At 68.1% G+C, this 100845-nt stretch carries 97 protein-coding genes and 8 pseudogenes; 52 read left to right on the top strand and 53 right to left on the bottom strand.

Annotated elements, in window-relative coordinates; all coding sequences use genetic code 11:
* Both ACFU6I_RS11470 and ACFU6I_RS11465 read left to right on the top strand, forming a co-directional pair.
* Positions 1-1464: transposase (locus tag ACFU6I_RS11470; protein ID WP_384364050.1), on the top strand; the 1464-nt coding region annotated here is incomplete at its 5' end.
* 186 nt (positions 1465-1650) lie between these two features.
* Positions 1651-2457 carry a hypothetical protein gene (locus ACFU6I_RS11465; protein WP_384364048.1) on the top strand — a complete coding sequence of 269 codons (807 nt, stop codon included), beginning with the start codon at positions 1651-1653 and terminating at the stop codon, positions 2455-2457.
* Positions 2458-2550: 93 nt separating this feature from the next.
* Here the strand turns inward: ACFU6I_RS11465 and ACFU6I_RS11460 are convergent, their stop codons facing one another.
* The gene (locus tag ACFU6I_RS11460; RefSeq protein WP_384364046.1) at positions 2551-3957 is read right to left on the bottom strand and encodes an IS4 family transposase; all 1407 of its coding nucleotides are present in this window, start codon (positions 3955-3957) and stop codon (positions 2551-2553) included.
* A gap of 319 nt (positions 3958-4276) precedes the next feature.
* Here ACFU6I_RS11460 and ACFU6I_RS11455 point away from each other — a divergent pair, with 319 nt between their 5' ends.
* Positions 4277-4936, top strand: a complete 660-nt coding sequence (locus ACFU6I_RS11455; RefSeq protein ID WP_384364044.1) for a hypothetical protein — start codon at positions 4277-4279, stop codon at positions 4934-4936.
* A gap of 185 nt (positions 4937-5121) precedes the next feature.
* Here the strand turns inward: ACFU6I_RS11455 and ACFU6I_RS11450 are convergent, their stop codons facing one another.
* Both ACFU6I_RS11450 and ACFU6I_RS11445 read right to left on the bottom strand, forming a co-directional pair.
* Positions 5122-5421, bottom strand: coding sequence for a hypothetical protein (locus ACFU6I_RS11450; RefSeq protein WP_384364042.1), 300 nt, complete (start codon positions 5419-5421; stop codon positions 5122-5124).
* Between the two features lie 315 nt (positions 5422-5736).
* Positions 5737-6606, bottom strand: a complete 870-nt coding sequence (locus tag ACFU6I_RS11445; RefSeq protein WP_384364040.1) for an SDR family NAD(P)-dependent oxidoreductase — start codon at positions 6604-6606, stop codon at positions 5737-5739.
* 57 nt (positions 6607-6663) lie between these two features.
* On the opposite strand from ACFU6I_RS11445, the gene ACFU6I_RS11440 reads away from it, so the two are divergent.
* Entirely contained in the window at positions 6664-7128 is a 465-nt protein-coding gene (locus ACFU6I_RS11440; RefSeq protein ID WP_384364038.1) for a MarR family winged helix-turn-helix transcriptional regulator, read from the top strand.
* A 60-nt stretch (positions 7129-7188) separates the two neighbouring features.
* Here the strand turns inward: ACFU6I_RS11440 and ACFU6I_RS11435 are convergent, their stop codons facing one another.
* From ACFU6I_RS11435 to ACFU6I_RS11420, 4 genes are all read right to left on the bottom strand, one after another.
* On the bottom strand, positions 7189-8463 hold the full coding sequence (locus tag ACFU6I_RS11435; RefSeq protein WP_384364036.1) for an MFS transporter: 1275 nt from the start codon (positions 8461-8463) through the stop codon (positions 7189-7191).
* Between the two features lie 82 nt (positions 8464-8545).
* The gene (locus ACFU6I_RS11430; RefSeq protein WP_384364034.1) at positions 8546-9076 is read right to left on the bottom strand and encodes a carboxymuconolactone decarboxylase family protein; all 531 of its coding nucleotides are present in this window, start codon (positions 9074-9076) and stop codon (positions 8546-8548) included.
* A 36-nt stretch (positions 9077-9112) separates the two neighbouring features.
* Entirely contained in the window at positions 9113-9931 is an 819-nt protein-coding gene (locus tag ACFU6I_RS11425; protein WP_384364032.1) for a hypothetical protein, read from the bottom strand.
* A 262-nt stretch (positions 9932-10193) separates the two neighbouring features.
* Entirely contained in the window at positions 10194-10841 is a 648-nt protein-coding gene (locus ACFU6I_RS11420; RefSeq protein ID WP_384364030.1) for a hypothetical protein, read from the bottom strand.
* Positions 10842-11812: 971 nt separating this feature from the next.
* On the opposite strand from ACFU6I_RS11420, the gene ACFU6I_RS11415 reads away from it, so the two are divergent.
* The 5 genes from ACFU6I_RS11415 (at position 11813) to ACFU6I_RS11395 (ending at position 16025) form a co-directional block, all read left to right on the top strand.
* Positions 11813-12025 (top strand): heavy-metal-associated domain-containing protein, encoded by a 213-nt coding sequence (locus tag ACFU6I_RS11415; protein ID WP_384364028.1) that lies wholly within the window; start codon positions 11813-11815, stop codon positions 12023-12025.
* Positions 12022-12972, top strand: a complete 951-nt coding sequence (locus ACFU6I_RS11410; RefSeq protein ID WP_384364026.1) for a hypothetical protein — start codon at positions 12022-12024, stop codon at positions 12970-12972. The genes ACFU6I_RS11415 and ACFU6I_RS11410 overlap by 4 nt, the downstream gene beginning before the upstream one ends.
* A 44-nt stretch (positions 12973-13016) precedes the next feature.
* Complete coding sequence (locus ACFU6I_RS11405; protein ID WP_384364024.1) at positions 13017-15290, top strand: heavy metal translocating P-type ATPase; 2274 nt, start codon at positions 13017-13019, stop codon at positions 15288-15290.
* A gap of 39 nt (positions 15291-15329) precedes the next feature.
* Positions 15330-15587, top strand: coding sequence for a hypothetical protein (locus ACFU6I_RS11400; RefSeq protein ID WP_384364022.1), 258 nt, complete (start codon positions 15330-15332; stop codon positions 15585-15587).
* Positions 15588-15683: 96 nt separating this feature from the next.
* Complete coding sequence (locus ACFU6I_RS11395) at positions 15684-16025, top strand: metal-sensitive transcriptional regulator (protein ID WP_384364020.1); 342 nt, start codon at positions 15684-15686, stop codon at positions 16023-16025.
* 249 nt (positions 16026-16274) lie between these two features.
* On the opposite strand, the gene ACFU6I_RS11390 is transcribed toward ACFU6I_RS11395, so the two are convergent.
* Positions 16275-16646, bottom strand: coding sequence for a helix-turn-helix transcriptional regulator (locus ACFU6I_RS11390; protein WP_266991620.1), 372 nt, complete (start codon positions 16644-16646; stop codon positions 16275-16277).
* 127 nt (positions 16647-16773) lie between these two features.
* Between ACFU6I_RS11390 and ACFU6I_RS11385 the strand changes: the two genes are divergently transcribed.
* From ACFU6I_RS11385 to ACFU6I_RS11365, 5 genes are all read left to right on the top strand, one after another.
* Positions 16774-18753: a heavy metal translocating P-type ATPase gene (locus tag ACFU6I_RS11385; RefSeq protein ID WP_384364018.1), complete on the top strand. Its 1980-nt coding sequence runs from the start codon at positions 16774-16776 to the stop codon at positions 18751-18753.
* On the top strand, positions 18750-19148 hold the full coding sequence (locus ACFU6I_RS11380; protein WP_384364016.1) for a (2Fe-2S) ferredoxin domain-containing protein: 399 nt from the start codon (positions 18750-18752) through the stop codon (positions 19146-19148). Before ACFU6I_RS11385 ends, ACFU6I_RS11380 begins: the two co-directional genes overlap by 4 nt.
* A gap of 428 nt (positions 19149-19576) precedes the next feature.
* Positions 19577-19963, top strand: coding sequence for a BlaI/MecI/CopY family transcriptional regulator (locus ACFU6I_RS11375; protein WP_384364014.1), 387 nt, complete (start codon positions 19577-19579; stop codon positions 19961-19963).
* Between the two features lie 13 nt (positions 19964-19976).
* Entirely contained in the window at positions 19977-20273 is a 297-nt protein-coding gene (locus ACFU6I_RS11370) for a hypothetical protein (RefSeq protein ID WP_384364012.1), read from the top strand.
* A 2-nt stretch (positions 20274-20275) separates the two neighbouring features.
* Positions 20276-21160, top strand: coding sequence for a hypothetical protein (locus ACFU6I_RS11365; protein ID WP_384364010.1), 885 nt, complete (start codon positions 20276-20278; stop codon positions 21158-21160).
* 144 nt (positions 21161-21304) lie between these two features.
* On the opposite strand, the gene ACFU6I_RS11360 is transcribed toward ACFU6I_RS11365, so the two are convergent.
* Positions 21305-22678 carry an ATP-binding protein gene (locus ACFU6I_RS11360; protein WP_384364008.1) on the bottom strand — a complete coding sequence of 458 codons (1374 nt, stop codon included), beginning with the start codon at positions 22676-22678 and terminating at the stop codon, positions 21305-21307.
* Positions 22675-23346 (bottom strand): response regulator transcription factor, encoded by a 672-nt coding sequence (locus tag ACFU6I_RS11355; RefSeq protein WP_384045976.1) that lies wholly within the window; start codon positions 23344-23346, stop codon positions 22675-22677. Before ACFU6I_RS11355 ends, ACFU6I_RS11360 begins: the two co-directional genes overlap by 4 nt.
* 151 nt (positions 23347-23497) lie before the next feature.
* Between ACFU6I_RS11355 and ACFU6I_RS11350 the strand changes: the two genes are divergently transcribed.
* Genes ACFU6I_RS11350 through ACFU6I_RS11340 form a run of 3 tightly spaced genes read left to right on the top strand, consistent with a single transcriptional unit; the run spans position 23498 to position 25817 of the window.
* Complete coding sequence (locus ACFU6I_RS11350; RefSeq protein WP_384364006.1) at positions 23498-24151, top strand: DUF4956 domain-containing protein; 654 nt, start codon at positions 23498-23500, stop codon at positions 24149-24151.
* Positions 24148-24966 carry a polyphosphate polymerase domain-containing protein gene (locus tag ACFU6I_RS11345; RefSeq protein ID WP_384364004.1) on the top strand — a complete coding sequence of 273 codons (819 nt, stop codon included), beginning with the start codon at positions 24148-24150 and terminating at the stop codon, positions 24964-24966. Before ACFU6I_RS11350 ends, ACFU6I_RS11345 begins: the two co-directional genes overlap by 4 nt.
* A complete protein-coding gene (locus ACFU6I_RS11340; RefSeq protein ID WP_384364002.1) occupies positions 24963-25817 on the top strand; it encodes a phosphatase PAP2 family protein in 855 nt (284 codons plus the stop codon). Before ACFU6I_RS11345 ends, ACFU6I_RS11340 begins: the two co-directional genes overlap by 4 nt.
* Positions 25818-25856: 39 nt before the next feature.
* Here the strand turns inward: ACFU6I_RS11340 and ACFU6I_RS11335 are convergent, their stop codons facing one another.
* From ACFU6I_RS11335 to ACFU6I_RS11315, 5 genes are all read right to left on the bottom strand, one after another.
* A complete protein-coding gene (locus ACFU6I_RS11335) occupies positions 25857-26300 on the bottom strand; it encodes a hypothetical protein (RefSeq protein WP_384364000.1) in 444 nt (147 codons plus the stop codon).
* Positions 26301-26542: 242 nt separating this feature from the next.
* Positions 26543-27169, bottom strand: a complete 627-nt coding sequence (locus tag ACFU6I_RS11330) for a DedA family protein (RefSeq protein WP_384363998.1) — start codon at positions 27167-27169, stop codon at positions 26543-26545.
* Between the two features lie 884 nt (positions 27170-28053).
* Entirely contained in the window at positions 28054-29109 is a 1056-nt protein-coding gene (locus ACFU6I_RS11325; protein ID WP_384363996.1) for a sporulation protein, read from the bottom strand.
* A 93-nt stretch (positions 29110-29202) separates the two neighbouring features.
* Positions 29203-29382 (bottom strand): hypothetical protein, encoded by a 180-nt coding sequence (locus ACFU6I_RS11320; RefSeq protein WP_384363994.1) that lies wholly within the window; start codon positions 29380-29382, stop codon positions 29203-29205.
* 262 nt (positions 29383-29644) lie between these two features.
* Positions 29645-30025, bottom strand: a complete 381-nt coding sequence (locus tag ACFU6I_RS11315; RefSeq protein WP_384363992.1) for a hypothetical protein — start codon at positions 30023-30025, stop codon at positions 29645-29647.
* Positions 30026-30074: 49 nt separating this feature from the next.
* On the opposite strand from ACFU6I_RS11315, the gene ACFU6I_RS11310 reads away from it, so the two are divergent.
* Positions 30075-30470 carry a contact-dependent growth inhibition system immunity protein gene (locus tag ACFU6I_RS11310; protein WP_384363990.1) on the top strand — a complete coding sequence of 132 codons (396 nt, stop codon included), beginning with the start codon at positions 30075-30077 and terminating at the stop codon, positions 30468-30470.
* A 248-nt stretch (positions 30471-30718) separates the two neighbouring features.
* A complete protein-coding gene (locus ACFU6I_RS11305; protein WP_384363988.1) occupies positions 30719-31039 on the top strand; it encodes a hypothetical protein in 321 nt (106 codons plus the stop codon).
* On the opposite strand, the gene ACFU6I_RS11300 is transcribed toward ACFU6I_RS11305, so the two are convergent.
* Positions 31026-31670 (bottom strand): dihydrofolate reductase family protein, encoded by a 645-nt coding sequence (locus ACFU6I_RS11300; protein WP_384363986.1) that lies wholly within the window; start codon positions 31668-31670, stop codon positions 31026-31028. The two genes, ACFU6I_RS11305 and ACFU6I_RS11300, sit on opposite strands and share 14 nt — an antisense overlap.
* Positions 31671-31774: 104 nt before the next feature.
* Between ACFU6I_RS11300 and ACFU6I_RS11295 the strand changes: the two genes are divergently transcribed.
* Positions 31775-32272 (top strand): winged helix-turn-helix transcriptional regulator, encoded by a 498-nt coding sequence (locus tag ACFU6I_RS11295; protein ID WP_384363984.1) that lies wholly within the window; start codon positions 31775-31777, stop codon positions 32270-32272.
* Between the two features lie 60 nt (positions 32273-32332).
* On the opposite strand, the pseudogene ACFU6I_RS11290 reads toward ACFU6I_RS11295, so the two are convergent.
* A pseudogene (locus tag ACFU6I_RS11290) lies at positions 32333-32482 on the bottom strand (IS5/IS1182 family transposase); the annotation flags it as partial.
* 325 nt (positions 32483-32807) lie between these two features.
* Positions 32808-33470, bottom strand: coding sequence for a hypothetical protein (locus ACFU6I_RS11285; protein ID WP_384363982.1), 663 nt, complete (start codon positions 33468-33470; stop codon positions 32808-32810).
* Between the two features lie 666 nt (positions 33471-34136).
* Between ACFU6I_RS11285 and ACFU6I_RS11280 the strand changes: the two genes are divergently transcribed.
* Both ACFU6I_RS11280 and ACFU6I_RS11275 read left to right on the top strand, forming a co-directional pair.
* Positions 34137-35105 (top strand): LuxR C-terminal-related transcriptional regulator, encoded by a 969-nt coding sequence (locus tag ACFU6I_RS11280; protein ID WP_384363980.1) that lies wholly within the window; start codon positions 34137-34139, stop codon positions 35103-35105.
* A 122-nt stretch (positions 35106-35227) separates the two neighbouring features.
* Entirely contained in the window at positions 35228-35410 is a 183-nt protein-coding gene (locus ACFU6I_RS11275) for a hypothetical protein (RefSeq protein ID WP_384363978.1), read from the top strand.
* Here ACFU6I_RS11275 and ACFU6I_RS11270 read toward each other — a convergent pair.
* Positions 35399-36058: an SMI1/KNR4 family protein gene (locus ACFU6I_RS11270; RefSeq protein ID WP_384363976.1), complete on the bottom strand. Its 660-nt coding sequence runs from the start codon at positions 36056-36058 to the stop codon at positions 35399-35401. The genes ACFU6I_RS11275 and ACFU6I_RS11270 overlap by 12 nt on opposite strands.
* A gap of 544 nt (positions 36059-36602) precedes the next feature.
* On the opposite strand from ACFU6I_RS11270, the gene ACFU6I_RS11265 reads away from it, so the two are divergent.
* A complete protein-coding gene (locus ACFU6I_RS11265) occupies positions 36603-37505 on the top strand; it encodes a hypothetical protein (protein WP_384363974.1) in 903 nt (300 codons plus the stop codon).
* An 80-nt stretch (positions 37506-37585) separates the two neighbouring features.
* Here the strand turns inward: ACFU6I_RS11265 and ACFU6I_RS11260 are convergent, their stop codons facing one another.
* Entirely contained in the window at positions 37586-38128 is a 543-nt protein-coding gene (locus tag ACFU6I_RS11260) for a hypothetical protein (protein ID WP_384363972.1), read from the bottom strand.
* A 223-nt stretch (positions 38129-38351) separates the two neighbouring features.
* Entirely contained in the window at positions 38352-38858 is a 507-nt protein-coding gene (locus ACFU6I_RS11255; protein WP_384363970.1) for a DinB family protein, read from the bottom strand.
* 200 nt (positions 38859-39058) lie between these two features.
* On the opposite strand from ACFU6I_RS11255, the gene ACFU6I_RS11250 reads away from it, so the two are divergent.
* Positions 39059-40267, top strand: coding sequence for an IS701 family transposase (locus ACFU6I_RS11250; RefSeq protein ID WP_384363968.1), 1209 nt, complete (start codon positions 39059-39061; stop codon positions 40265-40267).
* Positions 40268-40384: 117 nt separating this feature from the next.
* Here the strand turns inward: ACFU6I_RS11250 and ACFU6I_RS11245 are convergent, their stop codons facing one another.
* Positions 40385-41359, bottom strand: coding sequence for a zinc-binding alcohol dehydrogenase family protein (locus ACFU6I_RS11245; RefSeq protein WP_384363966.1), 975 nt, complete (start codon positions 41357-41359; stop codon positions 40385-40387).
* A 102-nt stretch (positions 41360-41461) separates the two neighbouring features.
* Between ACFU6I_RS11245 and ACFU6I_RS11240 the strand changes: the two genes are divergently transcribed.
* Positions 41462-41806, top strand: coding sequence for an ArsR/SmtB family transcription factor (locus tag ACFU6I_RS11240; RefSeq protein WP_384363964.1), 345 nt, complete (start codon positions 41462-41464; stop codon positions 41804-41806).
* Between the two features lie 332 nt (positions 41807-42138).
* On the opposite strand, the gene ACFU6I_RS11235 is transcribed toward ACFU6I_RS11240, so the two are convergent.
* The 4 genes and pseudogenes from ACFU6I_RS11235 to ACFU6I_RS11220 form a co-directional block, all read right to left on the bottom strand.
* On the bottom strand, positions 42139-43398 hold the full coding sequence (locus tag ACFU6I_RS11235) for a M14 family zinc carboxypeptidase (RefSeq protein WP_384363962.1): 1260 nt from the start codon (positions 43396-43398) through the stop codon (positions 42139-42141).
* 271 nt (positions 43399-43669) lie between these two features.
* Positions 43670-43855 (bottom strand): annotated as a pseudogene (locus tag ACFU6I_RS11230) (AraC family transcriptional regulator); the annotation flags it as partial.
* Positions 43856-43921: 66 nt separating this feature from the next.
* Positions 43922-45562: a hypothetical protein gene (locus tag ACFU6I_RS11225; protein ID WP_384363960.1), complete on the bottom strand. Its 1641-nt coding sequence runs from the start codon at positions 45560-45562 to the stop codon at positions 43922-43924.
* Positions 45563-45643: 81 nt separating this feature from the next.
* The gene (locus ACFU6I_RS11220; RefSeq protein WP_384363958.1) at positions 45644-46006 is read right to left on the bottom strand and encodes a transposase family protein; all 363 of its coding nucleotides are present in this window, start codon (positions 46004-46006) and stop codon (positions 45644-45646) included.
* A gap of 113 nt (positions 46007-46119) precedes the next feature.
* Between ACFU6I_RS11220 and ACFU6I_RS11215 the strand changes: the two genes are divergently transcribed.
* From ACFU6I_RS11215 to ACFU6I_RS11205, 3 genes are all read left to right on the top strand, one after another.
* Positions 46120-46779: an MSMEG_1061 family FMN-dependent PPOX-type flavoprotein gene (locus ACFU6I_RS11215; RefSeq protein ID WP_384363956.1), complete on the top strand. Its 660-nt coding sequence runs from the start codon at positions 46120-46122 to the stop codon at positions 46777-46779.
* A 157-nt stretch (positions 46780-46936) separates the two neighbouring features.
* Positions 46937-47182, top strand: coding sequence for a hypothetical protein (locus ACFU6I_RS11210; protein ID WP_384363954.1), 246 nt, complete (start codon positions 46937-46939; stop codon positions 47180-47182).
* Between the two features lie 200 nt (positions 47183-47382).
* Positions 47383-47928 carry a hypothetical protein gene (locus ACFU6I_RS11205; RefSeq protein WP_384363952.1) on the top strand — a complete coding sequence of 182 codons (546 nt, stop codon included), beginning with the start codon at positions 47383-47385 and terminating at the stop codon, positions 47926-47928.
* A 276-nt stretch (positions 47929-48204) separates the two neighbouring features.
* Here the strand turns inward: ACFU6I_RS11205 and ACFU6I_RS11200 are convergent, their stop codons facing one another.
* Both ACFU6I_RS11200 and ACFU6I_RS11195 read right to left on the bottom strand, forming a co-directional pair.
* Complete coding sequence (locus tag ACFU6I_RS11200) at positions 48205-50655, bottom strand: beta-N-acetylglucosaminidase domain-containing protein (protein WP_384363950.1); 2451 nt, start codon at positions 50653-50655, stop codon at positions 48205-48207.
* Positions 50656-50823: 168 nt separating this feature from the next.
* Positions 50824-51135, bottom strand: coding sequence for a helix-turn-helix domain-containing protein (locus ACFU6I_RS11195; RefSeq protein ID WP_384364054.1), 312 nt, complete (start codon positions 51133-51135; stop codon positions 50824-50826).
* 699 nt (positions 51136-51834) lie between these two features.
* Between ACFU6I_RS11195 and ACFU6I_RS11190 the strand changes: the two genes are divergently transcribed.
* The 4 genes and pseudogenes from ACFU6I_RS11190 to ACFU6I_RS11175 all read left to right on the top strand — a co-directional run.
* The gene (locus ACFU6I_RS11190) at positions 51835-53604 is read left to right on the top strand and encodes an alpha-L-fucosidase (RefSeq protein ID WP_384363948.1); all 1770 of its coding nucleotides are present in this window, start codon (positions 51835-51837) and stop codon (positions 53602-53604) included.
* A 362-nt stretch (positions 53605-53966) separates the two neighbouring features.
* Positions 53967-55775: an exo-alpha-sialidase gene (locus ACFU6I_RS11185; RefSeq protein ID WP_384363946.1), complete on the top strand. Its 1809-nt coding sequence runs from the start codon at positions 53967-53969 to the stop codon at positions 55773-55775.
* Positions 55772-57811 (top strand): family 20 glycosylhydrolase, encoded by a 2040-nt coding sequence (locus ACFU6I_RS11180; RefSeq protein ID WP_384363944.1) that lies wholly within the window; start codon positions 55772-55774, stop codon positions 57809-57811. The genes ACFU6I_RS11185 and ACFU6I_RS11180 overlap by 4 nt, the downstream gene beginning before the upstream one ends.
* Before the next feature lie 86 nt (positions 57812-57897).
* A pseudogene (locus ACFU6I_RS11175) lies at positions 57898-58026 on the top strand (GNAT family N-acetyltransferase); the annotation flags it as partial.
* A gap of 43 nt (positions 58027-58069) precedes the next feature.
* Here the strand turns inward: ACFU6I_RS11175 and ACFU6I_RS11170 are convergent.
* From ACFU6I_RS11170 to ACFU6I_RS11160, 3 genes are all read right to left on the bottom strand, one after another.
* Positions 58070-59734, bottom strand: coding sequence for an ADP-ribosyltransferase domain-containing protein (locus tag ACFU6I_RS11170; RefSeq protein WP_384363942.1), 1665 nt, complete (start codon positions 59732-59734; stop codon positions 58070-58072).
* Between the two features lie 124 nt (positions 59735-59858).
* Positions 59859-60527: a macro domain-containing protein gene (locus tag ACFU6I_RS11165; RefSeq protein WP_384363940.1), complete on the bottom strand. Its 669-nt coding sequence runs from the start codon at positions 60525-60527 to the stop codon at positions 59859-59861.
* 678 nt (positions 60528-61205) lie between these two features.
* On the bottom strand, positions 61206-62612 hold the full coding sequence (locus ACFU6I_RS11160) for a twin-arginine translocation signal domain-containing protein (protein WP_384363938.1): 1407 nt from the start codon (positions 62610-62612) through the stop codon (positions 61206-61208).
* Between the two features lie 261 nt (positions 62613-62873).
* Here ACFU6I_RS11160 and ACFU6I_RS11155 point away from each other — a divergent pair, with 261 nt between their 5' ends.
* A complete protein-coding gene (locus ACFU6I_RS11155) occupies positions 62874-63533 on the top strand; it encodes a hypothetical protein (RefSeq protein ID WP_384363936.1) in 660 nt (219 codons plus the stop codon).
* A gap of 105 nt (positions 63534-63638) precedes the next feature.
* A pseudogene (locus tag ACFU6I_RS11150) lies at positions 63639-64034 on the top strand (transposase); the annotation flags it as partial.
* Positions 64035-64054: 20 nt separating this feature from the next.
* On the opposite strand, the pseudogene ACFU6I_RS11145 reads toward ACFU6I_RS11150, so the two are convergent.
* The 6 genes and pseudogenes from ACFU6I_RS11145 to ACFU6I_RS11120 all read right to left on the bottom strand — a co-directional run.
* Positions 64055-64491: pseudogene (locus ACFU6I_RS11145) on the bottom strand (IS5 family transposase); the annotation flags it as partial.
* Between the two features lie 89 nt (positions 64492-64580).
* Positions 64581-65579: an NEW3 domain-containing protein gene (locus ACFU6I_RS11140; protein WP_384363934.1), complete on the bottom strand. Its 999-nt coding sequence runs from the start codon at positions 65577-65579 to the stop codon at positions 64581-64583.
* 77 nt (positions 65580-65656) lie between these two features.
* On the bottom strand, positions 65657-67102 hold the full coding sequence (locus tag ACFU6I_RS11135) for a Gfo/Idh/MocA family protein (RefSeq protein WP_384363932.1): 1446 nt from the start codon (positions 67100-67102) through the stop codon (positions 65657-65659).
* Between the two features lie 264 nt (positions 67103-67366).
* Entirely contained in the window at positions 67367-67651 is a 285-nt protein-coding gene (locus ACFU6I_RS11130; RefSeq protein ID WP_384363930.1) for a hypothetical protein, read from the bottom strand.
* Entirely contained in the window at positions 67648-67965 is a 318-nt protein-coding gene (locus tag ACFU6I_RS11125) for a transposase (protein WP_384363928.1), read from the bottom strand. Before ACFU6I_RS11125 ends, ACFU6I_RS11130 begins: the two co-directional genes overlap by 4 nt.
* The gene (locus ACFU6I_RS11120) at positions 67904-68488 is read right to left on the bottom strand and encodes a DinB family protein (RefSeq protein ID WP_384363926.1); all 585 of its coding nucleotides are present in this window, start codon (positions 68486-68488) and stop codon (positions 67904-67906) included. Before ACFU6I_RS11120 ends, ACFU6I_RS11125 begins: the two co-directional genes overlap by 62 nt.
* A 5-nt stretch (positions 68489-68493) precedes the next feature.
* Here ACFU6I_RS11120 and ACFU6I_RS11115 point away from each other — a divergent pair, with 5 nt between their 5' ends.
* Positions 68494-68622 (top strand): hypothetical protein, encoded by a 129-nt coding sequence (locus tag ACFU6I_RS11115; protein WP_384363924.1) that lies wholly within the window; start codon positions 68494-68496, stop codon positions 68620-68622.
* 66 nt (positions 68623-68688) lie between these two features.
* Here ACFU6I_RS11115 and ACFU6I_RS11110 read toward each other — a convergent pair whose 3' ends face one another.
* The gene (locus ACFU6I_RS11110) at positions 68689-69027 is read right to left on the bottom strand and encodes a hypothetical protein (protein WP_384363922.1); all 339 of its coding nucleotides are present in this window, start codon (positions 69025-69027) and stop codon (positions 68689-68691) included.
* Between the two features lie 410 nt (positions 69028-69437).
* Between ACFU6I_RS11110 and ACFU6I_RS11105 the strand changes: the two genes are divergently transcribed.
* Positions 69438-69614, top strand: a complete 177-nt coding sequence (locus ACFU6I_RS11105) for a hypothetical protein (protein WP_384363920.1) — start codon at positions 69438-69440, stop codon at positions 69612-69614.
* A gap of 88 nt (positions 69615-69702) precedes the next feature.
* On the opposite strand, the gene ACFU6I_RS11100 is transcribed toward ACFU6I_RS11105, so the two are convergent.
* From ACFU6I_RS11100 to ACFU6I_RS11085, 4 genes are all read right to left on the bottom strand, one after another.
* Positions 69703-69846 (bottom strand): hypothetical protein, encoded by a 144-nt coding sequence (locus ACFU6I_RS11100; RefSeq protein WP_384363918.1) that lies wholly within the window; start codon positions 69844-69846, stop codon positions 69703-69705.
* 219 nt (positions 69847-70065) lie between these two features.
* Positions 70066-71157, bottom strand: coding sequence for an ABC transporter ATP-binding protein (locus ACFU6I_RS11095; RefSeq protein WP_384363916.1), 1092 nt, complete (start codon positions 71155-71157; stop codon positions 70066-70068).
* Entirely contained in the window at positions 71150-72853 is a 1704-nt protein-coding gene (locus tag ACFU6I_RS11090; protein WP_384363914.1) for an ABC transporter permease, read from the bottom strand. Before ACFU6I_RS11090 ends, ACFU6I_RS11095 begins: the two co-directional genes overlap by 8 nt.
* Positions 72854-72954: 101 nt before the next feature.
* Positions 72955-74058, bottom strand: a complete 1104-nt coding sequence (locus ACFU6I_RS11085; RefSeq protein ID WP_384363912.1) for an ABC transporter substrate-binding protein — start codon at positions 74056-74058, stop codon at positions 72955-72957.
* Positions 74059-74340: 282 nt separating this feature from the next.
* On the opposite strand from ACFU6I_RS11085, the gene ACFU6I_RS11080 reads away from it, so the two are divergent.
* Positions 74341-75399: a DUF5937 family protein gene (locus tag ACFU6I_RS11080; RefSeq protein WP_384363910.1), complete on the top strand. Its 1059-nt coding sequence runs from the start codon at positions 74341-74343 to the stop codon at positions 75397-75399.
* A gap of 210 nt (positions 75400-75609) precedes the next feature.
* Here ACFU6I_RS11080 and ACFU6I_RS11075 read toward each other — a convergent pair whose 3' ends face one another.
* From ACFU6I_RS11075 to ACFU6I_RS11060, 4 genes and pseudogenes are all read right to left on the bottom strand, one after another.
* On the bottom strand, positions 75610-76620 hold the full coding sequence (locus tag ACFU6I_RS11075) for an alpha/beta hydrolase (protein WP_384363908.1): 1011 nt from the start codon (positions 76618-76620) through the stop codon (positions 75610-75612).
* Positions 76621-76741: 121 nt separating this feature from the next.
* A complete protein-coding gene (locus ACFU6I_RS11070; RefSeq protein WP_384363906.1) occupies positions 76742-77287 on the bottom strand; it encodes an MOSC domain-containing protein in 546 nt (181 codons plus the stop codon).
* Between the two features lie 141 nt (positions 77288-77428).
* Positions 77429-77557, bottom strand: a pseudogene (locus ACFU6I_RS11065) (IS5/IS1182 family transposase); the annotation flags it as partial.
* Positions 77558-77954: 397 nt separating this feature from the next.
* The gene (locus tag ACFU6I_RS11060; protein ID WP_384363904.1) at positions 77955-78344 is read right to left on the bottom strand and encodes a MerR family transcriptional regulator; all 390 of its coding nucleotides are present in this window, start codon (positions 78342-78344) and stop codon (positions 77955-77957) included.
* A 430-nt stretch (positions 78345-78774) separates the two neighbouring features.
* On the opposite strand from ACFU6I_RS11060, the gene ACFU6I_RS11055 reads away from it, so the two are divergent.
* Positions 78775-80265: a SulP family inorganic anion transporter gene (locus tag ACFU6I_RS11055; protein WP_384364052.1), complete on the top strand. Its 1491-nt coding sequence runs from the start codon at positions 78775-78777 to the stop codon at positions 80263-80265.
* A gap of 318 nt (positions 80266-80583) precedes the next feature.
* A complete protein-coding gene (locus tag ACFU6I_RS11050) occupies positions 80584-81375 on the top strand; it encodes a class I SAM-dependent methyltransferase (protein WP_384363902.1) in 792 nt (263 codons plus the stop codon).
* A 343-nt stretch (positions 81376-81718) separates the two neighbouring features.
* Here ACFU6I_RS11050 and ACFU6I_RS11045 read toward each other — a convergent pair whose 3' ends face one another.
* Positions 81719-81841 (bottom strand): hypothetical protein, encoded by a 123-nt coding sequence (locus ACFU6I_RS11045; RefSeq protein ID WP_384363900.1) that lies wholly within the window; start codon positions 81839-81841, stop codon positions 81719-81721.
* 49 nt (positions 81842-81890) lie between these two features.
* Here ACFU6I_RS11045 and ACFU6I_RS11040 point away from each other — a divergent pair, with 49 nt between their 5' ends.
* Positions 81891-82472, top strand: coding sequence for a hypothetical protein (locus ACFU6I_RS11040; protein ID WP_384363898.1), 582 nt, complete (start codon positions 81891-81893; stop codon positions 82470-82472).
* A 524-nt stretch (positions 82473-82996) separates the two neighbouring features.
* On the opposite strand, the gene ACFU6I_RS11035 is transcribed toward ACFU6I_RS11040, so the two are convergent.
* Complete coding sequence (locus ACFU6I_RS11035; RefSeq protein WP_384363896.1) at positions 82997-83791, bottom strand: nucleotidyltransferase domain-containing protein; 795 nt, start codon at positions 83789-83791, stop codon at positions 82997-82999.
* 468 nt (positions 83792-84259) lie between these two features.
* On the opposite strand from ACFU6I_RS11035, the gene ACFU6I_RS11030 reads away from it, so the two are divergent.
* The 3 genes and pseudogenes from ACFU6I_RS11030 to ACFU6I_RS11020 all read left to right on the top strand — a co-directional run.
* Positions 84260-84937, top strand: coding sequence for an SMI1/KNR4 family protein (locus ACFU6I_RS11030; protein ID WP_384363894.1), 678 nt, complete (start codon positions 84260-84262; stop codon positions 84935-84937).
* Positions 84938-85276: 339 nt separating this feature from the next.
* Complete coding sequence (locus ACFU6I_RS11025; protein WP_384363892.1) at positions 85277-87562, top strand: family 20 glycosylhydrolase; 2286 nt, start codon at positions 85277-85279, stop codon at positions 87560-87562.
* A 433-nt stretch (positions 87563-87995) separates the two neighbouring features.
* Positions 87996-88235, top strand: a pseudogene (locus ACFU6I_RS11020) (transposase); the annotation flags it as partial.
* Between the two features lie 99 nt (positions 88236-88334).
* Here the strand turns inward: ACFU6I_RS11020 and ACFU6I_RS11015 are convergent.
* Entirely contained in the window at positions 88335-88700 is a 366-nt protein-coding gene (locus tag ACFU6I_RS11015) for a hypothetical protein (protein ID WP_384363890.1), read from the bottom strand.
* Positions 88701-88704: 4 nt separating this feature from the next.
* Between ACFU6I_RS11015 and ACFU6I_RS11010 the strand changes: the two genes are divergently transcribed.
* On the top strand, positions 88705-89247 hold the full coding sequence (locus ACFU6I_RS11010; RefSeq protein WP_384363888.1) for a DUF1214 domain-containing protein: 543 nt from the start codon (positions 88705-88707) through the stop codon (positions 89245-89247).
* 178 nt (positions 89248-89425) lie between these two features.
* Here the strand turns inward: ACFU6I_RS11010 and ACFU6I_RS11005 are convergent, their stop codons facing one another.
* Positions 89426-89611, bottom strand: a complete 186-nt coding sequence (locus ACFU6I_RS11005; RefSeq protein WP_384363886.1) for a DUF1737 domain-containing protein — start codon at positions 89609-89611, stop codon at positions 89426-89428.
* Positions 89612-89779: 168 nt separating this feature from the next.
* Between ACFU6I_RS11005 and ACFU6I_RS11000 the strand changes: the two genes are divergently transcribed.
* Positions 89780-90220, top strand: a complete 441-nt coding sequence (locus ACFU6I_RS11000) for a hypothetical protein (RefSeq protein ID WP_384363884.1) — start codon at positions 89780-89782, stop codon at positions 90218-90220.
* A gap of 11 nt (positions 90221-90231) precedes the next feature.
* Here ACFU6I_RS11000 and ACFU6I_RS10995 read toward each other — a convergent pair whose 3' ends face one another.
* The gene (locus tag ACFU6I_RS10995) at positions 90232-90819 is read right to left on the bottom strand and encodes a histidine phosphatase family protein (protein ID WP_384363882.1); all 588 of its coding nucleotides are present in this window, start codon (positions 90817-90819) and stop codon (positions 90232-90234) included.
* A gap of 449 nt (positions 90820-91268) precedes the next feature.
* On the opposite strand from ACFU6I_RS10995, the gene ACFU6I_RS10990 reads away from it, so the two are divergent.
* From ACFU6I_RS10990 to ACFU6I_RS10975, 4 genes are all read left to right on the top strand, one after another.
* Complete coding sequence (locus ACFU6I_RS10990; protein ID WP_384363880.1) at positions 91269-91631, top strand: YciI family protein; 363 nt, start codon at positions 91269-91271, stop codon at positions 91629-91631.
* A gap of 5 nt (positions 91632-91636) precedes the next feature.
* On the top strand, positions 91637-92881 hold the full coding sequence (locus ACFU6I_RS10985; RefSeq protein WP_384363878.1) for an RNA polymerase sigma factor: 1245 nt from the start codon (positions 91637-91639) through the stop codon (positions 92879-92881).
* Positions 92878-93768 carry an alpha/beta fold hydrolase gene (locus tag ACFU6I_RS10980; RefSeq protein WP_384363876.1) on the top strand — a complete coding sequence of 297 codons (891 nt, stop codon included), beginning with the start codon at positions 92878-92880 and terminating at the stop codon, positions 93766-93768. Before ACFU6I_RS10985 ends, ACFU6I_RS10980 begins: the two co-directional genes overlap by 4 nt.
* A 281-nt stretch (positions 93769-94049) precedes the next feature.
* Positions 94050-95567, top strand: a complete 1518-nt coding sequence (locus ACFU6I_RS10975; RefSeq protein WP_384363874.1) for a hypothetical protein — start codon at positions 94050-94052, stop codon at positions 95565-95567.
* Between the two features lie 151 nt (positions 95568-95718).
* Here the strand turns inward: ACFU6I_RS10975 and ACFU6I_RS10970 are convergent, their stop codons facing one another.
* Together ACFU6I_RS10970 and map are read right to left on the bottom strand one after the other, a co-directional pair.
* Complete coding sequence (locus tag ACFU6I_RS10970; RefSeq protein WP_384363872.1) at positions 95719-97011, bottom strand: cytochrome P450; 1293 nt, start codon at positions 97009-97011, stop codon at positions 95719-95721.
* 515 nt (positions 97012-97526) lie between these two features.
* Positions 97527-98360 (bottom strand): type I methionyl aminopeptidase, encoded by an 834-nt coding sequence (gene map / locus ACFU6I_RS10965; RefSeq protein ID WP_384363870.1) that lies wholly within the window; start codon positions 98358-98360, stop codon positions 97527-97529.
* Positions 98361-98424: 64 nt separating this feature from the next.
* On the opposite strand from map, the pseudogene ACFU6I_RS10960 reads away from it, so the two are divergent.
* The 3 genes and pseudogenes from ACFU6I_RS10960 to ACFU6I_RS10950 all read left to right on the top strand — a co-directional run.
* Positions 98425-98657 (top strand): annotated as a pseudogene (locus tag ACFU6I_RS10960) (helix-turn-helix domain-containing protein); the annotation flags it as partial.
* A gap of 439 nt (positions 98658-99096) precedes the next feature.
* On the top strand, positions 99097-100098 hold the full coding sequence (locus ACFU6I_RS10955; RefSeq protein WP_384363868.1) for an abortive infection protein: 1002 nt from the start codon (positions 99097-99099) through the stop codon (positions 100096-100098).
* 224 nt (positions 100099-100322) lie between these two features.
* Positions 100323-100724 (top strand): transposase, encoded by a 402-nt coding sequence (locus ACFU6I_RS10950; protein WP_384363866.1) that lies wholly within the window; start codon positions 100323-100325, stop codon positions 100722-100724.
* Positions 100725-100845 lie beyond the last annotated feature (121 nt).

The following is a 100845-nucleotide window of genomic DNA, read 5'->3' as shown; positions in this document are numbered from 1 at the left end:
ACACCCTCACGCCCTGTCGGTCGTACAGAGACGGGTGAGGTGACCGCGAAGGGCACGCCGAAAACGCGGGCTGCGACCTGGTGGGACCACACCGGAGCGCTGGCGGTCGTGTTCACCGGCGGCGCCGACAGCGGCCGCGGCGACCTGGTCCTGCCCGTGCGCCTGCCGTCCGGCTCCGGACGCTGGCCATATCTGCTGCATTTCCTGAACAACCCGGAGACCTGGCACAAGATTGACCTCGTGCGCCGCCGGGATGCGTCCGTACCCGGCGGGTGGGCGTACGAGGCCCACCTGATGGTCCTGGCCGGCGGCTACGCATCCCCCACGACGAAGACCCGGCGTGCAGCGGCGGCTGAGCTGGAGCGGGCCGGCGGAGTCGACGGCAACGTCTCCAACCTGTCCATCGTCTCCTTCCCCAGCTCCTTCGACCCCGCCGACGGCGACATCAAGGCGACCCGCGTCGAGCCCTCGGACTCCGAGCTCTCCGCTCTGGCGAAAACCCGACGAAAGGAACGCGGCGGCAAACGCGCCCTGGACCGCTCCCGCCGTGCCTTCAACCCCACCCAGTACGGGCCGTCGAAACGCCAGCAGGACCGGGCCAAACGGCGCCAGGACGCGGGCCTGCCCGCACGGGCCCTCGATATGCCCCGCGGTGCGAGGGCGGCGAACAAGGCCGGGGTGCCGAAGCAGGCATACTGGCGCGACAGCTTGTCGGCCGGCTACCGGCTCAACCGGGCCCGCCTCGCCGAAGCCGCCGCCACCCAGGCCGCGGCGAAAGACCACCGTGCCCGGCTCATCGCCGCAGACATCATCACCGACCACGGCGCGAACCTCACCGTCGAGGACTGCGACATCCGCACCTGGTACCGCCGGTGGGGCAAAGCCCTCCAAGCCACCACACCAGGCAGGCTCATAGCCGCCATCGGCCGCGAGTGCGAGAAATCCGGCGGGCGAATGCTTCGCGCCTCCACCTTCACCACGAAGCTGTCCCAGACCTGCTTCTGCGGCGAGAAGGTCATCAAAACCCTTGCCGCCCGGATCCATGTCTGCACCTCGTGCGGGCTCGTCGGCGACCGGGACAAGGTCTCCGCGGCTCTGGGCGCCCACGTCCGCCTCACCGACCCGGACGCCCCCAGCACCGCGCGCCTGGACATAGTCCAGGCACGCCACACACAGATCTTGTTCCATGAAGGGCTGCAAGAAGCCCTGTCGAGTCAACCGCAGCGCGGTGCCAGCCCCACCCGGGGCCGCACCCACGCGGCAGCCCAGAAGCCGGAACATTCCGGCCGTGGGCCTCTGCTCGGCGAAACGCCACCACCCGGTACCGGACAAACCCCGAATGAGACCCGACCCGCAACCAAGCGGCACAAGGCCCACGTCGGAGCAGCCGGCTGCACGGACAGCACACCACCCAGGCGTGCCAGGTCCGTGCAGACACCGGGCGGACATCACAGCATTACGTGATGACTCTTAGGCGGGTGGAGTTACCCGTGCCGCTCACCCTCGCCGCACCACACCCCTGCCCGCCGCCTCCCGGCGCGAGCCGGGGGCCGCGCCGGCCAATGCAGTTGTTTTAGCTTCTAGCTCAGACCCGCCGTGCATGGCTCGACGACACCAGCGCCGTAGGCGGCAACCTCCTAGGATCCAGCCATGCTGCCTTACTCGAACAGGCCATCCGCCGATGCGATAATCACCGCCGTACCTGGCCTCGTGCCCTATGGGCGGCCAGCGGTTGTCCTCCATCCGACGCCTGGGACGCCCGAGCTTTACGACAGTTCCATTGCCGGGCCGATGCTCTGGCCGTCAGACGAACCCTGGCCGCACTGCTCCGTGCCGGACGAACTGGAGCCGTCCGGGTTGCCGCCTGTGGCGATGCTGCCAGTAGTACAGGTCTTCCAACGGGACGCGCCGGGAGACTGGTGGCCGGAGGGCGCTGACTTGTTCCAGCTCCTGTGGTGTCCGAACACGCACTGGGACCCACCAGCTCCGCAGGCGGACGGCAGCCCAGTCGTGGAGATCCGGTGGCGGCGGGCAGCAGACCTGCCGCAGGAGCCGCTCTCGGCCCCGGCACCTGTGCGGCAAGAAGACGAAGACTACGGCTTCTCGCCGCGACCGTGCAAGCTGACACCAGTGCCGCTGACGGACTTTCCCTTTCCGCAGGAACTACCGGACGACCTAAGGGAAGACGTGCAACGGCTGGTGGAGGATACCGGCGGTGAGGAGGGCGGGGGCGACGTCATTACGCGCGTCGCTGGATGCAAGTTCGGTGGGTGGCCTACCTGGCACCTGACCGACCCATGGGACATACGCTGCCGTGATTGCGACGCGTCCATGAAGCTCCTGTTCGCTGTGGCCAGCGACCACACCACGCGCATCACGGTCGGCAGATGGGGAGACCTTCGGGTCTTCAGCTGCCCCGTGGATATCCAGCACGGCTACGAGTTTGACGTGCACTGATCGCCCCATGTGGGGCGGATGCACTCCTCCAGCACTGCATCGACCGGGTGGGGAAGAGGGGACAACGCTATAAGGAACGACGTCTTTGGACAGTCACGTGGCCTGGCCCGACTTGAGCGCCGGTCTTCCAGCCCGCCGACTGATCTTCTGCTTCTTGGTCTGGTTGAGGACCCAGCGACCGGGCTCGACCACGTCCCGCCCGGCGCGGGTCCTCAGCACGGGCCACCGGTTGGGCTTCTTGATTGCCCGGGGACAGTTCCGGTTTCGCCTGGCCGGGAGAAGTCGGCTGCGTGCTTCTTGCCCGCCCTCGGCAAGGGAACGGGTGAGCTTGGCCTTGTTGCCTCCGAGCTGGGAAGGAATGCTTCGGCGGATGATGCGGACGCACTTGAGGTAGGAGATGCGGTCCGCATCCACGGCGGGGCCGACGAGGACTGCGGCGTGGGCGAACCGGCGGATCGCGTGGTGGACTGCGAGGTAGGCCCATAGCTCTTGCCGGACGCCTTCTGCCGTCCGGGATCGGATCGGGCCGCCGGGACCGAGGTGGTTCTTGATCTCGTCGAAGGCCAGCTCGATCTCCCAGCGTTCTCGGTAGAGCGCGATCAGCTCGGCCGACGGGTACTGCTCAGGGTCCAGCAGCGATGTGGCGAGGTAGGTGGCCTTGCCGTCTTTCGTGGAGGTGATGACGCGGTAGATCGTATGTTTGGGCAGGGTCCGGCCTTCCCGTCCCGCCCTGAGCCGGACCTCCTTGCCTGGGCGCATCATCGACAAGTACGAGCCGTCGGGGAGTTCCTTCTGAGCGGTGCCGAGGTGGTTGGACTGGAGCCTGACCAGTAGGTTCGCGCCGGTCACGGTGAAGGCGTGGGCGAACTCAACCGACCAGAAGCCACGGTCGGCGATGACCAGGTCGCCTGGGCCAGTGGAGCCAGCCAGCCGGTAGGCGAGGCTGCGCTCGCCGTCGCGGTAACCGCCGAGGCGGGCGTCGATGACTCCGTGCGTTCCGATCTCAGCGAGCACCACCGCCCTCACCTGGGGGAAGCCGAAGGGAATGCCGCCAGTGGATGGGCCGTCGAAGGTGTCGCCGTTGCTCGCTGAGTCCGGGAGGTCGAACTGGGTGCCGTCCAGGGCCAGCAGCCGTAGCCCACGCCACCAAGCTCCGGGCGTGGCCGACGTGGCGAGCGGTCCGGCCACCTCCCTGAACAGCGTCTCCAGCACGTCTTCACCAAGCCGGGACCGCGCTCGGCATAACGAGGACCGGTTCACCCTGGTCAGCGCACGGCTGCCAGGTATGCCACTGGTTAGCACGCGCAGCACCTCCTCGTACGACTCTCGGGCGAACAGGCACAGGGCCAGAACGAAGTACACGACCAGCCGCGCCGGTAGGAGGCGGCGCCGTTGCTCGGCCCGGTCGTGTTTGGCTATCGCCGCGTCGATCAGCTCCGCGGTGAACACCTTCGTCAAGATCCCAATTCGGACCCGCTGTCCTGCTCCCCACCCCGTCACACTCTGGGCAACGGTCCCCGCACCTCAAAAGCAACTGCATTGGCCGCGCCGGCCCCCGGCGGGCCGACCGCCCACAGGTGGTCGCAGCTTGCCGGAACGAGCTGGGCCCCCTACCTCGCCACCAGACAGCGGGCGCGACCTTGACGCCCAGTCAGGCCTCGCCGAGCAGGCCACCGACCTGACGGACGCTCGGCAAGCCACTCGAAAGAGCGGGGCCTCGGGCCGACTCGAAAGTGGTTCACTCCCGGGGAGGCTTCCAACCTTCACCAAGATCACTTAACGTGCACATGCAAGCACGCACAGTAATGAAGGGGAAGTTGTGTTCCGTACTGTGAAGCAGCGCCTGGCCGTCGGCGCCACCGCAGCAGTTCTCGCCGCCACTGCCGGCTCGTTCACCGCCTCGGCCGCTGATGCCGCGGGCACCGACCTGACCTACGGCAGCAACATCTTGCTGCAGAACCAGTACGGAGGTAACGGCGGGTACCTCGACACCAACGGCGTCTCCAGCCAGGCCGGCGCCACGTACAACGTCAACACCAACCAGACCCCGAACAGCCGGGGCCCGGCAACGTCGGTGTGGAAGGTCGTCTCCGCCACCGGAAAGGCGGCCGGTACGCACGTCACGAGCGGCGACGTCATCTACCTCGTCAACCAGTACGGCAGCGGCACCTACCTCGACACCAACGGCGTCTCCACCAAGAGCGGCGCCAAGTACATGGTGTCGGCCACCTCCACCAAGGACCGGGGCCCGGGCACGGGGAAGTGGCACATCTTCGGCAAGACGTCCTCGCCCACGGACGGCCGGATCCGCACCGACGACATCGTGCATCTGCTGAACGACTACGGGTCCGCCAACGGCGGGTTCCTCGACACCAACGGTGGCGCCAACCAGTCCGGCGCCAAGTACGACGTCGTCACAAGCCACTACACCGACCGCGGCGCCGGCACCGGCTCCTGGAAGGTCCTGCCCTCCAACTGACCCGGCCCGTGGTGCTGCCGCCCGCACACGGCATTTACTCGCCGGCGGCAGCACCACGCCCAGACCGCCACGGACATACGGGTTCCGTCGTGGAGGTGCCCGGACAGTGCCGGGCCGGGCGATCCTGACCAGTCGGCGTGGGTGGTTCTGGCCGTGGTGCGGAGCCCTTGCCGCGCGCAGGGCTGTCACTGCGCCCGGCCACCGCGCGGCTTCGAGCCGATGCCGTCGTGGCCGAACAGCGGCACCTCGTCCGCGGTGATGTCGGTGCGGATGCGGTGGGTGCGGACCGGATGGCGCCATCTGCCCGCTGTGTCGCGCGCTATGTCGGCGGCGATCTCCGCCACGGTGTCCGGCTCGACGAGTGTGACGTCGAGCCGGTCGCGGGTGTGCCATCCGGCGGAGAACGTCCATCCCTGCCACGGGTGTGTACCGCGTGGTTCGGCCAGCCGGGCGCCGGAGTCCCGGGCGACTGCGTGGGGCAGCACTGCGGTGCGGCCTGCGCACTGCAGGCCCCCCGTCCCAGCAGCAATGACTTTACGAGCCCCCGCACCCTGCCTCGGGCGTCTCTCGGAGCTGCCCAAGCCGTGTCCAGGTCGCGCACTCAAGAGCGGACCATGCGCCCGATCGTGTCAATCACGGATCCGGCGGCGGCACGGGTCCTGGCGGAGCAGGTCGCCAGGCCTTCCTCATCGGTGGCGTACGCAGGAGTCGTGTGCGGCCGAAATGAGCTACTCGAGGACGAATCTGCAGCCGGGCCGGTACCCCGGTACTGGCTGCCCCCTGAGACCGACGCCCCAGGCTCAGCCGGCCGAGCGGCGGGCGGCGAGGAGTGCCACCGTCTCGTCCCACAGTTCGCGCTGCACGCGCGGGTCCCGTCCGGGCTCTGGGCACTGCAGCGGGCGGGCGTCGCGCACGGAGAAGTAGCCGCCGCTGGTGCGGCCGAGGGCCGGGTCGGTGGCGAGCCGCACGATGATGCCGGCGCCCTTGCGGGGGTCGCCGATCCTCAGGGTGTTCAGCACGCGCTGCAGTACGGCGGAGCCCGGCAGGTCCCGGCCGAGGCCGGTCGCGTTGAAGCCGGGGTCGCAGCAGTTCACGGTCACCTTGCCCGCGTCCAGGCGCCGGGCGAGTTCCTGCGTCCACATGATGGTCATCAGCTTGGTGCGCCCGTACAGAGTCATCGACTCCCGGCGACTGTAGGGGCCAGTGCGGCGCAGGTCCTCGGCCGGAGCAATCGTCTTCGCCTGCTGGGATGCCTCGGAGGCGACGTTGACGATCCGGGCCGGGGCGGAGGCGCCGAGCCTCGCCGCCAGCGCCCCGGTCAGGACGAACGGGCTCAGGTAGTTCACCGCTGTCATGTCCGCAAAGCCTTCAGCGGTGACCCGCTGTGCGAAGGCGTGCAGACCCGCGTTGTTGATCAGAACGTCCAGGCGCGGGTAGTACGCGGCGATCTCCTCACCCACCCGGCGCGCGTGCGCAGTCAGGCCGAGGTCGGCGTGGAAGACGTCCACGGGCGCGTCGGTCACCTCCTTGAGGTCGGTGACGAGCGCTTCGGCCTTGCTGCGGGAGCGGGTCACGGCGCCGATGCGGTAGCCCTGGCGGGCCAGCTCGAACGCGGCGATGCGGCCCAGTCCGGAGGTGGCTCCGGTGATTACTGCGACGGGGCGGTCCATCTCACAATTCCATTCATGAGGTACCTCACGATCATGTTGTGCGAGGATACCCGAACCATGGACCAGCCCGAAGCAGCAACCACGGCCAGCACTCCGGAGCAGGTGGGGCTCTCCTTCCTCGCCCTCGCCCACGGCCTGCGCGAACAGGTCGACCGGTACATGACGTCGACCGCCGGTCTGTCCCTGTCCCGCACCAAAATCCTCCAGGTGCTGGCCGACCGCGGCACGCTCCACCAAGCCGAGCTCGCCACCACGCTCGGACAGGCACCCCGCTCCGTCACCCAAGCCGTGGAAGGCTGCGAACGCCTCGGCCTGGTCGCCCGGACCTGCGACCCCGAGGACCGCCGCCGTAAAACCGTCTCCCTGACCGAGACGGGCCGCGTGACGCTGGCAGCCGCAGAACAAGCTGGAACGCACGCACTCCGTCGATGCTTCGACTCGCTCGAACCACAACAGCTGGCAGCACTCGACGCACTGCTCAAGCACCTCGGCACGGCCCTCACAGGCAACAACGCCAACTGACGCGCACCGCAGACCTGACGGCCTGACAGCCTGACAGCCAGGGGACCGCGCCGTGGCGCTTCACGCGGCCTTGGTCAGGGTGGTCCGGTCCTTGCTGGACATGTGCCAGGCGGTTGTGGCGAACTCACCCACGGTTCCTCCCCCGTCGTGGCGCGGCCACAGCAGGAGGGCAGCGATCGCTCCCGCCGCGGCGAGGATCGCGAGGGCGGACCAGGTGAGGGTGAGGCCGGCGTTCGTGCCGAGCACGCCCGCGACGGGGTAGGTGATCAGCCAGGCCAGGTGTGACAGGGAGAACTGGGCCGCGAATGCCTCGGGGATCGCGTTTCGTGCGACGGAGGCACGCAGGACCTTGCCCGTCGGCGTGATGATCAGTGCCATGCCGATGCCGATCACGGCCCAGATGATCGCCGTGCCGGTCCATGTGGTGAGGCCGACCGCGATGAGCGTCACCGCGGCAATCGTGCCGCCGGCCAGGACGCCGGCACCGGTCATCATGATGGTGCGGGCGGTGATCCGGTCGATTACGCGGGGCAGGGCGAGCGCGGCCAGGAGGGTTCCGGTGCCGGAGGCGGCAAGCATCCAGGCGACGTCCTGTTGTGTGCCGCCGAGCTCGTCACGGACGTAGTTGACGGTGTTGACGACGACGATTGAACCGGCCGACGCGACCACGAGGTTGAGCGCCATGATGCCGCGCAGTCGCGGCGTGGTGAGGAAGGTTCTGATTCCGCCTGCCGCCTTGTCCCATGCCTTGGTGTGGGTACTGGGGCGGGCGTCGGGAATGCGTGTCGACAGGACGAGCAGGGCGGAGATGATGAAACCGGCGGAGGTACCGAGGAACAGCCGGTCGAAGGTCATAGAGGTCAGGGCGACGGCTGCCAGCACGGGGCTGAGCAGGCTCTCCATGGTGGAGGCGACCTGGGAGGCGGACAGGGCTCGCGTGTAGGCGGACTCGTCGGTGACGATGTCGGGGATGACGGCCTGAAACGTGGGGGTGAAGGCCGCGGAGGCGGCCTGGAGCAGGCCGATCAGGATGTAGATGTGCCAGACCTCGGTGACCAGCGGCAGTGCCAGGACTACCGCACCGCGGATCACGTCGAGGAGGACCAGGAGGGCCCTTCTGGGGAGCCGGTCGATGTACGCGGCGGCCAGCGGGGCTATGACCACGTACATGACCATCTTGATGGTCAGGGCGGTGCCGAGGACCATTCCGGCGCGTGGGCCGGCGAGGTCGTAGGCGAGCAGTCCGAGGGCCACGGTGGTCAGCCCGGTGCCGAACAGGGCGATGACCTGGGCGCCGAACAGGTGGCGGTAGTCGCGGACGGCGAACAGACGCATGGCGGGGTTCCTTCCGTGTCCGTGCGGCGGGGCGCGGCCCCTGGGTGAGGGCCACGCCCCGCGGGTACAGGCGGGGGTGTCGCTACGCACCGGTGTCGCTCCCCGGTGTGAGGCCGGCGAGGAGGTTGAAGGCGCCGGTGAGGATGTTGAGTGCGACCACGCCGACGACGTCGGCTATCGCGCGGTCGCTGTAGCCGTGAGCGCGCAGCGCGGTGATCTGTTCGTCGGTGATCGACATCGGCTCGCGGTAGATCTGGAGGGCGAGGGCGATGATCGCCGCGATCGCGGGATCGGCCGAGGTACCGGCGTGGGCTCGCTCGATCTCTTCCTCGTCCACGCCCATGGCGCGGGCTGCACCGACATGGGCGTCGAGGCACAGCCGGCATCCCTGCAGGGTCTGGACGGCGATCGAGATCCGTTCGCTGGTCCTGCGGTCGAGTTTGGCTCGTCCCATGGCCCGGCTGAGCTGAAGGTAGCCGCCGAGTACGGCCGGCGAGTGCGCCATCGTGGACACCATGTCCCCGATCTGGCCATGGCGGGAGACGAGGTCGGCCAGCAGGTCACGCGATGAGCCGACCGCGGTGTCGGGCGTGAGTCGCGTCAGGCGGGGCATGTCGCTCCTTCCACTGTGGGATCTGCGTTCACGCGGTCAGTGGTGTATGTGACCGCTGTGTTCGGACGGGCCCTGGGACGCCGCGTCCGGGTGGGGCGTTGTCTCGGTCGTGTGCACCGTGAATTCGGCCGTCCGGACGACGTCGTCGTGCTGGAAGTCCAGGTACAGGCGGTAGGTACCGGCCGAGGGTGCGACTGCCATGAAGGTGATCTCGGGTCCCGGTGCGGTGGCGCCGTCACCGGGTTCGCCATCCGGGTGCACGTGGAGGTAACCCAGGTCACCGACGCGCAGTGCCACCAGATGCCCGTACGCGGCCAGGTAGGGCTGCAGGTCGGTGACGGGACGACCGTTCCGGCTGACGGTGAGGGTCAGTTCGCTCGCCTCACCGGGCAGGAGTGTTCCGTCGAGCGTGACGGTGTACTCGTCGATCTGCGCGGTCCTGGCGGCGTCGGGCAGCGGCCGGGGGTCGTACAGTCCGGCGACCGCGGCGTCGATGCCCAACGTCATGGCGCCGTCGTGGCCTGCCGGGTGAATGTCGGCGAAGAACCTCCAGTCCCCCGCATCGAGGGCCAGTTCAGTGCTCCAGGCGCCCTTCTCGTCCCTCACCGGGTGCACGTGCTGGAACCCGGACGTGTCGCGCCGGACGGCGATGAAGTGCAGTTCCTTCTCGTGCTCGGGGACGAACTCGGTCACTGCGTGCCCGTCGGGGCCGATCACCCTGAAGCCGACCGGCTGCACGCCGACGGCGAAGAGCGTCGAGTCGAGCTCGAGGGTGTACCCGTTCTCGGAGACCGACAGTCCACCGGGTCGGGCTCCACCGTGGCCGACGTGGCTGTGACCGGTGTGGTTATTCATGGCATCTCCATGGGTGTGTTGGGCCTTCGGGTGCTTCCCGCTCTTGCACCCGTCAGAACCATATACCCCCAGGGGGTATTCCAGAAGAGGGTGCCTCGATGGAACAGCCCCTCGTCGACCTGGCCCACGTGATGCGGCCGAAGACTGAGGCGGATTGCCGATCCGCGACCCCGGGGTTCGCACAGGCCCCGGCGGCCATGACGGGGCAGAACATCCGAGGCCACCAGGGCTTCAACGGGGGCTTCTGGCAGGTCACTTGGCGTCAGGACGAGGCGCCGCGGACCGCAGGCATGCGGCAGGCCTGGCGTTGCCGCTCTCCCGTACGCCCTCCAGCTCGATTGGCGCGGCACAGCGCGGCGAACGACTCGTCGAAGTCGCCCTTGCGGTAATCCAGTTCACCTTCGAGCATTGCGGCTGCGACCTTGAGCGCGTCGGCCCTCTCGGCCGACACGGAGTCGAGCCGGCCGTCGGGCACCCGGGCAACGGCAGCAGTGAACTCGGTGCGGGCCGGCCCGGCTTCGGAGATGCGTCCGAGCGCGGAGAAGGCTGCACCGCGCGCGTAGTGGATCACCGCCGCGGTCGAGCAGAACAGCTCCTGACCCTCGGGGAGTTCGAGGTCGAGAATGTCCCGCCACCGGCCGAAGCGGATCAGTACGTGCGGCAGTGCGGTGCGGTGGCTCTCGACCGGGTCGGCCGGTGGAGGACGGGACATCTGGAGCAGCTCGGGCGTGACGCCCCCATCCAGCCGGTGCGCTGCGCGCAGGACTTCGCGGGATTTTCCGGCCATCACGGCGCCGTAGGCCCCGACCATCAGATCGTGCACTCGGTACACGTAGGCCCAGCCGCCGGGGTTCTCGTGCTCGAAGTGCCTGTCGTCCGCGTCAGCCGCGGCGACGTTGGAATCGACCACACGCGCCAGTCGCCGCAGGCGGCGTGCACGTGGGTGGCCATGTGCGCTGTGTGCGAGGCCTCAGGCGCCATGTTCCTCAGCCGGTCGGCCGCCGGAAGGGCGAGTTCGGGATGCGCGATGCCCCAGTGCGCCATCGCGCACCCGGGATCGTGACGGGCGGCCTTCTTGCAAGGGCGCGCTCGGCGCCACATACCTCATACCACCTAGGGGTATGTATGTAGACTGCAGCACGCACATACCCCCCTCCCGTATGAAGGAGTGGATACAGATGCCCAACGCCGCAGATCGAACGCCGGGACCGGTCCCCCTGTCGACCGTTGTCGCCGCAGTCACATCCCGGCCCGGGCGAGCCGTTCTTCGCTGTCTGGCGACCTGCACACTGCAAGCGCTCCAGGCTTGGGGCGAGGCGTGCCGCTGCGCCAGCCAGAAGTAGTCCGGGAGCTGCGCAGCCCGACGGAAGCCGTCAAGGTCGACCCCGTCGGCTTGAGCGGGCTGCGCCCAGCCCGACGGAAGCCGAAGCGGGCACCTCCGCCACCTTCCGGATGCGCGCCCCCTGAGATACCCGCCCATCGATGACGGGCGGGCAGGCGCGAGAGCTCATCCATGAGACGCGGCGCACGCGCTGCCGGTGGTCGATGGCAGGGCATTGCGCCGCCGTCGAGCACACAGACCCGGCGGAGCGGGGGGACCAAGGGCCGGTCGTTCCGGCGGAACGGCTCGGCGGCCGCGTGATCGCACTGCCCGACGACCCGCACGGGATGCGACGACCGCTGGGGGGCGTTGCCGCAGCCCCCTCGAGAGCCGGCTCGCAGCACCAGGCGCGGGGGTGCGGTCAAGGGGCGGCGACACGAGTGAAGCCGCCGCACCATGCCCGAGCGCAGATGCTCCCCGATTGCGGAATACCCCTAGGGGGTATATGGTTCAGGACATCGATACCCCCAAGGGGTATCTGACCGATGAGGGGATACGTGATGAGCAGCAACGAGTACCAGGTGACGGGCATGACCTGCGGCCACTGCGAGATGTCCATCCGCGAGGAGGTCGTCAAGATCGCCGGTGTCGAGGGCATCCAGGTCAGCGCGCAGACCGGCAAGCTCGTGGTCACCGGCTCCGATGCCGTCGACGACGCTCAGGTGCTGGCGGCCGTGGACGAGGCCGGTTATTCGGCGGTGCGTGTCCGATGAACGCAGCAGGACGTCTGGCGCTGTACGGCGCGGGGTTGGCAGTCGCGTTCACCGGAGCGCTCGGCATCTCCGCTGTGGCTGTACCCGACAGCGTGGTCGCCGACTGGAAGAACGAAAGCACCACGGAGAGCCACGGCGACATGACGGACAAGAAGCCGTCGATGCCGATGGATACGCCCGCAGGACTGTCGGCCTCGGCCGACGGCTACGTGCTGACGTCCGTGAGCTCGCCCGAAAAGGTCGGCGACCCGGGCGAGCTGAGCTTCCAGATCCAGAACAGGGCGGGTGACCCACTGCTCGGGTACAAGACCGCGCACGAGAAGCAGCTGCACCTGATCGTGGTGCGTTCCGACGGCACCCGGTTCCGTCACGTGCACCCGACGCTCGACAAGGCCACCGGCACATGGTCGGTCCCGTGGAAGTGGGACACCGCGGGCACGTACCGCATCTACACGGACTTCACCCCCAAGAACAGCTCTGATGGCATGACGCTGACCAGCACGGTCGATGTCGCCGGCCAGTTCACCCCCGACCCGGCCAAGACGGTCAGCACGACCGACGAGGTCGACGGCTTCACCGCCTCGGTCGACGGCGATCTCGTCGCCGGAAAGACCAGCGAACTGACCGTCAGGATCACCCGCGACGGAAAGTCCGTCACCACCCTGCAGCCCTACCTCGGCGCGTACGGACATCTTGTCGCGCTGCGCGAGGGAGATCTCGCCTACCTGCACGTGCACGCGCAGGGCGAGGAGCCCTCGGCCGGTGAGACGACCGGTCCGGAGATCTCGTTCGGCGCCGAGGCGCCGAACGCGGGCCGCTACCTGCTGTACCTGGACTTCAAGGTCGACGGCAAGGTGCACACCGCCAAGTTCGCCCTCGACGCCACCCGCGGCGACGGCGCTGACACCGATACCGGCACCCACGACACGAGCTCCCACGGCCACTGAACCGAACCGGTCAGTGCGTCGGACGAGTTGAGAGAAGGATTGCAATGAGCACATCAGCGCCTCCCGCCGGGGGGCCGAGCGTCGAACTGGACATCGGTGGGATGACCTGCGCCTCGTGCGCGATGCGCATCGAGAAGAAGCTGAACAAGCTCGACGGCATCGCCGCGACGGTGAACTACGCCACCGAAAAGGCCAAGGTGACCGTCCCTGAGGGCTACGACCCGGCCCTTCTGATCGCCGAGGTCGAGAAGAGCGGCTACACGGCCGCCCTGCCTGCCCCCAAGCCGACGCCGAAGGCCGCCGCATCGGGCCAGAACCCGGACGAGGCCGACCCGGAGCTGACATCGCTGCGCAACCGCCTGGTCGCCTCGGTTCTGCTGACGGTTCCCGTCATCGCGATGGCGATGATCCCGGTGCTGCAGTTCACGTACTGGCAGTGGGCGTCGCTGACGCTCGCGGCGCCGGTGATCGTGTGGGCGGCGCTGCCGTTCCACAAGGCCGCGTGGACGAATCTCAAGCACGGCACCGCAACCATGGACACGCTGATATCCATGGGCACGATCGCGGCATTCCTGTGGTCGCTGTACGCGCTGTTCTTCGGCACGGCCGGAATCCCCGGGATGACGCACCCGTTCGAGCTGACACTCGCACCCTCCGACGGCGCCTCGAACATCTACCTCGAAGTGGCCGCAGGCGTAACGATGTTCATCCTCGCCGGCCGCTACTTCGAGAAGCGATCCAAGCGGCAGGCCGGAGCGGCCCTGCGCGCCCTGCTGGAACTCGGCGCGAAGGAAGTTTCGGTGCTGCGCGGCGGCATCGAGACGAAGATCCCGGTCGAGGACCTCAACGCAGGCGACGAGTTCATCGTCCGCCCGGGCGAGAAGATCGCCACCGACGGTGTCGTGGTCTCGGGAACCTCCGCGGTAGACGCGTCCATGCTCACGGGCGAGTCCGTTCCCGTCGAGGTGAGTGAAGGTGACGCCGTCACCGGTGCCACCGTGAACGCCGGCGGCCGCCTGGTGGTGCGCGCCACCCGTGTCGGGTCGGACACCCAGCTCGCCCAGATGGCGAAGCTCGTCGAGGACGCGCAGACCGGCAAGGCCGAGGTGCAGCGGCTCGCCGACAAGGTCTCCGGGGTGTTCGTCCCCATCGTCATCGCCATCGCCGTCGCCGCTCTGGGCGCCTGGCTGGGCGCCGGATTCCCGGTGACTGCCGCCTTCACCGCCGCCGTCGCGGTACTCGTCGTCGCCTGCCCCTGCGCACTGGGTCTGGCCACCCCGACCGCTCTGCTGGTCGGCACCGGCCGCGGCGCCCAGATGGGTGTCCTGATCAAGGGCCCGGAAGTCCTGGAATCCACGCGCAAGGTCGACACGGTCGTGCTCGACAAGACGGGCACCGTCACCACCGGCAGGATGACCCTGATCGACGTGGTCACCGAAGCGGGCACCGACCGGGCCGAACTGCTGCGCCTGGCGGGCGCGCTGGAGGACTCCTCCGAGCACCCGATCGCCCAGGCCATCGCCAAGGCCGCCACCCAGGAGGCCGGGGTGCTGCCCGCACCTGAGGACTTCGCGAACGTCGAGGGCAAGGGCGTGCAGGGCGTCGTCGACGGGCACGCGGTGCTCGTGGGCCGCGAATCACTGCTCGCCGAGTGGTCCCTGTACCTCAGCCCGGAGATCGCCGCCGCCAAGACGCGGGCCGAGGGCGAGGGCAAGACCGTCGTCGCGGTCGGCTGGGACGGCAAGGCCCGGGGCGTGCTCATGGTCGCCGACACCGTCAAGCCAACCAGCGCGGCGGCCATCACTCAGCTGAAGAGCCTCGGACTGACCCCGGTACTGCTCACCGGCGACAACAAGGCTGTGGCACGGCAGATTGCAGCCGAGGTGGGCATCGACGAGGTCATCGCCGAGGTTCTCCCCAAGGACAAGGTCGACGTCGTCTCCCGCCTGCAGAAGGAAGGCAAGATCGTCGCGATGGTCGGCGACGGCGTCAACGACGCTCCGGCCCTCGCCCAGGCCGACCTGGGACTGGCCATGGGAACGGGCACCGACGTCGCGATCGAGGCATCCGACATCACCCTGGTCCGCGGAGACCTGCTCAGTGCGGTCGACGCGATCCGCCTGTCCCGCAAGACGCTCGGCACGATCAAGTCCAACCTCTTCTGGGCCTTCGCCTACAACGTCGCCGCGATCCCGGTCGCCGCACTGGGCCTGCTCAACCCGATGCTCGCCGGTGCCGCCATGGCCCTGTCCAGCGTGTTCGTCGTCGGAAACAGCCTGCGCCTGCGCCGGTTCAAGACCACCGCACAGACCACCTGACGCCTGTCCATCCAACCCGTCACAGAAGAGGCAGCAAGGATGACCGACGAGAGCACCGTCCTGAACGCCCCTCAGTCCGGCGGCTGTTGCGGCAGCAAGGCTGCAGCCCCCGCCCAGCCGGTCACGGGCGACGACCACGCCGTCTGCCCGGTCATGGCAGGCACCTCCATCGTCAGGAGAGTCGCCGAGGCCCAGGGCCTGTTCCGTGACTACAACGGCAGCCGCCACTGGTTCTGCTGCGCCTCGTGCGGCCCGCTCTTCGACGCCGACCCGGCGAGGTACGCCACCGCCGCGTAGATCAGGACACCACGGGGCGCCGAGCTCACCCGAGCGCGGCGCCCCATTGCGAACAACGGGAGGTGCCGTGCCCACGCCAGAAAGGAACGGCCAGTCATGAGCATCGCGATCACCGAGCCGGAGCACGACACCTGCCCCACAGCCGCCGACCCGGCACAACACGGATACATATCCGACAAAGCCCAGTACCTGAACCGCCTCAGCCGTATCGAGGGCCAGGTGCGGGGAATCGGCCGGATGGTCGAAGAAGATCGGTACTGCATCGACATCCTCACCCAGGTCGCGGCCATCACGAGAGCCCTCGAGGGCGTCGCACTGGGGCTGCTCGACGACCATCTCCGTCACTGCGTGCTGGACGCCGTGACCGCCGGAGGCCCGGCCGCCGACCTGAAGGTCAGCGAGGCATCCCAGGCCATCGCGCGGCTCGTCCGCTCCTGAACCGCCCCCGCCGGCCCCCGGCCCCCGGCTCCCAGCCCTCAGCCCTCAGCCCCGGGAAGACACAGAAAGCGAACACATGACAACGCACCACGTGGTGATCCTGGGCGCAGGATCCGCCGGAGCCGCCGCCGCGCAGGAACTCGCGAAGACGGGATGGGCGGTGTGACGGCAGGAGATCCCGACCGCGTAAGTGGCCGGTCCAGCGCGGCACGTGCCGGGGCCGGGCCACGAGGGCGCGGGTCCGGCGCCTCAGCCGACCGCGGGGGCGGGGATGTCGCGCAGCCCCAGCCGTAGGTGCTCGACGTGGTAGAGGGCCTGCTCCAGGAGTTCGGCGACGTGGTTGTCGTAGAGCGCGTAGATGACCGACCGGCCCTGCCGCTCACCCGTGACCAGGCCGAGGTTGCGCAGCAGGCGCAGTTGGTGGGAACAGGCGGACTGTTCCATCCCCACGGCGTCGGCCAGTTCGGTGGCTGCGCACGGGCCTTCCTGAAGGCGGGCCAGGATCCTCAGCCGTGAAGGTGTGGCCAGGGCCTGGAGGGTGGCGGCCACGTCGGCGGCACCAACCGATTCCAGGCGCTCGCGTGCGGTGGCGGTGGTGTTGGCGTCAGCTCCGTGGCCCATGCCCGTTATCCTACGGACATGAAGACATGAATGCGTCTTCATGTATTCCTGTATGGTGGAGAGGTGGCACGGGCTTGTCCCGGTTGCCGTCATCTCGTCATGCCGTCGTGAAGGACCCTCGTCACCCATGCCCTCCACCCTGACCGCGCCCTCGACAGACCGGACCGCGGCCCCGCGCGAAGGCGGTGCACCCCGCCGCCGCACCCGGGTCTTCGCCCTGCCCGAGGCGCGCTGGGCCGCTGCGGCCACCGTCCTTTTCCTGATCGCACTCCCACTGCAGCTGACCGGTGCCCCTGCGTGGGCGTGGGGACCGCTGTACGCGCTGTCGTACGCGACCGGTGGCTGGGAGCCGGGGTGGGCGGGCTTGCAGGCGTTGAAGGACAAGACCCTCGACGTCGACCTGCTGATGATCGTGGCGGCACTCGGGGCGGCGGCGATCGGCCAGGTGATGGACGGCGCGTTGCTGATCGTCATCTTCGCCACTTCGGGCGCCCTGGAGGCGCTCGCCACCGCGCGGACGGCCGACTCCGTGCGAGGACTGCTGGACCTGTCACCCGCGAAAGCCACCCGTCTCGACACCGACGGAAGCGAAGTGATCGTCCCCGTCGAGGAACTCGCGGTCGGGGACACCATTCTCGTAAGGCCCGGTGAGCGAGTCAGCGCCGACGGCCGCGTCCTGGACGGCGCGAGCGACGTCGACCAGGCGACCATCACCGGCGAGCCGCTGCCGGTCGCCAAGGAGGTGGGCGACGAGGTCTTCGCGGGCACCCTCAACGGCACCGGCGCGCTGCGGGTACGGGTGGAGCGGGACGCCTCCGACTCGGTGATCGCCCGGATCGTACGCATGGTGGAGGAGGCGTCCGAGACCAAGGCGCCCACCCAGCTGTTCATCGAGAAGGTCGAGCAGCGCTACTCGCTCGGCATGGTCGCCGCGACCCTGGCCGTCTTCCTCGTCCCCCTCGCCTTCGGCGCGGAGCTGACCGGTTCACTGCTGCGCGCGATGACCTTCATGATCGTCGCCTCGCCGTGCGCGGTCGTCCTCGCCACCATGCCGCCGCTGCTGTCGGCGATCGCCAACGCCGGACGCCACGGTGTGCTGGTCAAGTCCGCGGTGGTCATGGAGCGCCTCGGCGAGACCGACGCGGTCGCGCTCGACAAGACCGGCACACTGACCGAAGGCACGCCGCGCGTCACGGATGCCCGCCCGCTCACCGGATCGGGACTGGACGAGGACGAGGTGCTGATTCTTGCGGCGGCAGCCGAGCACCCGAGCGAGCACCCCCTGGCCCGCGCCGTCGTGGACGCAGCACGCGAGCGCGGGCTCGACCTCCCTGTGGCGGAGGACTTCGACTCCACGCCCGGGATCGGGGTGACCGCATCCGTCGGCGGGCGGGTGGTCGCGGTCGGCGCACCGGCACGGCTGTTGGACGGATCTTCGGACGCACACTCCGCGCGGGCGGCCGTCGTCGCGCGCGAACTGGAGGAGAGCGGCCGGACCGCTGTTCTTGTCACCGTGGACGGCGCCCCCGTCGGACTGCTCGCCATCGCCGACCGACTGCGTGCCGACGCCACCGCGACCGTGGCCTCGCTGACGTCCCTCACCGGGGCCGCGCCCGTGCTGCTGACCGGCGACAATCCCCGCGCTGCCGCCCGCCTGGCCGCCGAGGTCGGCATTGGCGACGTGCGGGCAGGGTTGCTGCCGCAGCACAAGGTCGACGTGGTCAAGGAACTGGAGCATGCAGGCCGCAGGGTGATGGTCGTCGGCGACGGCGTCAACGACGCCCCTGCCCTGGCGTCCGCCCACACCGGCGTCGCCATGGGCCGGGCAGGATCCGACCTCGCGCTGGAGACCGCCGACGCGGTGATCGTCCGCGATGAACTCCGTACGGTCCCCGCCGTGATCGCGCTGTCCCGCCGGGCCCGCCAGCTGGTCACGCAGAATCTGATCATTGCGGGCGTCTTCATCGCCGGCCTGGTCGCCTGGGACCTGATCGGCACCCTGCCACTCCCCCTCGGCGTGGCGGGCCACGAAGGGTCCACCGTCATCGTCGGCCTCAACGGACTGCGGCTGCTGCGCGAGGCGGCGTGGAAACGGGCAGTCCAATGAGCCGCCGACACAAGGTTGCCACGCAGGCAGAGCCCCGGTGCACGGTCACCGTGTGCCGGGGCTGCTGCTGCGGCACGGACAAGATCCCCGGCGTCGACCACGCTGCCCAACTCGCCGCTCTCAAGAACGAACTGGCATCAAACGCCCGGGTCCGGGCAGTGAACTGCCTCGACGCCTGCGAGCAGGCCAACGTCGTCGTCGTACAGCCCTCAACGGCTGGACGCGCCGCGGGCGGGCGCCCGGTCTGGCTCGGGCTGGTCAACGACCCGGACGCGACCGCCGACATCGCGGCCTGGGTACGCGCCGGAGGACCGGGCCTCGCCGAGACGCCCGAGATCCTCGACCTTTACGCGTTCGGGCCGTCGCGCCGGGTACGGCGGGCCATCGAGGGCTGAGCGCGCTCGGCCGGCCCGCTCTCTCAACCGGTGTGCAGCGCGTCGGCCAGACAGTCGTGGTCGTGCCGCCAGCCGTTCGGCCCCGTACGCCATCCACGAGGTGCGGGCGCCGTCAGAGCGATCGCACCCAGTGCCACCACCCCTACTGCAGTCCCGCCTGCGCGCCCAGCCATCCGTCCAGCGGGTACATCAGCAGCCGGCAGCTGTGCGAGAGGGAGAATCGGGCGGCGAACGCGACGTGCGCTCCTCTGCCGGTCGGTTGCGGTTGTGGTGGTTGCTGTACTCCGCTGCTGTAGAGCCTGCTCGACGGGTGCGCGTGCTCAAGCGGTCATTCGAGACGCCATGCGATCGAGATGGCCGCTTCTCTACGTCTCGTAGTAGTTTGGACGATCGAAGAAAACCTGGCGGAGTAGTGAGGGAGGTGCCAGGTGACGGGCGGTAAGGACGACCGCGGGGAGGCCCGGCGGCGTGCGCGGGGCGAGCTGGCAGCGGAGGTGCTGGCTGCCCTGTGGTCGGCTGACGGTCCGGTGCCCGCGGCTGTAGTCCAGGAACAGGTGCCCGGTGCCGCGTATACGACGGTGCTGACCATCCTGACGCGGCTGTGCGACAAGGGGATGGTGACCCGGCAGCGGGAGGGGCGCAGTCATGTCTATGCGCCCGTGGATGACCAGGCCGGGCATGCGGCTTCGGGGATGCACTCGCTGCTGGATGAGGGAGGGGACCGTGCGGCGGTGCTGGCCCGGTTCGTGTCTGATCTGTCGGCGGAGGACGAGCAGGTGCTGGAGCAGTTGCTGCACGGCGATCCCTCTGCCTGAGCGGGGATGAGCCGTGTTCTGGCCGATACCGATGTATCTACCGCTGCTCGTGAGCGCGGTGCTGGCGGTGGTTGCTCCGTGGGCGGGGCGTCGGATGCCGCCGCGTGCGGGCGCGTGGGCGATGGTGTGCGCGGCAACGGTGGCGGCCGGCACGTGGGTGACCGAGCTGGCGATTCTGGCCTTCACCGCTATAGGGCAGGTGCCGCTGGTGGCGGCGCAAGGGGCTTGGTCGGTGCGTGTGCTGGCGGCGGAGGACCCAGCCCGGGCGCCGGCCAGGTCCTCGGCATACTGCGGCAGCGCGGCCTGCTGACGGTGCCGGCCTTCACCTACCTGACCGACTTCTCCGTCCACGCGATGTGGGTCGCCCCCGGCATAGACGCCCACCTGGCCGTGCACCCGGTTCCGGCAGCCCAGGCCCACGCCCAGGGCGCCGCCGGCGTCACGGTAGCCGGCCCCGTCACCGATCCGCGCTTCATTCCCGCCCATGGCAGCCAACGGCCCGCCGCACGTGCCCGCTTCGGTCTTCCCGAGCGCGCACCACTGGCCTTGCTGGTCGCGGGCTCGTGGGGCCTGGGCCCGGTGCGGCAGGCCACTGCCGAGATACGGGAGACGGGTATCGCCGTGCCGGTGGTGGTGTGCGGGCGAAACCAGGCTCTGACCGAGCAGTTGCGGCACGACGGCATCGAAAACGTCCTCGGCTGGGTGGACGACATGCCGGGCCTGATGCATGCCTGCGACGTGCTGGTCCAGAATGCCGGCGGACTGACCTCGCTTGAGGTGTTCGCCGCCGGGCTGCCGACGGCCAGCTATCGCTGCATCCCTGGGCACGGCCGGACCAACGCCGCTGCCCTGGACGAGGCGGGCCTGGCGGCCTGGATGCGTGACCCGGCCGATCTCGGCCCGGTGCTCACCGAACTCCTTCACGGCCTGCGCGGCCAGACTCAGCGCACGGCAGGACTCGAACTGCACCGCTCCGCTCCCGGACCGGTACCCGCCATCGCCGCCAGAACGGGACATCGACTCGCAGCGCCCGCACAGCCCAGCACGACGCGCCGTCCGACGATGCGGCGGATGAGCCTGGCTGTCGCCGGTGCGGCGGCCACGGTTTTGCTGGGCATCGCGGCCCCGATCGCCTACGCCGGAGCACCCGCGCGCCTCCCCGCTGTTACCAACTACCTGGAGGCGGCCTGGTGGTGACCTCGACGCGTCTTGCCCGTGCCGCCGCGCTCGCCTCGGCTACAGCGCTGCCCGCCCTCGCCGCCCTCCAGGCAGCCCCCGTGATCAACCCCTGCGCGAGCACGGCCACCGAGCACAGTGAAGTAACGGAAAGCCCCGTGCCTGTCAGCAGGGCAGGCGAAGGCTGACAGCCGCTCCGTTCCCCGCGTTGTCGGCGTGGACGGTGCCGCCATGAGCGGTGGCCACCGCGTGCACGAAGGCGAGTCCCAGGCCGGATCCATCGCTGGTGCGGCTGGCTTCGGCGCGGGCGAAGCGGTCGAACGCCCGCGGCAAGAAATCAGGTGAGAAGCCCGGACCTTCGTCCGTGACGCACACACTCAGCACGCCCTCGTGGACGGTCGCAGTGAGGCGGACGGTGCCCTGCCCGTGCCGCAGGGCGTTGTCGACGAGGTTGCTGACGGCCGGCCGTAGCCACCGGGCGTCGATGTCGACGGTCACGCGGGTGGTGTCGACGTCCAGATCACGCCCGGCCCGCTCTGCGGTACGTCGATGAGGGGTGACGGCGGCGTCGAGGAGGTTGGCGAGGGACGTGGGAGCGCGGGTGATGTGGCCGGTGCTGCCGAGTTCCTCCAGGCCCAGCAGGGCGTTGGAGAGGTCGATCAGGCGCTGGACCTCGGCGTCCACGGAGCGCAGGGTCTCGGTGAGCTCCCCGGTGGAGCGGGGGCGGTGCAGGGCGACGTCGAGTTCGGCGCGCATCAGCATGAGCGGGGTGCGCAGTTCGTGGCTGGCGTCCGCGACGAAGCGGCGCTCGCGTTCGGCTGACGCCTCCAGGCGGTCGAGCATGTGGTTGAGGGTGTGACCGAGGCGGGTGATCTCGTCGTCGCGGTCATGGGGTACGTCCAGGCGCAGGTTCTGGGTGCCGTCGGCGAGCGTGGCGGCCCCGCTGCGGTAGCGCTCGACGGGGCGCAGGGCGCCGCGGGCGGTGCGGTAGCCGACGTAGGAGGCGGCGATGAGGGTCAGGCCGGAGGCAATGGCCAGCTGGGCGAGGAGCTCGCGCAACGCTTCGTCGCGGTGGCCGCGCCGGACGGCAGCGATCACGATCCGCTGGTGGCCGTCGACTGAGACGCGATGGGCCCGCAGGCGCAGGGTGCCCGGGGTGATCGGCAGCAGGGAGCCGACATCACGCCGGACCGTGGCTCCGTGAGCGACGGAGTCCCGGTCGGCCGGAGTGAGCAGCGTCTGGTGGCGGATGGCGTGGCTGGAGGCCAGCACTCGGCCGTGCGCATCGAGGACCTGCCGGAGACTGCCGCTGGGGCCGGGCGGGAGCTGCGCCCCGTTGCGGACGGCATGGTCGAGGCTGTGCTGGTAGGTGGTCAGGTCGTCGTCGAGCTGCTGATCCAGGGCGGTTCTGACTCGCCAGTAGACGATGCTTGCCGCCCCCGCGAGGACCAGCGACATGGTAAGGGCCACGGCCAGCACGAGGCGTGTGACCACGGGCAGCCGCCGAAGCCGCGGCAGCAGACGGCCGTGCAGGGTCACTGTGCGGTCTCCAGCCGGTAGCCGCGCCCCCGCAGCGTCGTGATCGTCGTACGGCCGAAGGCCCGGTCGACCTTGGCGCGCACTTTGGAGACGTGCACGTCGATGGCGTTGCTGCGCAGGTCGGCCTCCCCGTCCCACACCTCCTCCAGCAGCCGCAGTCGCGAGACAACGCAGCCGGCGTTCTCCATCAGCACCCACAGGACGGCGAACTCCCGCCGCGACAGTTCCAGTTCGGTATCCGCTCGCCAGGCACGCTGCTGCTCGGGGTCGAGGACGAGGTCGCCGACCTGGAGCCGCCCGGCCGGATCGGGGCGGCGCCGGGATATCGCACGCAATCTGGCCAGCAGCTCCTCCATGGCGAACGGCTTGACCACGTAGTCGTCGGCTCCCGCGTCCAGCCCGGCGACGCGCTCGCTGATCGCTCCCCGCGCGGTGAGAAGGATCACGTGTACGTCGATGCCCTCGCTGCGCAGCGTCCGGCACACCTCCACGCCGTTCATGCCGGGCAGCATCACGTCCAGCAGTACGGCGTCCAGCCGGGGGTCGCGAGCGGCGGACAGCCCGGAGAGGCCGTCGTAGCGGCCTTCGGCGGTGTGTCCGGACTCGGTCAGATAGCGGACGACCAGATCGGTCAGGCGGGTCTCGTCGTCGACGACCAGGCAGTGCATGTCGGTCAGGCTAACCACCCGCCGCCCACGCCCAGCAGACGGGAAGCCTTAATGGTCTGTTCATGTGACATCCCTACCGTCCTTCACGTCGCGGTGCTCCGCGGACCGCGACCGGTCCGCCGTCCGACGCGCCGTGACGGAAGGGACAGCCATGCACACATTGGTGCTCGCCGCCAAGGGCATCACCGACCACATCGCGGTCACCGACCTCACGGCCCGGGGCGGTCTCGACGTCATCACCCTGCTGATCCTCGTCGGATGGTTCTACCGCCGCCGTCCCAGCGTTCCGGCGATGCCGCTGGTGTTGGCGTCTTTGAACATCGGCCTGTTCGCCGCGATGACCACGATCAGCGCCGGCAAGTTCCCGGCCGGGGTCGGATTCGGCCTGTTCGGCATCCTGTCCCTGGTCCGCCTGCGCAGCGCGGCCTTCACCCTCCGCGACGTCGCCTATACCTTTGTGACGCTCGTGACAGCCCTGTGCACAGGTCTGCCGCAGCGCCAGATGTGGCTCGTCGTCGCGCTGGACGTCGTGGTCCTGGTGACGGTGCTCTTGGTCGACGACCCGAAGTCGTACGAGCCGCCGACCCGGACGGTGAAGCTCACCCTCGACCGGATCTACCCGGACCCCTCGATGATCGCCGAGGACGTGGCTTTCCGGTTCGGTCAGGCGCCGCTGTCCGTGGTCGTGGACGAGGTCGACTACGTCCGCGAGACCACCCGGGTCTCGGCCCGCTACCCCGCCCAGCCGCAGGAACCCGCGATCAACGCGGACACCGAGCAGCGTGAGCCGGTGACGGTGTCATGACCCTCGCCCCCTCCCTCGCGGCCGGGCTGGGGCTGGAGGAGCTGCGCAGTGCGACGCTCGCCGAGGTGGACGCCGCCGCGGCGCTCCAGCACCGTGTCGACCGCAAGTACCTGGTTCCGCTCGACCGTGCTCGCCGCCTCATCACCTGCCTCGCCGGCAGCCACCACGTCCTCGACCTCGGCGGGCGCCGGACGACGAGCTACCTCAGCACCTACTTCGACACCCCGGAACTGGGCGCCTGGCGCGCTCATGTCCAGGGGCGCCGCCGCCGCTGGAAGGTCCGAACCCGCCTGTACGCGGAGGACGGTCTGTGCCGGGTGGAGGTGAAGACGAAGGACGGCCGCGGCGCCACGGTCAAGCACGCCCTGAAGGTCCCGGCCGCCGAGTACGGTCAACTGGCTGAGCAAGCGGCCCAGTTCGTCGATGAGGTGCTGGACCGGGCCGGCATCCCCGTGACTGCCAAGGAACTGTCCGCAGCGGCCGAGGTCCGTTACGTCCGCGCCGCCCTCGCCGACCTCGACGGCGGCAGCCGCGTCACCCTCGACGGCGCCCTCAGCTGCCACCGCGACGGCCGCGCCGCCACGCTCGACCCCCTGCACGTCCTGATCGAGACCAAGGGTGGCGCGCAGCCCGCGCCCGCCGACCGGCTGCTGCTCGGCATGGGTGTCCGGCCGGTCTCGCTCAGCAAGTACATCGTCGGCCAGTCTCTGCTCACCCCGGGCCTGCCCGACAACGACGTGCGGCGCCTCTCCCGCGCCCACTTCACCACCGGGGCGAACCCCTCACCGCTCCTCGAAAGGATCCGAGCCGCATGAACGTCCTGCGTGGCATCAAATGGCCGTACGCCCTGATCGCGTTGGTTGCCGTCGCGGCCGTCGCCGTGGGCATGCTGCGACCGCAGCTGGTCACGGCCGACACCTCCTCGAAGAAGAAGCCCAGCGCGACGGACAAGATCAAGCAGAGCCCGCCGCCCGCGCTCTTCGCCGACGCCCAGATCGCCGCGATCGGCAAGAAGGCGGACGCGCAGCGCACCAAGGCCGATGCCCTCTTCGCCCAGTGGACGAAGACGCACGGCACCACTCGCGACGACAAGGCGTTCACCGCCTGGGCCGCCCAGCAGGTGCCCACCCCGCCCACGGCCGCTCAGCGCGCCGCCGAACTCCAACAGGACCAGCAGCTCGCCAAGACCCGCACGGCGGCCGGGAAGAAGGCCGCCACCTGGCTGGAACTCCACGGCAAGAAGGACATCTGGAAGCTCTACCTGCACGACCAGCGCGAACTGGTCCCCGCCCAGCAGGGCAAGGCCGAGAAGGCAGAGCTCAAGCCTGCCCTGAAGATGGCCAAGACGATCAGCGACCAGGTCGCCGCCAAGGACAAGCAGTCGGCCCCCTACGTCCTGGACCCCACCCTGCGCCCGGAGAAGCACATCAAGCCCGGCGCCAAGGGGCCGTACTCCTACCCCTCCAGCCATGCCGCCCGGGCGGCTGCTGCCGTCATTTACCTCAGCGCTCTCTCCCCGCACCGGGCTGAGGACTACCGTTGGATGCAGGACGAGGTCCTCTATTCCCGTCTGTACATGGCTGGCCACGTCACCAGCGACATCACCGCCGGAACCCTCATCGGCGACCTGATCGGCGACTACGAACTCACGATCAGCGGGCGTTGATGCCTGCCGTCATGGTCGGCACCGTCCGCTGTGCAGGTCTCACCCTGCGGCGAGACGGCGCCGTACGACAGCGAAGATCGGACCGAGGGCGAGGATGACTCCGAGTACCGCGTAACCGTGGGCGGGGGCAGGGCCGCCTGGCCGCCCAAGCAGTGCTCGTCGATGAGCTGTTGCAGGGGGCCTTCTCGGGGGCGACGCCGTAGATGCGCAGGGTCCGGCCGGGGTGATGGGGGCGATATCGGCGAGCGCCCCGGTGAGCAGGCCGAACCGCTCGCCGCGGGCCAGGCGTCCGGCCGCGGCGATGACGTTGGCGGCGGTTTCGGCGGGTGGCAGGCCGAGGTCCGCCACGCCGTTGGGAATGGCCAGGACCCGGACTCCTGGCAGGCGCAGCTTTGCCCGGTGGACGGCGGCGTCCGCCTCGGTAGCCCTGAAGCCGGGCAGGGAAACGCAAGATCGGGGATGGATCAGGAATATGATCTTCATGCGGCCTGTCTCCGGGCGGGCTTTGCGGTGCTGCGGCCGTGACAGCGGGCTCGCAGAGGTTCCAGGGCCGGTGGCAGCAAGGAGATGACGACAACCAGCCCGACCAGGGGCAGCACGTATTGGTCGACGTTCGGGATGCTCGACCCGAGGGCGTATCCGCTGACCGAGGACGTCGCCTCGGCAGCTGTGACCAGCGCGGATGCTTGTCGCCGACCCCAAAGACCTTGATGCGGAAGGGATGATCAGCCCGCCGCGCGACGGCGGCTCACAACGGCGCGGGCCACGAACGCAAGAATCAGCACGCCCAGGGCGATGAGGAGATAGGTCGAATATCGGTTGACCTCGGTATAGATGGTGGTGATGTGGTTGCCGGCGAAGTAGCCGACGCCCGCCCACAAGCCGACCCACAGCGCCGCCCCGAGCGTATTGAAGGCGACGAAGCGGGTCCAGGGCATCTCCGCGGCACCGGCGATGATGCCGTTGACCTGGCGCAGCCCCTCGATGAAGCGCGCGACGGTGACGACCTTCCCGCCATGGCGGGTGAAGAATTTCTCGGCCTTCTCGTACCGTTCGGGCGGGAGAAAGACGTACCTGCCGTAGCGCTGCACCAGGGCGTGTCCTCCGGTGCGGCCGATGAGGTAGCCGACGTTGTCGCCGAGGATGGCGGCGAGGACGCCGATGACGATGACGGCGATGATGTTGAGCTGCCCGGCCCCCGCATACACGGCCGCGGCAATCAGGATCGTCTCGCCGGGGGCGGGGATGCCGAAGTCCTCCACGAAGATCAGGCCGCCTACGGCCAAGTAACCCCAGTGGTCCAGGATCGGTGCGATGTCACCGAGAACCCCGGGTAGCGGTGGTGCACTCATGCAGATCTCGTTCCTTCCGCAAAATGGCGAGTCCGGTTGACATGTGTCTCGGACCGGGCCGCGCCGGGGGTGGTCGTGTTCAGGCTATTGCTGCGCCGGCAGTGCCGAACCGGGGGCGTGGAGGCGATGAGGCCGTAACGGCTGCCTCTCCCGCCTACGCCTCAGAAGCTCCAGGCGGACGGTTTCCCCCGGTCATGGCGACGAGCCGATATGCCACATAGGCGGCAAATGGTCAAAGGCGGCGGCGTGAGGGATCGACGGGCTCATCCGACGTCCTCCGGATCGGGAGTGGGCTGGGCGGGCATACCGCAAACTACTACAGAATGTAGAAAATGGACGCATCCCCATGGTGGCGACGGTCCCCCGTAGATGCGCGGACTTTCTGCCTTGCCCGCGCATATGCGACGGGTTGCGCCGGGCGGTGAGAAGCGGGAGAACCGCGGATGGTGGTGCCGGGGCGCGGGCCGCGCTCGCCGCCGCTTGCGGGGCCCTGCCGGTATGGCTGGAGGCGACCGGTGCGTCCGTGCCCGCGGACCACTTGGACGGTCATCTGCGGCTGCCGCCTGTGTGGCAGATCGTGTCCGGGCGGCGAGAGCGTTCCTCCCATCAGCCAAACGCACCCCGCAGCGACGACCAGTGATCAAAGGGGCGTCACCGGCCCGGACCTGGCCGACGACGCCCCCCTTACCAGTGCTTGCTGACCCGGCCCCATGACGGCGGCGGCCCCAACCATGGCCTGGCCGCGCCGCGAGGGTTGCCCGCCGGGACCCGGAGGCCGTACCGGAGGCTCTGGATGGTGCGCCGGTGGCGGCGCACCACCCCGCCGCCCTTTCGGCCTGACGGCGCCTTGCCAGAACCCTGATGGGAGCTACTGGCCGTGCAGGCTACTCGTCGTCGTCCCCGCCCTCGTCCTCGTCCTCACCCTCGAAGAAGTCGCCGATCTCGTCGACGACTTCGGCGGCCACCATGCCGCCGACCACACCCACGGCCAGGCCCGCGGCGCCGGCCGCGACGGCGGTGCCCATGCCGGGCCCGGAGCGGTGCCCGTGGTCGTCGTGGCCGTGGTGTCCGCCGTGGCCGTGGCCCTTGTCGGCGTGCGTGCCGTACCCGCTGTGACCGTACGGGTCGTGCGCCGCGTGCGGAGTGTGGCCGTACGGGTCGTGGCCGCCGGGGTTGCCGAGGAGCTGGTTCATCCAGGTCCCGACCTCGGCGTTCCAGTTGCGGTCGGCGGCCTCGTGGTGGCCGTAGGAGAAGCGGGTCAGCTCGTCGTGGCCGCCGCGGAACAGGCCGCCGCGCTTGTCCGCCTCGATGACGACCTCCACGCCGGCCGGGGAGGCGAGGAAGGTGACCTCGATCTCGCTGACCTGGTGGGCGTACTGCGCAGGCGGGGTGAGTTCGATCTCCTGGTAGAAGGGCAGCTGCTGGCCGGTGCCGTGGATGTGCCCGTACTCCAGGTCGGCGGACTTGAAGGCGAAGCCGCGTTGGCCCAGCGCCTCCAGGATCGCCTCCTGGGCGGGCAGCGGCCGTACCGCGAGCTGGTCGAGGTCGCCCTTGTCCTTGGCGCCGGCCACCCCCAGCTCGGTCCGCACGCCGAGGATGATGCCGAGCGGCTGCCCGTACAGCTCGGTGATCGGCGTCTCGTACGGCAGCGGGAAGGCGAACGGGACCGACCGCAGCTCGCCCTCGGCCAGGCGGAAGCTGCCGCCCACGGTCGTGCGGTGGAAGACGACCGCGCCCTCGGACTCGCCGTGGTCGTGCTCGGCCTCCACCCGGGCGACCATTTCCAGAGTGATGTGGTCGATGGTGAAGTCGGCGTTCCCGCCCCTCAGGTTGACCTGACCCGACAGCGTCCCACCAGGGACGGCGGCGACCGGGTCCAGGACCGTGTCCACCTGTGGGCCGCCCACACCGAGCGAACCGAGCAGCTTCTTGAACACCATGACGGCGTTCCCCTTCTCGTATACGTGATCTTCAAAGAACCGGACGGGGCGGGCGCCGCCAGGGAGCCGGCGCCTCCCCCGCCCGGAGGGGTGTTACTTCGCGGCGTCGAGCGCGACCAGCGCCTGCGCCCAGCGGGCGTACTTCAGATCGGCGAGGTCGGCGACGGTCTTGATCCCGAACGTCTCCTTCAGCATCTCGCCCTGCCGGTCGGAGACGCCCTTGAGCGCGGAGACCGGAGCTGCCAGCACCTTGTCCAGATCGATCGAAGCCACGACACACCCCTCCCAAGAGACAGTTGACCAGCATTCAGGCCCGCGGAACCGGCCGGAGCCCGCCCCCATGCCCTCTACATGGCTGTAGAAGAATAGGGGCAGGACGGACTCGGGTGATGCCCTGACGGCACCTTCGGGTGGAAAGTCTGAAAAGCTCTCGCTGTCGGGAGCTCAGGGCGCCCGAAGTGGCATTTTTGCGACCGCTTTACCATTGCGGAGCCGTCCGCCCCCCGCCTGATCCGCCGAACTGGGTGATCGCTCTCTATCGACGCGACGGTACGGCCGGCGTGGGCAGAGCGAGCACCCGGGCGAGGGCGGCAGTCACGGAGACAGCATGGTTGGGCAAATGCCTGCGGGCCCAGTCGGCTGCCAACGCGAGGAAGTCGGCGAGGTCGCGCTCAACCCCGTCCAGCAGGTCGCGAAGCTCCCTGGCGGACAACTCGATCACTGGGCTGTCGCTCTGCTCGACGTCGACGGCGAGCCGGACGGTGTCACCGAGCAGCTCGGCAACCGGGTCAGGGTCATGGCCGAAGGAGACAGGTCCGCTGCCATCGACGACAGTGCACCACTCTCGCCAGTCCTCCAGCCCGTTGCAGCAGCCTGGAAGAAATGTGATGCCCGTGGAGCTGTCCAAAGATCTCAAACGCGGTCTGTGAGAACGCGTTTGAGATCTGGCATGGGACGATCCGTCGGTGACTCGACCACTGAACCGCGCCCGCTCCCTTGAGGAGCTGGAGGACGACCGTTGGCCGGCCCCGTCGGGCGACGCGACTCGCCTTGTGGCGACCGCGCACGCGCTTCGGCGTAAGCCGATCGGCGAGCTTACAGTTGAGGACATGAGGCTGCTGATCAGGCAGAACGAGGGCCTGCCCTATCTCCTGCCACTGGCGTTGGAGATCCTGCGGCTGGATCCGACGGCGGAGGGTGACATGTACGAGGGTGATCTGCTGTCCGCGGTGCTGACCAGGAGTCCGGAGATCTGGAACAGGTCACCCGAGCTCGGGCGTGAGCTTCGTCTGATCGTCTCGGACCTGAGCGATCTGACACCGCCCCTCAAGCGCGAGGTGGAGCGGTTCCTGGCTCTGTAGCACGCCGGCGGCACCACCCTGCAAGTGCCCAGGTGGGGGCACCGGTTACGAGGGCTGTCGTACGAGCGGGCGTGGGCCCGGCCGCCTCTCGGGACAGCCGCGGGTGGGACGACGAACCATGACACCGATCATCGCCCAGCGGATCACGGACTCCGCGTGGGCCGGACCGGTCTCGTAGTCCCTGCCGAGGCGCCGATGGCGGTGCTCCACGACGGCGGAGCTCAAGCAGGTAACGGGAAGGTCGCTCCATGACTCCCGGTCTGCCGGCCGGCGTGGTCGCCACCACGACCGGCACGTCCACCTCCGGCACCGCCGCCGGGGCCATGGACGCGGTCGAGTACGTCGCAGCCGGGCAGAACAGCGCGACGTTCCGCGGGACCGTCCGCACGGCGGACGGCTGCCCGTACCTGGTCGGTTCGGGCGGCACCCACTACTACCTGCCCGGTCGTGTCGACGGCGAACGTGGTGCCGTCCCTGGAAGTGATGTTCGTCCTTCACTCTACGGAGCGTGCGGGGTGGTAGGCCGAGGCCGATTGCCGCCTGTGCAGGCGGTCGCTACGGCCGGGTGAAGGTCATGTGCGTGACGCCGCTGGGGGTTGTCACGGACTCGGCCTGGAAGCGCTTCTCGAGTCCTTCGAGTCCGTCCCACAGGCGCTCGCCTCGGCCCAAAACGATCGGGACGACGGCGATGTGCAGATGATCGATGAGGTCTTCGACGAGGAACTCGCGGATCGTGGTCGGCCCGCCACCGATCCTCACGTCCAGGCCGCCTGCGGCCTCGCGCGCCTGACGGAGTGCCTCCTGCGGCGTGGCGTCGATGAAGTGGAATGTGGTGCCGCCCTCCATCTCCACCGAGGGGCGGGGGTGGTGGGTCAGGACGAACACCGGTGTATGGAAGGGCGGGTTGGGCCCCCACCAGCCGTTCCAGTCGTCGTTCTCCCATGGCCCGCGCTGGGGGCCGAACTTGTTGCGGCCCATGATCTCCGCTCCGATGCCGACATCCCAGGTGCCAGCGATGGCGTCATCGACCCCAGTGCTCCCATCCGCCTTGCCCAGCATCTGCTGGAAGGTCCTGGTCGGGAAGAACCACCCATGGAGCCGCGCGCCGGCGTGGCCGAACGGGGCGTCGAGACTCTGCCCTTCACCGGTGGCGAATCCGTCGATAGAGACGGAGAAGTTGTGGACCCTCACACGGGACATTGCACGGACTCCTGCCCTCGAAGCAATGTGATTGCGAACTGCAATCACTAGCCCTGGGCGAGCCTAGACTTGGTGATGGCAGAATGCAATCACTGGAGGTGGGCATGCGAGACGAACCGCGGTCCGGATGCGCGATCAACGCGGCGGTGGAGGTACTCGGGGACCAGTGGAGCCTCATCGTCCTGCGCGACGTGATATTCGGCGGACGCCGACACTTCCGCGAGCTGCTCAGCCATTCCGAGGAGGGGATCGCGTCGAACATCCTCAGCAGCCGTCTCAAGGCCCTCGTCGCCGGCGGTCTCCTCACGCAGGAGCGGGCCGAACGAGGACGTCGAGCGACCTACAGCCTCACAGAAGCGGGCATCCAGACACTCCCCATCATGGTCGCGCTCGGCTCCTGGGGAATGCGGCACCGCCCGACCACATCCGAACTCAGCGTCCGCGCTCGCCTCTTGGAGGACGGCGGCCCGCATCTCTGGGAGGACCTCATGGACGAGCTCCGCGAGGTGCACCTGGGTATTCCCCGCCCGAACCCCGACCACCCCTGCGCCTCCGAACTCCTTCAGTCAGCCTACGAGCAGGCACTCAGGGAGGCGCACTGACATACCCCTCCGGCTGGCATCAAGATCGCTTGGAGTGCTGGTCCTCCGCCGATATCCATTTTGCAGCATCTTGTCGAAGATGACCCGGTCGCTGATGCGTCGGCGGTGGCAGCCGAGTGGATGGTCCGGGTGGTACTCCGACCGCTCGGGAAGCAGGGCCACGAATTGGTCCCAGAGCGGTTCGGTCAGCCATGATGGCAGCGCGGGCACAGCTCTCCTCAGTGATCACAGAGCGTCGCAACTCCATGATCACCGGAATCTGTGCCCGTTCTGGTGCCGGGTCCCTCAACCGCGTCTATCCGCGCGACCTCTTACGCACAGCGGAAGAACCCGACAAAGGGGCGCCCGGCCCGTGCGGGTGCGGTAGCCGGGGCGGACAAGGCGCACCGGTACTGAGCGGCGTAGCTGTTCGTACCGGTGCGTCAGGCCGGCGGGGTACTGGGGCCCGGGACGCCGCGGTCGCGGAGCTGTTGGAGGTGACGCCCGGGTCCGAATCAGACCGTACTGATCACGACTCCAGACAGACCTTAAGCGGCTACTGGCTCAGTTCGGGGTAGTAGCCCAGCTGGTACGACGACAGCTGGGAGACGGCCAGCTCGCCCCCGCCCCGGCAGATGGGACAGACACGTTTCCTGTTGCACTGGCGGCATTTGCTGCGCCCATGAGGCTCGCTGGGCACCCAGCCGCGTCCACCGCAACAGTCGCAGGCGCCGAGGCCGTCACACTCGTAGCAGAGCACGTAGCCGAGCGTGAGGGTCTCCGGCGTCCGGACCGGCTCCGGCCACTGGAACTCCTCCGGCTCGCGAAGGGCCTGGGCGGGGGTCTGCCCGCTGTAGAACACGGCCGAGTTGTGATCGCCCGTGCGGACTTCGATGCGGATGCCGTCGGGGTGGCAGGCTGTGAGGACGTACGTGCGTCTCGTGCCGTCGATCTCCTCCTGTGGCCCCACGATGTCCCAACCAGCCGGACCGAGCACGCCGGTCGCCCGCAAGGCGATGTCGGCAGCGCCGAGCCCTTCGGGGCGTTCCCCACGGAACAAGGCCGAGTAGCTGTAGCGCAGAGGCTCGTGCCAGTCGGCGACGTTCGGCTCGTCGAGGAAGAGGAGGCCGAGGTCGGCGCCGGGGGTCAGGTCGTCGATCAGCTCGACGAGCTGCGCACGCAGGGCACGCCCGAGCTGATCCAACTCCTCACGTCGCACCTGGTATTTCCCCCACCGCAGCCCCCCTTCTTCCGCTTGATCACGGGCATCCTATGCGGGTGAGAACGATGAGAACACAGGCACAGGCGCGTACCTGGCTGCTATGGCACTTCACGGACACGCTCCGCGCGCTGCCCCCGGAACTGTCGCTGGCGCTACAGCATCCAGACCTGCCCCACGCGGGCCTGCGCCGCGGGCTTGTCCTGTCCGAGGACCTGAACCATCCCGATGACGGCTGGGCCACCTTCGACATCCGGTACTGGTGCTTGGAACCACACCGGGTCTCTCGCTCGAGGGCCGGCGGCCTGCCGCCTCGGCTTCCGCGACGCAGCCGGTGCCCTTGCCGGCTCGCCGGGACGGGGATGACCGCGCGGCTTCCGCGCTTGTGCAGGTGACTGCTGGAACTGCTGCTCGTGGGCGGTGAACAGGCGGTCGGCCCACTGGGGCGGCAGGGCCTGGGTGATGTCGCGGATCCGGGCGTCATCGGTCGTGTCCGCGGCGGCGGTGAGTCCGAAGCGGGCTGTCGGAGTCCGGCATGACAGGAAGGCGACAGATGCCACCTTCCCCTGCGGACAACCGATTTGACGGTCCCTGACCTGGTGGATCGGCCGCCGCGTCCAGGGCTCGACCGGGTGCGCGGTCGTCTATATATGCAATGATTCGAATATGCATCCACTTCGGGTCATAGGTCTCACCGCGACCGCCGAGGACATCTACCTCGCGCTCGTCCAGCGCGGCCCGGCGCCTCCGGCCGGGCTGGCAAACACCCTGCGCGTGACCCCGGACGCCGTCCGCGCGGCCGCCGACGAGCTCACCAAACTTGGCCTGTTGGAACCGGACGGGGAACGGCTCGTCGCCCGCCCCCCGCGGGCAGCGCTCGATGCCCTCGCGGAGGTCCGCGCGAAGGAACTCGGCACCCTGCGCGACAGCGCCGACGAACTCGCCCGGTTCTGGCGCGACCACCACGCCGAAAGCCCGGGATACATCGAGATCGTCCGGACGGAGGCGGCCCGTAAAGCGCTCGCCCGGCGCGTGCGGGACGAGGCGATGCACCAGGTCCGTGCTCTCTCCATCGGCCCCACCGGCCGTCTCGCCGCACCCGCGCAGGTGGCGCCCGGCTGTCTGGAGGCACTCGCGCGTGGCGTCTCGTACTCAGTGGTCTACGGCGCCCAGGTGCTGCGCGACCCGCTGGCCCGGGAGGCCATCCAGACCTGCGTCAACCTCGGTGAACGCGCCCGCGTCTTCCCCAACGTCGCGTTGAACCTGGTCATCTGCGACGACCGCTTCGCCGTCGTCACCGCATCCGCGCGAGACCACCAGCGACGCCACCACATCGTTGTGCAGCGATCAGCCCTGCTCCACGGACTCGTCGGCGTGTTCGAGTCGTACTGGCAGATGGCCGTTCCGCTCCCCACCAGCGACGAGTCCATGGACGACGTCGGTACTTCCCCCACCGACGACGCCCGGCAGCTTCTCACCTACCTCAGCGGCGGACTCACCGATGAGTCCATCGCCCGCGAACTCGGCGTCAGCGAAAGGACGGTGGGACGCCGCATCGCCCGCCTCCAGGAAGTCCTGGGCGCACAGACCCGCTTCCAACTCGGAGTCCAGGCCAGCCGCCACGGCTGGCTCTGAGCGCCGGAGCCGCACGAATCCCCTGCCTTCCTCCCAACTCATTTTGCCATCAGCGGCATTGGCCTCGCGGCCGTTCATCCGGGTGCCCCGAACGGATTCCAGAGGCCCGCTCAGCCGTCAATATGCACAGTCACGGCCTCCTCGGCCGACAGCACGTGCCGACGGCCTGGAAACGCAACACCATCGAACGGGCGATCAACCGCTTGAAGCAGCACCGGGCGGTCGCCACTCGCTACGACAAGCGAGGCTATGTCCTCCTCGGCACCGCGACAGCGGCAGCCCTCGTCATCTGGCTACGAACGTGACCGCTCGGACAAGTCCTCGTCATCAGTGATGGGATACATGCCGGCATAGGGGTCGGGCTCGCCGGATTGCGGGTCCAGCCCGGCCACAAGCCGTCGACGCTGCTCGCGCCAGCTGACGAAAGTGTCTGTCCGCTTCCAGAGGGACGCATCGCCGAGTGGGCAGGCGTCGAACCGGCCCAGCATCATGCGGGTGATGAACTGGACCATGCCGCAGTCGAACAAGGCCCAGGGCGACTCGCCCCACGAGTGGTGCCGACGCCAGGCTACGACAGGCCACTTGTCCGGATCGGGGTCGTTCATGAGCCAAGCCATCTCGTTGGCATTCATCCCAGAGCCCCAGGGTAGAACAGTATTGGCACCGAGCGTTATGCCCGGGACGCCTGCGTCCTCATCCCAGAGCCCACGCAGGTGCACCGTCATGCTTCCGATGTGACACGCTTCCCACCCGCGCACGTCACTCGGGAGCGGAGGCAGAATGACGAGCTCTCCGATGTTGCCCACGCCGTACGTGTCCAGCAGAGCCTTGTAGTCACTCGGCAGTTTGGTGCCCAGCGCGGCTTCGGCCGCATTCCAGTCAATCCGCTCGCCACCGGCCAAGTCTGCCGGCACAAGGTCGAGCAGTACGGCCACGTCAGGATGAATGCCCATGGCGGAGTCCCCCTCGAGTAGGTGGTCAGTAACCATAGTTGTGCGGACTGACACCGTTGCTCGGGGTAGCCAGGTCGGCGGCGCTGCGAACCCGGTCGACATAGGGAACCAATAGGGCGACCACCACATGCAGAGGCTGAGAACCATGCACTTGCGGCCTCACCGACATTCCCGCCGAGGTCGGCGACCGCGACCCACAGGCAGAGCATGCTCCCGGTCTCGTTGCACACGAGCATTTCGACAGGTCAGCACCCCAACCAAGAGCATGATCGGCTGGACAGGTCCTAGCTGGCGACAGCGGCGGACCCGCGCTTCGCGGGGTAACCGCCCTGGGCCTTCTCTCCGGCGGCACCGACGAGACAGTGTGCACCTCTTCCTCCACCGGCACCTACCGCAACTACTTCACGAAGGTGCAGACCGTGCTGAACCAGACCGGTCTCAAGGTCTACTGACAACGAGCCACCGCAATCTGGGAACCCGCTCTGCCCCGGCCACGTCACAGGGACAGGGCAGCTGCCACATCACCATCCTCTCGGAGGTCCACATGCGCATCCGGGCATCGCGCTCGCTGAGCCTGCTCGCTGCGACGGCTGTGTCCGCCGCCGGCTTGGGGGCCATCTCCGGTTGCGGCGACCAGAAGGGTGCTGGCAGTGACACGGAGGTGCTGGCGCACCGTGCCCGCGAGGTCGCCGGAGCCTGGGACGGATCAACCGCTGCCGCCGCGTGGCGAGCTGGGTACCACCCCATGGGCGACGTGGTCCAGCTGCCGCGCGGCGGCCTGCGGAGCCAGGCCGACAAGCAGGTCTACCAAGACCACAACCTCGCCCTACGTGGCACGATGCCCAACACCGGGCCGAAGAACGGCCAGGTGACTTGGGCCGGAGGCAGATCGCTCACACGGCCGCTGACTGGGGCGGCTGAGTCGTACAAGACCCTGGCCGGGGGCCACACCGACGGAAAGCCACACCTCACTGTGACCGGGGCGAAGCTGGGTGAGATGAGTGTGGCCACCAGCCGGGGACCGGCGGTGGTCCCAGCCTGGCTGTTCACCCTTGACGGCTATGCCTCCCCTCTCAAGCAGGCCGCCGTCATCCCATCGCCACTACCCCGTCCGCCGATCGGGCGGGCCAACGACGTCCCGGGCTATCCGCTCGACCGGCTGGTCCAGATTGCCGCAGACGGGCGTTCGGTGACCATGGTTGCCCTCCATGGCGCCTGCGACGACGGCCCCGTGGTGAATGTGCTGGAAACACACGGCAGCGTGGTGCTCTCCGGCTCCGTCAAACACCGGAAGGACGACAGGGTCCTCTGCACCAAGCAGGCACGGCTGCAGCAAGTGACTGTGAAACTGGCGCGCCCCGTAGGCGACCGCGTTGTGCTCGACGCGCACACCGGCCGACCGGTTCCCTACAAGCCACCGCACGGACCCTCGCCGAGCTGGAGTTGAGCAGTGCCAGCCCTCGGCGAGCGCATTCCACTCTTCGGGGGCAAGGCCCGACACTCCCGTCGAACGCGTCTGAGCCGCCCTCAAGCAGCACTTGGACAACACCGCCATTTCCGGGCAGCGCAGCGATGACGAAAAACTTCGGGGCCCCGGAAATCAGCAACGCGCCGGTCAGGATTACGTGCTGGGGGAACCGATGCCCAACTGCACCGAACAGGACCGCCCGCCAGTGCGCCGGCGCCGAAGGCAGCGACCGACAGCCCCAGGGCGAGCGGATTGTTGAGCACCTGCTTGGCCAAGGTGGGCAGCACGGTGAACAGGGCGTTGTCGGCCATGTTGGCGAACATGAGCTCACGCAGGATCGCGGCGAGTTCCTCCTGGCCGACGTCGGCGGCGCTGAGGTCGTCCTCGATCTGCTGGAGCGCGAGTTGAGCGATGCCGACCCAGGCACGGACGCGGTCCAGGCGCGTACTCGGCCGGGTGGTCGCCTTGGTGGCGGCGATGAGGGCGGCGAAGGTCTCCCAGCCGTGGTGCCACGAGCTGTCGAGGTGGAACGCGCCGTTCATGCCGAAGTCGGCCAGGCGATGGTCGCGGAACTGCTTCTGGACCGGCTCGGCAACGACCACAACAGGGCGGTCGTACAAGGAGCAGGTGCGGTCTGACATGCCGACGCTCCAACGCAAAAAAGCGGCTCGGCCCCAGGTTCCCCCGGGGCCGGGCCGCTTCGTGTGCTGGTCAGAAGGTCGCGCGATGCATCGGGACGCCGCCCATCGCTGCGGGCGGCCTCGCACCGGTCGTGCCGTGACCGGCAATGTTTGCGCGACGGGGCAAAGCTTGCCGGGAGCGGCACTAGTCGCCGGTCGTGCCGTCGAGCATCTCGCGCAGGATGTCCAGGTGGCCGTTGTGGCGGGCCGTCTCCTCGGTGAGGTGGAGGAGGATCCAGCGCAGGTCGACGTGGAGGCCGTTGCGGATGGTTCCCTCGGCCTGCTTGTCCAGGTCGTTCCCGGCGACCAGTTCGCGGTAGCGGGCGCTCTGTTCGGCGTATTCGTCGAGCAGCTGCGTGAGCGGGAAGTCAACGGCGATACGCATCTCGCGGTCGGGATCCTCCTCGGTCCAAGGGCCCTGGTCTTCCTCGCCGAGGAAGACCACCTGGAACCAGTAGTACTCGACCCAGCGGAGGTGGTTGATCACTCCGCTCATGGTCATCAGCGGTGAGCCTGGCAGGAGCGCCTTGTGGGCGTTCTCCGCAGAGACGCCATCGCACTTGGCGCGGGCGATGTCACGTGCGTAGTCGAGAAACGTGGTGAGCTGGGTACGCTCGTCCCACGCGGGCGGCGTGTCGTCGATTCTTGTCATCGCGCGAAGCGTCCCCGATCACCGCCACCAATGTCGAGGCATTTAACGCCGGACCAACCTGCTCCACCCAACTCCTTGTCCGGCAGGTCGCGACAGCGATTCAGCGCTGGTGGGCAACCCGGCATGATCCGCCGGACAGACCCTAGTAGGGCTTTGTTACGTGTCTGGGCAGGCGGTGGTTGTGGTGGTTTCCTGCTGGTATGAGGGCCGATGAACTCGCTGCGTGTCGTGGTCGGTTGGAGGAGTTTGCCGGTGAGGTGTTCGCGCCGTTGGTGCGTGCGGATCAGCGGGTGAAGGGCGGACTGTATCTGCGGGGTCTGTTGCTGGACGGGCGTCGCAAGTCGATGCAGCCGATGGCCGGACGCCTTGGTGTCGATCATCAGCAGTTGCAGCAGTTCATGACGTCCTCGACCTGGCCGGTCGACATGGTCCGAGGGCTGTTGGCCCGGCGGGCGGTCGTGGTGGTGCGTCCGCAGGTGTGGGTGGTGGACGATACCGGCTTCCCCAAGGACGGAGTCTCCTCGCCCGGGGTGGCCAGGCAGTACTCCGGCACGTTGGGCAAGGTCGGCAACTGCCAGATCGGCGTCAGTGTCCATGCTGCGTCCGACACCGCTTCCTGCCCGCTGTCGTGGCGGCTGTTCCTGCCCCGCAGCTGGGACGGGACCGAAGCGCTGGGCCGGCGGGCCCGCTGCCGAGTCCCGGACGAGGAACGCCACCGGCCGAAATGGCAGCTCGCGCTGGACATGCTCGACGAGCTCTCCACGCTCGGTCTGCGGCCCGCGGTACTGGTCGCGGATGCGGGTTACGGGGCGAACGCCGACTTCCGCCACGGCCTGGAAGACCGGGGACTGGCCTACGCGCTGCAGGTCAAGGGCGAGATGACCGCCCACGCCGAAAGCGCAGAGCCCCATCAGCCGCCCTATGGCGGGCTCGGCCCCAGGCCGCTGCCCCGTTACCGCACCCGCCCGGTGAGCCTGCGCGAACACGTCCTGGCCGCAGGACGCGACAAGACGGTGAGTGTCACCTGGCGCAAGGGCTCCAAAGCGGCGATGACCTCGCGTTTCGTGTTCCTGCGCATCCGCCTTGCCGGGCGCCGTCCGAAACCCGCCCCCGACGGTGTCATCGGCCTGACCTGGCTGATCGCCCAGTGGCCCGAAGGCGAGGACGAACCGGTCAGGTACTGGATATCCAACCTGCCCGCCGACATCCCCGCCCGGGATCTGGTCCGCCTCGCGAAGTTACGGTGGCGGATCGAGCACGACTACCGCGAGCTGAAGACCACCCTGGGACTCGGCCACTTCGAAGGACGCTCGTTCACCGGCTGGCACCGGCACGTCACCCTCGTGACCGCGGCCCATCTGTTCCTGACCGAACAACGGACCTGCCCAAAAGCCCCTGCCAGGGCCTGACCCTCTACCAGGCCCTGGACCTCCTCCAACACCTCCTGGCCACCTGGACCGGCACCTGCCCCACCTGCCGACAACCCACCCCATGGCAGCCCTACGACACCACCTAACAAAGCCCTACTAGGCGATGCGCAGCAGGAGCTTGCCGGTGGAGGTGCGGCCGCCCATGAGGCGGTGGGCCTCGGCCGCGTCCTGCAGCGCGAATTCCGCTGTGACGGGCAGGGACACAGTCCCCTCGGCGACGGTGCGCAGCGCGCGGCCGGTCAGCTCGCGCAACGCCTGCGGTGCCGTGCCGGCGAGGGCCAAAACGGAGAAGCCGCTGACGGACAGGCCGCGGGCAGCAAGGTCGACCTGTCCGGCTTGCCACGGCTCGGCGCCGCTCGCGTTCCCGAAGGAGACGAGGCGCCCGAAGACGGCCAGCGCATCCAGTCCGCGGCGCAGCGTTTCTCCGCCGACCGGGTCGAGAACCACATCGACGCCTCTGCCTCCGGTGGCGCGGCGTACGTCCTGGTCGAAGGTGTCGGCCAGGAACACGTCGTCGTATCCCTGCGCGCGGGCGTACTCCGCCTTGGCCTTGCTGGAGGTCACCCCGTACACGGCGCCGGCGCCCGCCGCGCGGGCCAGTTGCCCGGCCGCCGTGCCGATGCCGCCGGCAGCGCCCTGCACGAGGATGCTCTCCCCGGCCCGCAGCCGACCCACCTCGTGCACCAGGGCGTGAGCGGTCGGCAGCACCGTCGGCACGGTCGCCGCGGTACGCAGGTCCACACCGCCGGGCAGCGCGAACACGGCCGCCGCCTCGGCAACGACCACGTCGGCATATCCGCCGCCCTGCACAAGCCCGGCGACCTCCTGCCCCACGCGGAGCCCCGTCACGCCCTCGCCGACGGCCCGGATGCGCCCGGATACCTCCAGGCCAGGGCGGTGGGGCAGCGAGGTGACCCTGTACCCCTCGGCACGCGCCTTGAGGTCGGCGAAGTTGACGCCCGCCCACGCGACGTCGATGGCCGCCTGCCCGGCGCCGGGCTCGGGGACCTCGGCCTCGACGACTCGCAGCACGTCGGGGCCGCCGTACTCCTGGAATTCGACCGCACGCATGCGCAGAACCACCTCTCCGAGAGTGTTCGACGGGAAGCAAACACTCGCACTGTACGATGTTCATCGAACACTCTGCAAAGGGCAATGCCAGGAGGGCGAGCAATGACGGACAGGACCCCGGGCAGGAGCCACCGCCCGGCACCCGTTTTCACGCACCCCGACGACGTCCCGCTGCTGACCGCGCTGACCGCGCTCGCAGACCCGGTCCGCATCCAGCTGGTCCGCACCCTGGCCGACCATCCCGACTGGTCTCTGAGCTGCAGCAACTTCGACGTGCCCGTCGGCCGGGCGGCCAAGAGCCACCACTTCTCGGTCCTGCGCGCCGCCGGGCTGGTCGAACAGCGCGACGAAGGACCCAAGCGACTCAACCGGCTACGACGGGAAGAGTTCGACGCCCGTTTCCCCGGCCTGCTCGACCTCACACTCCGCGACGACGAAGACTCCTGACACCCGCCGGCACCCCCGTGTACCGGCGCGAGCCCGCCCAGACCGTGTTCGGCGACCGGCCGCTCTCGGTAGGTGGTCGCCCGTCACCGGGGTGCGATGCTTGCCGCCGCTCCCCAGCGGATCTGCGCGACCGACTCCTCCAGCCGGGCGAGGGACTTGTCCGCACGGCGACCTCGTCCAGGACCGGGGGCTGTTCGGTGAGGGGGCCGGAAATCAGTAAGGGGCTCCGGCTACCCGACCGGACGCGGTAACCGCGGCAGGTTGGGAACCTGCCGCGGGCCGCATCGCTGCCGTGGGTCACGTGCCTGCGCACGGGACCCGTTCCGCCGAGGTCAGTCCGCCGTGGTCTCCCACCCGTAGTCCGGCAGCTTGAAGAAGTCGTCCCCGTCGACCCGGTCGGCGCTGCCCGTGGCCAGGCCCGTCATCAGGGACTCCACTCCGGTACGTACGGACTGGACGAACATGCCGCGCTGCCGCTGTCCCAAGTCGTCCTGCTGCCCGCGGACTTCGAAGAGGACCGTGCCGGTTCCGTTGAGGGCGAAAGCGGACCGGCCCTGGCCGGCGTATTCGCGTGCGTCAGGGTGCAGATAGCGGCCGGTCGCGGCAAGCCTCGACTGCTCGCCGTATGCGTCGGCGATGCCATTGGCCACCGTGAGCGCATAGCGGCGGGACTTGTCCTGGTCCAGCTTCGGCCACTGCTTCTTGTACTTGGCCCCGTCGTTAACGCCGAGCGGCGGGTAGTCCAGCGAGACCGTGATCAGCTTGCCGTCCTGCGGGCCGCCCGTGATGCGCTCACAGGGACCCATGTGGTGCAGATCGATGAACGCGTCGACAGATCCCTTCTCGTTGCGCATCTTCACATACGTGTCACGGATCGCGCGCGACTCGGGGGAGAGGAAGAAGCCGGCGTCGATCTGCTTGCCGGGGAGGTCGGAGGCCTTCGGGACGTAGTTCAGATCCGGGTTGAAGTCCCGGTTGAGGTCATAGCCGGGCTGGTTGATGCCGTCGCCGCTGAGGCTGTGGTACCAGGCGCGCGGTGCCCCGGCCAGCTGGGGGAACTGGGCGACGGTCTGGTCCCAGGAACGTACGTTGATACGGCGGTTGAGCTCGCCGCCGTCCGGGTTCACCATCGGCATGGCAACCAGGGTGACTTTGCTGAGGAGTTCGGCGGTCTTCGGACCAGAGTTCGAACCCAACTCCTTGAGCATGCCTATGAGGGCCTCCGTGCCCGTGCGCTCGTTGCCGTGAATGGCGCTGGTCACCATCAGGACGCGGGGGCCGGTACCCACTCGCGCGGCCCACAGTTCGCGGCCCTGGGTGGTGCGCCCGGCGACCTCGACCTGCACCCGGCCCTTGCTGGTCTTCTCGATCTGCCGCAGTGTGGCGCCGAGTTGATTGTGGTCGGTCCAGCCGGACCAGGACGGATCGTCGGAGGTCTTGCAGTTGCCGGGATCGCTCTCGGCGGCCGTGACGGTGGCGGCGGCCGGTGAAGTGACCAGTACCGTGCCGAGGGCGGCTGAGGCCGCGACGGTGGCAACGGCTGTGCGTAGCGCTCGCGGACGGGTGTTCCGCGTGCTGCGGTAGGTGCGCATGGGGCTGGCTCCTCACAACGTTACGGGTGGCACTGAAGTGGGGGGCGTTCCCGATGATGCTGACCCGAGGGTCAAGGAAAGGTCAATGGGGCGTACATGAATGCCCATGTCGGCGAACGGCCTTGAAGGCCTGGGGGTGGGCGGCGCCGGTTGTGCGTCAGCTCGGCCCATAAGGCCGGCACAGCGCCATCGGCAGCAGACAGCCGCACCCCGGATGGTGCCCACGCTGCCTCCGGTCCGCCCGGCGGCCCCTGACGCCGGGGAAACCAAGTTGGCCGGTGAGCCACTCCAGCGGGGTCGTGCCCAGTTGTGCGCGGAACCGGCGGTGCAGGGTCGCGGGCGAGACCGCCGCGCGGGCCGCCAGGTCCGCCACCGTCAGCGGCTCGCCCAGCCGCTCCAGCGCCCGGGCGAGCAGCGTGCCGAGCGACTCGTCGCGCACCTCGGGCACCAGGCTCTCTCCGAAGTACGTGTGACGAAGTCCGCCCCGGCTTTGTCCGGGGCGGCCTTCCGTATGTGCTCGTGCTCAGATGACGTCGACGTAGTCCTCGCGCCCCGAGCTCACCAGGTGGGTGCTGTTCGGGTACAGGAGAACCGCGACCCACGTGCCGTCCTTCGAGGCCGTGAAGCCCTTGCTGAAAGTGCCGTCGGAGCGGGTGTAGGTGTTGCCCATGTCGTACCAGGTGCTGGACCCCTTGGGGCGGAAGAGGATCTTCACCTTCTGGGCGGCGTAGGCCTTCCAGGCGCCCGAGGTGTACTGCTGGAGCTTGCCCTTGTAGGTGATTGTGCGGCCCTTGTGGACCGGCTCGGGCGAGGCATTGCCGTCGGTAATCCGGGTCGGGGTGCGCTTGGCGTACACGACCGCGCTGTACGACTCCTGGAAGTCGCGGCTGCCCTTGAAGTGCGCCCGGTAGTAGCCCTTGTAGGGCGCGTCGAACGTGCCCTTGAACGGTGCGCCGGTTTCGGGGTCGCCGCGGCCCGGCGTGACCGTCTTCACGGTCTGCCAGCCGGTCCTGCCGTCGGCCGAGTACTGGAGTTCGACCTTGTTGACCGGGGCCGAGGGCATCTGCTTTCCGGTGTTCAGCACGCCCTTGGCGGTCAGTTCGGAGTATTTGTTCAAGGTCGCCGTGAAGCCGGTGATGGACGTCTTGTTCGCGACGTACACGTGGACTGTCCGGAAGCCGCTGTACCTCAGGTACGTCCCGGTGCGCACCTGCACCTCGACCCGTCCCGACCTCGGTACGGTCAGGTTTCCGGTGAAGCGGCCGTCGGCGCCCGTGACGGGCCGAGAGGCGACGCGGGGTCCTCCGTTGCCGTCGTCCCACACCTCGTCGACGACGGCTCCGGCCAGTGGCTTCCACGCCCCGCCGACGTACACCTCGGCTGTGCCGGAGACCGTGGCCGGCTGACCGGCCTTCACGTACACGTCGGTGGCGTCCAGGGTCATGCGCGTCTGCGACTGCACGGCCCTGACCTCGACGCTCTGGTTGGCCCTGGACTGGTACCAGGGCTCGTCCAGCCGCAGCCAGGCGTTGACGTCGGCGATGGACGGATCGTCCACGGTGTAGGTGGCGGTGAAACGGCCGTCGGCGCGGGTCGTGGTCGTCTTGTCAGCCTCGTTGGAAATCTCGAGGTCCACCTGCTTGCCCGCTGCCGGTGTCGTCTCGCCGGTGCGCGGGTCGGTGACCGTGAAGCCGCCCGTGACGGTGACGTCCTGGTGCTCGTAGTCAGGGTTCTGCGGTGTGGCCTGAAGGTCGGTCAGATTCGCCTCGAGTTCGTACTCGTAGGTGCCCGGGGCCGTGGTGATGTCCCCGTCGGCGTCGGTCAGGTCGACCATGACGCGGTAGACGCCGAGGTCGGCGAGGCGCAGCGGGGTGCTGGTCCGCCATGAGCCCTGCTGGTCGGTGCCCGAGGCGCGGGTGAAGTCGCTGACCTCGGCGACCTCCGGGTCGCCAGCGGCGGAGTCCGGCGCGTACAGGTGCGCCGTGATGGAGGTGATGGCGCTGTCGGACGAGGCGTACACCGAGACCAGGCCGGAGGCCGGCGTGCCGTCACTGCCCACGCCGTACAGCACGGGTGCCACCGCGGCGTGCGCGGCCGGCACCGGGCCCAGCAGGACGCCTGCCGCCACAAAGGCGCAGGCGAGTGCCAGGGATCGTTTTCTCACGTGAAGTCCCCCCACGAGACTGTGAAGAGCGTGGATCGCTCAGGAGCGAAGCGCATAGTACGTCGCGGTACCCCTATTTAATTAGGCGAACACATCCTCCAGGGTCCGCAGCCGGATGCCGAGCCGATCGGGAACGGCGAACCCACGGTCCGCCAGCAGCGGGCGGACTTCCCGGATCGCCCGGCCGATCGTGGAAGACCCCACCTCGTAGAGCACGCCCAACGCCTCATGGGTGAGCCCAGTCCGCAGATGGACCGGTGTCACCAGGAGCCGGTCGGTGAAGACCAGTTCGTACTTCGGCCCGGCCCCCGCCTCCCGCCGACGGTCGCCCTCACGTCGCCCATGACGCCCGGACTCACAGCGCGCCACCCAGCGCAGGGCGAGTTCCGCGACCAACTCGCCCAGATGTTGGCGCGACAGTCTGCAGAAAGCAGGATGAGACATGGCCGCGCGGGCCTGTTTGATCTTCACACGCCCGACAACTCGCGAGGCCGTCTCCATGTCCCCACACTCACCGACCAAAATCAATCGCAGGTCGGCCCATTAGGGTCGGAGGCATGACGACACCCCTCGCCGGCAGCGCCTTCGACTCGCTCCGCCTCGACGCCGTGCCCGACAAGGAGACGCTGCGCCGGGCCTACGAACTCCCCAGCGACGCGGCCGTTCGCAAGCAGATGACCGAACTCACCGAACAGACCCAGCGGCTGATCGGCTGCTCATCACTGGTCCTGGTCTCCAGCGCAGACGCCGAGGGTAATTGTGACGTCTCCCCACGCGGCGGCCCCGCCGGGTTCGTCGCCGTCCTGGACGCACGGACGGTGGCGATACCGGACGCCACCGGCAACAAGCGTCTGGACACCCTGCAGAACGTCATCGCCACCGGACGGGCCGGGCTGCTGTTCGTCATCCCGGGGCGCACCACGACGCTCAGAGTGAACGGCCGGGCCTGCGTCTCCACCCGCCCGGAGCTGCTGTCGCAGCTGACCGCCGTGGGCAAGCCGCCGGCCAGTGCGCTGGTGCTGGGGATCGAGGAGGTCTACCCGCACTGCCCCAAGTCGCTGCTGCGCAGCGGGGCCTGGAAGCCGGAGCAGTGGCTGTCGGCGGACGCCCAGCCGGCCTCGGCCGAGGTGACGCTGGCCCAGCTGCGGATGCCGGAGCTGACGATCGCTGACATCGAGCAGGCGGAAGCGGATTCGCTGAAGTACCGGTACGAGTAACGAGCCGACCAGCGATTGCTGAACCACCCCCTCCCGTGGTCACATGCCACCCCACCCACCCGTGATCCTGTCCTTCAAAGCAACATGGAAGAGGGCCGCACTTGCGGCCCTCTTCGCTTGTCGCCTCTAACCAGGGGCATGCGCCTGTCCCGTGGCCTTGAGGGCGCGCACTGCGGCCCTCGCTACCGTCCTCCGGCGCGGCGGCCGGGGCCGCAGACTCCGGCACGCGGCCTCACGGGAGTGCATCACCGACACCGGCGAGGCCCCTACCGTCCGCGAGATCGGCCAGTACATAGGGCTCAGCAGCGTCTCCGCCGTCCACTACCAACTGCGGCAGTGCGAGGAGAAAGGCGCCATCGCCCGCGAGCCGTGGCGCCCGCGCGGTATCCGGCTCGCCCGTTGAGAGCATCACAACTTCGCCCGAAGCGCCCCTTTCCGTCCGTGTGAGTGGAATAGGACCCCCGATGGCCACACCGGGCGGATTCCAACGATCGTCGCAGCCGCTGTCACCCATTCAACCCGCATGTTCAATACATTCAGATTGCGTCAGGTTCCGTACCTTATCGGAGGCATATCCAGAATCGCCCTCGTCCGGGAGGAACCATGAAATCGGTCCTGCGCACCGGCCTCGCCGCCATCGCCGCAACGCTGCTCATCGGCACCACGACCGCGTTCACTGCGCCGAGCAACGCGAGTACGGCACCCATCGCACCCGCATCGAACAGTGCAGGGATCGCAACGCTGAATACGGTTGTCAACCTGCCGAACGGAGTCTGGACTGACACCCCGCTCGAGGTCACCCTCCCCAGGCCTGGCACATACGAACTCGACGCAAACGTCCGCGGACGCCTCGCAGGCGCTCCGCCCCTCAACACGTCCATCACCGCGCGGCTGTGGAACGTCAACTCCGGCGCCGAGGTGTCGCAGAGCGAGCGGTTCGTGTACCAGGTCATCAACCTGAACGCGGGCGAGGCCACGGCCGGCGGCAACCAGACCGCACCGATCAGCGAGCTGATCAGTGTCAGCAGGCCGACAACGATCCGACTGCAGGCTCGACGGGTCGACGCCCTCGGGGCCGCCAGCATTGCACAGGTCTACTCCGACGGCTTTGGCTACACCTCGCTCCGCTACGAGCGGGTCGGTTCCTGACGGCATCCCCCTCGGAGCGGTGTCGGAAGTCGGCGAGGGCGGTTCAGTCGGGTCGGGCAGGCTCGCCCGGTACGCGGCCTCGTCGACCTCCTCGTACCCGAGGGCGAAGTACGGGCCCAGGTCCTTCAGGTTGCGGGGCACGGGCACGCGAGGCGCGGCCTGTCCCCTGCTCGCGCCCGGCGGAGCGGTCACCCGACCTCAGGTCCGGCGCGCGGCCGCCCTGCTCAGGGGCGGCCGCGTACGGTCCGGACGGTACGTGGGACGGTGGTGTCAGCCCTACTTCACCCGGCCGAGGACCTCGACCTCGGCCATGTTGAGTTCCACCGGGGTCTTGGACGCGAGCCACACCCGAACGTAACGGCCCCGGGCGTTGGTCTCGATGGTGGTGGGGCCTGCGGCCTGGCCGGTCTCGTGGTGGCTCCAGACGCCGGGCGTGCCGAGCTGGTCCGAGAGCGTTCCGGAGAAGGGCCGGTCGGAGACCAGGACGTAGTAGTCCTTCGTCCGGTCCGCGCAGCAGTCCGTCCGGTTGTAGATCTTGATCTTCTCGAGATCGGCGCTCGTTCCGAGGTCGACTTGCCACCACGGCTGCGCTTCGCGGCCGCCGGTGGTGGAGAAGTTGAAGCGGTCACCGTCGACAGCCTTGTCGGCGCTGAAGGGGAACGTCCCTCCCCAGTCGTAGTCGGAGATCTGAGTCGCCGTCTTCCCACGGGCGAGTTCACTCAGGGGAGGCAGTCCCATCGACTCGTCGTGGAGATTCTCCACGCGCGTGACGAAGTCCTCGATGAAGGGATCGCCGATCTTCACCGGGCCGACCTGGTGGTGCTCCGCCGGGTCAACCGTGACCTGCGAGGCAGCGGCGGCGAGGGAATCCATGGACTTGCGCTCCTTGGCCGCCTCGGCCGCGTTCCCCGCATCGATCGCGGCGAGGGCGTTCAGGCCGTGCTCCATCGCTTGTCCCCACAGCTGCGTGGCGTCCAGCCAGCGGGAGGCGTCGGAAAGGAACAGCTTGTCCGGCACGCCCTCCCGGATGGCGGCCGGCGCCAGCGTCACCGCGCGCACGGACGGGCGGAATCCGCTGATCGCGGCCCGCGCATCGGTTCCGTACTCATGCCAGAACCGCTCCAACTCCGTGCCGAACACCGGCGCCTGGGGCTGCCACAGCTCGGAGCCGAAGGTCGGGGCGGCGTGGTTGAGGTCGACGAACACCTGCACCGCGTCGGCCGTGCGCTGGTCCCCCGCCGCGAGGTGGAGGGCGGCCTGGCGTCCGGAGCGGGCCCGGTCATAGCCCCGGTCGTTCCACGAGAAGTCCGACATCGTGAAGACCGCGAGCTTGCTGGCGGCCTCCTGGTTCATCGGGTTGGAGACAATACCGCTGAGATGGTCCGACAGACCGGGCTCACGCTTGTCATAGGGCGCCAGCAGCAGTCGGCCCGCGGTCCGGCCGAAGTCGTTGACCGGGTAGTTGTCCCACACGAAAACCTTGCGGCCGAAGAGTTCGGCGGCCTTGGACGCCTGCGCGTTCGTGATCTCCCGCGGCACCACGTCCGTCCCGGTCCACATCACCTGCACCGCGGGGTCGAGCGTGTCACGGATCGTCTGCTTGTACGCGGTGTCGGTCAGGTCGCCGTACTCCGTGGGGACCATCTGCAGCGGGTTGGCGCCGGGGTGCGAGGCGATGAAGTCGCGCTGCACCGTGTTCAGCAGGCTCACCTGGGCGCGGGCCGCCGCGCCGCGGCCCGGAGCGCCGAACTTCTCCCCGTCGCCGGAGCAGTTCCAGCGTGTGTAGCTGATGTCGTCCAGCGGGATCGAGAAGGACTGCACGCCCGCGTCGAACAGCGCCCGCATCTTGTCGGTGAGCGCCTTGGTGTCGGCGGGGTCGGAGTAGCAGATCGAGGCACCGGGTGAGACAGCGAAGGTGAAGCGTACGTGGTCGGCCCGTGCTCGGTCGATCAGTTCGCGCAGTTCGGCGAGCTTCGCCGGCGGGTAGGGCTCGCGCCACTTGTCCCGGTGGTACGGGTCGTCCTTCGGCGCGTAGACGTAGGTGTTGGACTTCATCTCACCGAGGAAGTCCATGTGGTCCAGACGCTCGGCCGCCGTCCACGGCGGTCCGTAGAAGCCCTCGATGGTGCCACGCAGTGGCATCGACGGGAAGTCGCTGACTTGAGCGCCCGCCACCTTCCAGTGGCCATCGCCGTGCTGGAAGAGTTGGCGCAGGGTCTGCACGGCGTAGAACTGGCCCGCGGCGTCGGTGCCCCCGAGGGCGATCTCCGGATGCGACTGCCGCCCTACGACCCGCAGGGCATATCCCTCGGCGTGGCCGGGGACAGGGGTGTCGCCCAGCCCCTTCGCGATGTCGGGACGATCGGCGGATCCCAGTCTGACGGTGAGCAGCCCGTCGGATGCCTGCGGGACGCTGTCGGGGGAAACGCTGTCGACACGCGCGGCGCCGTGCTGCTTGAGCTCGCGGACGAGGCGGTCGCGGGCAACCGCGTCCGTGCGTGCGTCCGCGACCACGAGGACCCGTCCGGTGACGGTCGCATCGTCGCCCGAACGGGACATGGACTGCGGAGTCGGGGAAACGAGCGGCAAGGGGCGGGGGCCCGCCGGGGCCGCACCCCGCGCCTTCGTGGGTTCCGCGGCCTGCGCGCCGGCTCCGGACGTGAGCACCCCGAGGGTCACACAGCTTGCCATGGCGATCACGACGAAGGGCGGTATGCGCCTTCTCATGAAACTCCTCCAGTTGATCTAGACCATTTTCGATGAAGAGCTACTGCACGAAATCGCCCCCGCTGTCAGGGCGTTCGGCCGGCCGGCTTCAGCGGGCGCCGGTGTCGGACCGCAGGGCCCTTCGGCAGGACCTCGTCCAGGACGCGCGCCACACTACCTCCAGGTGGTCTAGTCCACTAGACATCTGTCGTGAAGTTGCCCGCTGCTCCCCGAACGGCCACCCCGGCACGCGGCGACCTCGATCCGCGCCGGCCTCTGTCGCAGCGTGTTGCGGCGGACATGCAGCTCGTGCGCGGTATCGGCAGCTGAACAGCGGTTACCCAAGCAGGTCTCAAGGGGCGTGGACAGAGCGGTACCGTGCCGCAAGTTGCAACCGACGACCTCGGCGATCCTGGTACTGACATCGCGCAGCTCCTCCCCCGTGTCGGGACCCACGCGGGGCAACAGGCGCAGATGTCCGACATCCTGATGGTGAGCCATGGCTTGTACGTCACCGGGCAGTTCGGCCCCTCCAAACGCGGACTCGGCACTTTTCAGGGCGGCGGCCATGCTGTGCGCGTCATGAACCATGGGCCGATTCCCGCCGCGATCCCTCCGCCGGTGACGTGTCGCAGGTGCTTGACAGTCGTAAGGACCGGTCGCGCGGTGGCTTGTGAGGAACTGTTCGAAAGCCCCTCGTCCCCGCCGATTACGAGACCGCACCGGCAGCCCGGTCCCCCACACCAAGGGTGTCCGTCAAAGCAGAACAAGCTCAGGTCAACGGGCATCCCGCGTCACGGACGCCTGCGCGACGACATCGAGGGGGATGTTCACCGAGCCCTTTCCGTGATCTTCTCGGTGCCGCTGAGGGTCGCGTCGACCGCGGCTCCGCGGTTCTGATGCGAGAGCGCGCCGATCATCCCGCCGGTCCGGTCATGGCGGCCGACCCGGCTTTCCTCTCCCCCGGTATCGGCTCGATCTTCCGAGGCGGCTGGTGGCCCGGACGCCGGGGCTCGCCTCGTTCAATGCGACCTGTCAATGGCATACCTCCGATGATTTCAACCCTCTCTCGCCGCAAGCACCCTTGACAGGCTTCATTAGGCAGCCTCAAGATCCATAGAACCGATGTTTGAGTGTTCAGTCGGATGCCAGGAGATCCCACTCGCACACGGCTGCTGAAGCAGCGGAAGGACAGTGACGATGCACTCCCAAGTCAACCGATTGACCAGAAGTTTGAAGGCGGCGTTGGCGACAGCCGCCCTCGTGGCCGGTTGTGCTCTGGCCGCCGGCAGCCCGGCCCAGGCCGATCCAGCCCCCAAGCCCATCGATGCCTACCCCGCAGCGATCCCGCTGAGCACCGACACGAACATCGCGAACTGGGAGAAGCTCCAGTTCGGCATGTTCGTGCACTGGGGCATGTTCTCCTCCTACGGTGGCTACTACAACGGGGTGCAGCAGACCATCGGCTACCCGGAGCAGATCAAGGCGTGGATGAACATCCCGACCTCCGACTACCTGGCCGGCGCGCACCAGTTCACCGCCGACAAGTTCGACGCTGCCCAGTGGTGCGCCACCGCCAAGGCAGCGGGTGCCAAGTACTTGGTGCTCACGTCGAAGCACCACGACGGCTTCGCCATGTGGGACACCGCGACCACCGACTACAACGTCGTCGCTCAGACACCGTTCGGCCGTGATCCGATCAAGGAGCTGAGCACCGCCTGTCGCGCTCAGGGCATGGGCTTCGGTCTGTACTTCTCCATCATCGACTGGACGTTGCAGACTCCCGAGCCGTACCAGAACCTCAACCCGATTCCCGACTCGATGATGCCGTACATCAAGTCGCAGCTGACCGAGTTGCTGACGAAGTACGGGCAGCTCGACGAACTGTGGTTCGACATGGGCAAGCCGACCGCCGCACAGAGCGCGGAGATGGCGGCGACGGTGCACCAGTTGCAGCCACAGACCATGGTCAACTCCCGGGTCTGGAACAACAAGGGCGACTTCGAGGTCGGCGGCGACAACTCGGTGCCGACCAAGCAGCTGCAGGCGCCGTGGCAGTCTGCCTACTCGATCTTCCCGAAGTGCTGGGGCTACTGCACCTGGCCGAGCGCCGATCGCTCCGACGCCTCCAAGGCGTCCAAGACCACCCAGCAGGTCAGGTCCCTGTTCACCGTGACATCGGGCGGCGGCAACTACCTGTTGAACGTCGGACCGCAGGGCAACGGTGCCATCGACGACTTCCAGGCCGGTGTGATGACCGGAATCGGCGCCTGGAATGCACGCCACCCCAACGCCGTCGAGGGTGCCCGGCCGACGCTCTACGGCCGGATGTCCTGGGGCGACAGCACGATCAAGGGCAACGCGGTCTACCTCGGCGTGAGCAACTGGCCGAACGGCGGTGGCGACATCAGGCTGCCCGGTATGGCCAGCACCATCCTCGACGTCACGGTGGACGGCACGGCTGACCGACTGCCGTACCGGATGGACGGCAACGATCTGGTGATCACGCTGCCGGCTCAGCCGACCGATGCCGATCTGCCGGTCATCAAGGTGCACACGGACGGTGCGCCGCTCGTGCGGCCGACCGGTACCGCCGTCAGCGCGGACCGGCACTTCACGATCGCCGCCGGTTCTCTGACCAGCCGGCTCTCACCCATCAACGGCGGCCGCGATGCGTCCTCCGTGACCGGGTGGCTGGCCGGCCAGGACGGCAACAGCGGTTGGAACGAGGCCAGGGTCACCGTGGCCGGCACGTTCAAGGCGGACACAAAGTACCGGATCACCCTCGGTGAGACGTCCGTGGTGGCCACTGGAGCGCAGCTGACTGCCGGAGCGGTGGACGGCCTTCGGTACCGATCGCAGCAAATCACGCCGATCACGATCGCGCTGGCCGACCCCGACTACTTCGCTGATCCGTTGGGGGCGACCGTCACGAACATCACTGTCGACGGCTACCGCGTGAACTCCTGAGCGTCCGATCCCGGTGCCGACTCCCCTCCCGAGCCGGCACCGGGGTCCTCGCTCCGGCTCGTGAGCGCCGCGGGTGGTGGGGTGCACCGCGTCCCCACCACCCGCGCATGGATTCACCGGCCTGGTCTGGCTGCGTCGGTCAAAGCACTGGCGCGGCAAGGCGCCTGACCGGCCTCGACCCCCACGCGAGCTTCAGCCCCTTGTTGCACGCTGCGCAGGCGCGCCGTTCGACGGCAACGTCGACATGCGCCACGTCTTGACGCGTGGTCTACACCTCACTAGGTTCCCGGGACATCTGACGTCTGAGGTCTGGTGTTCGGTGCTCCTCGCACCCAACACCCGGCTAGGGAGTGATTGCGCTGATGCCACGTCGATCCACCGGACTTCTCGCTATGGCCCTGCTGGCAGCCGGCCTGACCACCGTCCCCGCGCACGCCGACGGACCCCCCGGCCACGACAACCGCCTGGTACGGCAGGATCTTGCCGATCGAGGCATAGGGGGATTCCCCCAGTACCGGATCCCAGCTCTCACCACGACCGTGGACCGCACACTCATCGCCGCCTACGACGGACGGCCGGACATGGCCGACGTACCCAGCAACATCGCGGTCGTGATCAGACGCAGCACGGACGGCGGCCGCACCTGGCAACCACAGCAGACCGTCCGTCAGGACGCCGCACCCAAGGGATACGGCGACCCGAGCCTGCTCGTGGACCGGCAGACAGGCCGCGTCTTCCTCTTCTACGCGTCCTCCGTCAACCAGGGCTTCGCCGGTTCGGGCATCGGCACCGACCACGACGACCCGAACGTGCTCCAGGCGGACTACAGCTACTCCGACGACAACGGGCGCACCTGGCAGCATCGCCGGATCACCTCGCAGATCAAGACCCCGGGCTGGGGCGGCATGTTCGCCTCCTCCGGCGAGGGCATCCAGCTGCGGCACGGAAAGCACGCCGGGCGTCTCATCCAGCAGTACGTGGTCCGCCACAACGGCGGCAACTACGCAGCCAGCGCCTACAGCGACGACCGCGGCGAGACCTGGCACATGGGCGAGCTCGTCGGGCCCGGCACCGACGAGAACAAGACCGTCGAGCTCTCCGACGGCACCATCATGCTCAACACCCGCTCCGCGCCCTACCGCAAGATCGCCCTCTCCCACGACGGCGGCGTCACCTACGACGGGCTCCGCCAGGACACCCAACTGACCGACCCTGGCAACAACGGCGCCGTCATGCGCTACGCGCCCGACGCACCCGCCTCCGATCCGCGGTCGAAGTGGCTGGTCTTCAGCAACACTGAGGACGACGGCATCCGGCGCAATCTCACCGTGAAGATGTCCTGCGACGACGGCCGGACCTGGCCCATCAAGCGCGTCCTGGAACCCGGCGCTGCCGGGTACTCCACCCTCACGCCCCTGTCCCGCGGCCGCATCGGCATGCTCTACGAGCGGGCGGGATACCGCACCATGACCTATGCGGGATTCGATCGTGCGTGGCTCGGCGGTGTCTGCGCTCCCGTGACGATCCAGGTCCCTGAGCATCTGGCCGCCGGGACGAGCGCCGATCTCACCGTCTCCGTCACCAACCAGACGCAGCGGACCTCCGCGCCCGGCACACTTGATCTCGGCCTCCCGACGGGTTGGACCACCGACGGCGACGCCGCCGTACCGCGCATCGCCCCCGGCAGCAGCGCCAAGGTCACCGTACGGGTCACGCCGCCCGTCACCGCGACCGGCCATTCCCCGGTGACGGCCGTCTATCGCACGGCGAGCGGCCGGTCCTCCGGAACGGAATCACTCGACGTCACGGCCAACCCGTCGGCCCCGGCCCGACCGTCGCTGTCCGCGCTGCCCGTACTCGACCACTACACAGCGGCAGGTGACCCGGGGGTCGTCGGTGACGTGATGACGTACTGGACCCGGGTGACGAACGCCGGCAACACCACGCTCACCGACGTCACCGTCTCCGGCAACATGAGCAATCTGCCCAGCTGCCACTACTCCAGCCTTGCCGCCGGACAGTCCTACATCTGCCGCACGGCCAAGGTCACCGTCACCGACGCCGATGTCGAGCGAGGCTCCTTCGTTCCCGAGCTCACCGTGACCGGCCTCGCCCCCGACGGCGCCCGGACCACCGCCACGATCACCGGCGACCGCGTGGACCTGCGATGAAGGGCCGGGCGCGCACCATGCGGCGTCAGCGCCGCACGACACTCACCGTGACCGCGCTGGCCGTAGGAGCCCTGCTCCTGCCGCTGACCGCACACTCCGCATCCGCGGCGGCCGCCCCCCGGCCCGCAGCGGCCAATCCCGCCCCCGCTGTAGTACCCAGCCTTCAGGAGTGGCGCGGCAACCACGGCCACTGGCAGCTGACCCGGAACAGCCGCATCGTCGTCTCACGTGCGGAGTCCGGCCAACTCAGCGAGACAGCACAGACGTTCGCAACCGACCTGTCCGCCCTGTCGGGTCATGCGATCCCCGTGGCCACAGGATCTCCGCGCGCGAACGACGTGGTCCTCACCACGCGCACAGACGACAGCGGGCTCGGCACGGAGGGATACCGCCTGACGTCCGCGTCCGCCTTGACGATCGAGGCCCCCACACCGACCGGCGTCTTCCACGGCACACAGACCGTGCAACAGATCCTCAAGGCCGACCCCGGCCGCGCCCGTATCCCCAAGGGCACAGCCCGGGACTGGCCGCGCATGGGCCAGCGCGCGCAGATGCTCGACGTGGGACGCAAGTTCTACCCGGTGAGCTACCTCAAGTCGCAGATACGGCTGATGGCCTGGCAGAAGCTCAACACCTTCCATCTGCATCTCACCGACTGGCGAGGCTTTCGCATCCAGACCCAGAAGTTCCCGGGTCTCGCCGCAGCGGAGGCCTACTCGGCGGCCGACCTACGCGAACTGCAGGACTACGCCCGCCGCTACCACGTCGAGATCATCCCGGAGGTCGACCTGCCGGGACACGCCACTCCGATCACCGCCTACGATCCGTCGCTCCGGTTCTCCTGCGAGTCGATGGACAAGGCCCAGTGGCCGGGCGGTGAGAAAGGCGGCTGGACCCTCGACATCACCAAGGAGCACACCCGCCGCTTCGTCCACGACCTGCTCGAAGAGATCATCCCGATGTTCGACAGCCGGTACTTCCACGTCGGCGGCGACGAGATCGGCTACGACAACGCCAAGAACGCCTGCCCCGAACTGGTCGCCTACCAAAAGGAGCGCGGCTTCGCCCACCCCGGCGACGTGTTCGTGGACTTCCTCAACACACTCAACCGACAGGTCCGCAGCCACGGGAAGACAACCGAGGCATGGGAGTGGTGGAACGTCTACGGACAGAAGAGCAGCATCGCGCCCGACAAGAACATCGTGATCGACACCTGGGTCAGCGACGATCCCTCCGCTCTCGCCGACGAGGGCTACCGCGTCGTCGCGACGCCGGAGCAACGCCTGTACGTGTCCCCCGGCTTCGGCCGAAAGCCCGGTGCCTACGGGTACGTCGACGTGCGCGCCGTGTACGAGGACTACGCGTTCCCGACGCCTGACAACGTCAACGGCTACAAGGTCGCCCGCTGGTCCGACATGGCCGAGGAGCAGAACCCCGAATGGTTCGACTTCTTCGCCCAGCGGCCGCTCCAGATCCTGGCGGAACGCACTTGGGGCGGCCCGCGTTCCGCGACGGTGTGGGAGTTCTTCTCGCGTGCCGACATCATCGGTGGCCCCTCGCCGACCGAACCGGTCGCCCTGCCCAAGTCCCGGATGCGGGTGACGTCCGTGGACAGCGAGGAGACCGATGCGGAGCCGGGCGCCGCGGCCAACGCTCTGGATGACAACCCGTACACCCACTGGCACACGGCCTACTCCCCCACCCCCGCCGCACCGCCCCACGAGATCACCGTCGACACCGGCGCCCGCCACCGCCTCGCCGGGTTCCGCTACCTCCCGCGGCAGGACGGCGGCACCAACGGGCGGATACGTGAGTACGAGTTCAGCGTGAGCGACGACGGACGGACCTGGCGCACGGTTGCCACCGGCAGCTTCGCCGACGACCAGACCGAGAAGCAGGTGACCTTCACCCCGACCGCCGCCCAGCACATCCGATTCCGCGCTCTGTCCGCCACGAACGACGGCCCGTTCACCAGCGTGGCCGAGCTCACTGTGCTCCAGGTGCCTGCCGTGACCGGAGAGCCCGGCGCACCGTAGACGACAACGCCTCCGCCGTTCGACCACCACGCGTCGCACCAGCCTCCGCCGGCTGGTGCCACGCCTTCTACGACTCCTCAGAGGTCGTGACGCGGGTCGAGCGATACATGAGCCAGAACACCCCGTACCTCGCGGAGTTGGACGGAGCAGCTGCCGGAGCCCTGGTGCTGGACTCTGGGCCCGGTCCGCAGATGCCGATCGCGTCCACGGCACAGCTCAGGCCCGCCACGGGGCGCTCGTATGCCCGGCCCGGGGACGTCACGACACCAGGCCGGCCCCCTCCAGCTCGGTCAGCCGCACGGTGCACAGACCCCCACGCTCGGCCTTCACCTCCGTCACCTTCAGCTGCGTCCCCGGCGCGAGGATGTACTCCTCCTCACCCGTGAACGCGGAGAACCGCCGGATCCCCACCGCCCGCGCGGGCGTCACCTCGAACAGCGTCCGCCGGCCACGCCCGACGAGGAAGGCGCGGGCCACACCCAGCTCGGACGTGCACGACGACACACCCCACCACGTCACCGTCCGCCCCAGCGGGTACTGGGACCGCAGATCCAGCGCCACACCACGCCACAGCGGCCGCGTCTGCGCCGGCAACGCCTCCATCGCCGAGAACAGCAACCGCAGGTACGGCAGGTACGGCACCACGCGCTCGCGGTCCGACGAGCGCAGCACGGCGTTGATCTCGCGGTAGAAGCCCGACTCGCACGTGTACAGGTAGAGGGCCGAGATCGCATCGGCCGACAGGGCGCCCACAGCCTCCCCGGACAGCGCGCCCGCGGACGCCGCCTCCGCGGCCTTCGTCTCCCCGAAACGACTCGACAGATCGATATGCCGATCCAGGTGCGCGAGCACCCGCGAGACCGGCTCGACGGCCTTCCGGAAGTCCATCAGCGGCGTGTCGAACACCCCGGTGACGGGCGGCAGGACGAGACCCTCGTCCTTGACGCTGGTGAGCCGCTCCAGATACAGCTGGTGCAACTCCATCGTGGACGCGATGAACTCCCCCATCCGCTGCGCGACACCACCGTCCTCCGGCCCGCCGGCCCCGCCCATCCCCTGGTCCCAGCCCTTCCGCGGCAGCCAGTCGACCGGCTCGGCCCCCACCACCGCCAGGGCGTCGTTCACCTGGGCGAAGTGGTCGCCCTCGCAGAACAGGTCCCCCTGCGCGGCCGGATTGGCGTGGTCCAGGTGACGGACCTGCACCCCCGGGTACTTCTTCTCCAGCCGCTGGACGACCCTCTTCAGACTCCGGGCGTGCGCGCCCCACCAGGCGAACACCACCCCCCGGTCGTCCTCCTCCACCGCCTCCTGCTTCGCCCGGAGGATCTCCTCGACGATCTGCTCGGCCACGGGGCGCCAGAACGACGTGTGCCGATCGGTCGCCATCGCCCCGTCCGCGCTCGCCGTGAGGGACGCGTTCAGCAGCAGCACACCCTGGGTGAGCATCGCCTGGAACCACTCGGGCGGCTGAACCGTGTCCTCCTTCTTCAGCAGGGCGCGGACGTCGGCGATCGGGGTCTTCTTGACGATGCCGTACTTCCACATCGCGGCCGCCTTGATGAGGCAGCGGATGCTGACGACCCGGCCGAACTGGCTGTCCTTCCAGTCGTTAAAAGTGTTGTCGAACATCGCGATGCCGGTCGCGCTCTCCGCCCGCGGATAGGGGTTCTGTCCGAAGACGACCACCTTCCACTTCTCCGGCGGATGCGGCTTCAACGCCTGGAACGTCAGCTCGCGCACCGGAACGACCTCCGGACTGCGCTTCGGGCCGATGAAGTCGGCGGCTCCCGGCTGCGCCTCGATCACCGGTCCGAGCAGCGGCAGCCACGGCTCGCCGCCGCCGGTGAACAGGCCGGCCAGTCCCAGCGGATCCCCGGCCGGGGAACCGGCATCGCCCGCGGCCGTCACGTCGACATCACTCACGAGGGTGGAACTCCCGATACTCGAACCGGACGCCTCCACGGGCGCCCCGGCATGCTGAACAGATGCGGCAGGGTCGTCGCCGGTGTCCGCGGCCTGGGCGGCACCGGCCTGCGAGGTCTTCGGGTCAGTGACGAAAGGAAGGCCGCTGTGGCACGTTGATCCGGACCCGCCGTGCGGACCCCGCTCCCTCGATGTCGTCGAGCTGCGCCAGTACGGCGGACCGCAACTCGTCGTAGTCCGCGAAACCGTGGTCGTGGAAGAGGGTGTAGCCCGTCCACATCAGGTTGGCGCACACCTTCGCGGGCACCTGCCCGGTCTGCGCGCCCATCCCCACGAGCGCCACCGACCGGATGCTGCCCGGCTTCGCCCGGTTCTGTAGATGCACCGCCTGAAAGGCGGCCGCGCAGGCCAGGGCCACGTTCATCGTGGCGCTGACATTCTGCGACGACTGGCGCATGGTGGGCGTCGAGATCAGGTACCGGGGTACGTCCGCCCCGGACGGGACGCACACCGCGCTGCCCACCGGCAGCCGTCCGCCGAACCGGTCGCGGATCGCCCGCTGCACCCGCACCTGGATGCCCGCACCGAGGTACCGCTTGACCACGGCGTCGACCCCACCGTCCATCCGGCCACGCTCGTTGGTGGGCGAGACCCAGGCGTCGGCGTCCACATCGAGAAGGGAACCCCGCTTGATCTCGACCTCCGGCGTGTCCGCGAACGCGGACCGCCAGGCCATCACCACCTCGTCGTTGACGTCGACCAGGACGACGCTCAACGCATGCCTGACACCCACGAATTCACCCCTCTCACCCCGTGATCTCGAACAATCCCGAAGCTACCGCGCGCCACTGACAGCGCCGTTCGACAGGGTTGTTCGAGCAGGGGAGGGAGGATTCGATGTGGCGGCTGGCCGGAAGGCGGTGTCTCGGCTCTTTGCCGACCTGCTCGCCCATCGCCGAAGGCGTAGGTCAGTGCACATTCCGCTCCAAGGACACACCCGGGGCATCGGTCACCGCCGCTCGGAGATCCGCCGGATCAAGATCACCATCGTGAACAGCCTCCGGGTCGCCGTCCACCTCGTCTGCTCCCCGTGCGCGGACACGCCGCGATCGACCGGGAACTCTGTATGTCCCGCGCTCCCGGCCCCAGGACACGGCCCGCTGCCAGGCTGCCGGGATACCCGATGGCGTGGGCTTCGCCGCAAAGCCCGCACTCGCCGCCCGCATGATCGGCCGCGCACCGGACGCCGGCGCGGTCGCCGGGAAGCCCATCAACCGTTGGCGTACCGGTGCCCGTTCGTGGCAGGAATCCCCAACATCACCGTGGCTCCCAGAGGATACGGCTTGGCTGAGGCCGGCGAACGATGGTGGTGCAGCCGGGCGCGGGGACCGGGCAATGCGAGTGAAGGCGGATCGGGACGCTGGGTCCGAGGCGGTCTTCCTCGACCTGGTCGGGCACAGGCGTTCTCCTGTCACCTCCAGCGCAGCCGGTTGCCCGTCGTATTGCGGGCGAGGAACAGGGTGAGGTACGCCTGGCCGGCCATGGCGCCAATGCGATGCTCGCGGCCGTAGTAGGTGTTCTCCGCGGAGGCGCCGTACGTGCGACCGTCCGTGAAGCGAGACATGAGGGCCAACTGATTCTCGTTGTGCAGCCGTTCCCACTTGGCGGCGGCGGGGTGGATACCGGTGTCCTGGCCGGTGAGAGTGACCAGCAGGTCGAAATTGCCGAAGTAGAAGGGGAAATGGGTGCCCCAGTCATTGCCCTCGGGGTAGTAGATCTCCGCCGAGTTCGCGCGGTAGATGGGGCTGGTGCCCCCGTCGGGGAGCGGGAACGGCTTGTCCACCAGGGCCGCGTACGTCCGGTCGATGTTGTGCAGCGCGGCGCGCGGTGCGGCCTGGTTCGCCAGGCCGAACACGAAGCCCTGGTAGAGGCTCTGGTCGAAGGCCACCATGTACAGCGGATGCAGTCGTGCGTGGTTCTGCAGGGTGCCGTCGTCGGCGATGTTCGTGCCCTGCAGCCAGCTCGACAGCTGGATGCCGTTGATCGTCTCGTCGCTCGTGAGGTCCGCGGGGCAGGCCGCTGCGGCCAGCAGAAGCTCGACGTTGCGGCGCGTCCAGCGGGCGGCGTTGGGGTGATCCGGCATCATCACCGCGGCCAGGGAGAGCGCGGCCGCGCTCCAGTTGTCCTCTTCGGCCTTGCTGTCGCCGGGAGAGACGACGGTGCCGTCGGTGCGAGTCATGTAGAGCTGGTAGCCGCTGGTGCCGACGAGGTAGATGTCGTTTCCTGTGGTCAGCCGGTCGGCTTCCCAGACGAGCATGGCAGCCAGGTGATCCCGCTCGGTGGCGTCGAGTTCATCCCACAGCAGCCACCCGGCCAGCGCGGCGTAGTACGCCCACAGTGCGGTCTGCCAGTCGCCGCCCCATCGGGTCGCGGTGTCGGTGTTGTTCGCCCGGTGCCGGGCGGCGAGGGTGCGGATCAGGTTCCGGGTCCGGATGGTGGCGTTGGCGCTGGACAGCGTCCGCTCGTCGTAGGTGCGGGTGATCAGCGCGGTGGCGGTCGCCACGGCGGCCATGGCGGGCAGGCGGACGGCCCGCTCATCGGTGCCCTTGAGATCGATGTATCCGTCAGGGAGATACCGCGTGTACGTCCCTGCGTACCAGGGCCCGATCAAGTAGCGGGAACTCCCGGCAAGGATCGCCTTCACCCGCTTCCCGGCTGCGTCCGCCCCCGGATACGTCCCCAGGTTCTGCCAACCGATGGGTCTGACGTCACTCCCTGCAGCCTGAGCGACACCGGGCCCCGCGAAGGCGGCAGCGGCCCCGATCGCGCCGGCGGCTCCGAGGAAGCGGCGGCGGGACAGCAGGGGAAAAGAAGGCATACGGACACTCCTGTCTCAGATGTCTCAGGACGAGTCTCCAGCTCGGCTGATCCTGGCAGCGCCACCCCCACGGCACAAGGGTCTACACCACTAGGCCGTTTCCTTCGGATCACCTACCGTCGGTACCGGTCACATCCGTGTACACCGGACTACGGTCAGAACTGCGGTCCGTGCTTTGACCGGAAGGCCACGTCTGGGCGCTGACCCTCACCACAGAACCTCCTGGCCAGGCAGCTCAGGTATGCGCAGGTCATCGATCCGGTGCAGACGAAATCATTTGACGGCGTCGGGAGAATGCCTGGCATGGGTACAGACATAAGCGGCTTCCTCGAGTATCGGGCGCCGCAAGACGATCAGGAGCCGATCTGGTACTCCGCACACCACCTCAGCTCCCTCAACGATGTCCGAAACTACGACGCGTTCGGTTGTCTCTTCGGGGTCCGCAACTACGCGAACTTTCGTCCCTTGGCCGCAGGCAGGGGGTTTCCCGCCGATGCCTCGGCCACCGTGAGTGCGCGGTTCGCCCAGCTGACCGAGTGGTACGGCGAAGACGGCTTTCACAGCACCACGTGGATCACGTGGGCCGAGGTGAAGGCCGTCGACTGGGACGAGCCCGCAGAGAAGCCCGACAGCCGGCTTCACGAATACCGCCAGACTTCGAGCGGGCTCAGGAGGACGGGCAAGTCCTCCTGGAGTCCCGCATTCGCCGAGGCTGTCGGTCTCAAAGCGGGCGAGGCGCGGGAGTGGCCCGAAGGAAGTGAGTGGCTCGTCGGGGACACGCTCTACAGATCAGTCACCATCCGCCGCAGAGATGCCGTCACCGAAGCCGGCGAGTGGCAACCCGTCTGGGAAGCCATGAAGGAACTCGCCGAACAGCACGGTGACGACAACGTGCGCCTCGTCGTGTGGTTCGACGACTGAGCAGGACACTGCGACCGCGCATCGCCGCTGGACGCCCCTTGGGAATCATCTCGCTGACCAGATGAAGATGGCGGCGACGTGGAGTCCGGCCAGGTAGATGGTGGCGGTCTTGTCGTATCGGGTGGCCAGGCCGCCCTGGCGGAGATCGGCGATGACCGAGCCCGATTCGCCAACGCCGGATCCTTGAAGGCATACGCGGGAAGCGCTCCAGTCACCAGAGCCAGCGGCAAGAGCTGCAAGGTCATGAGTCGGAAGGTCAAGAACCAGCGACTGGCCGCCGTCGGCTACGTCTGGGCCTTCGTCTCTCTGACCAGGTCACCAGGCGCCAGATCCCACTACGACCGCCGACGAGCAGCGGGCGACCGACACGTCGCTGCACAGCGGAATCTCTTCAATCGCTTCATGGGCATGCTGTTCCACTGCCTCCAGAACGGCCACACCTACGACGAAGCAGCCGCTTTCCCACAGCCAGCACCTGACCTAACTTCAGCGGCGGCTTGACGCTTATCAGCGTGGGATGTCTTGTCGGCCAGGACCATCTCTGGCGTCGTCCTGGGCCTGCCGGTCCACCGGGGCACCCGCAGGCGGGCCATGACCTGGGTGAATGCGGGTGCGTCACCGGCCTGGCCGGGTGTGAGGACCAGGGCGAGAGGGCGGCAACGGCTGTCGGCGGCGAGGTGGATCTTGGTGGTCAGTCCGCCGCGGGAGCGTCCGAGGGCATGATGGTCCGGCTCGCCGACCGGGGCCCCTTTTGACGGGCCCCGGCGGCGTGCTGGTGGGCTCGGACGATGGTGGAGTCGACCGCGACGACCCAGTCGAGGTCGCCTTCGGCGTCGGCCTGGGCGAGCAGAGCGGGGAAGACCTTCTCCCAGGTGCCGTCGGCGGCCCACTTCCGCAGCCGGTTGTGGGCGCCCTTCCACGAGCCGAAGTGCTCGGGCAGGTCCATCCACGGCGTGCCCCTTATCGGCACGGGGATGTTTCATCAACCGCGCCGGCCGGCGAAGGATGTGTCGTCCGCCGGCCGGCGCCCGTGGTGTCCGAGAGGTGTTACGGAGCCACAGCGATGTCGAAGAGGTGGATGCCGGCATTGGCCGGAAGCACCACGAGTTCGACCTGCTTGGCCGGGTCCAGTGCGATGGAGTGGGCGAAGATCCGGTAGTCGATGCCCGCGTTGCCGTACCCGTCCGGACGGTTGCGGCCGTCCGACGACTTCACGAGCGTCGCACCGTGCGCTGTGGCGTCCTGGAACGACCAGTTGGGGAAGCCGATCGACCCGGTCGTGCTCGACCCGTCGGCGTAGATCACCGTCGCCGTGCCGGTGGCCCCGTTGCCGACGCCGGAGCCGAGGAAGACCAGTTTGCTGCCCTTGCCTGCGACCTTCACGCCCTGTCCGGTGCTCGACACGTTGTTCTTCGTGCCGGGGGTCGCGGCAGGCCAAGTCAGCTGGGCGCCGAGGGCGGTGACGGACGCTCCGGGCGTCAGCCCGACCGCGGCGAGCTTCTGTGCGGAGAAGCTGTTGCCCTCGCCGTCGTAGTTACCGGCCTTGGTGTTGTTCTCGTCGGTGATGGCGACGTTGTTGTACGCGTCGGAGAGGCGGTCCAGCACAGGGCCGGACCGCTCGACCCGCGTGCCCGTGGCGGTGCCCCGGCCGTCGCCTCCCTCGTAGGTGGCGCTGGCCGTGAACGTGCGCATGGTGAAGCCCGCGCGCTGTTCGGGCACCTGGATCCGGAACTCCGCCGTGGCTGCAGCACCCGGCTGGTACGAACCGTCGACGCTGCGTACCGCGGGCTGCACGGCCCAGCCGACGGGGCCGTTGAAGGTGACCTTGAGCCGGCGCAGGCGATCGGGTCCCTCATTGGTGACGGTGACCTTCACCTCCGAGATGGCAGGGCCGTTCAGGTCGATGGGGGCGATCGTCACCTGGGTGCGTGCCTCGGACGAGGTCGCGTCCTGCGACGCGGCGCTCGCGGGGGCGGAGGTGAACGCCACCGCCCCCACCGCCAGGGCCGCCGCGGCTCTTCGGGCTGCGGTCACAAGTACGGACATGAATGCTCGCTCCTTCTCTCACGGTTCGGGCAGTGCTCGGCCAGGGTTCAGCGGAAAGGGCTGGACATGGACCGGAATCACACGGGCGGCATCTCGGTCATGCGCGAGTCGAGGCCGACACGGAGGTTCACCCACGAGCCCCGGGTGAAGTCCGGGATCGCTACCGGCTTGCCCTTCTTCTCCAGGGACATGACGCTCAGCGGCACCGACGCGCACCAGGCCGCCGAGTCGTACACGTCGATGTCGGGCACGAGGCCGGCGCGCATCAGCTGCACGGTGCGCCACTGCAGGACGTAGTCCATGCCGCCATGGCCGCCGTTGTTCGCGGCGTCGTCGCCGATCTTCTTCCAGAGCCAGTGGTCGAACTCCTTGCGGTACGACCCGAAGTCCCGCCAGGCGTCGTCGCCGTGGTCGGGCTCGAAGTAGACCCGGGCGCCGGTGGAGGAGTTTCCGGCGTAGTCCTCGAAGATGCCGCGGCTGCCGGCGAGGCTGTTGATGCGGCTGTACGGGCGGGGCTCGCTCACATTGTGCTCGGCGCGGATCGTCCGGCCGTTGGCGGTCTCGATCATGCAGGTGACGAGGTCGCCGTTGATGTAGGTCTCGTTCCACGACGGGTGGCCCTTGGGGACGAAGCGCTCGCGGTAGTCGGCGAGGCCCTTCGGGGCGGTCGCGGTGGCGCGCAGCGTGGTCATCCGGTCGCCGCGGTTGATGTCCATCGCCGCGGCGATCGGGCCCAGACCGTGCATCGAGTAGAAGGAGGCGGTGCTGCGGGTGTGCCACAGGCGGCGCCAGGAGTCCGTGTAGTACGTGTCCGAGAACAGCAGCGCACGCAGGTCGTGCAGGTAACCGCCGTGGCCGTTCGTGACGTCGCCGAACACGCCTTCGTGCGCCATCTTGAGCATGGCCAGCTCGTTGCGGCCGTACGAGCAGTTCTCGGCGAGCATCAGGTGCCGTCGGGTCTGCTCGCAGGTGTCGACCAGGTCCCACAGCTCCTCGAGCTGGGTGGCGATGGGGAGTTCGACGATGACGTGCTTGCCGGCCAGCAGCGCGGCCTTGCCCTGCGGGTAGTGGAACTCCCAGGGCGTGGCGATGTAGACGAGGTCGATGTCGTCCCGCTTGAGCATCTCGGCGTACGAGTCGGCGGAGCCGCCGAACTCGGCGGGGCGCGGCTTGCCCGCCTTGACCAGGTTGTCAGCGACGCGCTTGGCGCGGTCCGGGCGGATGTCGCAGACGGCGGTGACCTGACAGCCGGGCACGGCGGCCCAGCCCGTGGTCATGCCGTTGCCGCGGTTGCCGAGGCCGATGACAGCGACCCGGACGGTCTGGTGCACCTTGTACGGCACGTTGATCATGGAGGTCTGGCCGGCGATGCGGCGCGGCTCGGAGGCCGTGACCGCTCCGGAAGCGCCCGGCGCGGCGAGCGCGGGGGCGGACCCGGCGGCTCCCAAGCCGATGGCGACCGCGCCCGTGGCCACCGCCCCTCCGATAACCGATCGCCGCGAGACTGCGGGGACTTCAGACATGAAGGACTCCAGATTCGACGTGGTCGGGATCACTGGCGGGATGACTGTGACCGGCGCAACATCCGCATGTCAATAGATGTTTGCAAAATGCTTCTTGCGCTCATAAATGAACATCGCGAGCGCGCGCTCCGCTGCAACTGCGTGCACGACGGGGCGGGCCGCGGCTCGGATCCGGCCGCCTCCCGGGCGAGGACGCCCGCACCGAGACAGCCCGCCCGCCGCCGGACAGCTCAGGGGCTCCCACGCTCACCGCCGACGCCCCGGTCATGGAGTGTCGCCGCACCAGTTCCAGCGGCGGCAGAAGCCGATGCGCAGTCGTACATCTCCCGCTTCCCCTGCGCCGAACTGCCCGAGCTCCGTGGGCAGGGCGACGCAGGTGTCGATCTCGTCCGCTGTCCATCCGATGATGTCGAGAAGCGGACGGGACAGCCCTTGGGTGGACCGCAGGCCGGCGCAGCTGGACAGGGGAAACACACCCGTGACCTGGCCGTTGCGATCACCCGAGATCGCGCGTTGCGACGCGTTGACGTGAGTAAGAGGGTGTCTCACCCGGCAAGTTTCGTGAGCTTCTTGTAGCAGGTCAGGGCGGCGGCCAGGCTGAGGAGGGCGAGGAAGTGCGAGCCCTTTCGTTCGTATCGGACGGTGGGGCGGCGGTAGCCGAAGAGCCAGGCGATCGACCGCTCGATCTTCCAGCGGTGCCGACCGAGGCGTTCGCCGGACTCGATGCCGGGCCGCGCGATGCGCGCGACGAGCCCGCGCTCGCGCAGCCAGGCCAGGTGTTCGGCGGAGAAGTACGTTTTGTCAAGCCTTGATTGGTGCGGCCGACCTGGCGGCCTGCTCGATCTTCGCGCAGTAGGCTGCACGGGCTTCCTCGTCGATCTGCTTCTCGTGTTCGGCGCGCAACCCGGTCCGGCCGTCGAGGCCCTCGCGCAGGATATCGGCGTGCCCGGCATGCCGGATGGACTCGCCGAGGACATGGACCATGATGGCGAACAGGTTCGTGTCGGCATAAGGCTCCGGCCACCACGGCACGTGGCCGGGGGCGTCGAGGGGAAGCTCGTTGATCGTCGCGTCCGAGTGTTCCCACGTGCGCCGGTAGAACCCGATGATCTGATCGTGGGTCTCGTCCTCGGTCGCCCACAGATCGCTGCCGTTGGAGTCCTGCCACCGGGGCAGCGGTTCCGGGGAAGGGCGGTCGAAGACCTCGCCGAAGTACCTGGCCTCGACGGTGGCCACGTGTTTGACCAGGCCGAGGAGGTTGGTCCCGGTCGCTGTCAAAGCTCGGCGGGCGTCGTATTCGGACAAGCCGTCGAGTTTCCAGAGCAGCGCCTTGCGGTCCCGCCGCAGTCTCCCGTGCAGGTTGTCTTTCGCGAATTCATCGATCATGCGGCATGAGCCTGCCATGGGCTGCTCGTGGTCTCAAGATCCCGTCCATGGTCCGCAACGACTGGCAGAGCCGAGGCCTGGCCATGGCCACCGCCCTGACCTGCTACAAGAAGCTTGCGAAGCCTGCCACGTGAGACAACCTCTGAGCCACAAACCTGAGCGAAGGCTGGCGCTGGCAGTCGATCAGCGACCGTGCGACTTCATTGCCCGCTTTCGTATTGGCGATCCAGGCGCGACTGCCCAGCTTGGGTTCCCAGGAAGGCGCTCAAGGTCATCGATGACCAATTGGACAAATTCGCCAGCCTCCTCCCCCACGGCAAGAATCCCTCTGCGGCAAGTTCACCGATGTGGATCAGGCCACTTTCGGGCAAGAAGTGCAGCGGCTCGGCGAAGAATTCATTCCACGGGCGACCCTTCACCCCTTCCCGCACTGCCCAGATGAGCTGATCGATCGGGACCCAATCGATCAGCCCTTCGATCAATACGTCAGCGAAATACGAAACCACGGTGGCTCGCGCCAAGACGGTTTTCAAGACCATCCGCTCCTGTGCTGCGGCAGGCGCACTGACCTGCGGTTACGACCTTCCAGGACAGGTACGCCACCCCTGTTGGCCAGAGGATGGCCGTAGCGGCGCCAGTCAGATCGTCGAGACTTGAGGCAACACTCCGGACCTGTCGGTCGTGTCGGGCAGAGTACGGCTCCGTGAGCCTCCACTACGAAGTCGTCTTCGCCTGCCTCCTCCACGACGACACGCCCGACGCGGTCCTGGACGCCCTGCGATGACACCTCGGCCTGACCCCTGAACGCCCGGCAGGGCTCGACGGGGAGGAGCACGCGTATCCGCTGCTCTCCCCGGATCCGGACAGCCGCCTGCCCGGAGGTGACCTCGCGTCCCTACGACGCCAGTCCTGGGGCTTCACGGCCGGCGGTGAGCGCCACGTCTGGGGGTTGTTCAGCCGTAACCTCTGGCTCGACGACATGATGGGTGACCTCGTCCCCATCCTGGACCTGCTCGCACCTCACGTCGAAGAGCCCGGCTACGGCGGGCACTTCCGCGAGGAGTTCGATGCCGAGCCGACCGTCTTCACCTTCCACGCGGGCACCTACGGGCCCCTGGAGCTCTGACGCCACCTCAACGGGTAAGCAGCACCGCTGACCGGCCCGTTCGCAGGCGGAACTCATGGCTGGCCGACCGGTCAACGGTGGTAAGAGGCTATTCTCCTCTCTTTCCGGTGACGTTCACCGGCCCGGACAGGGTCCGGGACGTGATCCACGACTGGAACGCGCCGCCATGCATTCCCGGCCCACGCAGAGCCGGGTTGAGCTGCGTGAGCAGGTAGTCGCGCACCTCTTCCACCACACCCTCCCTTGTCGCCTGTGGTGTCGGTCATCATTGGACCTCCTGTGTCCGCGCACTCGTTGTTGGAGTGCTCAGGCAGGTACGGATGAACGTGCTCAGCTCGGCGTCCAGCAACATAGACCCCGGCGGCCCTGGGGATGCTGCTGGGTGCGATCGGCCGAACCGGCCACTGAGGCCGGTGCCGAACCAGCCACACCCGACCAGCGGGCCCAGCAGTCAGTGCGCGGGGTACACCAGACAGTCATCCGGCCTGATTATTGCGTTCAGCGTCGGCTTGTCGTGGCAAGACGCTGCTTCGGCGAACAGCGACAGTCCATCTGCTGCCAGCAGGTATTCATAGCGGGCTCCGGTGTACGAGCGCTGAGTCACCGTGGCGTGCAGTACGTTCACGGTGCCGTCGTCGTGTGCGCCCAACTCTGAGAGCTCGATGTTCTCCGACCGCAGACCAATGGTCACATGCTGTCCGGGTGAAATGTTGGGGGTCCGCTTCACGCGCAGCTCCTGGTCTGTGTCCTTCAGACGGACGCGCAGGTGGTACCCGTCGTGAGTCTCTTCCTCGACTTTTCCGGACACCAGATTGCAGCGCCCGATGAAGCCGGCAACCTCTGGCGTGGCGGGAGTCCGGTAGATCTCGGTGGGCGTGCCGACCTGTTGCAGCCTGCCGTTCATGAACACGGCGATACGGTCGGAGAGCGACATCGCTTCCACCTGATCGTGAGTGACGTAGACGGTGGTCACCCCGACTTCCTGCTGCAGCATCTTCAGCCAGGTCCGGGCGCTGTCGCGCATGCGCGCGTCCAGGTTGGACAACGGCTCGTCGAGCAGCAGGACCTCGGGGGCGTACACGATGCCGCGCGCCAGCGCTACGCGCTGTTGCTGGCCGCCGGAAAGCTGATGCGGGTAGCGGTCGCGCAGGTGGGCGATGTCGACCTTGGTCAGTGCGTCGTCGATGAGGCGGCGCTGTTCGCTCTTGGGTATCTTGCGCAGCTTGAGCGGCATCGCGAGGTTGTCGGCGATGGTCATGTGAGGCCACAGGGCGTACGACTGGAAGACCAGACCGAGGTTGCGCTGCTCTGGTGGGAGGGCGACCGATGAGGTGTGGTCGAAGAAGACGCGGTCGCCGACTTCGATGCGTCCGCTGTCGGGATTGTCCAGGCCGGCGATGCACGACAGGGTGGTGGACTTGCCGCAGCCGGATGGTCCCAGCAGGGTGAAGAACTCTCCGTCCTTGACGGTGAAATTGACGTCTTGCAGGACCGAGACCCCGCCAAAAGACTTCTCGAGGTTGCTAACTACCAGCTCAGGCACGGTTCTTCTCCTTCAGCATGAGGCCGGCGAGACCGGCGACTACGGCAGTGAGTACTATCTGCAGGGTGGCGAGGGCTGCGACCGGCCCGGTTTCGCCCTGGGTCCACAGGTCGAGAGCGGTCGTTCCGATGACCTGTGATTCAGCTCCGGCCAGGAACATGGCGGGGGCGTACTCCCGCACCATGGTGGTCCAGATGAGTACGAATGCGGCAAGCATGGACGGCAGCAGCAGCCGCAGCAGGACCCGCGTGACGGTGCGCCACCAGTCGGCGCCCGCGACCCTCGCGGCATTGTCGAGTTCCCTGCCCAGCTGCATCAGGGAGGGCGACACGGCGCTGTACGCAGAGGGCAGAGCTCGGACGCCGAAGGCGATGACGAGTGCGATAAGAGTGCCCTGGATGCCTCCGAGTCCGGGAGTCCAGGCGAAAGCCCAGAAGAAGCCGACACCGATGATGAGGCCCGGGAGCGCGTGCGGGGCTTGCGCTGCGGTTTCCAGCAGTCTGCCGAAGCGGAACCGGGAACGTCGTGCGACGAGCACGGCAGCGGTCCCCAAAAGGGTGGTGGCGGCTGCGCCTACGAAGGCCACGATGAGGCTGTTGGTGATGGACTCCGCGTACGGGGCGTAGTCGAAGATCAACCGGAAGTTGTCCAGGGTGAACAGGCTGAAAGGGTTCACCAAGGGGGTGAGCATGGAAGTGAAGGCCCGCAGGATCAGCGCGATGAGGGGCAGCAGCGCACCGAAGGCGATGTACAGGGTGACGAATCCGAAGCCGACCCATTTCCATCGGCCAATGTCCAGGAGGCTGGAGCGGTTGGCCTTGCCGCGCACGGACACGAAGCGCTGCGCGTGCTTGAGGAGACGGCTTTGGACGAACACGAGAGTGATGGTGAGGACGAGGATCATCATGGACGCCGCACCGAGCAGTCCGTAGTCCGGATTGACCGAGTCGATCCCCTCTTCGTAGAGGAAGTTTGAGAACAGTGTGATTCCGGTGCGTTCCCCGAGGACAAGGGGGATCGAGAGTGTCTCCACCGCGGTACCGAAGATCAGAAGGGCCGCGTAGAGGATCGGCGGGCGCAGCATGGGCAGCACCACCGAGCTCAGGACACGCAGGGGGCCGGCGCCAACGACACGGGCGGCGTTCTCGAGGGACGAGTCGGACGACGCAAGGGCATTGGCGCAGAAGAGATAGGCGATGGGTGCTTGGGCTACCGCCTCGATGAGAGCCATGCCGGGGAGGCTGTACAGGTTCCAAGGGACGTAGCCGGCTACCTCACGCACGAGTCCGGAAACGAAACCTGCCGGTCCGTAGACCGTGATCCACCCGAAGGCCAGCATCAGGGGCGAGATGTAGATGGGCCAGCGCAGCAGTTGGGCGAGGAGTCGTGCACCCGGGATCCGGGTGCGTTCGGTGGGGATTGCGATGGGTACCGCGATGGCGAGGGCGAACACGGTGGTGAGGGCGGCGAAGATGACCGTGTTGAGCGCGATGGAGGCGAAGTCGGCCTGGGAGAAGAGCGACGTGTAGTTGGACAGGGTGAAGACGCCGCCGGCTTTGTAGAGCGGCTGATTGCGCACGGACTGGTAGAGGATCGGGACCAGCGGTGCGAGGACCAGGACGAGGGTGAGCAGGAACGTGACCCAGTAAACGGTGATCTCTCGCTGGGCCTGCTGCCGGTACCGGGGGGCTCCCAAGGGCTCTGTTGTTGGGGTGGGGCGGATGGTGGTTCGGGGCGGCGCGGACATGAAACGCTCCGGGGATCGGGGGACGGGGCGGCTGGCTCGGGTGGGGCGGGCTAGTGCTGCGCCTTCTCCCATCGCTGCACGTAGGCGGCTTGGGCCTGTTCGGAGACGTACTGGTAGCTGCAGAGGTGCACCTGGTCGTCGCCGAGCTTTCGCTGGATGTCCTGGAAGGTGTCGTAGCCGTCCCCGCGGATGCCGGGGCGGTAGGGGGTGAGCCCTCCTTCGCCTGCGGCGAGTTGGCCGTCTTCGGACAGCAGGAAGTCGAGGAAGAGGCGGGCGGTCGCCGGGTGGGGGGCTGTCTTCACGATCGATGCGGCCCTGGGAACGGTGACTGTGCCTTCGTCGTAGTACGACCAGGCGAGGAGTCCGCCACTGCCGTTGGCCAGGCTTCGGGCGGTGGCGCCGCTGATATTGATGGCGTAGTCGTATTCGCCGGAGGCGACCTTCTCGACGAGGGTTCCTGAAGAGTGCTCGATGTGTGCGAACGGCAGGACGCGGTTGAAGGTGCGCCATCCGTCCCGGACGCCATCGGTGTAGGTGTAGTTGACACCGAACCCGTAGGAGTTGCTGGGGTTGGTCGTGCCGATCTTGCCGCGGAAGCGGGAGGGACGGGCCTCGGCGATGTCGGCCAGGGACTGGATGCCGGTGGGGTATTCGCTCTCTCGGACGGTCTTGCGGTTGTAGAGGACCACGACGGGGTCCAGGGAGAACGCCCAGACACCGGGGAGGATTTCGCCGGGGGCGGCAAGTTTCTCCTTCTCTGCGGAGGTGTAGTGAGCAGCGATGTTGCGTTTTGCGTAGTCCGCCCAGTTGCCGGGGGTGCTGGAGACGAGCAGGTCGGCGGGGGAGGTGCCGGCCGCAGCCTCGCTGTAGTAGCGCTCGTAGACGGCGGAGCTGCTGAAGTTGGTGGCGCGGACGTCGCCGACCCAGGGGTAGCGGGCCGAGAACGCGTCAAAGATCGCCTGCCAGATGGTCTGCGACGTCTGTGAGTAGATGAGCAGCTTCCGCTCGCGGCGCGAGGCCTCGATGATCTTGTCGTAGGCAGTTGGGTAGTACGACGGTGGTTGTTTGCCGGGGACGTCGGCATTGCCATCGCTGCAGCCGGTGAGCAGTCCTCCTGCGGTGGCCGCCAGGCCGAGGCTGGTGGCGGCCCTCACAATGGAGCGTCGTGATGGGCATGCCGCGGGCGCGGCATTTCGGTCGGGACACATCGTTGCTCTTCTCGTCATTGAGGGGGTGGCGTCTGGCCGGGTGGGCACCCTGCAGAGACCTGTGCCTGGCCGTGGGGGTACTGCTGCCGTGGATGAGGGGTGGGGCCCCGCAGTCCCGGCCGCAGGGTGTCGCTACCGTGCCAGCGGCTGAGACCCGCAACAAGCAGATTGATCGCACAGCGGTAATCACCTGGTGAGGTGTCTGACCCTCACTTGTAAGCTTCCGGTGTGTCGGTGACTATTCTGCTGGGAGGTACGCCTGCCTCATCTGTCGTGACCAGGTTCTCTCCGCTGGCCGAGGTCACAGCCTCTATCCACGCGATGGCCGAACCGCTGCATCACGCCGCATGGCCGGCCGGAATGCACAACAAGCCCCACCATGTGCTGGTGACCGAGCTGGCCCCGTTGTTCGGGCCGTTCCGCGCCCGCTACCTGCTGCCCCTGGATCTGCAGGCCGTCACACTCGAGGAAGAGCGCGCAGTGATCGCGACGCTCCCGGTCGAGCTCTTCTGCGCGATGACGGCGCAGGCATTGCTGGGCACCAATGCGCCCGACCCTCAGGATCCGCGCGTCAGCGCCTCTGCACGCTCGGAATTCCTGGCGCGGCTGCGTCCGATCTCCGAGAATCGGTTGGCGCTCGGCGAGGCATTGCTGCGTGACCCCCAGCAGGTCCGCGAAGCCGTCCTTGAGCTGCTGTCCATAACCGCTCAGGCCCTCGTGGGCGAGCGGTGGGATGCGCAGTGTGCGCAACTGCGCTTGGAGGCACAGCGCATGCAGCACCAGCTGGGCCGCCGGGGGGTCTCGGCGCTCGACGGTCTGCCGGGTGCACGGTTGCTGAGCGAACCGATGCGGTTGGAGTTCGACAAGCTCTACCACGCCACGGTGCGGCTGCAGGACCGGCCGTGCGTGCTTGTGCCGTCGGTCCAGGTATCACCACACCTGGTGGTGAAGCACTACACGGGCTTGCCGGTGGTGGTGCAGTATCCGGCGTCAGTGGCACAGGCGGGAGATGTTGTGCCTCTGGAGATGCTGCGTCTTCGGCTGGCGGCGTTGCAGGATGCGACTCGTCTGCGGATGTGTCGGGCGATGCTGCGGCGTCCGGTGCCCACCGTTGAGCTGGCCCGGTCCATGAACATGACGCCTCCGCAGGCATCGCGTCACCTTCGGCGTCTGCGGGAGGCAGGGCTCGTTACGGCCACGCGGCGTGGCTCGTTGGTGTACTACCAGCTCGACACCGATGCGATTGCAGGTCTGGGCGCCGAGCTGTTGGCGTACTTCCGTCGCTGACCTCGCGGGCAGACGGCGAGTGGCCGCTGCCCGCCTGCGTGCGGCGCCTGACGGCTGTCCCGTCGTCCCTGGCGGAACAGCGCGCGGCGTCGGATGCGGTGCATCGCAAGACGGAGGACCGTCCCCATACTGGGCCTATTCGGGCGTTCCGACAACGCAGCAGGGTGCCGTAGCTGTCGTCGTGCGCCGCCAGGGACTACGGGACAGACCTCAGCCGGCGGTGGCCCGCTGCTCTGTGAGGACCGATGCCAGAAAGTCCTGCACGGCTGGGATCACCAGCAGGCCGCGGTGCGCCACTCCGGGGACGAGGTCGAGGCGGTTGGCGACACCCAGCTCGTCCAGGTTCTTGCTCAGTGCCTGCAGCCGCTCGACGCGGGTGCGGCCGATCGCGTCGGCGCCGTCCATCCAGTTGGACCCGCCCCGGTTGTTGATCTCCCAGGTTTCGGTGTCCTGGGCACCGACGACCAGCTGCACCCGTACACGGCGCATGGCTTCGAGGTCGATGCTGCGGCCGAAGCGCTCCTCGAAGTCGGCCGTGCCCAGCCACCACCGTTGCTGCGGGTCGAGCATGGTGATCCGGCCCGGCGCGCCGATGGACACCGCGGTCAGCCGATCGGGGTGGAGATAGAAGAAGCGGTGTGCGAACTGGCCGCCGCCGGAGAAGCCGAAGAGGCTGAAGCGGTCGGCTGCGACGTGGTAGCGCTCCTGTACCTCGTCGAGAATGCTCAACAGGATGTCGTCGAAACGGATGCCTTCGTATTCGATGAACTTGAAGTTGTGCAGGTCGCCCGGGTCGCCGATACCGGCCGGAAAGAGCGGTGCCACGATCAGGCACCGATACTGCTCGGCGAATTCCGCGAAGGCATCGCGGTAGGCCTCGGCCGCGCGGCCCGTGCCGTGCATCACGACAACCAGTGGCAAGGGCTCTTCCGCCTGACGGGCGTACCCGGTGGGCACGTACAGGCCGTACGAGAAGCGCTGGTCATAACGCGTGGCGTAGAACGGTGTCGGACCCACTTGGTAGTAGCGGCTGGGGTCGCGCGGGCGACGAGTAGTCACGTCATGGGAAATCGGGTTCGAGTGAGTTGTCATGCCGTCAGTCGAGCACTGGGCTTGAACGCGAACAAGAACATTGACTCGCGCCAGGTAATGCGAGTCGGGGAGCGTGAATGACGCGACGCGGGCCGGGAAATCGGCTGCAGGTGCGGTGGTCGTCTCCATGCCGGTCGCCCGGCAGGAGGTGCAGCGAGACAGCACACGACGACACACAGGCTACGAAAGCGCCGCTCACCGGCTCGCCGCCATCCTCGTCCGGGCACGCCGATGACCACGGAACAAGAACCTAGACCCGTTCCAGCGAGCGGTGGGGAAGGGGCGGGGTTTCGACCTGGATGGAATCGTCGGGGCGGACGATCCCTCCACGGCGGACCACAGCCATGACGCCACACTTGAATGTGAACTCGCCGGACACGGAGTCCATGGTGAAGACCTCACCGAGCAACCCCTTGTGGAAGTCGTTGATCTTCGAGCACGGGTTACGCAGTCCCGTCACCTCGAGCACCGCCTGCTCTCCGAGATGGAGCAGCGTGCCGGTGGGCAGGTCCAACAGGTCCACCCCGCGCGTGGTGATGTTCTCGCCGAGCTGACCCGCAGAGACCTTGAAGCCCTTGAGCGCGAGCTCGTCGAAGAGTTCCTCGTGCATCAGGTGGACCTGGCGCAGGTTGGGCAGGTCCGGCTCGTAGGTCATGCGGAACTGGTGGCGGATCGTCTCACCTGCGTGAACGTCTCCTTCCACTCCAAGCCCCGTGAGCAGCGTGATGGAATCGCGATTGGGCTTACTGAACGAGTACACCTCGTTACGGCTCACTGCGGCGACCTGACCAGTCATCACGCTCTCCCACCTGTTGTCGTTCTGCGGCCGGTCGATCTTAAAGGTGGTGCAACCAGCCTTGTGAGGGAAGCATGCAGTGAGCAGACCTCATCGGGCGGATACGCCAGGGTACGGAACCCAACCGGCATCGTCCCGTCACTGCCCGCCGGTCCTGAACCGCCAGATCACCCCCTCGAGCTGCTGCCGCAGCCGCTCGGGGTACGGGACGTACTCGCCGATCGGCAGATACGGACCGATGAACTCCCACTCTTCGTCCGTCAGTTGCATGCACGTGACGCCAGAAGGTCTACCGCCATCGCCCGCCTGCTCGCCGACAAGTCCCTGCCCCGACCGCGCTCCACATCCATCGACCCCGCTCGGTTCGAACGCGCCGTTGCCCTCGCGGAACGTGCTCCGGCCGCCCCACCTCCGGCGGCCGGGGCTTCCTGGATGCCGAGCTCGATCCCCCCTTACGAGGTCAGCCGCAACGGCTGTGATCAGCCCCTTCGGGGTCGCCGCGCTCTCAGCCGCGATCCTGAACAAGGCGATGAGCCTGGTCGTGGTCCTGGTCGCACTGCCCGGCCGCTGACGTCGCCGCCCGCCGGCCCGTCGCGGTCAACCTGCCGGCTGACAGTCTGCCGGGCGCAAGAGGTCAGCTACGCTCCGTCGCTACGAGCGGCCCTCCCTACTGCAGCCGCGCCCTCAATGTGCCCTCGAAATCCTCGGCTCGGGCCAACTGGATCCGGAGCTTGTCCACCTGCTCCACCGCGGCCAGCTGATAGGAGCGGAGCCGCTCCAGGAGCATCTCCCGCTCGCCGGCGTCGAGCACGTCGTCGGCGTCGAGGCGGTCGGTGGCGTCCAGCAGGTCACGCATCTGGTCCAGGGTGAAGCCGAGCGGCTTCATACGGCGGATGACCATGAGCCGTTGCACGTCGTGCTCGGTGTAGAGACGGAAGCCACCCTGAGAGCGCGCGGAGGGGACGACGAGGCCTGTCTCCTCGTAGTGACGGATCGTGCGCAGGGACAGTTCGGTCCGTGCGGCGACCTCGCCGATCTGCATGTGCTGGCCGTCCACGCCCCTGATCCCCTGGCCCTTCTCGTCGTCGGCGGTCTCGGCCCGGGTGGGCCCGCCTATCTCTACCCTAACGTTAGGGTAGAGTTGCTGGTGATGAGGGCGGCTTTCCGCTCTCTCACTACTTGCCGTGTCGGGGCCGATGGTGCCCCCGGCGAAGTCCCGATTCTTGCAGGAGAGAAGCGTGCGCGAGCCCATGACGCCCGGCGCCGCCGCCTGCCCGCCGTGATGCTTCGCCCCCGGATGTGAGCCCGCTCGCGCTGCCGCGCGGGCCCGCTCCATCCCCTTCTCGACTTCCGGTTCCGCATCTCGCGGAGCCGCCCGCGGGGTGCCGGCCCGGCCCCTCCGTATCCTCCCGCACACTCTGCCCTGCCGAACGGAGTGTGCCCGAGCACGACAGGCTCCGTCTCCCTTGTCCTCTGCCGCCACTGCCGTGTCCCCGGCCGCGCGCCTGCGCGACCTGAAGCCCGACTGGATCTCCGACCCAAAGGTCTGGCGCACCGAGGTCCTCGCCGGCCTGGTCGTCGCCCTGGCCCTGATTCCCGAGGCGATCTCGTTCTCGATCATCGCCGGTGTCGACCCGGCGCTCGGCCTGTTCGCTTCGTTCACGATGGCCGTCGTCATCTCGATCGTCGGCGGCCGGCGAGCGATGATCTCCGCCGCCACCGGCGCCGTCGCCCTCGTCATCGCCCCGCTGAACCGCGAGCACGGCCTCGGCCATCTGATCGCGGCCGTCATCCTGGCCGGCGTCTTCCAGGTCGCCCTGGGTGCACTGGGGGTGGCGAAGCTCATGCGGTTCATCCCGCGTTCCGTGATGGTGGGCTTCGTCAACTCGCTCGCCATCCTGATCTTCCTGGCCCAGGTCCCCGAGATGCACGACGTCCCGTGGGCCGTCTACCCGCTGATCGCCGCCGGCCTGGCGCTCATGGTGTTCTTCCCGAAGATCACCACCGTGATCCCCGCGCCACTGGTCTCCATCGTCGTCCTGACCGTAATCACCGTCGGCGCGGCCATCGCGGTGCCGACTGTCGGCGACAAGGGTGAGCTGCCCTCGTCCCTCCCGGTGCCCGGCCTGCCAAACGTGCCGTTCACGATGGACACGCTGACGACGGTCGCCCCCTACGCGTTCGCAATGGCCCTGGTCGGTCTCATGGAATCGCTGATGACCGCCAAGCTCGTCGATGACATCACCGACACTCACTCCAACAAGACCCGCGAGTCCATCGGCCAGGGCATCGCAAACATCGTCACCGGCTTCTTCGGTGGCATGGGCGGCTGCGCCATGATCGGCCAGACGATGATCAACGTGAAGGTCTCCGGCGCCCGCACCCGCGTCTCCACCTTCCTCGCGGGCGCTTTCCTGATGGTGCTGTGCATCGCCTTCGGCCCCATGGTCTCCGACATCCCCATGGCCGCACTCGTCGCCGTCATGATCATGGTCTCGTTCGCGACCTTCGACTGGCACTCCATCGCCCCGAAGACGTTTCGGCGGATGCCCGCCGGCGAGATCATCGTCATGCTCGTCACCGTCGCCTGCGTGGTCATCACACACAACCTCGCCATCGGCGTCGTCGTCGGCTCCATCACCGCCATGGTCATCTTCGCCAATCGTGTGGCCCACCTCGCCGAGGTAACCGCCGTCCTCGACCCCGACGGCACCACCGTCGTCTACCAGGTCACCGGCGAACTGTTCTTCGCCTCTTCCAACGACCTCGTCGGCCAGTTCAACTACGAAGGCGACCCCGACAAGGTCATCATCGACCTCAGCGCGGCCCACGTCTGGGACGCCTCCTCCGTCGCCGCCCTCGACGCCATCGAAACCAAGTACTCCGAGCGCGGCAAGACTGTCGAGATCACCGGCCTCAACACCCCCAGCGCCCGCCTCCACGGGAAGCTCAGCAGCGAACTCACAGCCGGCCACTGACCATCTCCGGTACCGCAGCACGAAGGTCCCCCGGCCACCCGGCCAGGGGACCTCTGCCGCTTCCACCCGTCAGGGGGTGCGGGCCTCGGCCTGCTCTCCTCGACGAGCTGTCCAACCTGCCCAAGGCGATTGGCGAACCGATCACCGCGGCAACCCCGTCAACCAGCGCTCACGCACCCGCTGCGCGACCACCCGGCGAGCCCGTGGGCACCTCGACGCCCGCTAATTTCGTTGAGCCCACACCCGTGATCGTGTTGGCTGGCGGCACCGAACTATCAGTACCGCTGGTGTCCGCTTGGCTGTAGCAGGGAGTTAAACGTGCAGGACATTGTCGTCGACCCCGGTGACCATAATCGGGCAGCCTGGGACAAGTATGTCCACGAGGGCAACGAGTGGACGAGGCCGGTGAGTTCTGAGGATGTCGAGCGCGCCCGCATGGGCGACTGGTCGATTGTTCTCATCGGGCGTGAGCCAGTCGACCGCTCCTGGCTGCCGACGGACCTGACCGGCAAGGACGTGTTGTGCCTGGCCTCCGGCGGTGGCCAGCAGGGTCCGATCCTCGCCGCCGCAGGAGCGCGGGTTACCGTGTTCGACAACTCGCCCCGCCAGCTCGGCCAGGACCAGATGGTGGCGGCGCGCGACGGACTCGAGCTGCGCACCGTCCTGGGTGACATGCGCGACCTCAGCGCCTTCGGCAACGCAGCATTCGACGTTGTGTTCCACCCGGTCTCGAACCTATTTGTACCCGGCTTGGCACCGGTGTGGCGTGAGTGCTTCCGCGTCCTGCGACCGGGCGGAACTCTGCTCGCGGGCTTCCTCAACCCTGATGTGTACTTGTTCGACCACGAGGCTCTCGACGAGCGCGGCGAGCTGGTCGTTGTGCACGAACTGCCCTACAGCGATGTCACGCAGTACTCCGCCGAGGAACGCGCCACGAAGTTCGGCGCCGATGCCGCTCTTGAATATAGTCACACCCTCACCGACCAGATCGGCGGGCAACTCGCCGCGGGTTTCGTCCTCACCGGCTTCGCAGAAGCACCGCACCAATCCAACGCATCTGCCCAATACATGTCGCACTATTTTGCGACGCTGGCGGTCAAGCCAGGCTGACCCATCCGCGCCGGCCGAGACGGCCGTGACAACCAAATGCCATTCGAAGATTGGCCACTGGTCCATTCGATGTGGCCAATCTCCAACTGGCCAAGTGGAGCGCTGTGCCGGCCGACCCCCACTGACTTCGCTGACCCGTGATGGTGGAGACCATCGCAGCGGTGCCGCCGGTAGTCGAAGAGCAGCAGTGCGGTCGCCCCGGCCATGAGCGCAAGCACCGCCAGTTCCACCGCCAGCCATGCGACCGGGGCCACTCGTACCCCGCCAACCGCACACGTGAAGATCACGAGTCCGCATGGTGCGAGCGCGGCGAAGCTCCAGCGCACAGTCCTTCTCAGCGCCTTCACCCGGCACGCTCCCCGAGCAGTTCGATGGCGCGGCGCACAGTTGCCCCCAGGTTGTGGCCGACCGTCAGCACTGCCCAGGTCGAGCCGAACGCCGCCGGCATCGCGAGCTGATCGATCACATCGGGCACCTCCAGCCGCAGCCAGGACGCCGTCGTTCAGAATCAGGTCATGGATGTCCCCAAGCTTCTGGAAGCTGCCTCCCTGCTGGTTCCCGAAGAGATCGCCACCGAGAACGACATCACGGTCAACGACGTCTGGGAGTACCTCACCCACGACGAGTGGGAGTTGGCTCTCGGGCTCTTGGAGGAACTCGGCGAGGTCCGCCCCCTTCCGCTCACCTTCTGGGAGACCCTCGCCACGGCTGCCGAGCAGATGCAGCTGGAGAAGAGCGCGGCCTGGTGTCGTTGGCGCTGCTACGAAGCCCGCAACGGGATCATCCGCGTCGGCCTCACCGTCCGACCGGCCAGTGAGGGTCGTCGGCAGACTCCCTTCTCCGGAGCCGGCGTTCTTCGGCCGATGTGGAACATCGGAAATCGAACCCCGACCGGCGAACCGGCCTTCGACATCGCGAGCCTCTGGGTCGAGTTCGCACCGTTCCTGGGGCCCGGCGAGCGATCCTCGGTGCGACTCGCACCCCTCGACCCCTCGCAGTGGCGGCACCTCCAGCCCGGCCGAACGATCACCATGCACGAAGACCGAACCGTCGCAGGAACGGCTGTCGTCCTGGAGATTCAGGGGCCTGCGGCATAGAAGTCGCTGTCGCTCCTGCTGTTGGTGCAGGGAAGGTGTGCTGACTGCACCTTCTCCGGCCCATTGGGCAGGACGGGAGCGACCGGTGACGAACCTCGGACTCCACGGCGGCGCAGACAATGGACCAGATCAACTTCCTGGGGCGGTACGCCCGCACCCGGCCGCCGGCATCGGGCCTACGCCAGTTGCGCGACCCGCACAGCGACGACGAGACCGACGGCGGCGCGGACTCATAGCCGCAGGCCAATGCCGTCGAAGTCGGTCCGGCCCGGAGCCACCGCCCATGGCTCCGGGCCGGACTGGGACGAGGATGTCGCCCGGCTCTCCCCGCTCAAGCAACGCAACCTCAACATGCTCAGCCGCTACAGCTTCACCACCCCCACGCCCGCCGCCGGTGCGCTGCGGCCTCTGCGGGACCCGGACGCGCCGGAACTGACGAGGACGCTGGCGGCGGGGAGCGCTGAGCGCCAAGACCGGACAGGACGGGGAGGTACTTCTGCCGGCCGTGTGCCGACCCGCTTCAGTCAGTGTCCTTGGTCGATGACGTCGTGGAGGTATTGCAGGGTGAGCTTCTCGGCGTGGCGGCGGCGTTCAACGATTGCTCCACCGGCATCGGACCACTGGCGGTAGAGCTCGACGGCTGCGAGGATGGCCTGTCCGGCCTCGTGGCGGTCGTAGCCGCACAGCGTCGCCTGAAGGTCGCGCGCCTCTTCGGGCGCGATGGTCTCGAGGTGACGTACACCGCGGGGCATTGCGCCCACCCGGCGAGCGGCCAAGGGGCCGAGCACGGTCTCGCGCAGGTAGTTGAGGAAGCCAATGGTCTCGAACAGTTCACCACGGCCGAGCTTCGTCGCGCCGTAGTGCACCCAGATCCAGAACCGGTCCTCGAACCACTGGAGGTCGAGCGACGCAGTGGTCGGCGGCTGCTGGGCGAGGGCACCGGCCAGGATTCCGTCCCGGTCCCACAGGACCTCCGGATTCTCGATGCGCTCGGCGAAGTCGGAAGCCCGCACGAACTTGAAGTCGACATGCAGAAGGGGCGGCCCGACGAGCGTGATGATCAGGCGCGGCTCACCGACATGTTCCCCGGTGAATCCGGCCACCAGGGAGGACCAGGAACCGATCAGCGCGAGCCGTTCCTGCATGACCGCGTCGTACGCCTCGTCATCGATGACCAGGATCAGGTCTACATCTGAGTAGGCATCGGGGTGGCCCCCTGCGATTGACCCGGTGATCGCCACGCCGGCCACGCGCGCATCCTGCCGGATCCGGGGAAGCGCGTCGCTGAGGAACTCGCTGTGCAAGGAGGGGACATCCATTGCTTTCCTTCCGATCGGAGCAAAGCAGGCCAACGTAACAGGCAGCAGGGTGAGAATCGCAACTCGAATTCTTACAAACGGCCCTTTCCCGGGGCAGGATTGAAACCGGGCTGCCGGGCGCCTGCTGATCTGCATACCCGCACTGGCACGCGATCGAGCGAGCATCCGGCGTTCCGGGGACTGCCCGTCGCACGAGCTCCGATTCCGCGAGAGCCAACTCGTCTGAGAACAACGCCCGACGCCATTTTCACACCACCTGGCAGCCCTACAGGTCAGAGCCCCACGCGCAGCCAACTCGGATGGGTGCGGTTCGTTTCGAGTGAAGGCGGTCAAGCGGTGAGGGCGTAAGTCCGCTGCTTGGGTGCGGGATGGAGGCACTCGTGCTCGCGGGCGGGATGGAACCGCCAGACGGAGGTCGGATGTCGGCGGCAGGGACTAATGTCCGTGCTCGCCGTCGATAGGAGAGCCGTGAACCTGCACATGCACTGGTCGGGAGTTCGGGAACGTGTCATCGCAGTGGAGGAGGCCGAGCGTCGAGCTCGTGGATGTGAGCCGTCTCGATACCCGACGTTCGAACCCGTCCTGACTCCCGCCGAGATCGCCGAGGTCGAAGCACAGTTCGGTGTCGCGCTCCCCGACGAGTACCGCACGTTTCTGGCCGAGGTCGGAGCCGGCGGCCCCGGACCGGCACTCGATCTCACGTCGTTGCGCCGAATCGACGGGACATGGGGATGGGTCTGGGAGAACGACGAGGACCATCCCTGGCTGCTGGACCCCAGTGGGCCCTTCGTCGAGACGGACGACTGGGCCGACCAGCAGATAGCGACCCTTCGCGCCGCCGGGTACGAACCCACCACCCCTGACGAGGACGACGACTATCTGGACGACTACCGCAAGGTCTTCGGCGACGCCGGCGACGACGTCTGGCACCTGGAACGCGGGCGGGGTGCGATCCACATCAGCGACAACGGATGCGGGATGACCGGCTGGCTCATCGTCGTCGGCCCGCACCGCGGGGAACTCCGCGACCGGGACTGCGCGGTCAACCCGCCCTTCGAGCCGCACGTCGATGCAAACGGAAACCTTCACACCTTCCGCAGCTGGTACCTCGAGTGGCTTGAGCAACGCGAGAGGGAAACTCGGTGATGAAGGGCTGGTGACCCTGGCCCGCCCCACGCACAGGGGCCTACTCGATCCGTCCCTTCAAAGGAAGTGCCCTCCAAGGGGCTTGACTGTATGTCAGTTCTGCACGCTGGCCCCTCTTGTCAGTCCTGCACGTTGACCCCCTCTTGACCGTGGCGCTCGCACGGGCCACACTCCCATCAATTGGTCTAGACCGGTCTAGACCAATTGATGGGAGGCATCATGTCAAAATCTGGTCGCCGTGCCGTCCCTCGTCACCAGGGGTCGGCGAAGTTGCGAATATCACGACTCGCCGGCTGCCTCGCAGCCCTGACGGCATGCTCGGTGCTGGTGTCGCCCGCCATGGCGAGTGAGACCGGCGCGAAACCTACTGTTCGGACGACGCCTGCGGGCGCCCAAAGCGACGTCGCCGACCCACGCACGACCCTGCTGCCAGTTCCGCAGAACTGGGAACCCGCAGGGGGGAAGCTCACCCTGGCGAACACGACCAGGGTCGTGATCGATCCGGCCACCGCCGGCCGCTGGACCGTTGTCCCAGGCATGACGACAGAATCCGACCCCATTGTGTCGACCCGGCCGCTGCACGAGGTCGCCCGGTATGCCGCTCGAGACATCGAGGCCCGCACGGGTGTCCGCCTACCGCTCACCCAAGCGAACAGCGCGAACGACAACGGCATCCAGGTGGCACTCGATGCGGCTCTCGCACCCGAGGTCGGCCCCGAGGGGTACCGGCTGGAGATCGGTCGGACGGTGCGGCTCACCGCGCCCACGGCCAGCGGCATCTACTACGGGTCGCGCAGCCTGATCCAGCTGCTGGTCGGGAGCGCCGACCAACGCACCCTGCCCACCGGTGTCCTCACTGACCGCGCCAACACCACCGTGCGCATGAACACGATCGACGTGTCCCGTGAGTACTGGGAGCCACGCGCCGTGGCCGACGTCATCCGACAGATGGGGTACCTCAAGCAGAACTACCTGGTGCTTCACGTCGATGACGCCGAGGGTTTCCGACTCAACAGCCCCAAGTACCCCGGACTGGCCGAGCCAGGCTTCAGCTACAACCGGGCTGACATCGAGAGTCTCGACCGGATCGCCCGGGAGAACAACGTGACCCTCGTTCCAGGTTTCGAGCTGCCGGCCCACGTCTCACCCAAGTCGGCCTACTTCCACGTCGGCATGGCAGACGGGCCGCGTGAGGTCGAACCGGGGTTCGGTGAGCGCGACACGGGCGCGACTCCGCAGAACACCTGCCAGGGCTACAGCTACAGCCACCTGACCGACGACTTCACGTTCAACCTCATGAACCCGAAGGCCCTCAAGGTCTCGCAGGAGATGCTCGACGAGTTCCTCCCCTGGTTCTCCTCGCCATGGGTCCACCTCGGTGGTGACGAGATGCCCCCGAATATGAACCGCTGCCCCGCTCTGGGGGACTACGTGGCCAACTCGAACGGCAAGTACGCCACGACGGCCGATGTCGAGATGGAGTTCATCAATGAGGTGAATGACCACGTTCGAGCCAAGGGCCGCACCTCGGTGGTCTACAACGGCTCCGAGGCGTCGGCGCGCAACATCCCGCTCGACACCAACATCATCGTCATGGACTGGACCGGCAGTGGAACCGCCGCCCACCTGAAGCCCTACGACAAGATCGTCGCTGACAGCAACTTCCTCTACCTGGTGCCGGCCCGTTCAGGCCGCCCCAACCAGCAGCGCATCGCCCAGACATGGACCACACCCACCGACCCGAAGATCCTGGGGTGGGGCATGCACGTCTGGGGCGACGACTTGGGCTGGGCCGAAGGCCAGTGGCTCGAGTCGCTGTCGATCATGCCGAGAGGCCGGGTCGCAGACCGGCAGTGGAACACCCGCCCGCGCACCCAGACGGAGTACGCGGCATACGAGGCCACCATGCAGACCATCGGCACCGCACCGGGATACACGGGCATCCAGCAGCCCAACGCCACCACGAACGCCCGACCGATCCACCAATACGTCATGGATCCGGAGTTCCCCCGTGGCACCTATGACGCGCACACGTCGAACAACCGACGCGGAATCATCGACCGATGCGACCTCAGCGGAATGACCCCGCTGTTCGTCTCGACGCGCTCAGCCACCGACCCGGACAAGGGCCAGGTGAAGGTCATCGACTCCGGCGGCTACTGGCTCGGGGCCTCCAACCTGACCGGACCCTGGTCGGTCACCGGCACCGCCAAGGTGAGCGGAACGGTGACTCTGCTCGGCCAGGTCGACTCCACGAACCGGGTCACCTTGAGCCCGACCGACGTCACCGTGCGCTGGAACGGTGTGACCCAGAGCTTTGGCCGTGGCCTCGGGTCAGGGCAATGGGCCGACTTCGCTCTCACCAGCGACGGTTCGACCGTCACGCTGTATCTCGACGGTGAGCGCGTCGGCACCGTCACCAGTGAGCTGACGCTGCCCCGCTCGCGGATGTTCTACGGCGCGTCCGGCACGACTCTCGCCGCCCTGGACATCTACGCACAGCACCTCACTGCCGACCAGGTGTCCTCCGTACGGACGCAGCGTCCCGAGGCTGTTTGCGCGACCTACCCCGAGGCGCCGACACTGCCCACGCCTCGGCCTGCCGGACCACCGACGCATAGCTGAGGAGGGGCCCTCCTGCTCATCGCTCAGGATCTCGCCCGCCCTCGACAGTCCCGCAACGAAGATCGCGACGACGAGCCGCAAGCGTGAACATCTCCTGAGTCCGCATCGGTGTGCCGAAATCGAAACAGGGCGGCTAGACCTCGTGTACGGGGCTAGCCGCCCTTTCACCGTCGTGGTGCCCGTGCCGTTACCGGAACCGGTGAGGAGGACATTGCGTGCGCTGTTCTGTCCGGCCCACAGGAATCCGTGGCCGGTGGACGTCGGCACCAGCATGTCTGTCGGTCGCACGGCGCGGTGGTCGGGCTGGTCCCGAACGACCGACCTGCCGTCGGTGTTCAGGATCAGGGGCTTGTACAGCCGGAGGAGGAGGGGTCTCCGCTGATGTGCAGGGTGACCGGAACGCCGGTGACGCTCCCGAGCCGGCTGGGCGCACCGCGGCCGTCCCGGCTCCAAGCACCATGTGATCGTCGGTCTCCACGGAACACCGCTCGCCGTCACGCTCACTGGCGGCAATCGGCGCGACGTAACCCAGTTCCTGCCACTGCTGGACGCCGTCCCGTCGATCCGGGGAGTTCGGGGACGCCCCCGCCGTAGGCCCCGGCGCTTGTACGCCGACCGGGGCTACGACTTCGACAAGTACCGCCGCCTGCTGTGGAGGCTCGGCATCAAGCCGGAGCATGAGGGCGAGTGGGACGACTTCTTCGTCTACCGCAGCCGCACCGACAACATCTACTTCCTGCTGCGCGGCTTCTTCACCTCCGTCGACGACCTGTCACCGGGCGTCGCGGCCATCGAGGGCATCCAGGTGCACCCGCTGCACGGCGACGCGGGGCCGATGCACTTCGCCCATGCCTCCGACACCCCGGCCGACGCGCTCTACCCCCGTGACGGCGCGTTCTTCGACGCGCTCGACGTCTTCGTCCAAGCCGACCGGGTCGACCGGACCGACCCCTACATGCACGGCGTCCTGACGTCGCTGGGCATCCGCAAGGGCCGGCCCTTCGCCCCGACGCCGCGTCAGCGAGAACTGCTGGGCCTGGCCGCGCAGACGGGCTGGAAGACGGCCAAGACCCTGGCCGCCCGCTTCGACCGCGAACAGGACGCCCTGTGGTGGGCAGACCGCCAGTGGGTCGCCCACACCAATGTCCGCCCAGGACGACTTCTGGCACACCCTGCTGGACGAGGAGTTTCGCGACCGCGCCACCGGCCACACCGACGTGAACGCCAAAGCGCACATGTTCGTCAACCACTACTCCATGAGCACCGGCATGATCAGCTCCATCGTCGGCTTCGGCGCCAAGTTCGCGGGCGCCTACCGCGACCACGACGGCGACCTGCTCACTGGCGAGCACACCTACCGCATCGACCTGCCCGCCGACCCGCCGGCCCGACTCTTCTGGTCCCTCACCCTCTACGACGCCGAGACCGCCGCCCAAGTCGATGCCCAGGGCCAGACCTATTCCTCCCTCAACGGCATGGACGACATCGCCCTCAACCCCGACGAGTCGATCACCCTCCACATCGGCCCCGAACGCCTGGCAGGCGCCGAGAACTGGATCCGCACCGTCCCCGGCCGCGGCTGGTTCGCCCTCATCCGCTGGTACGGACCCGAACAGGCCTTCTTCGACCGCCGGTACAAGCCCGGCGACTTCATCAAAACCGCCAGTAACCACAGCAACGCCTGACCGCCCGCCCGGAGCGCAATCGTGGGCTTTCGAGCGACTCGCCGAAGCGTGCACGGGAGAACCCGGACAGGGCAGCATGGGAACAGGCCGCATGGGCCCAGGTAAGCGTCACAACTCACACAATCTGTACGGCCGTTCTCACGTCACGGCCGATCGCCCACCGTTACTCGCACAGTCCCTACGACTGTGCCGACCAGATCAGCGCCTGGGCGACGATGACACTCTCACCGTTGAAGGTGATGGCCGGGCCTTCGTGCAGTTCGTAGCCAAGACCGATCGCTTCGCTCACACGCCGGCAGAACGTGGCGTCGTCCGGTCCGGTCAAGACTCGATAGACAGGCAATCCATCTGGCGGTGTGCTCATGAGGAGAAGGATCCCAGACCTACCCGCCCACTGAGCCAGCGGCCCAGCATGTCCCGAGGCTCGCTCCCCAGGTCGTAACGTCGTCGATCGCGTTCTCATCGCTCCTGTCAGGGTCGGTTGCGGCACATACGCGAGGGCCGGAGGTGCCGATGGGCCCGGGGCTGGTCGGTGTCGAGCCTGCTCAAGCGCCCGGCGGCCCGACTCGCCAGGGCGCTTACCGCGCCAGCCGACTTCCTCGATCCTCAACATGCCTTGCCCCGGCCGGAACACGTGATCGGTCGGCTCTGCCGATGCTGCACGGCCCGCCGCCCCCCATCGGCCACCATCGTGATCGTCCGCGCGCCCGCACACCTGCACCTCTGCCCGCGTCACGAACGTCGGATCCGCTCCACGCACGACATCCCGCTCGTCTCTCTGCCCGAGGTCCGCCAAGCCCAGCACCGCCTCGACCTGCTCGCCCGTCGTCAGGACCGCGGGATTCAGCAGGCCCTCGATCTCGCATGGAAGATCATCGACGAGTGGCCCGCCAGCGGCCTGCCGCTCGGCCTCGGGCGGGAGCAGATCCGTCGCCTTGACCGCAAGGTCATCGCCAGAGCGAATGTCGTCTGACGCGCCAGCCGCTACGGCAGGCTCCAGGCGAGCACGACCGGCTGCTCGTGCTCCAGGCCCAGAATGCTGATGGTGCCTGGATGCGGGTGGCCGAACAGTCGGCTGGCTGACGGGTCCAGGCCGAGCCAGCGCGAGGTGAGAACACGCTGCAGGTGACCGTGGGCCACGATCGCGACGTCACCATCGTTCAGCATCGGCCGCACCCGCTCCAGCACCGCGTCCGTGCGCGCGGCCACCTGATGGAGCTGTTCGCCCGGATGGTCGGCGTCGCCGGGGACGACGCCGTCGCGCCACAGATCCCAGCCCGGCCGCATCTGCTGGATCTGCGCCGCAGTCAGGCCCTCATAGCCGCCGTAGTCCCACTCGACCAGGTCCGCATCGGGCGTGACGCCGGACAGGCCCGCCAACTCGGCGGTCCGCAGCGCGCGACTCAGGGGACTGCTGAATACGGCGACCAGGTCGCGGCCGACCAGCTTCGGGGCGAGCGCCTTGGCCGCGGCCACGCCCGCGTCCGTCAGCGCAAGATCGGTGCGGCCGCCGTGCTGGCCCGTCCGGCTCCATTCGGTCTCACCATGCCTGATCATTATCAACTCGCCCATGGACGAGGAAGATATCCCACATCGAATACCGGGCGAACGTTGCCTGACACGGCACTCAGGGCTGTCCCGTAATCCCTGGTGGATCAGCGCGCGGCGTCAGATGCGGTGCATCGCAAGGCGGAGAAGCGTCCTCGGCTTGCGTCTTGACGGCGGCTGATGAGCTCTTCCGTGGTGCCTGTCTGCCGGGCGAGGAAAGCTCTCAGAGGCGGTGGGTTCCAGCGGGAGTTCTGCACGACGGATGCCCTCGCCCACTCGGGGCCCGGGGCCAGCGTCAGCGCAGAGCCAGGTTGTAGGTTGATCGCTTGCGTCGCTCCCGTGCATGGGTCGGTCAACGGCGGAGTGAAAAATCTCGAAGAAGGTTGTCGTCGGATGTCGAGGGCCCGTCTCCCGCTCCGACCAAGGGGTAACAGCGCGCCAGCGGGGCGCGCGGTATGGGGAGGTCACCCAAGATGAAGTACGTCGCGATGATCTACGGCAACCAGGCCAAGTGGGACTCCTTCCCGGCCGAGGCGTGGCCGGAGGCGATCGCCAAGCAGGAGGCGTTCAACAAGAAGTACCGCGAAAGCGGTGAACTGCTGGGCGCCTACGGCCTGGCGGATGCGGCCAACGCCCAGCTCGTGCGCCGCAAGGACAGCGCCCCGGCGGTCACCGACGGCCCGTACCTGGAGACCAAGGAGTACATCGCCAGCTTCTACATGCTGGACTGCGACAGTCTGGAGCGGGCGCAGGAGATCGCCGCGAACATGCCGTTCGCCGATGTGGAGCCGGTAGAGCTGTGGCCGGTGCTGCACGAGTCCGCGGCGGACATGTGACCGCCGTGCGCCATGACGCCGAGGACCTGCTGCGCGAGCTGGCGCCGCAGGTCCTCGGCGCGCTCGTACGCCGCTACGGCATGTTCGACGCGTGCGAGGACGCGGTCCAGGAAGCATTGCTGGCCGCCGCCCTGCAGTGGCCGGAGACGGGAGTGCCGGACAACCCCCGGGGCTGGCTGGTCACCGTCGCTGGCCGCAAGCTGGTCGACGAGTTCCGCAGCGAGAGCGCGCGGCGCCGCCGCGAGGACGCCCTCGCCCTGGCCACCCCGCAAGCCGAGCTGCTGAGCCATGCCGCCAACGCCGTGCCCTCCACGGACCGGGACGACTCGCTGGCTCTGCTGTTCCTGTGCTGCCACCCCGCGCTGTCCCCGGCCAGCCGGATCGCGCTGACTCTGCGCGCGGTCGGCGGCCTGACCACAACGCAGATCGCCGTGGCCTTCCTGGTCCCCGAGGCGACCATGGCCCAACGCATCAGTCGCGCCAAGCAGACCATCAAGGCGTCCGGCACCGTACTGGCCATGCCGGAAGGGGTCGACTTCGCCGAGCGGCTGGCAGAGGTTCGGCATGTGCTCTACCTCGTCTTCAACGAGGGCTACACCACCACCGGCAGCGCCGACCTGACCGCGCCGGAACTGTCCACCGAGGCAATCCGACTCACCCGGATGCTGCACCGCCTGGTGCCCAACGACACCGAGACCGCCGGCCTCCTCGCGCTGATGCTGCTGACCGACGCTCGCCGCCCAGCCCGCACCGGCCTGTCCGGGGAACTGGTGCCACTGGCCGAACAGGACCGCAGCCGGTGGGACCGCCGGCTCATCGCCGAGGGCGTCGGTCTGATCAGCCGGACCTTGCCCTGCGGCCAGGTCGGCCCTTACCAACTGCAGGCGGCCATCGCGGCCGTGCACGACGAGGCCGGGAACACCGACGCCACCGACTGGCCCCAGATTCTCGCCCTGTACGACCTCCTGCAGCAGTTCGGACCGAACCCGATGGTCAGCCTCAACCGCGCCGTCGCCGTGGCCATGGTCCACGGCCCGACCGCCGGCCTCGACCTGCTGGCGGAGCTGGAGACCGACAAACGCCTGACTCGTCACCACCGGCTGCTCGCCACACGTGCCCACCTGCTGGAGCTGCTGGGCGAACGGGAGGCCGCTGTACGTTCCTATCGTGAGGCCGCTCGCCGCACCACCAGTGCCCCCGAGCGCCGCCATCTCACCGATCGCGCCCACCGACTGGAGAACCCGGCTTGACCTGGACCGAGCGCACCGTGGTACGCGACGGTGTCCGAATCTCCTGCCGAGAATGGCTCGCACCGGGAGCAGGAACGCCCGTCCTCCTGTTGCACGGATTGGCAGGGCACGCAGGCGAATGGGACACCGTCGCTCAGGCCCTGAGTACCCGTCACCGGGTCATCGCCGTCGACCAGCGCGGCCACGGCGCCAGTGAACGCCACCCGCGCGATGTCTCCCGGGCTGCGTACGTCGGTGACGTCGTCGCCGTGATTCATCAGCTCGAACTGCACCAGCCTGCCCTGGTCGGCCAATCGCTGGGCGGTCACACCGCCTTGCTCACAGCCGCCGGGCACCCCGACCTCATCGGCGCGATCGCCCTTGTCGAAGCCGGCCCAGGAGGCCCGAATCCGAAGGTCCAGGAGGAGATCGGTGGGTGGCTCGACTCCTGGCCCATGCCGTTCCCCTCTCGTGAAGCCGCTGTCGCGTTCCATGGCGGTGGGCCGGTCGGTGAAGGCTGGGCCGCAGGTCTGGAGGAACGCGGCGACGGGTGGTGGCCCCGCTTCGACCGGGACGTGATGGTCGCTTCCCTGGCGGAAAACGCCCGGCGTTCCTTCTGGGACGAGTGGGCGCGCATCACGTGCCCGACCTTGGTCGTGCTGGCGCAGTCCGGCATCATCCCGCCCGAAGAGATCCGTGCCATGCTCGCCCGCCGACCGCAGACGTCGGCCGTCAGCATTCCCGGGACGGGACACGACCTGCACCTGGAACAACCCGTCGTCCTTCGCGAGCTGCTTCAGAAATTCCTCGAAGAGAGCGCCGGGCATCGCACCCACGGACAGACTGACCCAGACGCCGCAGAGCCCGGCCGAAATGTGGGGCGAAGGCCGGCCCCATCAGCACTTTGACAGCAGTTCGGCCGGACGGTGGCACCAGCTACTGGCAACGCCCGTGCAGCTGGGCCTTCTTCCGGTCGGAGCCGGTCAGGGCGCGGGGAGGGGAAGGACGCCATGGATGACCACATGCCGACCGTAAGGGGTGGGCATCGGCCGCATCTGGACGCCGGTGCGCAGCGGCTTCACCGATTCGCCAGGTACCGCGCCAAGCACGTGTCCGGGCGCCCCACCGACAACTCGTTGACAGCAAAAAATCCCGAACTCATCATTCACGTTCCGGGCAGGATGCCTCTGTGCATCACATCCTGTGCGGGCTCGCCGCCAACCCAGCCCTGTCGTCCGAGCTGGTCGACCGGCTGATATCCATTGCGGACGACGATATCGCCACGAGCCTCGCCTGTCGCGCAGACCTCAGCCGTGCTCAGGCGGTCGCGTTGGCCGAGCGCGTCGACGAGAGCGCGGCGCAGCTCGCGTACAAGGGTCGTCTGACCGCCGTCGACATCGATGCCTCTGTCTGGCCCGATGCCGCCCTCGCCCTGCTCGACCAAGGTGTCGGCCGCCCGGAGTGGGCGCGTCTCCTTGCGGCGGATCCGGTCCGTGAGCGCCGGGAGAAGCTGGCAGCCTGCCCCGGCCTCCCGTCCGACGTGGTGGACACGCTCGCGGCGGACCCGGACGTACACGTCGTGGCCGCGCTCGCCTGGTGGACCACCCGGGACGTGGCCGCGAGGCTCGCGGGGCATCCGCACGCCGAGGTCCGCCGCGCGGTGGCGGGCAACGAGGCGACACCTCCAGCCGTACTGGCAGCATTGGTGACCGGGGAAGGGCTGCCTGCGACGCGACGCTGTCTGGTCTGTGACCGCGAGAAGACCCCCTTCGTTCACGATCCGCAGTGCCTACGGCTCGACTGCGATCTGCCGCCGGGCGCCTCCTGCGACGGCTCCCACGAGTCCACCGTCCATGACATGCGGAGGGAGGCGCTCCTTAACCCTGCCACCCCCATCGAAGCCGTGGCCGGCTTCGCGGACCATCCGTCGATGCTCTTGCGCTGGGCGCTCGCCGCCCGCCGGGACCTGCCCCCGCAGGCGTGCGCGCGGCTCGCCTCGGACCCCACTCCCGGTGTCCGCGCCGACCTTGCGGAAAATCCCGCGATCGACGATGCCCTGATCCGTGCGCTGGCCGACGACCATGACCCCGACGTGCGCCGCAGGCTTGCGCACCATCCCCGTGTACCACTCGACGTGCTCACCCACCTGGCCCGAACTGCCAAGATAGGCACGACTCTTCTGCCCCGTATTTCTGCCTCCTCTCCCGCCGAGGTCGAAGAGCTGGCCAAGTCAACGGACCCGGCTGCCCGCATGCTCGTGGCCCAACGACGCGATTTGCCACCCGAGATCCGCGACCGGCTGGCCGACGACCCCGACGCGAAGGTGGTCAAGTCCCTCGCTCCGCACCCGGGCCTCACCGAAGCACAGTTGCGCGCCATGGTCGACCGACACGGTGTCCGGGTCCTGGCCAAGGTGGCGACCAACCCGGACGCGCCCCCGGCACTGCTGGAGGACCTGGTCCGGCACCAGCCAGCGGTGCAGAAGGTATTCCGCGAGGTTGCCCGGCATCGCCGGGCGACGGCCTCAGCCCTGCTCGTCTGCCTGGCGGACAAACGAGCGAGACCGATAGCCGCCGGCCATCCAGCACTCCCGCCACCGGTCATCGCAGAGTTGCTCGCCGACGCGGACTGGCAGGTAGTGGAAGCAGCAGCAGCCAACCCGTCCCTGTCGCCTGCCGTGATATCGGATCTGATGTGCCAGCAGTGAGCGCACAGCCCGCCCAGTCGACCGCTCGCTTGCCAAGTGGAGCGCTCCTTACCTTGTTGGCGGGTTGATTCCGGTCCTTCGTACGATCGGGAAACGGCGGCGCCGACCTGACGGTCCTGGTCGCGGCCTGTCTCTGAACGCAGGAGTGCCCTCAGCTGCGCATGGTGGCGCGCAGGCGCAGGCCGGCGGTTGTGAGGCCTTCGAAGGTGGTGACCCGGTAGCTGGGTTCCGGTCCGGGCGGCTCGCTCAAGTGGTAGCAGCGGGCGGTCTGCGCAGTCAGGAGCGTCATCATCGCCATGGCCAGAGCGGCTCCCTCGCAGCCGTGCGGCCCGGTGCCGAAGGACAGGAAGACCCCGGGTTTCGCCGGCGAGCCCGGATCATCGAGCCAGCGCTCGGGGTGGAACTGCTCCGGCTCGGAGTGTTCCCGTGTGTCGCGGTGGGCGGTGTAGGGGCAGACGAGAACGGTGGACCCGGCGTCGATGGTGTAGCCGGCGAGCTGAGTCCGTCGCGGGGCGCGCCGGGTCAGTAGCCAGCTCGGGGGGTGCAGTCGGAGCACCTCGCGTACCAGTGCCTGGGTGTATTGCAGGCAGTCGAGGTGGGTGCTGGTGGTCGCGGCCGGGTCCGCGGGCAGCAAGGCGGCTTCGGCCGCGATGCGGTCCGCTGCCTGGGGGTACCGGGCCAGGTGGAGCAGGATCCATCCGGCTGCCCGGGACGGTGTCTCGAAGGTGGCGATGGTGATTCCGGGGAGAGTGTCGAGGATGGCCTCTTCCGGCAGGAGGCCGTAGCGGGAGGAGGGCCGGAGCATCTCCCCCAGCACGTCGTCACCGAGCCGGCCCGATGAACGGCGCCGGCGGACGATGGGCCGCAAAGCGTTGGTGAAGGCGACTTGCTGCCGTGTGCGGAACCGCCGTGCCGGTGTGGGGACCCAGCGCGGCCATACCCAGCGCGAGGGGCGTACGAGCACCTCCCGGGCCACGAAGAGCTGTGAGGCAAAGGGCAGCAGGGTGGGAGCGTCTTCGGAGAAGAGGTAGCGCACGCCGACCTCCGCCAGGGCATGCCGGACCGGGGGCAGAATCTCGACGTCCTGGCCCGTGGGCCATTGGTCAACAAATCGAGCGGTCCCGGGCGCTATCTCACCGATCCGGGCTGCAACCGCCTGCGGGCGCAGTCCGCGCATGCGGGCGGCGTGAGCATGCGAACGCTCCTCGGACGTCCCTGCTCCGCTCGACCGCTTCAACGGCGGGAAGAGAGGCGAGGGTACCTTGGGGAAGTCCTGCGCGCGGCGCAGGACTTCTTCACACGGCCCGGCCGCAGCGGCTACGTAGACACCCGGCTCCAGCTGCCAGACGTCCCCGCACTCGTCAGCGCCACGGCGCGCCAGTGCCAGCCGGTCGCGGCTCCAGGCCGCGAAGCTGCCTTCGGGCAACCGCGGCGGCTCGTTCATTCGGCCCATGAGATCGCCCCTGACTCTCGTACCTGTCCAGGCCGATGTCGTCGGCAGCTCGGCCGGGAGCCGGCGGGCGCCCGGGGCACCCGCCGGCAGTACGGTCAGCTCCAATCGTCGCCGCCCTACACACCCCAGTCGTGTTCCCCGTACGCACCGTAGTGGCGGGTGAAGGACAGCTTGCCGAGCAGCTTGGCGATCATGATGTACTCCTCTCGCCTGCCTTCAGCACCAAATCCCATATACACCATATTGCCACATATGGCGTATATGTCATATATGGCATATTTAGAAAATCAGTCGCACACATGGATATAAGGCGCGTGCTTGCGAGCTGGGCCGCGGGGGTCGAGGAACGACAGACCGAGAACCGACACCAAGGGCCTTGCCGCAGATGACGGGACCGCTTCACCCGGTCTCGGCTCGGTGGTGCCGCAGCTCAGCGTTACCGGCGCCGCGGATATTGGGGTGCTATCCGCGGGACGTCCTCACCCCCTCCGCCCGCCGACGGGCCGTCAGCCGTCCACCAGGGACGACAGATCCTTGGCGCACGATCCGGCACGGATGTCCCTCAACCCCCTGTTCGGCAACGTGAGAATTTCGGCTCCGTCCTCGGTGATGGCGATCGTGTGCTCACTGTGTGCCGTCCGGCAGCCCGTCGCACTTCGGAGCGTCCACCCGTCGGCGTCGGTGACGAGTTCGGCGGTGTCCGCCATGATCCACGGCTCCAGTGCCAGCAGCAGCCCGGGGCGCAGTTTGTATCCACGGCCAGGCCGTCCGGAGTTCGCAACGTGCGGGTCCTGGTGCATCGTTGATCCGATGCCATGCCCTCCGAACTCGGTGTTGATCGCGTATCCGGCCTGGCTGAGGACGGCGCCGATGGCATGGGAGATGTCGCCGATGCGAGCTCCGGGGCCGGCGGCGGCGATCCCTGCGGCCAGTGCACGTTCGGTTGCGCTGATCATCGCGACGCTCTCCGGGGGCTGCGCGTCGCCCACGATGAAACTGATGGCGGCGTCTGCAGCGACTCCGCGCTTGGAGACGGCAAGATCGAGTGTGAGCAGATCGCCGTCGGCGAGCGTGTAGTCGTAGGGCCGCCCGTGGAGCACGGCGTCGTTGACGGCCGTGCAGATGTAGTGGCCGAACGGGCCGCGTCCGAAGGATGGCGCGTAGTCGACGTAGCAGGACAGCGCCCCCGCCTCGGCGATCATGGTCTTGGCCCACCGGTCGATATCCAGGAGGTTCGTGCCGACTGCGCTACGGCCCTTCAGTGCATGCAGGATGTCTGCGACCAGGGCGCCTGTGTCTTTTGCCCGGGTCAGCATGGTGGGGTTCAGGATCTCGATCATGCACTGCCTTCCTCATGGAACCAATAACTATACCGGCCATACTATACCGGTATTAAAATGGGGACTGCCGCTCACTCCCACAGAGGTCGCACGCCGAGAGCGCCTCGGCGCCCTCCTGCGTCGGGCCCGAGGAGAACGCTCGATGCTCGAGATCGCGCTCGACGCACGAGTCTCACCGGAGACACTCAGGAAGATCGAGTCGGGACGAGTAGCCCCCCTGCTTTCCCAACCATCGCGGTGATCGCCGATGTCCTCGGCCTCTCCCTCGATGCGGTGGGGGCCGAGATCAGCCAGTCCGGCTGCGGTGTTAGACCCTCGGACGCTGGTCACAGCGCAAGTGCACACGTCAGTGTCGGTGGCCAGCAGGCGGGTGACCCGGCCAAGCAGGTCGGCGCTCTTGCGCAGCCGCTTGTTGTAGCCGGACTGCTTGGGTAAGCACGGGAAGAGATGCTGCAGGCGGGAACGGGCGTGGCGAAACCACCTGGCCTCAAAGGTGAAGCCCAGCATGGCCTGCATCATCGCCAGTGTGACCAGCTCAACGTCGTTGAGCTACGAGGCGATCCCCACGGCCGTCCACCATGGCGCGAGATGCAGAGACGCCCTCAACAGGTCGTCGGTCTTCACATGGAGTGCGGTCGCGAGGGTGACCAACTCCGTCTTCACACAGTGACGTTGGACGCCCTCGGCCTATGCGCGCGGCCGATCCCTTTGGAGCTGACCGGTCTAAGCTCCGAGCATGCGAGATGACACGACAGCTCTGGTCTGGAAAGGCATCAACTACGACACCGGCACCAACTACGCTGAAAGCGGCCTGTCACGCAAGCCCCTGCCCAGCGACCTGATCCGTCAACACATGGCGGTCATCCGAAACGATCTGAACTGCACCTCGGTCAACCTCTTCGGCACCGACATCAGGCGGCTGACCGAGACCGCCGGTGCCGCCCTCGACCTGGGGTTGCACGTCAGCCTGCAGCCCCGACTCATTGATGCCGAGCCGGACGCGATGCTGCAACACCTCGCTGCAGCCGCCACGGCCGCCGAAGAACTGCGGGAGCAGTACGGCAGGGTCGCCCTCAATGTTGGCTGCGAGCTGACGGTCTTCGGCTCCGGAATCATCCCCGGCGGCACTCACGCGGACCGGTCCGCCAAGCTGGCCGACCCACAGTGGTGGCCGCGTTTACCGGAGTTCAACGAGAAGCTGAACGACCTACTCGGACGCGCTCTTGATGTGGCCCGGGCGCACTTCGGCGGCCACCTGACCTACGGAGCAGGTCTGTGGGAGAAGGTGGACTGGGACGGCTTCGACATGGTGGGGCTGAATTACTACCGGATGGCCTACAACGACGCCGACTACGCCACCAACCTCCGGCGATTCCACCAACACGGCAAGCCCATAGTGATCACCGAGTTCGGCTGCTGCTCCTTTGACGGCGCCGCCGAGATGGGCCCGGCCGGTTACGGCATCATCGACTGGACGGCCAATCCCCCCAGACTGGCAGGATCATTCACCCGCAATGAGCAGGTACAGGCGGATTATCTGTCACAACAACTGGAGCTCTTCGCGGCCGAGAGGGTCTACGGGGCATACGTGTTCGAGTTCATCGCGCCGAAGCCCCACTCATCCGACGCGCGCTACGACTTGGACATGGCCAGCTTCGGCGTGGTCAAGGCGATCGGGGACGGCTGGGAGCCGAAAGTCGCGTTCCACGAACTGGCCAGGCTCTACAGCTCCCACTGAAGGAAAACCTGCGGCCCGGTCCGGGCGTCTAAGGTGCGTTTCGAAAGTGGATCAAGCTAGTGTGCCCCAGCGACAGAGACGCAACAACGCCGCGACGTAGGCTCACCTAGTCTTTTGTACCCTCGGCCATACTAGGGCCTGTTCTGAGTCCGGATCACGGATGAGTCAACGTGGCCCCGGTGGCCGGTTGAGTCCGATAGACCGGTCACGTGACTCGTGGTGATTTGACCGATGGTGAATGGGAGTTGGTCGAGCCGTACCTCCCGCTGGGGGTGTCCGGGCCGATCCCTGACTTGCGCAGCTACTTCAACGCGGTGATGTGGCGATTCCGTACCGGCAGCCCCTGGCGGGATGTGCCGGAAAGCTACGGCTCCTGGTCGACGGTCTACGACCGGTTCCGGATGTGGGCGCGTGACGGGGTCTTCCAGGCACTCATGGACGGGATGATCGCCGAGGCGGCGGCCCGCGACGACGTCGATCTCAGCCTGGTCAGCGTGGACTCGACCGTTGCCCGTGCGCATCACCACGCTGCGGGCATGGTGGTCGACCCGGAGCTCCTTGACGACCTGGAGAAGGCTGTGACGGAGGAAAAGGGGCTGCAGCAAAGGGGCAAAACGACCCCGTAGGAGACGGGTCCGCGGACAGCGGGGACCCCGAGCGGGAACAGCGCCGTGCCGTGCGCCGACGCCACAGGGCCCGACTGCGGGCCGCCGAACTGGGCCGCTCCCGGGGTGGGCTCACCAGCAA

The sequence above is a fragment of the Streptomyces sp. NPDC057486 genome (genome assembly GCF_042802415.1).
In the GTDB taxonomy this organism is placed as follows: Bacteria; Actinomycetota; Actinomycetes; order Streptomycetales; family Streptomycetaceae; genus Streptomyces; species Streptomyces yanii.
This window is presented reverse-complemented; position numbering and strand designations above follow the sequence as displayed.

Coding starts and splice junctions, on each gene's coding strand:
- ACFU6I_RS11465 (WP_384364048.1), top strand. CDS start 1,651: ATGCTGCCTTACTCGAACAGGCCATCCGCCGATGCGATAATCACCGCC.
- ACFU6I_RS11445 (WP_384364040.1), bottom strand. CDS start 6,606: ATGGACCGCCCCGTCGCAGTAATCACCGGAGCCACCTCCGGACTGGGC.
- ACFU6I_RS11440 (WP_384364038.1), top strand. CDS start 6,664: ATGGACCAGCCCGAAGCAGCAACCACGGCCAGCACTCCGGAGCAGGTG.
- ACFU6I_RS11435 (WP_384364036.1), bottom strand. CDS start 8,463: ATGCGTCTGTTCGCCGTCCGCGACTACCGCCACCTGTTCGGCGCCCAG.
- ACFU6I_RS11430 (WP_384364034.1), bottom strand. CDS start 9,076: ATGCCCCGCCTGACGCGACTCACGCCCGACACCGCGGTCGGCTCATCG.
- ACFU6I_RS11425 (WP_384364032.1), bottom strand. CDS start 9,931: ATGAATAACCACACCGGTCACAGCCACGTCGGCCACGGTGGAGCCCGA.
- ACFU6I_RS11415 (WP_384364028.1), top strand. CDS start 11,813: ATGAGCAGCAACGAGTACCAGGTGACGGGCATGACCTGCGGCCACTGC.
- ACFU6I_RS11410 (WP_384364026.1), top strand. CDS start 12,022: ATGAACGCAGCAGGACGTCTGGCGCTGTACGGCGCGGGGTTGGCAGTC.
- ACFU6I_RS11405 (WP_384364024.1), top strand. CDS start 13,017: ATGAGCACATCAGCGCCTCCCGCCGGGGGGCCGAGCGTCGAACTGGAC.
- ACFU6I_RS11400 (WP_384364022.1), top strand. CDS start 15,330: ATGACCGACGAGAGCACCGTCCTGAACGCCCCTCAGTCCGGCGGCTGT.
- ACFU6I_RS11395 (WP_384364020.1), top strand. CDS start 15,684: ATGAGCATCGCGATCACCGAGCCGGAGCACGACACCTGCCCCACAGCC.
- ACFU6I_RS11390 (WP_266991620.1), bottom strand. CDS start 16,646: ATGGGCCACGGAGCTGACGCCAACACCACCGCCACCGCACGCGAGCGC.
- ACFU6I_RS11385 (WP_384364018.1), top strand. CDS start 16,774: ATGCCCTCCACCCTGACCGCGCCCTCGACAGACCGGACCGCGGCCCCG.
- ACFU6I_RS11380 (WP_384364016.1), top strand. CDS start 18,750: ATGAGCCGCCGACACAAGGTTGCCACGCAGGCAGAGCCCCGGTGCACG.
- ACFU6I_RS11355 (WP_384045976.1), bottom strand. CDS start 23,346: ATGCACTGCCTGGTCGTCGACGACGAGACCCGCCTGACCGATCTGGTC.
- ACFU6I_RS11350 (WP_384364006.1), top strand. CDS start 23,498: ATGCACACATTGGTGCTCGCCGCCAAGGGCATCACCGACCACATCGCG.
- ACFU6I_RS11345 (WP_384364004.1), top strand. CDS start 24,148: ATGACCCTCGCCCCCTCCCTCGCGGCCGGGCTGGGGCTGGAGGAGCTG.
- ACFU6I_RS11340 (WP_384364002.1), top strand. CDS start 24,963: ATGAACGTCCTGCGTGGCATCAAATGGCCGTACGCCCTGATCGCGTTG.
- ACFU6I_RS11335 (WP_384364000.1), bottom strand. CDS start 26,300: ATGAAGATCATATTCCTGATCCATCCCCGATCTTGCGTTTCCCTGCCC.
- ACFU6I_RS11330 (WP_384363998.1), bottom strand. CDS start 27,169: ATGAGTGCACCACCGCTACCCGGGGTTCTCGGTGACATCGCACCGATC.
- ACFU6I_RS11325 (WP_384363996.1), bottom strand. CDS start 29,109: ATGGTGTTCAAGAAGCTGCTCGGTTCGCTCGGTGTGGGCGGCCCACAG.
- ACFU6I_RS11305 (WP_384363988.1), top strand. CDS start 30,719: ATGACTCCCGGTCTGCCGGCCGGCGTGGTCGCCACCACGACCGGCACG.
- ACFU6I_RS11300 (WP_384363986.1), bottom strand. CDS start 31,670: ATGTCCCGTGTGAGGGTCCACAACTTCTCCGTCTCTATCGACGGATTC.
- ACFU6I_RS11295 (WP_384363984.1), top strand. CDS start 31,775: ATGCGAGACGAACCGCGGTCCGGATGCGCGATCAACGCGGCGGTGGAG.
- ACFU6I_RS11280 (WP_384363980.1), top strand. CDS start 34,137: ATGCATCCACTTCGGGTCATAGGTCTCACCGCGACCGCCGAGGACATC.
- ACFU6I_RS11275 (WP_384363978.1), top strand. CDS start 35,228: ATGCACAGTCACGGCCTCCTCGGCCGACAGCACGTGCCGACGGCCTGG.
- ACFU6I_RS11270 (WP_384363976.1), bottom strand. CDS start 36,058: ATGGGCATTCATCCTGACGTGGCCGTACTGCTCGACCTTGTGCCGGCA.
- ACFU6I_RS11265 (WP_384363974.1), top strand. CDS start 36,603: ATGCGCATCCGGGCATCGCGCTCGCTGAGCCTGCTCGCTGCGACGGCT.
- ACFU6I_RS11255 (WP_384363970.1), bottom strand. CDS start 38,858: ATGACAAGAATCGACGACACGCCGCCCGCGTGGGACGAGCGTACCCAG.
- ACFU6I_RS11250 (WP_384363968.1), top strand. CDS start 39,059: ATGAGGGCCGATGAACTCGCTGCGTGTCGTGGTCGGTTGGAGGAGTTT.
- ACFU6I_RS11245 (WP_384363966.1), bottom strand. CDS start 41,359: ATGCGTGCGGTCGAATTCCAGGAGTACGGCGGCCCCGACGTGCTGCGA.
- ACFU6I_RS11240 (WP_384363964.1), top strand. CDS start 41,462: ATGACGGACAGGACCCCGGGCAGGAGCCACCGCCCGGCACCCGTTTTC.
- ACFU6I_RS11235 (WP_384363962.1), bottom strand. CDS start 43,398: ATGCGCACCTACCGCAGCACGCGGAACACCCGTCCGCGAGCGCTACGC.
- ACFU6I_RS11220 (WP_384363958.1), bottom strand. CDS start 46,006: ATGTCTCATCCTGCTTTCTGCAGACTGTCGCGCCAACATCTGGGCGAG.
- ACFU6I_RS11215 (WP_384363956.1), top strand. CDS start 46,120: ATGACGACACCCCTCGCCGGCAGCGCCTTCGACTCGCTCCGCCTCGAC.
- ACFU6I_RS11205 (WP_384363952.1), top strand. CDS start 47,383: ATGAAATCGGTCCTGCGCACCGGCCTCGCCGCCATCGCCGCAACGCTG.
- ACFU6I_RS11200 (WP_384363950.1), bottom strand. CDS start 50,655: ATGAGAAGGCGCATACCGCCCTTCGTCGTGATCGCCATGGCAAGCTGT.
- ACFU6I_RS11195 (WP_384364054.1), bottom strand. CDS start 51,135: ATGGCTCACCATCAGGATGTCGGACATCTGCGCCTGTTGCCCCGCGTG.
- ACFU6I_RS11190 (WP_384363948.1), top strand. CDS start 51,835: ATGCACTCCCAAGTCAACCGATTGACCAGAAGTTTGAAGGCGGCGTTG.
- ACFU6I_RS11185 (WP_384363946.1), top strand. CDS start 53,967: ATGCCACGTCGATCCACCGGACTTCTCGCTATGGCCCTGCTGGCAGCC.
- ACFU6I_RS11180 (WP_384363944.1), top strand. CDS start 55,772: ATGAAGGGCCGGGCGCGCACCATGCGGCGTCAGCGCCGCACGACACTC.
- ACFU6I_RS11160 (WP_384363938.1), bottom strand. CDS start 62,612: ATGCCTTCTTTTCCCCTGCTGTCCCGCCGCCGCTTCCTCGGAGCCGCC.
- ACFU6I_RS11140 (WP_384363934.1), bottom strand. CDS start 65,579: ATGTCCGTACTTGTGACCGCAGCCCGAAGAGCCGCGGCGGCCCTGGCG.
- ACFU6I_RS11135 (WP_384363932.1), bottom strand. CDS start 67,102: ATGTCTGAAGTCCCCGCAGTCTCGCGGCGATCGGTTATCGGAGGGGCG.
- ACFU6I_RS11120 (WP_384363926.1), bottom strand. CDS start 68,488: ATGATCGATGAATTCGCGAAAGACAACCTGCACGGGAGACTGCGGCGG.
- ACFU6I_RS11115 (WP_384363924.1), top strand. CDS start 68,494: ATGAGCCTGCCATGGGCTGCTCGTGGTCTCAAGATCCCGTCCATGGTC.
- ACFU6I_RS11110 (WP_384363922.1), bottom strand. CDS start 69,027: ATGGTCTTGAAAACCGTCTTGGCGCGAGCCACCGTGGTTTCGTATTTC.
- ACFU6I_RS11075 (WP_384363908.1), bottom strand. CDS start 76,620: ATGGAGACGACCACCGCACCTGCAGCCGATTTCCCGGCCCGCGTCGCG.
- ACFU6I_RS11070 (WP_384363906.1), bottom strand. CDS start 77,287: ATGACTGGTCAGGTCGCCGCAGTGAGCCGTAACGAGGTGTACTCGTTC.
- ACFU6I_RS11040 (WP_384363898.1), top strand. CDS start 81,891: ATGGATGTCCCCAAGCTTCTGGAAGCTGCCTCCCTGCTGGTTCCCGAA.
- ACFU6I_RS11035 (WP_384363896.1), bottom strand. CDS start 83,791: ATGGATGTCCCCTCCTTGCACAGCGAGTTCCTCAGCGACGCGCTTCCC.
- ACFU6I_RS11025 (WP_384363892.1), top strand. CDS start 85,277: ATGGCGAGTGAGACCGGCGCGAAACCTACTGTTCGGACGACGCCTGCG.
- ACFU6I_RS11010 (WP_384363888.1), top strand. CDS start 88,705: ATGTCCGCCCAGGACGACTTCTGGCACACCCTGCTGGACGAGGAGTTT.
- ACFU6I_RS11005 (WP_384363886.1), bottom strand. CDS start 89,611: ATGAGCACACCGCCAGATGGATTGCCTGTCTATCGAGTCTTGACCGGA.
- ACFU6I_RS10995 (WP_384363882.1), bottom strand. CDS start 90,819: ATGGGCGAGTTGATAATGATCAGGCATGGTGAGACCGAATGGAGCCGG.
- ACFU6I_RS10990 (WP_384363880.1), top strand. CDS start 91,269: ATGAAGTACGTCGCGATGATCTACGGCAACCAGGCCAAGTGGGACTCC.
- ACFU6I_RS10970 (WP_384363872.1), bottom strand. CDS start 97,011: ATGAACGAGCCGCCGCGGTTGCCCGAAGGCAGCTTCGCGGCCTGGAGC.
- map (WP_384363870.1), bottom strand. CDS start 98,360: ATGATCGAGATCCTGAACCCCACCATGCTGACCCGGGCAAAAGACACA.
- ACFU6I_RS10955 (WP_384363868.1), top strand. CDS start 99,097: ATGCGAGATGACACGACAGCTCTGGTCTGGAAAGGCATCAACTACGAC.